At 62.3% G+C, this 115,343-nt stretch carries 104 protein-coding genes, 2 tRNA genes and 1 pseudogene (2 of these 107 cut by a window edge); 29 read left to right on the top strand and 78 right to left on the bottom strand.

Annotation, left to right across the window (positions count from 1 at the left end; all coding sequences use genetic code 11):
* Positions 1-2,236, bottom strand: partial view of a Tex family protein gene (locus QMK32_RS13780; protein ID WP_283475605.1) — the 5' portion only. It extends 80 nt beyond the left edge of the window; only the first 2,236 of its 2,316 coding nucleotides appear in the window; it begins with the start codon at positions 2,234-2,236; its stop codon lies beyond the left edge, outside the window.
* A gap of 64 nt (positions 2,237-2,300) precedes the next feature.
* On the opposite strand from QMK32_RS13780, the gene QMK32_RS13775 reads away from it, so the two are divergent.
* Positions 2,301-3,260 carry a serine hydrolase gene (locus QMK32_RS13775; protein WP_283475603.1) on the top strand — a complete coding sequence of 320 codons (960 nt, stop codon included), beginning with the start codon at positions 2,301-2,303 and terminating at the stop codon, positions 3,258-3,260.
* A gap of 22 nt (positions 3,261-3,282) precedes the next feature.
* On the opposite strand, the gene trmD is transcribed toward QMK32_RS13775, so the two are convergent.
* From trmD to QMK32_RS13650, 25 genes are all read right to left on the bottom strand, one after another.
* Positions 3,283-3,963: a tRNA (guanosine(37)-N1)-methyltransferase TrmD gene (trmD, locus tag QMK32_RS13770; protein ID WP_283475602.1), complete on the bottom strand. Its 681-nt coding sequence runs from the start codon at positions 3,961-3,963 to the stop codon at positions 3,283-3,285.
* 4 nt (positions 3,964-3,967) lie between these two features.
* Positions 3,968-4,501, bottom strand: a complete 534-nt coding sequence (rimM, locus tag QMK32_RS13765) for a ribosome maturation factor RimM (RefSeq protein WP_283475601.1) — start codon at positions 4,499-4,501, stop codon at positions 3,968-3,970.
* Between the two features lie 11 nt (positions 4,502-4,512).
* Positions 4,513-4,755, bottom strand: a complete 243-nt coding sequence (locus QMK32_RS13760; protein WP_003939023.1) for an RNA-binding protein — start codon at positions 4,753-4,755, stop codon at positions 4,513-4,515.
* Complete coding sequence (gene rpsP / locus QMK32_RS13755) at positions 4,752-5,243, bottom strand: 30S ribosomal protein S16 (RefSeq protein WP_283475588.1); 492 nt, start codon at positions 5,241-5,243, stop codon at positions 4,752-4,754. The genes QMK32_RS13760 and rpsP overlap by 4 nt, the downstream gene beginning before the upstream one ends.
* A 128-nt stretch (positions 5,244-5,371) precedes the next feature.
* The gene (locus QMK32_RS13750; protein ID WP_283475586.1) at positions 5,372-6,202 is read right to left on the bottom strand and encodes a CPBP family intramembrane glutamic endopeptidase; all 831 of its coding nucleotides are present in this window, start codon (positions 6,200-6,202) and stop codon (positions 5,372-5,374) included.
* Positions 6,199-7,281 (bottom strand): amidohydrolase family protein, encoded by a 1,083-nt coding sequence (locus tag QMK32_RS13745; RefSeq protein WP_283475585.1) that lies wholly within the window; start codon positions 7,279-7,281, stop codon positions 6,199-6,201. Before QMK32_RS13745 ends, QMK32_RS13750 begins: the two co-directional genes overlap by 4 nt.
* A gap of 6 nt (positions 7,282-7,287) precedes the next feature.
* Positions 7,288-8,844: a signal recognition particle protein gene (gene ffh / locus QMK32_RS13740; RefSeq protein WP_283475583.1), complete on the bottom strand. Its 1,557-nt coding sequence runs from the start codon at positions 8,842-8,844 to the stop codon at positions 7,288-7,290.
* A 136-nt stretch (positions 8,845-8,980) separates the two neighbouring features.
* Positions 8,981-9,796 carry a M23 family metallopeptidase gene (locus QMK32_RS13735; protein WP_283475581.1) on the bottom strand — a complete coding sequence of 272 codons (816 nt, stop codon included), beginning with the start codon at positions 9,794-9,796 and terminating at the stop codon, positions 8,981-8,983.
* 184 nt (positions 9,797-9,980) lie between these two features.
* Entirely contained in the window at positions 9,981-12,542 is a 2,562-nt protein-coding gene (locus tag QMK32_RS13730) for a [protein-PII] uridylyltransferase (RefSeq protein WP_283475580.1), read from the bottom strand.
* Positions 12,532-12,870 carry a P-II family nitrogen regulator gene (locus QMK32_RS13725; RefSeq protein WP_019664269.1) on the bottom strand — a complete coding sequence of 113 codons (339 nt, stop codon included), beginning with the start codon at positions 12,868-12,870 and terminating at the stop codon, positions 12,532-12,534. The genes QMK32_RS13730 and QMK32_RS13725 overlap by 11 nt, the downstream gene beginning before the upstream one ends.
* Positions 12,871-12,944: 74 nt before the next feature.
* Positions 12,945-14,204, bottom strand: coding sequence for an ammonium transporter (locus QMK32_RS13720; protein WP_269303753.1), 1,260 nt, complete (start codon positions 14,202-14,204; stop codon positions 12,945-12,947).
* Between the two features lie 303 nt (positions 14,205-14,507).
* On the bottom strand, positions 14,508-15,824 hold the full coding sequence (ftsY, locus tag QMK32_RS13715; protein ID WP_283475571.1) for a signal recognition particle-docking protein FtsY: 1,317 nt from the start codon (positions 15,822-15,824) through the stop codon (positions 14,508-14,510).
* 76 nt (positions 15,825-15,900) lie between these two features.
* Positions 15,901-19,629 carry a chromosome segregation protein SMC gene (gene smc / locus QMK32_RS13710; RefSeq protein WP_283475569.1) on the bottom strand — a complete coding sequence of 1,243 codons (3,729 nt, stop codon included), beginning with the start codon at positions 19,627-19,629 and terminating at the stop codon, positions 15,901-15,903.
* A gap of 76 nt (positions 19,630-19,705) precedes the next feature.
* Positions 19,706-19,981, bottom strand: coding sequence for an acylphosphatase (locus tag QMK32_RS13705; protein WP_283475567.1), 276 nt, complete (start codon positions 19,979-19,981; stop codon positions 19,706-19,708).
* Between the two features lie 67 nt (positions 19,982-20,048).
* A complete protein-coding gene (locus QMK32_RS13700; RefSeq protein WP_186626777.1) occupies positions 20,049-20,477 on the bottom strand; it encodes an OsmC family protein in 429 nt (142 codons plus the stop codon).
* A gap of 38 nt (positions 20,478-20,515) precedes the next feature.
* A complete protein-coding gene (mutM, locus tag QMK32_RS13695) occupies positions 20,516-21,382 on the bottom strand; it encodes a bifunctional DNA-formamidopyrimidine glycosylase/DNA-(apurinic or apyrimidinic site) lyase (RefSeq protein WP_283475564.1) in 867 nt (288 codons plus the stop codon).
* A 10-nt stretch (positions 21,383-21,392) separates the two neighbouring features.
* Entirely contained in the window at positions 21,393-22,220 is an 828-nt protein-coding gene (rnc, locus tag QMK32_RS13690) for a ribonuclease III (RefSeq protein WP_283475561.1), read from the bottom strand.
* Positions 22,221-22,230: 10 nt separating this feature from the next.
* Positions 22,231-22,413, bottom strand: coding sequence for a 50S ribosomal protein L32 (gene rpmF / locus QMK32_RS13685; RefSeq protein WP_283475559.1), 183 nt, complete (start codon positions 22,411-22,413; stop codon positions 22,231-22,233).
* 2 nt (positions 22,414-22,415) lie between these two features.
* Positions 22,416-23,024, bottom strand: coding sequence for a YceD family protein (locus tag QMK32_RS13680; RefSeq protein WP_502943599.1), 609 nt, complete (start codon positions 23,022-23,024; stop codon positions 22,416-22,418).
* Between the two features lie 143 nt (positions 23,025-23,167).
* On the bottom strand, positions 23,168-23,935 hold the full coding sequence (locus QMK32_RS13675) for a DivIVA domain-containing protein (protein ID WP_283475854.1): 768 nt from the start codon (positions 23,933-23,935) through the stop codon (positions 23,168-23,170).
* A gap of 109 nt (positions 23,936-24,044) precedes the next feature.
* On the bottom strand, positions 24,045-24,533 hold the full coding sequence (gene coaD / locus QMK32_RS13670) for a pantetheine-phosphate adenylyltransferase (protein WP_283475557.1): 489 nt from the start codon (positions 24,531-24,533) through the stop codon (positions 24,045-24,047).
* Positions 24,534-24,546: 13 nt separating this feature from the next.
* On the bottom strand, positions 24,547-25,104 hold the full coding sequence (gene rsmD, locus QMK32_RS13665; protein ID WP_283475555.1) for a 16S rRNA (guanine(966)-N(2))-methyltransferase RsmD: 558 nt from the start codon (positions 25,102-25,104) through the stop codon (positions 24,547-24,549).
* A 72-nt stretch (positions 25,105-25,176) separates the two neighbouring features.
* Complete coding sequence (locus tag QMK32_RS13660; RefSeq protein WP_283475553.1) at positions 25,177-28,587, bottom strand: pyruvate carboxylase; 3,411 nt, start codon at positions 28,585-28,587, stop codon at positions 25,177-25,179.
* A 90-nt stretch (positions 28,588-28,677) separates the two neighbouring features.
* Entirely contained in the window at positions 28,678-30,957 is a 2,280-nt protein-coding gene (recG, locus tag QMK32_RS13655) for an ATP-dependent DNA helicase RecG (RefSeq protein WP_283475550.1), read from the bottom strand.
* A 48-nt stretch (positions 30,958-31,005) separates the two neighbouring features.
* Positions 31,006-32,679, bottom strand: coding sequence for a DAK2 domain-containing protein (locus QMK32_RS13650; protein WP_502943622.1), 1,674 nt, complete (start codon positions 32,677-32,679; stop codon positions 31,006-31,008).
* A gap of 344 nt (positions 32,680-33,023) precedes the next feature.
* Between QMK32_RS13650 and rpmB the strand changes: the two genes are divergently transcribed.
* Both rpmB and QMK32_RS13640 read left to right on the top strand, forming a co-directional pair.
* Positions 33,024-33,215, top strand: a complete 192-nt coding sequence (rpmB, locus tag QMK32_RS13645; protein WP_084348574.1) for a 50S ribosomal protein L28 — start codon at positions 33,024-33,026, stop codon at positions 33,213-33,215.
* 177 nt (positions 33,216-33,392) lie between these two features.
* Positions 33,393-34,181 (top strand): enoyl-CoA hydratase/isomerase family protein, encoded by a 789-nt coding sequence (locus QMK32_RS13640; RefSeq protein WP_283475547.1) that lies wholly within the window; start codon positions 33,393-33,395, stop codon positions 34,179-34,181.
* Positions 34,182-34,192: 11 nt separating this feature from the next.
* Here the strand turns inward: QMK32_RS13640 and QMK32_RS13635 are convergent, their stop codons facing one another.
* From QMK32_RS13635 to QMK32_RS13625, 3 genes are all read right to left on the bottom strand, one after another.
* Positions 34,193-34,885, bottom strand: coding sequence for a uracil-DNA glycosylase (locus QMK32_RS13635; RefSeq protein ID WP_283475546.1), 693 nt, complete (start codon positions 34,883-34,885; stop codon positions 34,193-34,195).
* On the bottom strand, positions 34,882-35,406 hold the full coding sequence (locus QMK32_RS13630) for a gamma carbonic anhydrase family protein (protein ID WP_283475544.1): 525 nt from the start codon (positions 35,404-35,406) through the stop codon (positions 34,882-34,884). Before QMK32_RS13630 ends, QMK32_RS13635 begins: the two co-directional genes overlap by 4 nt.
* Before the next feature lie 76 nt (positions 35,407-35,482).
* Positions 35,483-36,496, bottom strand: coding sequence for a thiamine-phosphate kinase (locus QMK32_RS13625; protein ID WP_349307564.1), 1,014 nt, complete (start codon positions 36,494-36,496; stop codon positions 35,483-35,485).
* A gap of 175 nt (positions 36,497-36,671) precedes the next feature.
* Here QMK32_RS13625 and QMK32_RS13620 point away from each other — a divergent pair, with 175 nt between their 5' ends.
* Entirely contained in the window at positions 36,672-37,262 is a 591-nt protein-coding gene (locus tag QMK32_RS13620) for a DUF3515 domain-containing protein (protein WP_283475851.1), read from the top strand.
* A 9-nt stretch (positions 37,263-37,271) separates the two neighbouring features.
* Here the strand turns inward: QMK32_RS13620 and QMK32_RS13615 are convergent, their stop codons facing one another.
* Together QMK32_RS13615 and QMK32_RS13610 are read right to left on the bottom strand one after the other, a co-directional pair.
* On the bottom strand, positions 37,272-38,378 hold the full coding sequence (locus tag QMK32_RS13615; RefSeq protein ID WP_283475542.1) for a D-alanine--D-alanine ligase family protein: 1,107 nt from the start codon (positions 38,376-38,378) through the stop codon (positions 37,272-37,274).
* A 52-nt stretch (positions 38,379-38,430) separates the two neighbouring features.
* On the bottom strand, positions 38,431-39,429 hold the full coding sequence (locus QMK32_RS13610) for an NAD(P)H-dependent glycerol-3-phosphate dehydrogenase (protein WP_269303456.1): 999 nt from the start codon (positions 39,427-39,429) through the stop codon (positions 38,431-38,433).
* 122 nt (positions 39,430-39,551) lie between these two features.
* Between QMK32_RS13610 and cofC the strand changes: the two genes are divergently transcribed.
* Genes cofC through QMK32_RS13595 form a run of 3 tightly spaced genes read left to right on the top strand, consistent with a single transcriptional unit; the run spans position 39,552 to position 43,435 of the window.
* A complete protein-coding gene (cofC, locus tag QMK32_RS13605) occupies positions 39,552-40,202 on the top strand; it encodes a 2-phospho-L-lactate guanylyltransferase (protein WP_283475539.1) in 651 nt (216 codons plus the stop codon).
* A 60-nt stretch (positions 40,203-40,262) separates the two neighbouring features.
* A complete protein-coding gene (locus QMK32_RS13600) occupies positions 40,263-42,500 on the top strand; it encodes an RNA degradosome polyphosphate kinase (protein WP_502943598.1) in 2,238 nt (745 codons plus the stop codon).
* Positions 42,500-43,435 (top strand): bifunctional NUDIX hydrolase/histidine phosphatase family protein, encoded by a 936-nt coding sequence (locus tag QMK32_RS13595; protein WP_283475537.1) that lies wholly within the window; start codon positions 42,500-42,502, stop codon positions 43,433-43,435. Before QMK32_RS13600 ends, QMK32_RS13595 begins: the two co-directional genes overlap by 1 nt.
* Before the next feature lie 91 nt (positions 43,436-43,526).
* Here QMK32_RS13595 and QMK32_RS13590 read toward each other — a convergent pair whose 3' ends face one another.
* The 3 genes from QMK32_RS13590 to leuC form a co-directional block, all read right to left on the bottom strand.
* Entirely contained in the window at positions 43,527-44,246 is a 720-nt protein-coding gene (locus tag QMK32_RS13590) for an HU family DNA-binding protein (RefSeq protein ID WP_283475534.1), read from the bottom strand.
* 148 nt (positions 44,247-44,394) lie between these two features.
* Positions 44,395-45,012 (bottom strand): 3-isopropylmalate dehydratase small subunit, encoded by a 618-nt coding sequence (leuD, locus tag QMK32_RS13585; protein ID WP_283475532.1) that lies wholly within the window; start codon positions 45,010-45,012, stop codon positions 44,395-44,397.
* A 51-nt stretch (positions 45,013-45,063) separates the two neighbouring features.
* Positions 45,064-46,488 carry a 3-isopropylmalate dehydratase large subunit gene (gene leuC / locus QMK32_RS13580; RefSeq protein ID WP_283475849.1) on the bottom strand — a complete coding sequence of 475 codons (1,425 nt, stop codon included), beginning with the start codon at positions 46,486-46,488 and terminating at the stop codon, positions 45,064-45,066.
* A 151-nt stretch (positions 46,489-46,639) separates the two neighbouring features.
* On the opposite strand from leuC, the gene QMK32_RS13575 reads away from it, so the two are divergent.
* The 3 genes from QMK32_RS13575 (at position 46,640) to QMK32_RS13565 (ending at position 48,139) form a co-directional block, all read left to right on the top strand.
* Positions 46,640-47,341, top strand: coding sequence for an IclR family transcriptional regulator (locus tag QMK32_RS13575; protein ID WP_283475530.1), 702 nt, complete (start codon positions 46,640-46,642; stop codon positions 47,339-47,341).
* Positions 47,342-47,399: 58 nt separating this feature from the next.
* Positions 47,400-47,897 carry a pyridoxamine 5'-phosphate oxidase family protein gene (locus QMK32_RS13570; RefSeq protein ID WP_283475847.1) on the top strand — a complete coding sequence of 166 codons (498 nt, stop codon included), beginning with the start codon at positions 47,400-47,402 and terminating at the stop codon, positions 47,895-47,897.
* A 74-nt stretch (positions 47,898-47,971) separates the two neighbouring features.
* Positions 47,972-48,139 carry a DUF5302 domain-containing protein gene (locus tag QMK32_RS13565; protein WP_283475528.1) on the top strand — a complete coding sequence of 56 codons (168 nt, stop codon included), beginning with the start codon at positions 47,972-47,974 and terminating at the stop codon, positions 48,137-48,139.
* 78 nt (positions 48,140-48,217) lie between these two features.
* On the opposite strand, the gene QMK32_RS13560 is transcribed toward QMK32_RS13565, so the two are convergent.
* Both QMK32_RS13560 and QMK32_RS13555 read right to left on the bottom strand, forming a co-directional pair.
* A tRNA-Glu gene (locus tag QMK32_RS13560) sits at positions 48,218-48,290 on the bottom strand.
* Between the two features lie 122 nt (positions 48,291-48,412).
* Positions 48,413-48,484: transfer RNA gene (locus tag QMK32_RS13555), tRNA-Gln, on the bottom strand.
* A 195-nt stretch (positions 48,485-48,679) separates the two neighbouring features.
* Between QMK32_RS13555 and QMK32_RS13550 the strand changes: the two genes are divergently transcribed.
* Complete coding sequence (locus tag QMK32_RS13550; protein ID WP_283475526.1) at positions 48,680-50,221, top strand: bifunctional 3'-5' exonuclease/DNA polymerase; 1,542 nt, start codon at positions 48,680-48,682, stop codon at positions 50,219-50,221.
* Here QMK32_RS13550 and QMK32_RS13545 read toward each other — a convergent pair.
* The 3 genes from QMK32_RS13545 to QMK32_RS13535 are packed head-to-tail and all read right to left on the bottom strand — an operon-like array spanning position 50,200 to position 53,491.
* Positions 50,200-51,192 (bottom strand): YihY/virulence factor BrkB family protein, encoded by a 993-nt coding sequence (locus QMK32_RS13545; RefSeq protein ID WP_283475524.1) that lies wholly within the window; start codon positions 51,190-51,192, stop codon positions 50,200-50,202. The two genes, QMK32_RS13550 and QMK32_RS13545, sit on opposite strands and share 22 nt — an antisense overlap.
* 16 nt (positions 51,193-51,208) lie before the next feature.
* Positions 51,209-52,681 (bottom strand): glutamate--tRNA ligase, encoded by a 1,473-nt coding sequence (gltX, locus tag QMK32_RS13540; protein WP_283475523.1) that lies wholly within the window; start codon positions 52,679-52,681, stop codon positions 51,209-51,211.
* 36 nt (positions 52,682-52,717) lie between these two features.
* Positions 52,718-53,491, bottom strand: coding sequence for a fumarylacetoacetate hydrolase family protein (locus QMK32_RS13535; RefSeq protein WP_283475521.1), 774 nt, complete (start codon positions 53,489-53,491; stop codon positions 52,718-52,720).
* 134 nt (positions 53,492-53,625) lie between these two features.
* On the opposite strand from QMK32_RS13535, the gene QMK32_RS13530 reads away from it, so the two are divergent.
* Positions 53,626-54,822 carry an MFS transporter gene (locus QMK32_RS13530; protein ID WP_283475519.1) on the top strand — a complete coding sequence of 399 codons (1,197 nt, stop codon included), beginning with the start codon at positions 53,626-53,628 and terminating at the stop codon, positions 54,820-54,822.
* Positions 54,823-54,900: 78 nt separating this feature from the next.
* Here QMK32_RS13530 and QMK32_RS13525 read toward each other — a convergent pair whose 3' ends face one another.
* From QMK32_RS13525 to QMK32_RS13505, 5 genes are all read right to left on the bottom strand, one after another.
* Entirely contained in the window at positions 54,901-55,911 is a 1,011-nt protein-coding gene (locus QMK32_RS13525; RefSeq protein WP_283475517.1) for a 3-isopropylmalate dehydrogenase, read from the bottom strand.
* A 43-nt stretch (positions 55,912-55,954) separates the two neighbouring features.
* On the bottom strand, positions 55,955-57,550 hold the full coding sequence (gene serA, locus QMK32_RS13520; RefSeq protein ID WP_283475515.1) for a phosphoglycerate dehydrogenase: 1,596 nt from the start codon (positions 57,548-57,550) through the stop codon (positions 55,955-55,957).
* Positions 57,551-57,749: 199 nt separating this feature from the next.
* Complete coding sequence (gene ilvC / locus QMK32_RS13515) at positions 57,750-58,751, bottom strand: ketol-acid reductoisomerase (protein WP_283475845.1); 1,002 nt, start codon at positions 58,749-58,751, stop codon at positions 57,750-57,752.
* 62 nt (positions 58,752-58,813) lie between these two features.
* Positions 58,814-59,317 carry an acetolactate synthase small subunit gene (gene ilvN, locus QMK32_RS13510; RefSeq protein WP_084348552.1) on the bottom strand — a complete coding sequence of 168 codons (504 nt, stop codon included), beginning with the start codon at positions 59,315-59,317 and terminating at the stop codon, positions 58,814-58,816.
* Positions 59,314-61,263 carry an acetolactate synthase large subunit gene (locus QMK32_RS13505; protein WP_283475513.1) on the bottom strand — a complete coding sequence of 650 codons (1,950 nt, stop codon included), beginning with the start codon at positions 61,261-61,263 and terminating at the stop codon, positions 59,314-59,316. Before QMK32_RS13505 ends, ilvN begins: the two co-directional genes overlap by 4 nt.
* Before the next feature lie 255 nt (positions 61,264-61,518).
* Here QMK32_RS13505 and QMK32_RS13500 point away from each other — a divergent pair, with 255 nt between their 5' ends.
* The gene (locus QMK32_RS13500) at positions 61,519-62,022 is read left to right on the top strand and encodes a PH domain-containing protein (protein WP_283475511.1); all 504 of its coding nucleotides are present in this window, start codon (positions 61,519-61,521) and stop codon (positions 62,020-62,022) included.
* A 167-nt stretch (positions 62,023-62,189) separates the two neighbouring features.
* Here QMK32_RS13500 and QMK32_RS13495 read toward each other — a convergent pair whose 3' ends face one another.
* Positions 62,190-63,128 (bottom strand): DoxX family protein, encoded by a 939-nt coding sequence (locus QMK32_RS13495; RefSeq protein WP_283475508.1) that lies wholly within the window; start codon positions 63,126-63,128, stop codon positions 62,190-62,192.
* Between the two features lie 113 nt (positions 63,129-63,241).
* Between QMK32_RS13495 and QMK32_RS13490 the strand changes: the two genes are divergently transcribed.
* Together QMK32_RS13490 and QMK32_RS13485 are read left to right on the top strand one after the other, a co-directional pair.
* On the top strand, positions 63,242-64,366 hold the full coding sequence (locus QMK32_RS13490) for a PQQ-dependent sugar dehydrogenase (RefSeq protein ID WP_283475505.1): 1,125 nt from the start codon (positions 63,242-63,244) through the stop codon (positions 64,364-64,366).
* 70 nt (positions 64,367-64,436) lie between these two features.
* Positions 64,437-64,688 carry a PLD nuclease N-terminal domain-containing protein gene (locus QMK32_RS13485; protein ID WP_283475503.1) on the top strand — a complete coding sequence of 84 codons (252 nt, stop codon included), beginning with the start codon at positions 64,437-64,439 and terminating at the stop codon, positions 64,686-64,688.
* Between the two features lie 477 nt (positions 64,689-65,165).
* Here QMK32_RS13485 and QMK32_RS13480 read toward each other — a convergent pair whose 3' ends face one another.
* The 5 genes from QMK32_RS13480 to QMK32_RS13460 form a co-directional block, all read right to left on the bottom strand.
* Positions 65,166-66,380, bottom strand: a complete 1,215-nt coding sequence (locus QMK32_RS13480; RefSeq protein ID WP_283475501.1) for a cation:proton antiporter — start codon at positions 66,378-66,380, stop codon at positions 65,166-65,168.
* A 14-nt stretch (positions 66,381-66,394) separates the two neighbouring features.
* On the bottom strand, positions 66,395-67,900 hold the full coding sequence (gene gatB / locus QMK32_RS13475) for an Asp-tRNA(Asn)/Glu-tRNA(Gln) amidotransferase subunit GatB (protein WP_136169339.1): 1,506 nt from the start codon (positions 67,898-67,900) through the stop codon (positions 66,395-66,397).
* Between the two features lie 93 nt (positions 67,901-67,993).
* Entirely contained in the window at positions 67,994-69,025 is a 1,032-nt protein-coding gene (locus QMK32_RS13470) for an ATP-dependent 6-phosphofructokinase (protein WP_136172389.1), read from the bottom strand.
* Between the two features lie 83 nt (positions 69,026-69,108).
* A complete protein-coding gene (locus QMK32_RS13465) occupies positions 69,109-69,771 on the bottom strand; it encodes a response regulator (protein ID WP_283475497.1) in 663 nt (220 codons plus the stop codon).
* 10 nt (positions 69,772-69,781) lie between these two features.
* Positions 69,782-70,942, bottom strand: coding sequence for a sensor histidine kinase (locus QMK32_RS13460; RefSeq protein ID WP_283475842.1), 1,161 nt, complete (start codon positions 70,940-70,942; stop codon positions 69,782-69,784).
* A 245-nt stretch (positions 70,943-71,187) separates the two neighbouring features.
* Here QMK32_RS13460 and QMK32_RS13455 point away from each other — a divergent pair, with 245 nt between their 5' ends.
* Positions 71,188-71,868 carry a phospholipase A2 gene (locus tag QMK32_RS13455; protein ID WP_283475494.1) on the top strand — a complete coding sequence of 227 codons (681 nt, stop codon included), beginning with the start codon at positions 71,188-71,190 and terminating at the stop codon, positions 71,866-71,868.
* On the top strand, positions 71,865-73,262 hold the full coding sequence (locus QMK32_RS13450) for an alpha/beta-hydrolase family protein (protein ID WP_283475493.1): 1,398 nt from the start codon (positions 71,865-71,867) through the stop codon (positions 73,260-73,262). Before QMK32_RS13455 ends, QMK32_RS13450 begins: the two co-directional genes overlap by 4 nt.
* Positions 73,263-73,317: 55 nt before the next feature.
* Here the strand turns inward: QMK32_RS13450 and gatA are convergent, their stop codons facing one another.
* Complete coding sequence (gene gatA / locus QMK32_RS13445; RefSeq protein ID WP_283475491.1) at positions 73,318-74,790, bottom strand: Asp-tRNA(Asn)/Glu-tRNA(Gln) amidotransferase subunit GatA; 1,473 nt, start codon at positions 74,788-74,790, stop codon at positions 73,318-73,320.
* Positions 74,787-75,086, bottom strand: a complete 300-nt coding sequence (gene gatC, locus QMK32_RS13440) for an Asp-tRNA(Asn)/Glu-tRNA(Gln) amidotransferase subunit GatC (RefSeq protein ID WP_283475489.1) — start codon at positions 75,084-75,086, stop codon at positions 74,787-74,789. Before gatC ends, gatA begins: the two co-directional genes overlap by 4 nt.
* A gap of 269 nt (positions 75,087-75,355) precedes the next feature.
* Between gatC and QMK32_RS13435 the strand changes: the two genes are divergently transcribed.
* The gene (locus QMK32_RS13435; RefSeq protein WP_283475487.1) at positions 75,356-76,006 is read left to right on the top strand and encodes an ACT domain-containing protein; all 651 of its coding nucleotides are present in this window, start codon (positions 75,356-75,358) and stop codon (positions 76,004-76,006) included.
* Between the two features lie 11 nt (positions 76,007-76,017).
* On the opposite strand, the gene ligA is transcribed toward QMK32_RS13435, so the two are convergent.
* The 8 genes from ligA to QMK32_RS13395 form a co-directional block, all read right to left on the bottom strand.
* Positions 76,018-78,117 (bottom strand): NAD-dependent DNA ligase LigA, encoded by a 2,100-nt coding sequence (ligA, locus tag QMK32_RS13430; protein ID WP_283475840.1) that lies wholly within the window; start codon positions 78,115-78,117, stop codon positions 76,018-76,020.
* A 102-nt stretch (positions 78,118-78,219) separates the two neighbouring features.
* Positions 78,220-79,239, bottom strand: coding sequence for a methionine synthase (locus QMK32_RS13425; RefSeq protein ID WP_283475486.1), 1,020 nt, complete (start codon positions 79,237-79,239; stop codon positions 78,220-78,222).
* Complete coding sequence (mnmA, locus tag QMK32_RS13420; protein ID WP_283475484.1) at positions 79,236-80,327, bottom strand: tRNA 2-thiouridine(34) synthase MnmA; 1,092 nt, start codon at positions 80,325-80,327, stop codon at positions 79,236-79,238. The genes QMK32_RS13425 and mnmA overlap by 4 nt, the downstream gene beginning before the upstream one ends.
* Positions 80,327-81,565: a cysteine desulfurase family protein gene (locus tag QMK32_RS13415; protein WP_283475482.1), complete on the bottom strand. Its 1,239-nt coding sequence runs from the start codon at positions 81,563-81,565 to the stop codon at positions 80,327-80,329. The genes mnmA and QMK32_RS13415 overlap by 1 nt, the downstream gene beginning before the upstream one ends.
* A 65-nt stretch (positions 81,566-81,630) precedes the next feature.
* Entirely contained in the window at positions 81,631-82,512 is an 882-nt protein-coding gene (locus QMK32_RS13410; RefSeq protein WP_283475479.1) for a lysophospholipid acyltransferase family protein, read from the bottom strand.
* Positions 82,509-83,330, bottom strand: a complete 822-nt coding sequence (locus QMK32_RS13405) for a GNAT family N-acetyltransferase (RefSeq protein ID WP_283475477.1) — start codon at positions 83,328-83,330, stop codon at positions 82,509-82,511. Before QMK32_RS13405 ends, QMK32_RS13410 begins: the two co-directional genes overlap by 4 nt.
* A gap of 160 nt (positions 83,331-83,490) precedes the next feature.
* Positions 83,491-84,447, bottom strand: a complete 957-nt coding sequence (locus QMK32_RS13400) for an electron transfer flavoprotein subunit alpha/FixB family protein (RefSeq protein WP_283475475.1) — start codon at positions 84,445-84,447, stop codon at positions 83,491-83,493.
* Positions 84,448-84,490: 43 nt separating this feature from the next.
* Positions 84,491-85,291, bottom strand: coding sequence for an electron transfer flavoprotein subunit beta/FixA family protein (locus QMK32_RS13395; RefSeq protein ID WP_084348522.1), 801 nt, complete (start codon positions 85,289-85,291; stop codon positions 84,491-84,493).
* Between the two features lie 282 nt (positions 85,292-85,573).
* Between QMK32_RS13395 and QMK32_RS13390 the strand changes: the two genes are divergently transcribed.
* The 3 genes from QMK32_RS13390 to QMK32_RS13380 are packed head-to-tail and all read left to right on the top strand — an operon-like array spanning position 85,574 to position 89,218.
* Positions 85,574-86,413 carry a class I SAM-dependent methyltransferase gene (locus tag QMK32_RS13390; protein WP_502943620.1) on the top strand — a complete coding sequence of 280 codons (840 nt, stop codon included), beginning with the start codon at positions 85,574-85,576 and terminating at the stop codon, positions 86,411-86,413.
* A gap of 11 nt (positions 86,414-86,424) precedes the next feature.
* Entirely contained in the window at positions 86,425-87,924 is a 1,500-nt protein-coding gene (locus QMK32_RS13385) for a 1,4-alpha-glucan branching protein domain-containing protein (protein WP_283475469.1), read from the top strand.
* Positions 87,925-87,970: 46 nt separating this feature from the next.
* Entirely contained in the window at positions 87,971-89,218 is a 1,248-nt protein-coding gene (locus QMK32_RS13380) for a glycosyltransferase family 4 protein (protein ID WP_283475467.1), read from the top strand.
* On the opposite strand, the gene QMK32_RS13375 is transcribed toward QMK32_RS13380, so the two are convergent.
* A complete protein-coding gene (locus QMK32_RS13375; RefSeq protein WP_084348519.1) occupies positions 89,201-89,977 on the bottom strand; it encodes an acyltransferase in 777 nt (258 codons plus the stop codon). The genes QMK32_RS13380 and QMK32_RS13375 overlap by 18 nt on opposite strands.
* Positions 89,978-90,196: 219 nt before the next feature.
* Here QMK32_RS13375 and QMK32_RS13370 point away from each other — a divergent pair, with 219 nt between their 5' ends.
* Positions 90,197-91,507 (top strand): outer membrane protein assembly factor BamB family protein, encoded by a 1,311-nt coding sequence (locus QMK32_RS13370; RefSeq protein WP_283475465.1) that lies wholly within the window; start codon positions 90,197-90,199, stop codon positions 91,505-91,507.
* On the opposite strand, the gene QMK32_RS13365 is transcribed toward QMK32_RS13370, so the two are convergent.
* The 5 genes from QMK32_RS13365 to QMK32_RS13345 are packed head-to-tail and all read right to left on the bottom strand — an operon-like array spanning position 91,491 to position 96,324.
* A complete protein-coding gene (locus tag QMK32_RS13365) occupies positions 91,491-92,678 on the bottom strand; it encodes a THUMP-like domain-containing protein (RefSeq protein ID WP_283475462.1) in 1,188 nt (395 codons plus the stop codon). The two genes, QMK32_RS13370 and QMK32_RS13365, sit on opposite strands and share 17 nt — an antisense overlap.
* A gap of 25 nt (positions 92,679-92,703) precedes the next feature.
* A complete protein-coding gene (locus QMK32_RS13360; RefSeq protein WP_283475460.1) occupies positions 92,704-93,750 on the bottom strand; it encodes a class I SAM-dependent methyltransferase in 1,047 nt (348 codons plus the stop codon).
* 55 nt (positions 93,751-93,805) lie between these two features.
* On the bottom strand, positions 93,806-94,585 hold the full coding sequence (locus QMK32_RS13355; protein WP_283475458.1) for an enoyl-CoA hydratase/isomerase family protein: 780 nt from the start codon (positions 94,583-94,585) through the stop codon (positions 93,806-93,808).
* A 60-nt stretch (positions 94,586-94,645) separates the two neighbouring features.
* Positions 94,646-95,467: an NUDIX hydrolase gene (locus tag QMK32_RS13350; protein ID WP_283475456.1), complete on the bottom strand. Its 822-nt coding sequence runs from the start codon at positions 95,465-95,467 to the stop codon at positions 94,646-94,648.
* A 35-nt stretch (positions 95,468-95,502) separates the two neighbouring features.
* Complete coding sequence (locus QMK32_RS13345) at positions 95,503-96,324, bottom strand: ABC transporter ATP-binding protein (protein WP_283475454.1); 822 nt, start codon at positions 96,322-96,324, stop codon at positions 95,503-95,505.
* A gap of 51 nt (positions 96,325-96,375) precedes the next feature.
* Between QMK32_RS13345 and glgX the strand changes: the two genes are divergently transcribed.
* Positions 96,376-98,514, top strand: a complete 2,139-nt coding sequence (glgX, locus tag QMK32_RS13340) for a glycogen debranching protein GlgX (RefSeq protein WP_283475452.1) — start codon at positions 96,376-96,378, stop codon at positions 98,512-98,514.
* Positions 98,515-98,573: 59 nt separating this feature from the next.
* Here the strand turns inward: glgX and yczE are convergent.
* The 4 genes and pseudogenes from yczE to ctaD all read right to left on the bottom strand — a co-directional run.
* A pseudogene (gene yczE, locus QMK32_RS13335) lies at positions 98,574-99,005 on the bottom strand (membrane protein YczE); the annotation flags it as partial.
* A 178-nt stretch (positions 99,006-99,183) separates the two neighbouring features.
* Positions 99,184-99,966, bottom strand: coding sequence for a peptidyl-tRNA hydrolase (locus tag QMK32_RS13330; protein WP_283475450.1), 783 nt, complete (start codon positions 99,964-99,966; stop codon positions 99,184-99,186).
* Positions 99,963-101,189, bottom strand: a complete 1,227-nt coding sequence (gene serB / locus QMK32_RS13325) for a phosphoserine phosphatase SerB (protein WP_283475448.1) — start codon at positions 101,187-101,189, stop codon at positions 99,963-99,965. Before serB ends, QMK32_RS13330 begins: the two co-directional genes overlap by 4 nt.
* 124 nt (positions 101,190-101,313) lie before the next feature.
* Positions 101,314-103,104: an aa3-type cytochrome oxidase subunit I gene (gene ctaD / locus QMK32_RS13320; protein ID WP_269303369.1), complete on the bottom strand. Its 1,791-nt coding sequence runs from the start codon at positions 103,102-103,104 to the stop codon at positions 101,314-101,316.
* Between the two features lie 241 nt (positions 103,105-103,345).
* Between ctaD and QMK32_RS13315 the strand changes: the two genes are divergently transcribed.
* Together QMK32_RS13315 and QMK32_RS13310 are read left to right on the top strand one after the other, a co-directional pair.
* On the top strand, positions 103,346-104,428 hold the full coding sequence (locus tag QMK32_RS13315) for an ABC transporter substrate-binding protein (protein WP_283475446.1): 1,083 nt from the start codon (positions 103,346-103,348) through the stop codon (positions 104,426-104,428).
* 1 nt (position 104,429) lies between these two features.
* Positions 104,430-104,903, top strand: coding sequence for an NUDIX hydrolase (locus QMK32_RS13310; RefSeq protein WP_283475444.1), 474 nt, complete (start codon positions 104,430-104,432; stop codon positions 104,901-104,903).
* Between the two features lie 66 nt (positions 104,904-104,969).
* Here the strand turns inward: QMK32_RS13310 and nrdF are convergent, their stop codons facing one another.
* From nrdF to QMK32_RS13285, 5 genes are all read right to left on the bottom strand, one after another.
* Positions 104,970-105,932, bottom strand: coding sequence for a class 1b ribonucleoside-diphosphate reductase subunit beta (nrdF, locus tag QMK32_RS13305; protein ID WP_088944464.1), 963 nt, complete (start codon positions 105,930-105,932; stop codon positions 104,970-104,972).
* A 151-nt stretch (positions 105,933-106,083) separates the two neighbouring features.
* Positions 106,084-108,249, bottom strand: a complete 2,166-nt coding sequence (gene nrdE / locus QMK32_RS13300; protein ID WP_283475442.1) for a class 1b ribonucleoside-diphosphate reductase subunit alpha — start codon at positions 108,247-108,249, stop codon at positions 106,084-106,086.
* Positions 108,250-108,302: 53 nt separating this feature from the next.
* Entirely contained in the window at positions 108,303-108,731 is a 429-nt protein-coding gene (nrdI, locus tag QMK32_RS13295) for a class Ib ribonucleoside-diphosphate reductase assembly flavoprotein NrdI (RefSeq protein WP_269303736.1), read from the bottom strand.
* Positions 108,732-108,805: 74 nt separating this feature from the next.
* Positions 108,806-109,039 carry a glutaredoxin-like protein NrdH gene (gene nrdH / locus QMK32_RS13290; protein WP_269303362.1) on the bottom strand — a complete coding sequence of 78 codons (234 nt, stop codon included), beginning with the start codon at positions 109,037-109,039 and terminating at the stop codon, positions 108,806-108,808.
* Between the two features lie 515 nt (positions 109,040-109,554).
* Entirely contained in the window at positions 109,555-110,121 is a 567-nt protein-coding gene (locus QMK32_RS13285) for an NAD(P)H-dependent oxidoreductase (RefSeq protein WP_283475437.1), read from the bottom strand.
* Positions 110,122-110,228: 107 nt separating this feature from the next.
* On the opposite strand from QMK32_RS13285, the gene QMK32_RS13280 reads away from it, so the two are divergent.
* Positions 110,229-110,855 carry a TetR/AcrR family transcriptional regulator gene (locus tag QMK32_RS13280; protein WP_283475434.1) on the top strand — a complete coding sequence of 209 codons (627 nt, stop codon included), beginning with the start codon at positions 110,229-110,231 and terminating at the stop codon, positions 110,853-110,855.
* Here QMK32_RS13280 and QMK32_RS13275 read toward each other — a convergent pair.
* Positions 110,819-111,583, bottom strand: coding sequence for a fructosamine kinase family protein (locus tag QMK32_RS13275; RefSeq protein ID WP_283475432.1), 765 nt, complete (start codon positions 111,581-111,583; stop codon positions 110,819-110,821). The two genes, QMK32_RS13280 and QMK32_RS13275, sit on opposite strands and share 37 nt — an antisense overlap.
* A 36-nt stretch (positions 111,584-111,619) precedes the next feature.
* Here QMK32_RS13275 and nadE point away from each other — a divergent pair, with 36 nt between their 5' ends.
* Positions 111,620-112,465, top strand: coding sequence for an NAD(+) synthase (gene nadE / locus QMK32_RS13270; RefSeq protein WP_283475430.1), 846 nt, complete (start codon positions 111,620-111,622; stop codon positions 112,463-112,465).
* A gap of 9 nt (positions 112,466-112,474) precedes the next feature.
* Here the strand turns inward: nadE and QMK32_RS13265 are convergent, their stop codons facing one another.
* A complete protein-coding gene (locus QMK32_RS13265) occupies positions 112,475-112,717 on the bottom strand; it encodes a MoaD/ThiS family protein (protein ID WP_269303353.1) in 243 nt (80 codons plus the stop codon).
* Complete coding sequence (gene moaA / locus QMK32_RS13260; RefSeq protein WP_269303351.1) at positions 112,710-113,816, bottom strand: GTP 3',8-cyclase MoaA; 1,107 nt, start codon at positions 113,814-113,816, stop codon at positions 112,710-112,712. Before moaA ends, QMK32_RS13265 begins: the two co-directional genes overlap by 8 nt.
* 174 nt (positions 113,817-113,990) lie before the next feature.
* Here moaA and QMK32_RS13255 point away from each other — a divergent pair, with 174 nt between their 5' ends.
* Both QMK32_RS13255 and moaCB read left to right on the top strand, forming a co-directional pair.
* Complete coding sequence (locus QMK32_RS13255) at positions 113,991-115,178, top strand: molybdopterin molybdotransferase MoeA (protein WP_283475427.1); 1,188 nt, start codon at positions 113,991-113,993, stop codon at positions 115,176-115,178.
* Positions 115,175-115,343, top strand: partial view of a bifunctional molybdenum cofactor biosynthesis protein MoaC/MoaB gene (gene moaCB / locus QMK32_RS13250; RefSeq protein ID WP_283475425.1) — the 5' portion only. 830 nt of this gene lie beyond the right edge of the window; only the first 169 of its 999 coding nucleotides appear in the window; the start codon lies at positions 115,175-115,177; its stop codon lies off the right edge, out of view. The genes QMK32_RS13255 and moaCB overlap by 4 nt, the downstream gene beginning before the upstream one ends.

Below are 115,343 nucleotides of genomic sequence, written 5' to 3'. Positions count from 1 at the left end.
CACGATTGTCGTTGCCTCGGCCTTCCTTGCGTGGCGTTTGGCGCCGATCCGGCTGACCGCCGCGAGACTTGTCCTTCGATCCGGCACCGGGCTCGTCGTCGAGACGCAAGCTCAGGCCGATGCGCTGACGGGCGATGTCGACCTCCATGACCTTGACCTTGACCACCTGTCCCGACTTGACGACCTCACGGGGATCCTTGACAAAGTTGTGCGACAACGCCGAAACGTGCACCAATCCGTCTTGATGGACGCCGACATCGACGAAGGCGCCGAATGCCGCAACGTTCGTCACGACGCCTTCGAGCGTCATCCCCGGCTTCAGATCTGCGATCTTCTCGATACCTGCCGCGAAGGTAGCGGTCTTGAACTCCGGACGCGGGTCCCTACCCGGTTTTTCGAGTTCGGCGATGATGTCCGTGACGGTGGGGAGGCCGAATCGATCGTCGGCGAACTTTCGTGGATCGAGCGTGCGCAGCAATGTGCTGTTGCCGATCACCTCGCGTACCCCCACACCGGCCGTGTCGACGATGCGCCGAACTACCGGGTATGCCTCAGGGTGGACGCTCGATCGATCGAGCGGATCATCCCCGTCGACGATGCGCAGGAATCCTGCACACTGCTCGAAAGCCTTCGGACCGAGCCGTGCGACATCTTTGAGCTTGGAGCGACTGGCGAAAGGACCGTGTTGATCACGATGCGCAACAATGCTTTCGGCGAGCGAGCCAGCAATTCCCGACACTCTGGACAACAGCGGAACGGAGGCTGTATTGACGTCGACCCCGACGGCGTTCACGGCATCCTCCACGACGGCACCGAGGGACCTGGCCAACAACGCCTCGGAAATGTCGTGCTGGTACTGGCCGACCCCGATGGATTTCGGATCGATCTTCACCAGCTCCGCCAACGGATCTTGGAGCCGTCGTGCAATGGAGACCGCGCCGCGAATCGTCACGTCCAGCTCGGGCAACTCGCTCGAGGCGTACGCCGATGCGGAGTACACCGACGCGCCCGCTTCGGAAACAACGATCTTGGTCAACCCCGCCGCGGGGTATTTGGCGATGAGCTCCGCCGCGAGCGCGTCGGTTTCGCGTGAGGCCGTGCCATTTCCGATTGCGATCAATTGAACCGAGTGCTTCGAGGCCAATGCCGCCAGCGTCGCGAGCGCCTGGTCCCATTTTCCTTGCGGCTTGTGCGGATAGATCGTGTCGTAGTCGACGACCTTGCCCGTCGAATCCACCACTGCAACTTTGGTGCCTGTCCGGAATCCCGGATCGAGACCCATCGTCGAACGGTTGCCTGCAGGAGCTGCAAGCAACAAGTCCTTCAGGTTGGACGCGAACACATCCACTGCGTCCTTTTCGGCGGACTGTCGAAGGCGCATCCTAACGTCGATTGCCATGGTTACCAGGAGCTTGGTCCGCCATGCCCAACGCACGGTGTCGAGGAGCCAGCGGTCACCGGCGCGGCCACGATCGGCGATGTCGAACTTCTTCGCGATGCGTCCTTCGTAGACCGTGGGAACTCCAGGCTGCGCTTCCTCCTGCTCCGGCTCGAGGCCCAGGGAGAGAATCTCCTCTTTCTCCCCGCGCAGTGCCGCGAGAATCCGGTGTGAAGGCAAACTGGTGAAGGGTTCGGAGAATTCGAAGTAGTCCGCAAATTTGGAGCCTTCGTCCTCCTTGCCCTTACGGACGGACGCCGTCAACTTGCCGCGGGTCCACATGAGCTCACGAAGTTCGCCCACCAGGTCCGGATCCTCCGCGAAACGTTCGACGAGGATTGCGCGTGCACCGTCGAGTTGTTCGGTGTCGTACTGCGCCGGGTCGGTATTCGGATCGGAGATGAGTGCGTCGGCGACAGGCTCGTGCCCGGCCTCCCGCGCGATCTGAGCCTTCGTTCTGCGCTTCGGCTTGAACGGCAGGTAGATGTCCTCGACTCTGGCTTTCGTCTCGGCCGACATCAGGGACTGCTCTAGTGCCTCATCGAGCTTGCCTTGGGATCGAATCGATTCGATGACCGCATCACGTCGCTCGTCGAGTTCGCGAAGGTACCGCAGCCGCTCGTCCAGCTGGCGGAGCTGGGCGTCGTCGAGGCTGCCGGTGACCTCCTTCCGATACCGAGCGATGAACGGAACGGTCGAACCGCTGTCCAACAGATCCACGGCCGCGCGGACCTGCTCCTCGCGGACGTCGAGTTCTTCGGCTATACGCTTGTTCACAGATTTCAGAGCAGTCGTCACGGCGTTGGACCCTACCGCTACTCTAAGACGAGAACATCAGTGACCATCGTGGGGGATTGCAGACATGTCCAGGCCGATGCAAGTCCTGGCGGTATCGTTCACGGCCCTCATCACTGCGGTATCGATTCTTTCCACTGGGTGCAGTGCCCCCGACGACACCCCGGCCGCGCTCGCGATCGATGCTTCCGAATCACCTTTTCCCGACACGGCCACCGTCGAAGACATGTCTATCGAGTCGCGCATACCCGAAGCAGTGGCGTCGGCCATCGGGCGTGGCGCGGAGGTCGATTTCGCTTTCCTCGATCGCGAGACCGGTGCGTACTTTGCCAGCGGAGATGCCGAATCGATCGAAACGGCGTCGGTATCCAAGCTGTTCATCGCCGACGACGTACTGCATGGGGCGGATGTGAGCCAGGTCCCGGTTGCCGAAGAAGACATGGAGTCGTTGACGACGATGCTGGAATCTTCGGACGACTTTGCCGCAAATTACTTGTGGGACAAGTATGGCGGGTCCGAGATCATCACGCGCGTGACCGAGCGCTACGGATTGACGGCGACCACACCTCCGTGGGATGACCTGTGGTGGAACACCATGTCGACCGCTGCCGACCTCGTCGCCTACTACACACGACTGCTGGATTGCGTCGGCGGACTCTCACCCGCGTCGACAGCAACGATGATCGGGCTACTTCGACAATCGGCTCCGGTGGCCACCGATGGGTATCGCCAGCATTTCGGCGTCGTCGACGGCCTACCGGCCGAGCCGGTGTTCGCGGTCAAACAGGGGTGGATGTGCTGCATCGCGGACCGATGGATTCATCTGTCGACGGGCACAGTAGGCATCGACAATCGCTACGTGTTGGCATTCGTTTCTCGCGAGGAGATTCATTACGAGGACGATATGGAGCACTATCCGGACACCGCGGTTGTCGACGTCACCGACGACAGTAGCGCTCAGCACGCTCGCGACACGCTCACCGGCGTCGTGACGATGCTGTTTCCGGACGGCACGATCGGCAGCTAGCCTCTCCCCTCGCTCGAACCGTTCAGTCCGACAAGAGATCCGGTCGACGCTCGGTAGTACGTCGGAGGGACTGTTCCGCGCGCCATGCGGCGACCCGCGCATGGTCGCCGGAGAGGAGTACGTCGGGAACCTCGAGTCCACGCCAACTCACCGGCCTGGTGTAGCTGGGGCCCTCGAGCAACCCATCGGAGAACGAATCTTGTTGGTGCGATTGCTGATTGCCGAGCACACCCGGCAGGAGCCGTACAACGGCCTCGCTCATCACCAAGACTGCAGCCTCGCCGCCGATGAGGACGTAATCACCGATACTCACTTCTTCGACGCGAACTCTTCGAGCTGCGTCGTCGAAGACTCGCTGATCGATGCCTTCGTACCGGCCACACGCGAACACCAGATGACGTTCATCCGCCCACCGCTCGGCGGTTCGCTGTGTGAAGGGCACACCAGCAGGCGTCGGAACTACCAATAGTGAATCTTCTGCAAGCACGTCATCGAGTGCATCACCCCAGACAGTGGGTTTCATAACCATTCCTGGTCCACCACCGTAGGGCGAATCGTCGACGGCTTTGTGCACGTCGTGGGTCCACGACCTCAGATCGTGAACCTCCACCGAGACAAGTCCCTTGTCGATTGCCTTGCCCAGCAAGGCAGTTCGAAGGGGCGTCAGGTACTCGGGAAATATCGTGACGATATCGAGTTGCACCGCGCTACTCCGGGTCCAGCAGACCCTCGGGCGGATCGATCACGACGACGCCGTCGGCAAGCGACACCGACGTCACGATCGCGGCAACGAACGGCACGAGTAACTCTGCGCGGCTGCCGTCGGCGGGGCGGATGGACAACAACTCCCCCGCCGCCGAATGCAGTACCTCTCGGATCGAACCGATGACAGTTCCGTCGGACAGACGGACCGACAGGCCCTCGAGCTCATGGTCGTAAAATTCGTCGTCATCGTCCGACGAAGCCGGCAGATCTTTGGAATCGATCACGAACAGTGTGCCGCGAAGGGCGTCGGACACGCTGCGGTCGTCGACGCCTTTCAAGCGCAGCAAAAGCCGCCCGGAGTGGTCCCGGGCGGCTTCCACTGTGTATTCGGTTGTATCGGTCGATACTCGCGGCTTGCGCCCGTGCAGCACAGTTCCTACAGCAAAGCGTTCGTCCGGTTCGTCTGTGCGAACATCGACTACCACTTCACCTTTGACGCCGTGCGACTTGGCGATACGACCGATTACGAGCTCCATTGCGAGATTACCTACTGATCGGTATCGACGACGTCGACGCGAATGCCGCGACCGCCGATTCCGGAGACCAAGGTACGCAACGCAGTTGCCGTCCGACCGCCGCGTCCGATGACCTTACCCAGATCGTCTGGATGCACGTGAACCTCCACGGTGCGCCCACGACGTCCGGTGATCAGTTCGACGCGTACGTCGTCAGGATTGGCGACGATGCCACGAACAAGATGTTCGACGGCGTCGGCGACAACGGCACTCACTTCTCAGCAGCCTCGGCGGCCGGAGCTTCTGCGGTCTCGGCTGCAGCCGAATCGTCGGCCTTGGCCGTCTCATCGGACTTTGTAGCCTCGTCGGCCTTCGGAGCCTTCTTCTTCTTGGCGGTCGTAGCTTCGCCGAGCGGCTCGGCGTCGGCCTGAGCCAGTGCAGCGTTGAAGAGGTCCAGCTTGGAGGGCTTTGCCTCAGCGAAGCGGAGCGTGCCCTCGGTGCCTGGAAGGCCCTTGAACTTCTGCCAATCACCGGTGATCTTCAGCAGGGCTTCGACGGGCTCGGTGGGGATAGCGCCGACGCCGAGCCAGTACTGCGCGCGCTCGGAATCGATGTCGATGATGCTGGGGTCCTGCTTGGGCTCGTACTTGCCGATGGTCTCGACAGCGCGGCCGTTGCGGCGAGTGCGAGAGTCAGCGATGACAACGCGGTAGTGCGGGGTGCGGATCTTGCCGATACGCATGAGCTTGATCTTGACAGCCATGAAAAATAGAGCCTTTCGAGTTGGTCACGCCGCAATTCTGCGGTGCGTATGGGATGCGCACCCGGTTTTGCGATGGAGGTGTTGTGACCGCCGTGCGGTACGTAACCGGTGGACGGGCGAACAGCTGCCTATTCTGCCAGAGAGAGAATCGCCAGCGCCGGCAGGGTGTTGTTCACCGAGTGAGCGGTAGTGGATGCCACTACCGACCCGGTTCGCATCCGGGCGATGCCGATAGCGAATCCGCCCCACACCAACACTAGAAAACGCCATCCTTCGCGATGCCACAGCGCGAACACGACTGCCGTGACCACCAGAACGACCCATCTGTTTCCCAACCAGGACATCCTCATCGGCGCTGTACGCCGTTCGAGCGCACCCCACAGCATCCCCCGGAACATCACTTCCTCGCAGAACGGGGCGCCGATCCAGATCCACGCCACCAACGCGACTTTCCAGGGCATCGGTATGCCGATCAGGTTGCCGAGCGGTGATCGATCCTCGAGGTCGGTACGAGCCAGGACAAGCACCGCGAGTAACAGGCCACCTGCCAAGGCAGCGGCACCCCAGGCAATTCCGGATCGAAGCTGAGCTCCCCATTCGGAAAGCGTGGCCGGCAGACCGAAGTCGACGACGGGGCCGTTCCCTCGGCGCGCAGTGATCACGAATGCAAGGCTCGCAGCCAGGACACTGGGAATCATGATCGCCAGAACGTAGGCAGGAGAGGAGTCGGTGTCGATCAACCACGGCAAAGCCAGGAAGCCTGCAAGGTTGAGGGCGAGCACGGCGGCCGCTGATGGAATTCCCCATCTCTGACCGCCTCGGCGTTTCGCAGCCAGCGACTCGGCTCGCCAGTAGCGATCCGAGTACCCGGTGCTCTGATGATGAACAGCGTTCATCGAGGCCATGCCGGCCCAACTTGGCGGAAGATCCTCGGGGTCACTCGGACCCGGCCGGGTCATCTTCGTTCGATCGGCACACCACGAAGCACTACGACGTCGGGCACCGACAGCACCTCCGGCCCCCTGCGTGGATCCGTCGTGTAGATCAGCAGGTCGGCGGATGCGCCGTGCTCGAGTCCGGGACGCCCGAGCCAGGATCTAGCGTCCCAGCACGCAGCTCCCAGGGCTTCGGTAGCGGTCATTCCCACGCGTTCGAGTGCGTGCACCTCGTCGGCAATCCGTCCATGCCGAATGGATCCGCCTGCATCGGTCCCCGCAAAGATCGGTATACCGGCATCGTGTGCTCGTCCGACGGTCGACGCCACTCGACCGTGAAGTTCCCGCATGTGTCGCGCGTAGACCGGATACTTGCCGGCCGAAGCCGCTATATCGGGAAAAGTCTCGATGTTGATCAGCGTCGGAACAAGGGCAGTTCCGTGCTCGACCATTTGCTCGATCGTCGCGTCCGTCAGCCCGGTGCCGTGCTCGATGCAGTCGATCCCGGCCCCGATCAAACCTGGTAACGCGTCCTCGCCGAACACGTGCGCGGTGACTCGCGCACCTTCGGCGTGCGCTGCATCGATTGCCTTCTCGAGGATCGCCTCGTCCCACAGTGGGCTGAGATCCCCGACGCTTCTGTCGATCCAGTCACCGACCAGCTTGACCCAGCCGTCACCCGATCGCGCCTGCTGCGCAACAGCTTCCGGCAGTTGTGATTCGTCCTCGATATCGACGGCCAAACCCGGGATGTACCGCTTGGGCATGGCGATGTGCCGTCCAGCGCGAATTATCCGCGGCAGATCTTCGTACTCGTCGAGTTCTCTGGTGTCGATGGGCGATCCAGCATCACGCAGCAACAATGCACCGACATCACGCTCGGTCTTCGCCTGCTCGACTGCGCCGGGAAGGTCCTCGTGTCCGCCGCCGTACTTGATACCGACGTGACAGTGCGCGTCGACGAGTCCGGGGAGAATCCAGCCGTCCTCGCACAGTGTCTGCGCACCCACTACCGGTTCGACCGAGACGAGACCATCGACGATCCACAGTTCGACGAGTTCCTCGGACGGCAGCACCCGACCACGAACTCTGAATCCGACCATATCGGTCTACTTCTTGGGCAGCTTCAGCTGGGACAGGTCGATGCCTTCGAGACCCGGCGGAATTTGATCGAGGCCCTGCGGCATTCCGGACAGATCGGGCATGCCGGCGGGCATGCCACCCGGCATACCCGGGAAGCCGCCACGGATCTTCGGCTGGGTTGGGCCACGAGCGCCCTTCTTGCCTTTTTTACCCTTCTTACTGCGGACCTGCTTGCGTGCGCCCGGCATCCCCATGCGACCTGCCATGGCCGACATCATCTTCCGCGCTTCGAAGAAGCGATCGACGAGTTGGTTGACGTCGGAAACCTTGACACCGGATCCGTTGGCGATACGCAGTCTGCGGGAGGCATTGATGATCTTGGGGTCGGTGCGCTCGAGTGGCGTCATGCCCCGAATGATGGCCTGCACGCGGTCGAGTTGCTTCTCATCCACATTGGCCAGTTCCTTCATCTGGCCGGCGCCGGGAAGCATGCCGAGCAAATTGCCGATCGGGCCCATTTTGCGAACGGCCATCATCTGCTCGAGGAAGTCGTCCAGCGTCAGCTGACCCGACCCGATCTTGTTCGCGGTCGCTTCGGCCTGTTCCGCGTCGAAATGCTGCTCCGCCTGCTCGATGAGGCTGAGGACGTCACCCATTCCGAGAATCCGACTGGCCATCCGGTCGGGGTGGAACACGTCGAAGTCTTCGAGCTTCTCACCCGTGGATGCGAACATGATCGGGGCACCGGTTACCTCGCGCACACTCAGTGCAGCGCCGCCACGCGCATCTCCGTCGAGCTTGGTCAGGACGACACCGGTGAAACCGACACCGTCGCGGAAAGCTTGCGCCGTGCTCACGGCGTCCTGGCCGACCATCGCATCGAGAACGAACAGAGTTTCGTCCGGTTGGACCGCATCTCGGATACCCGCGGCCTGATTCATCAGTTCGGTATCGATGCCGAGCCGGCCGGCCGTATCGACGATGACGATGTCGTACTGCTTGTTCCGGGCCTCGGCAACACCGGCGCGAGAAACCTCGACAGGATCGGCGGCAGAGACTCCCAGCGCGTTCTCCCCGCCTCCGATGGACGTGCCCGGGTGCGGGGCGAATACAGTCGCGCCCGCGCGTTCTCCGACGATCTGAAGCTGACTGACCGCGCCCGGCCGCTGCAGATCGCAGGCGACTAGAAGAGGCGTGTGCCCCTGATCCTTCAACCACTTGGCGAGCTTGCCTGCAAGCGTGGTCTTACCGGAGCCCTGCAGGCCTGCCAGCATGACGACGGTCGGAGGTGTCTTCGCGAAGGTCAGTCGACGGGTCTCACCGCCGAGAATTCCGACAAGTTCTTCGTTGACGATCTTGACGACCTGCTGGGCAGGATTGAGCGCACCCGAAACCTCCGCACCCTTGGCTCGCGTCTTGATTCGCGTGATGAACTCGCGCACCACAGGAAGCGCCACGTCGGCTTCGAGCAGGGCAAGTCGAATTTCGCGGGCGGTGGCATCGATATCGGCAGGCGACAGACGCCCCTTGCCACGGAGGTCTTTGAGCGTCCCGGTCAACCTGTCGGAAAGGGATTCGAACACCGATTGCACTCCTGAGCCGATTGCGAATGGGGCGTGAACGTCGTGTAGAGCAGGCTCCACACTAACGCCCGGTACTACTCCAGGTCGTCGGCGAGGGTTCTACAGCGCTGTGCACGCCGGAAAACGACCTTCGAGATCAGGCGTTGAGTGCCGGGTCGGTCCATGTGACCGCGACTCCACGCATGGAGAGCCACTCGGCGGGATCGACCTTCAAACCACTCGGATCGTGGACCTCGAAATGCAGGTGCGGGCCGCTGGATTCGCCGCGGTTACCTACCGTGGCGATCTGCTGACCTGCCGTCACATGCTGTCCGGGGGTCACCGAATAATCGTTGATGTGCCCGTAGACGGTCTCGGTGCCGTCCTCGTGCAGCACCTTTACCCACAGACCGAATCCGGAGGCCGGTCCCGCAGCTGTCACCTGGCCGTCGGTCGCGGCCAAAATCGGTGTTCCGATTGGAGCAGCGATGTCGAGACCACCGTGGTGCGCACCCCAACGCGACCCGAATTTCGATGTGAGAACCCCGGATACAGGCTGGACAGCCCGCTCTTTAATGGGCTGGAGACCCCTGATCAAATCTTGGGCTGCGGCTCCGACGTCAGGAATTCCGAAGCCCTGCAGGTTCGACGTGTCCGGAAGCTGAAGTCCTTGCGGGAGCGCGATGTTCTCCGGGATCTCGATACCCGGCGGCAACTCGAAGCCTCCAGGGAGGAGGTTCTGCGGAATTTCGAACGGCATTCCCGCCGTCGGAGCTTGCGGCGCAGGGGCAGCGGCGGCGGTACCCGCCCCCAACTGTGCAGCTCCCGCCACGATCGCGCCGGTAGCCAGAACGATCGTCGCGGCACGCAGTCCGGCGTCGTTCTTCTCTACGTGTGCCCTGTGACGCCCGCGCGGTGTATCGATATCCATCTCGATCGGAACGTATATGTTCGACCGCCGGTGGGATCCCACAGTTAATACCTCATCAGTCGTCGGCGTGCATGAATCTCGAGCGTCGTGAAACGACCGGAAGTCGTACTTTCATTCGATAGCGTGAAACATAACAAATTGATCTCGCCCGCACAGACCGTAACCCAATCTTTATGAAATATCACCACTCTCTGGAGTATTCGTCTCTGACCACCCGAGCCAGCATTCAGGTCCCCTCCGGTTTCACCGTCGGTTTCGGTGGTTCGGGGGCCAGAACTACCGCGAGCACGGCACGCTCGATCTCTTCCCGAGTATCACGGCTGTCCGATCCGGCCAGATCGATGCAGAACGCATCGATGACCGCCGTGCCCAATGTCGTCACTCTCGCCCACCGGACGTGTGCTCCGCAGCGTTCGAGCGCACTGGCCAAGCGACAAAGCAAGCCCAGTCGATCCTCGGCTCGCAATTCGAGCACTACCTGGCCAGGCTCGGTCCCGTCGAACCACAGGACTCTCGGGGGTGCCTGCGCATACAGAACTGGTACCGCCGCATCGACTTCGCCGTCCAGGTTCACTGGCCGAGCATCACGTTCCTTCGCGTCGAGCATGCCGAGTAAGTCGAGTTCCCCGGACTGCGCTCGAATGATTTCTTGACGCAACAGACCGGCCTGAGGCGGCGCGCCGAACAGCGGTGCGACCGCAAAAGAATTCACCGCGGTCCCCTCATGACTCCCGAGCGACGCCGACAGCACTCGCAGCGATTGCAGTGCCAAGACGCCGGCTGCGTCGGACAGCAAGCCAGGATGGTCCGGAGCGATCACGGTTACCACGAACGTGTGCGAGCCCTCGGTCGGCTGCAGATCGACGTGAACTCCGCCCTTCTCCGCCAGAGCGATGTGGGCGGGATCGAGCGGGTCAGCGGTCGGCAAGCTCTCCCCCGCCATGACCAAGCGACATCGTCGAACCAGTTCGCGGATGAGCGAGGCCTTCCAATCACCCCACACGCCAGGTCCGGTCGCCAACGAGTCGGCTTCGGCGAGAGCGTGCAGCAGCTCCAGAAGGACAGTGTCCGATCCAAGCGTCTGCACGACCTTCTCCACAGTGGCCGGGTCGTCGAGGTCGCGTCGAGTCGCGGTGTCCGGAAGCAGCAGGTGATGAAGCACCATTTTTCTCAGCAGCGTGACGTCGGAAGGCCACAGCCCCAACCGGTTCCCGATCTGTGCCGCGAGCTCAGCGCCGACCACGCTGTGGTCTCCGCCCCTTCCCTTCCCGATGTCGTGGATCAAAGCTCCGAGGACGAGCAGGTCCGGTCGGGCCACACGTGTCGTCAAAGCACTTGCGTACGCAGCGGTTTCCACAAGATGTCGGTCGACCGTCCACGTGTGCACCGCATCGCGCGGCGGCAGATCACGAACGGCTCCCCATTCCGGAATCAACCGACCCCACAGGCCGGTCCGGTCGAGCGCCTCGATCGCGGCGATCGATCGGCGTCCTGACCCGAGCAGCACCAACAGGTCGTTGAGCGCTTCCTTCGGCCACGGTTCGCGTAGCTCGGGTGCGCTTTCGGACAAGCGATTCAACGTCGAGGCCGACATCGGCATAGCCGTCTGCGCGGAGGCAGCGGCCACCCGCATTATCAGCCCGGGATCCTTGTTCGGACGAGCGTCACGCGCGAGTACTACTTCACCGGCATGTTCGACGACACCCTCGTCGAGCGGGCGCCGAACCGGAACACGCCGGAGGCGGGACAACCCGCGACGAGGAAGGGAATTGCCGGCGGTACGGAGGCCGACATCCACCGAATAGCTGATGGTGCGAGCCGAATCGCTAAGTACCCTAGCGAGATCGAATCTGTCGCCGATGCGCAATGCCGCACCGATCTCGTCGGCGTCCTGCGCCCGAAGCTGATCGCGTGCTCGGCCTGCAACTCGGTGCAATTCGGTCCGGACATCGAGCAAACGGCCATGCGCGAAGGCAAGTCCGCCACCCGGTGACTCCGGCCCGAGCCCCGGCATACCGTCGGTGAGTTGTGCAATGGACAGCGCATCGAGTAGTTGAACGTCGCGCAATCCTCCGCGGCCACTCTTGAGTTCGGGCTCGGCACGATGGGCGATCTCTCCACTGCGGGCCCAACGAGACCGGGTTTGAGTGATCAGCTCTTCGAAGCGAGAACGGATATTCGTCCGCCATTCTCGCCGAACACCACCGATCAGCAAATTGCTCAATTCGACATCGCCTGCGATGTGCCGCGCTTCGAGCATTCCGAGAGCAGCAGTCAGATCCGACGCTGCAACCTGCAGTGCCTGCGGAACGGTACGGACGCTGTGATCGAGCTTGATGTGGGCGTCCCACAACGGATACCAGAGCTTGTCCGCCACATCGGCGACGAGCTCGGCCGGCATGTCGTCATGAAGAAGAATCAAATCGAGATCGGAATAGGGCAACATTTCGCGACGCGCCAATCCGCCCACCGCAACGATTGCGAATCCGGAATCCGGTTTGATACCGAGCTCGGCGCCCTTGGTGGTCAGCCAGAACTCGTGCAGATCGACCAAAGCTTGTCGAAGCGAAGGCGCGTCGAGACGACGGTTCCGGCTTCCGTCGTCGAGCAGCTGTTTTCTGGCTCGCACCAGATCTGCGGCTGCATCGCTGGTGCTCGTCGACACGTTGCTCTTCGAGACCATGCCCTTCGAGACGGTCGGGCCCTTCGAGACCGAAGGCCCCGACCCTGTCGCTTTCGCTCCAGAATCGGGGCCCCCTGCCCGCGACCCGTTGGGGTCAGAGTGCATCGGCGCCACGTTCACCGGTACGTACTCGGATGACCGAGTCGACCGGCGAAACCCATACTTTGCCGTCACCGATCTTGCCGGTACGAGCAGCTTCGACGATTACTTCCACGACCTTCTCCACTGCGGCGTCGTCGACGACGACCTCCACGCGCACCTTCGGAACGAAGTCGACGGAATATTCGGCACCACGGTAGACCTCGGTGTGGCCCTTCTGACGTCCATAGCCCTGCACTTCACTGACCGTCATGCCTAGCACGCCGGCTTGTTCGAGGCCTGTCTTGACGTCCTCCAAGGTGAACGGTTTGACGATTGCCGTGATCAGCTTCATTTGTGCTTCCCTTCACAAGCTCACGAATGCTCGGTTGTATTCGGAGCGACTTCTCGCCCCCTATCTTTACCCTGTCAAGCGAAGTCGTACGCAGTCTCAGCGTGCTCAGCTTCGTCGATGCCCTTGGCTTCGCCTTCATCCGACACACGCCAGCCGAGTGGCTTGAGCGCAAACGCGATGATCGCAGTGACGACACCGGTGAAGATCACAGCAGACAGAGCGATGACCGTCTGGACGACCAACTGCTTGTAGTCGCCACCGTAGAACAGCCCGGTCTCGGACGCGAAGAAACCGATTCCGATGGTGCCCCACAGACCCGACACGAGGTGGACACCGACGACGTCCAGCGAGTCGTCGTAGCCGAACTTGAATTTGAGGCCGACGGCCAGAGCGGAGAGCGCTCCGGCGACGACGCCGAGGAAGATCGATCCGATCGGGGTCAGGGCGCCTGCAGCGGGTGTGATGGCGACCAAACCTGCGACGATGCCCGAAGCAGCACCGAGGCTGGTGGCATGGCCGTCGCGGATACGTTCCACGACGAGCCAGCCTGCGATCGCAGCTGCCGCAGCAGTAGTCGTGTTGACCCAGGCCAGACCCGCGAACCCGTCAGCAGCGAAGGCGGAGCCCGCATTGAAACCGAACCAACCGAACCACAGCAGAGCCGCACCGAGCATGACGAACGGGAGGTTGTGCGGTCGGAACGCAACTCGACCGAATCCTGCGCGCTTGCCGATGATGAGCGCCAGAATCAGACCGGCAATTCCTGCGTTGATGTGGACCACGGTGCCACCAGCGAAGTCGATCGGCGGGACAGCCGCAACGAGCCCACCGTCGCCGTCGTCGGTCGTACCGAAGATCTTCGCTGCGAAGCCGTCCTCCGAACCGGAGAGCAATCCGCCGCCCCACACCATGTGTGCGAGGGGGAAGTAAGCCAGGGTGACCCAGACGCCCGCGAACACCAGCCAGGTGCCGTACTTGACGCGTCCAGCGAGCGAGCCGCTGATGAGTGCGACCGTGATGATCGCGAATGTCACCTGGAAGGCAATGTCGACGACGTTCGGGTAGCCCCAGGCGCCGGCAAGGAAGTTTCCGTCCGCATCGGTGATCGAATCCTTCAAACCGAAGAACTCGAAGGGGTTCGCGAACACCCCGCCGATGTTCTCGGTTCCATACGACATCGACCATCCCCACAGGACGTAGACGAGCGCGACGACGAACATTGCCCCGAACGACATCATCATCATGTTGAGTACGGATTTCTGCTGCGACATACCACCATAAAAAAACGCCAGACCTGGCGTCATCAGCAGCACCAACGATGCTGCTGTCAGCATCCAGGCAGCATTGCCGGAGTTGGCCAACAATTCCTCGGGACTCACGTACACCCTCCTTCTCGTGCGCACCGGATGATGCGCCGTCTGAGAGAAAGAGTGGTTTCACGAAGTTTCATCCATGACACTCTGGTGTTTCGCTCGTGTGAACGGATGGACCAAAACTGTTGCAATAACATTTCGTGCAGGCGTTTGTGGTTTTCATCGAATTCCGAAGAACCACTGAATTTTCAGAAGAACCACCGATTTCGGCCGACTACTTACCGCCCGACGTACTCCGGGCAGACATCGACCGAGCCGATCCGGTCAGCCGAGCAACGCGTCGACGAAGGCCTCGGGCTCGAAAGGAGCCAAATCGTCGGCGCCTTCCCCGAGTCCGACGAGCTTGACCGGCACTCCGAGTTCACGCTGCACCTGGAAGACGATGCCACCCTTGGCAGTGCCGTCGAGCTTGGTCAAGACCACCCCGGTGATGTTCACTACCTCGGCGAATACGCGTGCCTGCATCAGACCGTTCTGCCCCACGGTCGCATCCAGGACAAGCAACACGTCGTCGACGTGCGCTCGCTTCTCGATTACCCGCTTGACCTTGCCGAGTTCGTCCATCAATCCGGACTTCGTATGGAGACGTCCGGCGGTGTCGACAAGAACGACATCTACTCCCAGCTCGATACCTCGCGTCACTGCGTCGAAGGCAACGGCAGCCGGATCGGCGCCGTCCTTGCCGCGAACGACGTCGGCACCCACACGCTCGGCCCACGTCTGCAATTGATCCGCCGCAGCGGCACGGAACGTATCCGCGGCACCCAACAGGACACGACGCCCGTCCGCAACGAGCACGCGCGCCAACTTGCCGGTCGTGGTCGTCTTGCCCGTCCCGTTCACACCGACGACAAGTAGCACAGCAGGTGTGCCCTCATGCGGCAGCGCTCTGATCGACCGATCGAACTCCGGATGCAACTGCTTGACGAGAATCTCTCGCAGCAACGCTCGGGCGTCGGCCTCGGTGCGGATGCTCCGCGACGCCATCTGCTCGCGCAGCGAGGTCATGATCTCGTTGGTCGTGGACGAACCGAGGTCTGCGATCAGCAGTGTGTCCTCGACTTCTTCCCACGAATCCTCATCGAGGTCGCCGCCGCCGAGGATTCCCAACAAGCTCTTACCGATTGCGGACTGCGAGCGAGAGAGTCGACCGCGTAGGCGATCCAACCGCCCATCGGTAGGAGCAATCTCGTCGAGAACCTGCGCGGCGGATACCTGATCGGAATCGAGAGCAAGCGCCGGCTCGGGTTCCGGGGATGGCTCAGGTTCCGGAGACGGCTGAGGCTCCAGAGAAGGCTCAGGTTCCAGAGAAGGCTCAGGTTCCAGAGAAGGCTCGGGTAGCGGCTCGGGCTGCGGTTTCGGCGCGAGATCCGGCTCGGCAACCGAGCTTCCCTGGCTGAACGAGAATCCCCCACCGGCCTTGTATCCGCCCGACTTGTCTTTCTCGCCCTCCTCGATCTTCGGCGTCTCCGGAGAGATGAGCGATATTCGCCGACGACGCGACACCACGAGTCCGACTACGAGCCCCACGGCCAGGATGGCCAGAACGGCCGCGACGATGATCCATGCTTCGCTACTCACGCGTCCATCCTGTCAGGAACGTCTTCGCCACCCAACCGGCACCCTGGCAGGCAAGTGCACAGCGCATCACGAGAACTCAGTTCGGTGACGCAGAGCCTTCCGGCACAGAAACGTCGTCCGCCGGCGCAGAATCTTCGCGGACACGGTCATCTGGGACTGGTGCTTCCAGGAGATCCGCCTCGCTTACATCGGAGGCCGTTACGCTACCGATCGTCTCGACGCGGTTGCGGTTGAGGCGTTGCGAAATCACCGTCGTGATGCCGTCGCCGCGCATCGATACTCCGTACAATGCGTCGGCAACCTCCATCGTCGGCTTCTGGTGGGTGATGACGATCAGCTGCGATTTCTCGCGAAGTTGCTCGAACAACCCGATCAGACGTCGGAGGTTCGTATCGTCCAGTGCCGCTTCGACCTCGTCCATCACGTAGAACGGAGATGGTCGCGCTCGGAAAATAGCAACAAGCATCGCTACGGCCGTCAAGGACTTCTCGCCGCCGGACAGCAGGGACAGTCGCTTGACCTTCTTTCCTGGTGGACGGGCTTCGACCTCGATACCTGTGGTGAGCATGTTCCCGGGTTCGGTGAGGATCAGTTTCCCCTCTCCACCTGGGAACAACTTGGCGAACACCTGGGTGAACTCGCGTTCGACGTCGAACCAGGCTTCGGTGAAGACCTGCAGGATTCTCTCGTCGACATCGGCGACCACCTCGAGCAGGTCCTTGCGGGCGGACTTGACGTCCTCCAGTTGTGTGGAGAGGAAATTGTATCGCTCTTCGAGCGCAGCGAATTCTTCGAGCGCGAGGGGGTTCACCTTTCCGAGGGTCGCCAAGTCCCGTTCGGCTCGCTTCGCCCGTTTTTCCTGAGACACCCGGTCGAACGGCATCGGGGCGGGTGCCACCACCTGCTCTCCGCGTTCCTTGGCGGCCTCGTATTCACTCATCTCGAGTTCCGTCGGTGGCAGGCTCACCTCCGGTCCATATTCGGCGATCAGATCATCGAGCCCGATTCCGTGCTGTTCGAGGATCGTCGCCTCGAGCTGCTCGATTCTGAGCGCTGCCTGCGCGCGAGCAATTTCATCGCGGTGAACCGCGTCGGTGATCGACGCGAGCTGGGCTTGGAGAGCTCGTACCTGTTCCTTGACCCGGTCCAATTCGGTTGTAGCAGTGGCACGCTGGGCAGCAAGCTCGTCGCGACGAGTGGAAGCGGCAGCGACGACGCCGGCGAGCCGTTCGGCTACGCGATCGCCGGCGGACGCGACCGCCTGCGCGACCGCTGCAGCGTGCCGACGCCCGATCAACTCCCGTTCGGCCCGTGCTCGAGCCTCACGTTCCACGCGCGCAGCTCGACGCATCGAGTCCGCGCGACCTCGAACGGACTGCGCCCGCTCCTCGGCTGTGCGGACATTCAGACGTGCGTCGACCTCGACGGATCGAACCTCGGACAATGCGGCGGCAGCCATTTCACGCGCCATGATCGATTCACCCGAATCGGATCCACTGTCGGTCCCGGCCTGCTCGTCCTCGGCCAGCCTGAGCCGCTCCTCGAGCTCAGCCAACGCAGCCAGAGCCTCCTCACGACCGGTTTCGGCTCGGTTTCGTTGCTCGGTCAAGCGCGAGGATTCTGCGTGTGCCGATCGCGCCAGCTGCCCGAGGCGACCGAGCTGCTCGTAGACCGCGGCAATCGCCGCATCGGACTCGTTGAGCGCGGCCAGCGCTTGTTCGGCGGATTCACGGCGATCGGATTGCTCGGCGAGCGCTCCGGACAATGCAGCCTCGAGTTCGGCCGAATGTCGTTCTGCGGCCTCGAGTTCGACTGTCGAGGTATCGATCGCCGACTGCACCTCGATGGTGCTCGGCCGCCTGTCCGAGCCGCCCGTCACCCATCCTGTGTCGAGAAGATCCCCGGCCTTCGTCACTGCCCTGACTCCAGGTGACGACTGCACCAATGACGCGGCGTCATCGAGAGATTCGACGACTACGATGCCGCTGAGCAACGCAGTCATCGAACCGGAAAGCGCATCGGGGAACTGGATCACATCGAGCGCCCACCTGGCGCCATGTGGCAACTGGACGGTGCGCCGATTCACGAAAGGCGTGACATCGCCGAAGACGACGGCGGCACGCCCACCGTCCGCATCACGCAGTGCCAGAACTGCATCGAGTGCACTCCTGAACGATTCGGCGTGAGCGGCGTCGGCTACGGGGCCCAATGCCACCGCCACCGCCACCTCGAAGCCCGTTTCCACGCTGATGCGGTCCGCAAGTACACCGGACAGGCCAGGCTGAGAGTTCTCGATGAGCCAACCGGCTCCGTCCTTGCGTTCGAGTCCCATCTTCAGGGCTTCGATTCGAGCCTGATACGAGGCGACCTTCTTCCCTGCAACACGGTCCTCGTTCTGCAATTCGGTCACGCGCGCGTCCGCGCTTCGGAGCGCCATCACGGCTCGCTCGTATTGCGTGTCGAGACTCAATTCGCTGGCATCGAGCCCGCTTATCTGGTCTTGAACGCTCTCGAATTCTATTTGCGCGATGTCTCCGCGCTCACGAGCCTCGTCGATAGCCACCGACAGCCGAGCAACCTCTGCATCGGTGGAATCAGCCTTGGTTCGGTAGGTGTCGACCTGTCCGGAAAGCCGGGCGAATCCTTCTCGGCGATCGGCGACCGCACGCACCGCAGCCATATGAGCGCGTTCCGCCTCGAAAGCCGAAGCCTCACGTTCGGCCAACTGTTCTCGTGCAGCCTCGAGAGACTCGCGTGCGATCTCGACGGCCTCGACGAGTTCCAATTCCTCTTCGGCGACACGATCGGCCTGAGCTTCCAGTTCGTCCGGGTCTTGACCACGCCCCGTCGACGACGCCGAATCGAGATGACGTGCACGCTCTTTCGCGATTCTGATGGTGGCGTTGACTCGTTCGGCGAGTGCGGACAACTGAAACCAGGTTTGCCCGGCGGCCTCCGCGCTCGGAGTCAACCGTGCAACCGACTGTTCGAGCTCTCCGAGTGCGACATTGCCTGCCTCGAGCGTGTCCTGGACAGTCGCGTAATGCTCGCGGGCCGCAGCTTCGTCTTGAGTCTGGTTGGCAAACTCTGCGCGTCGGCCGACCAAGTCGTCGGCCGCGATACGCAGCCGGGCGTCGCGCAGATCCGCTTGGACCGTCTGCGCGCGACGAGCGACCTCGGCTTGACGACCGAGTGGCTTGAGTTGACGTCGGAGCTCGGTGGTCAGGTCGGTCAATCGGGCCAGGTTCGCCTGCATGGCGTCGAGCTTGCGGACAGCCTTCTCTCGGCGCTTACGGTGTTTGAGAACGCCAGCAGCCTCTTCGATGAAGGCTCGTCGATCTTCCGGTCTGGACTCGAGGATCGCAGCGAGCCGCCCCTGCCCGACGATGACGTGCATTTCGCGGCCGATGCCGGAATCGCTCAGCAATTCCTGGACGTCCATCAACCGACACGAGGCTCCGTTGATCTCGTATTCGCCTGCGCCATCACGAAACATTCGCCTGGTGATCGACACCTCGGAGTAGTCGATGGGCAACGCACCGTCGGAGTTGTCGATCGTGAGCGTCACTTCCGCACGCCCGAGCGGGGCACGTCCCGAGGTGCCCGCAAAAATGACATCTTCCATCTTGCCGCCACGTAGAGCCTTCGCTCCCTGCTCCCCCATGACCCAGGTGAGAGCATCCACGACGTTGGACTTCCCCGACCCGTTGGGCCCGACGACGCAGGTAATACCTGGCTCGAAACGAAGAGTCGTCGACGAAGCAAAGGACTTGAAGCCCTTGAGCGTCAGACTCTTGAGATGCATGGCGTTTCAGAGTACCGGGTGTACCCCACCTGCGCGTACGCGATCTGGAGCGCCACGGTCCGATGACGTCTCTTCATCACCGCTCGACGAAACCGCTGAGCCCACCACGCGGCCTGTCCCAGCTCTCCACGACGAGGGTTACCACGCCCGGTGTATCTCCCCCGCGAAGCAGTTCGAGGAGGCGCCCGACGCTTTCTCGTGCTCCCTCGGCGATGACGAGCACTCGACCGTCCGCGCTGTTCGTCGCATGGCCGACCAGTCCGAGTTCGAGGGCTCGGGAACGGGTCCACCACCGGAACCCGACGCCTTGCACCGAACCGTGCACCCAGGCGGTCAACCGGATCTCACTCACGAGGAGGTCGACTTTGGGACCGTTCTGTGGAGCGAGCCGATCGCCATCGACGTAGGGATCCCCATCATCAACCGTCCACGTCTATTTCGAGTGATACTTCAGCGCCTGCTTTCAATGTGCGTCCGACGGTGCACACCTTGTCGATCGCGCGCTCGACGACGATCAGCAATCGCTGCTGCGCGTCGGGGTCGAGCTCGCTGAGATCGACCGCGAGTACCTCACGCAACTCCGGGTAGCGCTCGTTCTCGCGATCGGCAGAGCCCGACACCGTCACCTTCGAGTCGTAATTGTCACCGAGGCGGCGCGACAACGGGAGATCCGAACTCATCCCGGTGCATGCCGCGAGCGCGATCTTGAGCAACTCGCCAGGGGTGAAGACCCCGTCGACCGATTCTGAACCGATCAACACCTCGGCTCCTCGCGAGCTCATTCCGGTGTATCGACGCGTCCCCGTCCGTTCGACCCACAGTGCCGTCGGTGTGCTCTCATCAGCCATGAGAGTCGATTCTAGAGTGACTGGCAGTCAGGGCAGCGTCAGGTCCGCGTATTTCGAGGTCGCGGCTGGCAGGTAGGACAGCTGTACGACGATCTGTTCATGAACTTCTCACGCCGGATCGGGGTACCACAACGCGAACATGGCAGCCCCTCTTGGCCGTACGCATCCAACGACCGATCGAAGTATCCCGACTCGCCGTTGACATTGACATACAGCGCGTCGAAGGATGTGCCGCCTTGCGCGAGAGCCTCACCCATCACTGCGTGAACCGAGGTCAACAGTCTGCGTAGAACTGGCCTGGACAAGGTCTCTGCAATTCGGTTGCCGTGAATCTTGGCACGCCACAGTGCCTCGTCGGCGTAGATGTTGCCCACGCCCGACAGCACCGTTTGGTCCAGTATGGCGCGCTTGATCTCGGTGTGCTTGCCCCGCAACACGTTCACGACGGATTCCGCATCGAATAATGGATCCACCGGGTCTCGTGCGATGTGCGCCACGGACTCCGGAACAACAGACCCGTCGACAGATTCGAGGTGCGCGATAGCCCAACCACCGAAAGTTCGTTGATCGACGAATCGAAGTTCGGCTCCGTTGTCGAGCCCTACACGTATGCGGAGGTGCTTTTCTGGCGGCACCGACGGTGGCTGCACCAGCATCTGGCCGCTCATTCCCAAGTGCACGACTATCGCATCGTCATGCGCATCTAGCGGCAGCCACAGATACTTGCCGCGACGCTCTGCCGACACGATACGGCGGCCTCGTAGCTGAGCTTCCAGGTCTCGTGCACCAGCAAAGTGACGCCGGACCGCGCGAGGGTGCAGGACCTCCACCGATTCGATGGTTGTGTTGACGACGTGCGATTCGAGGCCGAGGCGCACTACTTCGACCTCGGGTAACTCGGGCATCGGGTGTCCGCTACTCCACGTGCGGAGCGGTAGCGATGTCGGTGGCAGACGGTTCGACTGCGCCGGCGGGGGGCTCGACGTCGACAGAGCTCTCGTTTCCGTCGGAGATGTCGTTCCAGGCGGTACTCGCAGCCTTCTGCTCGGCTTCTTTCTTGGACCGGCCGACCCCTACACCGAGTGGCCTTCCGCCGATGACGACGGTGGCGGTGAATTCTTTGTCATGGTCTGGTCCGGTGGAGGAGATTTCGTATACGGGCACGCCGAGCGATTTCACAGCCGTCAGTTCTTGAAGACTGGTCTTCCAGTCCAGGCCGGCGCCCAAGCGCGGCGCTCGGTCGAGTAGGCGTGCGAACAGAGTCAGGACGACACGACGTGCGACCTCTATCCCATGCTGGAGGTGAATCGCGCCCAAGAGGGACTCCATGCCATCGGCCAGAATGCTGGGCTTGTCACGACCACCGGTCTGTTCTTCACCCTTGCCGAGCAACAGATGACGGCCGAGACCGCCTTCGCCGAGTTCGCGTGCTACCTCGGCCAAAGCATGCATGTTCACGACGCTGGCCCGAATCTTTGCCAGCTCGCCTTCGGATTTCTCCGGATGTGCGGTGTAGAGCTCTTCGGTCACGGTCAAACCGAGAACCGAATCACCCAGGAATTCCAACCGCTCGTTGGTCGGCAGACCACCACGCTCGTACGCGTACGACCGATGGGTCAATGCCAGAGTCAACAGCGGTTCAGCAAGTACGACGCCAAGAGCGGCGAGGAGCGACTCTCGGTCGTCCCCGCCGCTGTCGGCTGTCGAGCGGTTCAGGTGAGTAGAACTGCTCTTCGATGTCATGTGCTGAAGATCAGACAGCTGCTGCTACCTGTCGGCCCTTGTAGGTGCCACACGAGGGGCACACAATGTGGGGCAGAGTCTTCTCGCCGCATCCACGGTTGGGGCACGTGACAAGCGTAGGCACTGTGGCCTTCCACTGTGCACGACGCGACCTCGTGTTGGAACGCGACATTTTACGCTTCGGGACAGCCACTTCTACTTCTCCTCGGCTTCGTTGTTCACAAGTTCGGTGCTTGAAACTGGATCCACGCCAAATTTGGCTGCAAGTCCAGCCCAGCGAGGATCAACTATCTCATGATTATGTCCAGATTCCGCAATCGCCAGGTTGATGCCACATTCCGAGCACAATCCCGGACAGTTTTCACGGCAGAGTGGATGCAATGGAAGCTCCAATCCGACCGCATCCACGACGACTGGCTGTAGGTCTATCTGATCATCGACAACGCGATGAATCTCTTCCTCGTCCGTCGTGTCCTCAGTGACGCTGGACGGGTACGCGAACAGATCGGTGAGGTAGACATCCACAGCACCGGAAACGGGCTCCAGGCACCGCGAGCACTCACCTGCAGTGTCTGCCCGGACAGTGCCGGTGACAAGGACACCTTCCGATACTGCTTCGAGGCGAAGATCGAGATCGACCGAAGACCCTTTTTCGATGGCGATCGCATCGAGACCGATTCGCGAAGGCGCGACAATCGTCCGCTGGATCTCCGTCATGGACCCGGGCCGACGGCTCAGGTTGTCGATATCCAGCACGAATCCCGTGCCCGCTTCGGCACGAGGGGTATTACGACGGGTAGACACAGTAATCTTCCTGCTCAGACGATTGATTCGATCACCTTGGAGCTGTTCGACCAACGTCACCGAGATGGCGCGCCGGACGAGAACAACCTTTGGGCAACCACACAACGGTACGCACAGACTCGGACATGAGCAAATCTGACGATTTACCTGCGCGAACGACGCCCATCTCCGGACGGATCCGGGCCGTAGTCCGGGACACCCGATCCAGTCCGCAACTGCTGGCGACCTCGCCCCACAGAGCGGATAGTGCCACTGAGGAACTCCTCGAACTCCGCCAGCTTGGTATCGACATAGACGTCGCATTCACTACGCATTCGGTCTGATTCGGCATGCGAAGCGTCGATGACACGCGCCGATTCTGTGCGTGCGGCCTGCACGACCTCGGTTTGATCGACCAACCGCGCCTGCTCCTCGGCTCCGTCTGCGACCGAACGATCGTACGAGGCCTGACCCGACTCGATGAGACGCTCCGACTCCGACCGCGCCCGCGTCGTCAGCGTCTCGTACTCACGCCTTCCTGCTTCGACCGAACGCTCCGCGGTGTCGTTCGCATCGTCGACGAGTTGCTCGGCGTGAGCCTTCGCCTCGGCAACCATGCGATCGGCCTGCGATTTAGCATCGGCCAAGATTCGGTCTGCGGAATCGCGCGCATTCTCGACGGTGTCCTGGGCTTCGTCGTTGGCCGAGGTGACAGTTTTCTCTGCCGTCGCTCGAGCGTCCGTGACCAGTTTGTCCTTGTGATCGAGGACGTCCTGCGCGTCGTCGAGTTCACCAGGAATCGAGTCGCGCACATCGTCGAGAAGTTCAAGGACATCGCCGCGAGGAACAACGCAGCCGGCCGTCATAGGGACACCGCGCGCCTCCTCGACAATGGCGACGAGTTCGTCGAGTGCCTCGAATACGCGATACACCGGTAACCCCAATCGATAGAAACTACGAAGAAACGTGCGGAAAGTGCACTTCCAGTTTGCCTGGTGATTGCTGCCTGCGCGTCGCACTCGCCTCGGTGTGTCGCCCGAGCTATTCGGCGGCGCGCTCGGCGATGCGGCTCAGAAGCCTGGAGTGAACATTCTCGGGAACCATGCCTGCGACATCTCCACCGAACGTAGCAACCTCTTTGACCAGCGAACTGGACAGGAAGCTGAACGACGGATTCGAGGGGATGAAAAGGGTGTCCACACCTGTCAACCGCTGGTTCATCTGGGCCATCTGAAGTTCGTAGTCGAAATCGTTTGCCCCACGCAGACCCTTCACAATCGCAGTGAAGCCCTCCTGCTTTGCATAGTCGACGAGCAGGCCGTGCCACGAGGAGATCCGGACGTTCTTCAGATGAGCCGTAGCTTCGCCGAGAAGCTCGATGCGCTCGTCGACAGAGAACAGGCCACGCTTGCTCTTGTTGATCATGACGGTGACGATGATCTCGTCGAACTGCGCCGCAGCCCTGGTGATCACATCGATATGGCCATTGGTCACCGGGTCGAAGGATCCAGGACACACTGCTCCAGTCATGGAGCTCACGCTATCACCGTGCCAGTACGGCGATTTCGATTCGCGTCTCGCCGTACTTCTTGACCTTCCCCGCCACCAGGCCTTCCGGCCAGGTGGTCACTGCCGATCGGGACGAGCGTTCCAACACCACAAGACTTTGCGGTGCCAACCAACCGTTCGTCAGAAGTTCGACGAGCATCTGCGCCACCGCGGAATCGGCGACGGCATAGGGAGGGTCGGCCAACACGAGGTCGTAAGGGCGGTCGGGCTGGCTCGCCAACACCGCGGAGACCGGCGCACATCGAACGGACGCACCGGGCAGCCCGATGCCGGCGGCGTTACCCCGAATCACCTCTGCCGCTCGCGGATCGGACTCCACCATCACGACAGTCGACGCACCGCGTGAAAGTGCTTCCAATCCCAGGGCGCCCGACCCTGCATACAGATCGAGTACGTTGGCGCCGTCGAGATCCAGACGCGAGTCCAACGAGCTGAACAACGCCTCGCGGACACGGTCCGATGTCGGACGCGTGCCGCGAGGCGGGACTTTCAGGGTTCGGCCTCCTGCGATGCCTGCCACGATCCGGGTCATCTACAGGAGGTTACTCAGTTACAGAAGGTCACTCAGTGTCGAGTTCCCCTTTGCCGCCGTGTTCACACCCCGTCAGTCGTTCACCGAAGCTCCCTCACCGCTGCCTATCACGACGAGCAGATCCCCTCCCTCGACTTGCTGGACACCGCCGATGGCCAGGCGGCCGACCTTTCCGCCCTTCGGTGCCGTGATCGCGGCCTCCATCTTCATCGCTTCGATTGTGGCAACCGTCTCTCCCACCGAGATCTCGTCTCCCACGGCCACTGCCAACGTCACCACACCCGCAAACGGTGCCGGAACGTGACCGGAATTGGACCGATCTGCTTTCTCGATCGTCGGTGCCTCACTGGAAATCGAACGATCCCGCACCGACACCGGGCGCAACTGACCGTTCAGGATGCACATCACCGTGCGCATCCCCCGCTCATCAGCATCGGAAATGGCTTCCAACCCGATCAGCAACTCCACGCCCTTCTCGAGCTGAACACGATGCTCGTCTCCCTGACGCAGACCGTAGAAGAACTGATTCGCCGACAACCGCGACGTGTCGCCGAATTTTTCCCGATGTTCCGCCAACTCTGCGCTGGGGCCAGGAAAGAGCAACCGATTCAACATCTCCCGACGCGTCGCCGACGTTCCATCGAGACTCCGTTCCTCCTCGACCGTCAGCTCGGTCTCGGGTTTGGCCTCACTTCGACCCTCCAACGCCCTGGTGCGCAAAGGTTCCGGCCATCCGCCCGCAGGAGTTCCGAGATCGCCACGCAGAAAACCGATCACCGAATCGGGGATGTCGAACTTTCCGGGGTTCTCCGCGAACTCCTCTGCCGACGCTTCGGCGCCGACCAAGGCGAGCGCAAGATCGCCGACCACCTTCGAACTCGGCGTCACCTTGACCAGACGCCCCAACATCCGGTCTGCGGCAGCGTAATTCGCTTCCACGGTTTCGAACTTGTCGCCCAGACCCAGCGCGATCGCCTGCTGACGGAGATTCGAGAGCTGCCCACCCGGAATCTCGTGGGTGTACACGCGTCCGGTCGGAGCCATCAGACCCGATTCGAAGGGCGCATACACCTTCCGTAACGCCTCCCAGTACGGCTCCAAATCACATACTGCGGCCAGATCCAGGCCCGTATCTCGCTCGGTGTGCGCAGCAGCAGCCACGATCGCTGACAACGCGGGCTGCGAAGTTGCACCTGCCATCGATGCACTCGCTCCGTCGACGGCATCAGCGCCTGCTTCCCAGGCCGCCAGGTACGTCGCCAACTGACCACCGGGAGTGTCGTGGGTGTGCACATGCACCGGCAGATCGAAATTGCTCCGCAACGCCGTTACCAACGTCCGTGCGGCGGGCGCACGCAACAGCCCGGCCATGTCCTTGATCGCCAGCACATGGGCACCCGCATCGACTATCTGCTCCGCCAGCTTCAGGTAGTAGTCCAGCGTGTACAGCGTCTCGTTCGGATTCGACAAGTCACCGGTGTAGCTCAAGGCAACCTCGGCCAACGCGGTGCCCGTCTCACGAACCGCATCGATCGCCGGACGCATCTGATCGACGTTGTTGAGCGCATCGAAGATGCGGAAGATGTCGATACCCGTGTCGGTCGCCTCCGCTACGAAGCTGCGCGTCACTTTCTCCGGATACGGGGTGTAGCCCACCGTATTACGGCCGCGCAGCAACATCTGCAACGCAACGTTGGGGACCGCCTCACGCAATGCGGCCAGACGCTCCCACGGATCCTCGTGCAGGAAACGCAGTGCCACATCGTATGTCGCGCCACCCCAACATTCGATCGAGAGCAACTCCGGCGTCGTGCGTGCCACGTAGGGTGCGACCATCAACAACCCGGACGTGCGAACCCGGGTTGCGAGCAACGACTGATGTGCATCCCGAAATGTCGTGTCGGTGACTGCGAGGGCTTTCTGATTACGCAGATCCCGAGCGAAACCCTCCGGGCCCAACGCCAACAAGCGCTGCCTACTGCCGTTGGGAATCGGCGCCGAGAAATCGATGTGGGGAAGTTTGTCGTGCGGGTACACCGGCGACGGCCGCTCCCCGTGCGGCTTGTTGACCGTCACATCCGCCAGGTACGTCAGAATCTTCGTACCGCGGTCACCGGAGGTACGCGAGGTCAGCAGTTGCGGACGCTCCTCGATGAACGACGTCGTCACCCTCCCCGCAGTGAAGTCCGGATCGACCAGAACTGCCTGCAGAAACGGGATGTTGGTTGCTACGCCACGAATACGGAACTCCGCCACCGCGCGACGCGCACGCGCAATTGCGGTATCGAAATCTCTGCCTCTACACGTCAACTTCACCAGCATGGAATCGAAGTAGGCGCCCACTTCGGCGCCGAGTGTCGTGCCACCATCCAATCGCACACCTGCACCGCCCGGGGTGCGGTACGCGGTGATGCGCCCGGTATCGGGACGAAAACCATTCGACGGATCCTCGGTGGTGATTCGGCATTGCAATGCCGCCCCACGCAACACGATGTTCTCCTGAGCCAACCCCAGATCGGCGAGGGACTCCCCCGAGGCAATACGCAACTGTGCCTGCACCAAATCGACATCAGTGACCTCTTCGGTCACCGTATGCTCCACCTGGATACGCGGATTCATCTCGATGAACACATGGTTGCCACTAGTGTCGAGAAGGAACTCCACCGTGCCCGCGCACGAGTAACCGATTTCCTTCGCAAAAGCAACCGCGTCGGCGCACATCCGATCACGAAGCTCCCCAGGGAGATTCGGCGCAGGGGCCATCTCGATGACCTTCTGATGACGCCGCTGCAGAGAGCAATCCCGCTCGAACAGGTGCACCACGTTGCCCTGCCCATCCGCCAGAATCTGCACCTCGATGTGCCGTGGATCGATGACCGCCTGCTCCAGAAACACAGTCGCGTCACCGAACGCCGACTCCGCCTCACGCGCTGCCGCTTCGATCGATTCGCGCAACTGCGCCGGCTCGGCCACCCGGCGCATGCCCCTGCCGCCGCCGCCGGCCACTGCCTTCACGAACAAGGGGAAGGTCATCGTTTCCGAAGCCGCGACCAATTCCTCGACGTCCGCAGACGGCTCGGAGGAGGCTAGAACCGGCAGACCGGCACGCTTGGCCGCGGCAATTGCGCGGGCCTTGTTGCCCGTCAATTCGAGCACCTCGGCCGAAGGCCCGACGAACGTGATGCCCGCCTCCGCGCACGCAGCAGCGAGATCCGGATTCTCCGACAGGAATCCGTAACCCGGGTAGACCGCGTCGGCACCGCTCCGCTGTGCTGCAGCGACGATTTCCTTCACCGACAGATAGGCGCGGACGGGATGGCCCTTCTCCCCGATCTCGTAGGCCTCGTCCGCCTTGGTTCGGTGAAGCGAATTGCGGTCCTCGAACGGGAAGACAGCCACGGTAGCGGCACCCAACTCGTACGACGCGCGAAATGCACGGATGGCAATTTCGCCACGATTGGCAACCAGCACTTTGGAGAACATGCGCTAAACCTACCGCCGACAAGTCCACAAATTGTGTCCGCCATCTCGAGATATGAGATGGTTCGGGGTCTTTAACGGTGCAGAGACCCGTCAGGACTTCTCCAGATAGTCGATCCTGTCCGATCGCCATGCGGATTTCATCATCGACGCGACGCCAGGATGATCGGCCATCGTCGGATCCGACTCGAAGAGCGACCTTGCGCACGCATGGGCGTCGGCGATCACGTCTTCGTCGTCGATGAGCGAGAGCAGGCGAAGGCTGGTCACGGTCCCCGATTGTGCTGCGCCGAGCACATCGCCCTCGCGACGCGTAGTCAGATCGAGTTTGGCCAACTCGAATCCATCATTGGTCGCGGCTACTGCCGTCAATCGCGAGAACGAAGCACCCATCGGACTGAGTTGGCTGATCATGATGCACAGACCCTGGTGACCGCCACGGCCGATGCGACCCCGTAGTTGATGTAGCTGGCTGATTCCGAACCGATCGGCGTCGACGATCACCATGACCGTGGCATTCGGCACGTCGACGCCGACCTCGACCACGGTCGTGCACACCAGTACATCGATCTCGCCTGCCGTGAAGTCCTGCATCGAGGCGTCCTTCTCCTCCGCGGGCATCCGGCCGTGCAGCATCCCGACGCGGAGATCGGCGAACGGACCACCGGTGAGCAAGTCGTACATCTCGAGCGCAGATTTTGTCTCGGGCAGTGCTCGATCGTCGTCGTGGCCGGCTGCGCGTGTTCGTGGCCGCTTCCCGGTGCCCTCGGCGTCGTCGTCACCGATCCGAGAACAGACGACGTACGCCTGTCTGCCCGCGCGAACTTCCTCACGAATGCGTTCCCACGCACGATCGACCCAACTCGGCTTCTGCGATGCTGGAACCACACTGGTCTTGATCGGTGCGCGTCCGCGCGGGAGCTCGGCCAGAATGGACGTCTCGAGATCACCCAGTGAGGCCATGGCAATGGTCCGCGGAATAGGTGTTGCCGTCATCACGAGCAGGTGCGGGCTTGTGTTGTTACGCGCCTTGGATCTGAGCGCATCCCGCTGTTCTACGCCGAACCTGTGCTGTTCGTCGATGACAACCATGCCGAGGTCCATGAACTCGACCCGATCTTGGATGAGCGCGTGCGTCCCGATCACGATTCCGGCGTCTCCGGTGATTGCATCCAGCAGCGCTGTTCGCTTGGCCGCCGTCGACATGGAACCGGTCAGCAGGGAGACCTTGGTGGCGAGCTCGTGGGATCCGAGTTCGCCGGCGGCCGCCAACGAGCCGAGCATCGCCGAGATCGATCGCGCGTGCTGCGACGCCAGGACCTCGGTAGGGGCCAACAGCGCACATTGATGTCCCGAATCGATCACCTGCAGCATCGCCCGTAGGGCAACCACTGTCTTACCCGATCCCACTTCACCTTGTAGCAATCGCGACATCGGATGTCCCCGCGACAAGTCCGCCGAGATTTCCGCGGCCACCGTCAACTGCCCTGCTGTCAGTGTGAACGGAAGTCGACGCTCGAACTCCGCCGCAATCCCGTCCACACGCGGCGAACATTCGGGAGCCACCCTGCTCGACGCGTCCTGTCTGCGCGCTGCCAGGACGAGTTGCACTGCAAGCGCTTCATCGAACTTCAGACGCGCTCTGGCCTGGTCCTTTTCTTCCACGGAGTCCGGAAAGTGTATCCAACGCAGTGCGGTGTCGAGGTCCACCAGTTCCCGCTCCGAACGCACCTCCGACGGAAGTGGGTCCTCGACGGTGTCCAATTGGTCGAGAACCTGACGGACGCAGCGCATGAAAGTCCAACTCTCCACGTCCTTCGCCGCGGGATAGATCGGAACGAATGCGCGCTCGAATACCGACATGTCGACACTGCCGGACGAATCGAGCGAGCCACGCGCCAAACCGGCCAACGATCCGCCACCCACGACCCGACCTTTGGTGAGCACCGCCCCGTCGTCCTCGTCCCCACCGAGCATCACGTAACTCGGGTGCGTCAAATTCCATCGCCGACCGAAATACTTGACCTTGCCCGAGAACATTCCACGCTTACCGGGGGTGAGGACATGCTTGAGCTTGTGGGGGCTGAAGAATGTCGCATCGATCTGCTGATCTTCCGCCGCAAGAGAGACTGCAAGAAACTGCCCTTTGCGCACCTTCATCGTTCGCAACGTTGCCGACGCGATCGTCGCGACGATGGTGATGTGCTCGCCCTCCGGCGGTTCCTTCTCGCTCAGTTCGGCGCCCTGCGTCATGTAGCGGTGTGGGTAGTACCGCAAAAGATCCTCGACGGTCTCGAGCGCGAACAATTCGGCCAAGGGCCCAGCAACCTTGTCGCCGAGGACCCCGTCGAGCCGATCCGAGAGTGCCACCATCTTCCCTTGTCGTCCTTACCTTCTCGATCTCGGTTATCGTGCGCAGTTTCATTCCACGCCGAGTTGAGCCATGTCTCCTGGCTGCCCTCCGCGATAGGTGACGAATTCCACGACGGGATGGTGCTCGGCGACGTACTCGGCCAACCGCTGACCGAATTCGGCATCTGCGGACTCCCCCAGCAGTACGGTCACCATCTCACCACCCGCCGACAGCAATTGATCGAGCAGGTTACATCCGGCCGTGATCGCGTCGGACCCGATTACCACCACTTCCCGCCCGACAAGACCGAGGCCGTCACCGGGTTCACACGTCCCCACCCACGTCAGGGCCCGTACCTCGGCAATACGGACCGAAGCCCACCGAGTTCCGGCTGCCGCTTCGGACATCGTGAATGCGTCGTCCACTCCTTCTTTGGTCGGGTCGTGGACAGCAAGAGCCGCCAGGCCTTGAACCATCGACGACGACGGGAGCATCAATACGTCTTTACCTGCGTTGCGTGAAGCGACGCTGACGGCCACCAACTCCTGCGCAGACAATGCCCCGTTCGGCAGGACGAGGACCTCCGTGTGCCAAGATCCGACTATCGCCGCACATAACTGCGCGGGCCCTATATCTGTTGTGTCGCAACGAAGTACATGTGCACCCTCGGCAAGGTACAGCTGCTCGGCACCGTCCCCTGCCACCACCGCCAATATCTCTCGACCGAAAACTTCCCCACTGTCGCCCGGAGCCGACGTCGCCGTGTCACAGTTCTCCCCCGCGCCGAAGGCGGCGATGCGCACACCATGTATCCGCCCGGCACATATACCGATATCGACGGCCAGACCAGCATTTGCCGTGTGCACATGGGCGGACCACGAACCGTTGCCGTCACCGGCGACGACCACCGAATCACCGATCTCTGTCAGCGCTCGCCGCAACTCGATCGCAGCGGCCTCGTCGATGCCGGAAAGCTGGTAGAGAACCTCGTATCCGACAATCGCCTCTCCTACCTGCACCGAATCGACCCGATTTTTCGATCCAGGCGTCACGGCGCGACTGGTCTCGGTCGTCACCTGCCTGTGGTAGCGCTGTCTCGGCGGCGGCTCGACTCCGGTGACGACACCACAGAGCGCGTCGAGCATCACCAGAAGTCCGAGCGCGCCTGCATCGACCACTCCCGCTGCTCGGAGAGCCGGCAGCTGGTGACGTGTGCGGTCGAGTGCCACAGCTGCCGATTCGGCTGCGCAACGCGCCACCGCTGCGATATCGCACGGCTGACCGAGGTCCGCGACCGCACGTGCCGAACTGCCCAGCACGCTGACAATCGTCCCGTCCACTGGAACGCTCACGACGTCGACGACGAGATCGGCCGCCCGAACCAGTGCACGGGTGAGCGCGGCTCCATCGAACTCACCGTCGGCCGAGACCTCGGCGAGGGCGCGCAACAATTGCGAGACGATCACCCCGGAATTGCCCCGCGCACCAGCTATGGCGCCCTGTGCAAGCGCCGCCGCGACGGCAGCGATATCGGCATCCGCTCCTGCCGTGCGCATCGACTCCACCGCCGCACGAATGGTGAACACGAGATTGGTACCGGTATCGGAGTCCGCGATCGGGAAGACGTTCAGTTCGTTGATCTCGTCGCATCGCGCTGTGAGGCCGTCGACACATTTATAGGCCCACAGCCGCATCTCCTCGACACCCATCGAGGACTTAGGCGAGGGCGAGGGCGAGGACATGGGCATGTCGACGGCCATGGACTTCTCGCCGTGCTCGACCACGTCCACCACCTGTTCGCCCCAGTTCTCGCTGAAGAACCGGCATTGATTTCGCTACGCCACCGACGTTCCATGACCCAGCTTCTGTAGACGAGTCAGCCTAGACTCGAGCTCCTACAGGCACAGTTCGGCACTACGCCGAGCGTCTCTCATGGCGTGGAGTCTGGACGCGGTTTGGTTAATTCCCGCTACGCCCGCTATTCTTGCAGGGTTGCCCGGTGTGGTTCGGCGTACTGTCTGCTGAAGTTATTCGGAGCAACCGCCCGCACGTTAATGATCAATCATCTATCAAGGAGTTCGCGACTATGGCTGCCGTCTGCGACGTATGCGCCAAAGGGCCCGGCTTCGGTAAGTCGGTCTCGCACTCGCACCGACGGACCAACCGTCGTTGGAACCCGAACATCCAGACCGTTCATGCACAGGTTGCCCCCGGCAACAACAAGCGCATGAACGTCTGCACGTCCTGCCTCAAGGCAGGCAAGGTGGTTCGGGGCTGACTTTCGCCCACGAGACTCGACTATGGCCTCACTGCTCTCGGAGCAGTGAGGCCATAGTTGTCTTGTGGGCCAGAGTTGTCTTGTGGGCCAGAGTGGTTCGGCAAGAATTCCTCGCGATCGCCTAACGTCGTCAGGGCACCGTCGATGCCGACCGATGCGGCCCGATACAGTGCGATTGTGACGAACTTCGAAAGCACGAATCATGTCGAACTGGTTGACGGCGTCCTGAAGATCATCGTGTCTACCGATGCCGCGGGCACCTCGCTCAGCGGCGATGCCATGACCGAAGGGGCCGCGGCACTTCGGTCGGTCAACGCAGGTGATCTCCGCGTCGGATGCGTTCTTCTCGTCGGTACCGGCCCCAATTTCTGCGCGGGCGGCAACGTGCGAGCCTTTGCCTCAGCGGACGATCGCGGAAGTTACGTTCGCGCCGTGGCCGACAACTTCCATGCCTTCGTTCTGGAACTGGCGACCACCACCGTTCCCGTCGTCGCCGGTGTGCATGGATGGGCAGCAGGTGCAGGGATGAGTTTGGTATGTCACGCCGATGTCGCCATCGGCGGGCGGGCAACCAAGATGCGTCCGGCTTACCCAGGAATCGGCTTCACCCCCGATGGCGGGATGACCTGGACTTTGCCGCGCATCGTGGGCTCGGTCAGAGCGCGTGACATTCTCCTGAACGACTCGATCCTCAACGGCGAGGAAGCGGTGCGACTCGGATTACTGAGCCGGCTCGTCGGCGAAGACATCATCGTGAGCGAGGCCGAGCGGTTGGCTCGAGCGTTCGCCGCCGGGCCGACATCGGCTTACCGCGGCGCGAAGGAATTGCTGGCGCACTCGGAGCACCGGACTCTGGCGGAGCAATTGGAGGCGGAGGCCGTGTCGATCTCCGCGGCGGCGGTAGGACCGACAGGCCGCGAGGGTGTCGATGCTTTTGTCGAGAAGCGTCGACCCGATTTTTCCTGACTCGCACACAGTCAGGGAAGCCGCCAGTCGATGGGCTCGTATCCGCCGGCGATCAGTAGCTCATTGGTGCGACTGAAGGGTGTGGTGCCGAAAAATCCCCGCGATGCCGACAACGGTGACGGATGCACGGACTCGATGATGGGAGTCCGTCCCAGCATGGGTTTGAGTGTTGCCGCGTCGCGACCCCACAAGATGGCGACGAGTCCCGACGGCTTGTCTGCTTCCTCGCGCGCTACGAGAGCTCGAATCGCCTGCTCGGTCACCGCTTCCCACCCCTTCTTGCGGTGCGACGCGGCGACCCCTGGTTCGACGGTGAGAACTCTGTTGAGGAGGAGAACCCCTTGGTCTGACCATGGGGTCAGATCTCCGTTCGATGGCGTCGGAAATCCGAGATCGTTCGAATACTCCTTGAAGATGTTGGCCAGGCTCCGCGGGACCGGGCGAACGTCGGGAGCAACCGAAAAGCTCAGTCCGACAGCGTGGCCGGGTGTCGGATAAGGATCCTGGCCGACGACGAGTACACGAACATGCGCGAAAGGCCGTGTGAAAGCGCGCAGCACGTTCTCACCTGATGGTAAATAGGTGCGGCCTTCGGCAATTTCGCCTCGAAGGAAGTCACCCATCGCCGCGATCCGGTCCTCCACCGGTGCAAGTGCTGTGGCCCAGCCACTTTCGACGATTTCGGCGAGTGGCCTACCGTTCATACGTCCAACCGCCGAAGCGAGTCACGGTAGTAGGTGGCATTCGCCGCATACATTTTCACGTTGATGTCGAGGTGACCGAGCGGAACCTCGTATCCCTCGCGAACTTTCGCGGGTACCCCCAGAGCCATACGTCGCTCTGGAACTACGAATCCGAACGGAACCACCGCGCCGGCGCCGACGATCGAACCGGCACCGATCGTCGAGCCGTTGAGGACCACCGAACCGGAAGCGATCAGGCAATCGTCACCGATGATTGCGCCCTCCACGTGAGCGTTGTGTCCGAGGACGCAATTCGATCCGATGACGGTCGGGTGGATCGGTGTGCAGTGCACGACCGTTCCGTCTTGCACATTGGTATTTTCGCCGACCGAAATCGTTCCGTAGTCACCACGAAGGACTGCTCCCGGCCAGACAGACGAGCCTGCGGCCAGTGTCACAGCTCCGATGACCACGGCGTCCGGATGTACGTAAGCGTCGGGATGTAACTGCGGTTCACGGTCGCCGAGCGCGTAGATTGCCATGTCCTGCAACTTACATGTCCAAAAACTCGGCCGACCCGGGTGAAGCCGCCGACGGTGGTGGAGTCGACCTCGACTGTCAGGTCGAGAAACTCGACCACCCGTTCCCGCCCGAGAACTTCCGACCGTCGACAGTGACCCCGGCGCCCTCGCGAACCCAGCCGATCCGAATCCACCCGTCGGGGAGCGACGCATCTGCCGCGAAGGTGCCTACGAACGAGTGATCCTCTCCACCGTTGAGAGCCCAGTCGAGCGCGGACGACCCGAGATCGTGTGCGGCGTCGACGATCTCCTCGTCCAGTCTGATCGATTCGCTGTGGAGATCGATAGCGACCGAAGATGCCTGCGCGATATGCCCGAGATCGGCAATCAACCCGTCGGACACATCCGTCAAAGATGTCGCACCATTTACCGCGGCGGAGATCCCCTGAAGGTAGTCCGGTTGCGGAGCGCGATGGAATTCCACGAGGCTGCGATGATGTGCCGATCCCGCGAGAAGCACAGCGAGACCGCCTGCCGACCACCCTAACCGTCCAGCAACGGCAACAACGTTCCCGGGTTTCGCCCCTGACCGCAGGATCGGAGATCGTCCACCGAGGTCACCGAGCGCCGTGATGGAAATCACCAAACTGTCGCTCTGCACGAGATCTCCACCGACGATTCCGGCGCCTGCTCGGGTCGCCTCCCGCCACAGCCCTTCGGTCACGCCATCCGTGACGGAAAGGGACGTGTCGGCCGGACACCCCAGCGCAACGAGAAATCCGGTGCATCGCGCACCCATTGCAGCGATGTCCGCACCGTTCTGTGCGATTGCCTTCCGGCCGATATCGACCGGGCTGGACCAGTCCAGACGAAAGTGCCTGCCCTGCACCAACATATCCGTGGTCACGACGACCCTGCCGTCCGGTGCGGCGACGACGGCAGCGTCGTCACCCGGACCCAGGATCGAGTCGGCGGTCTGCACGCGCCCGCGAGTGGCGCGGTCGATAACCGCGAATTCGCCCATCTCCGCAACGGTTCGCTGCCGGACTTCGCCACGATCTTCGTCGTCGATGATCTTCCTCCTACGAATCTGGTGCGGCGGGCTTGCCACCGACCTCTGTGGTGCCTTTCAGCTGCGGCCGAGCAGAGGCCTGATAACTTTCGACGCGCACGAGAAACCACCGCGACACTACCTCGGTGTCACGGTCGAGGATTTCGGACGGGCCGATCACCAGTAGGCTGGGCTGTCGAAAGACCGATAACGACTCCTGATGACACCGAGGACGATGAATACCGACGATCGCGCGCCCGAACCCGCACCCGAGCCCGAGCCCGAGCCCAACAAGCGCCATCCCGCCGTGATCGCGACCGCGATCGCACTTCCCGTTGCCCTAATGGTCGGGTTCATCGTGGCTGCCGTATCGATATCCGGAACCTCGACGCGGGCACCCGAGGCCCTTGGTCCGGTCGAAGCTCCTGCTGCAGACAGTGCCGACTGCAGCGCACTCGTCGATGCCTTACCAACATCACTCGGCGACTACGCGAGCGTCGATCTCGCCGATCCGGCACCGCTCGCAACCCGAGCGTGGGCGCTCGACGACGACACATCCGAGCCCGTGGTCTTGAGGTGCGGCCTGAACCGTCCCGACGGATTCGATGTCGCAGCCCCTTTGCAGGTGATCAACGGTGTTCAGTGGTTCGAAGTCTCCGGCGCCGACTCGGGCATCGAGGCGAGCACGTGGTTCGCCGTAGATCGCCCGGTGTACGTGGCGCTGACCGTACCGAACGGGTCCGGACCCACGCCGCTGCAAGATGCCTCGACTGCTATTTCGAACTCACTCGCGCAGTCGCCTCTCGATCCGGCCCCACTCCGGTAGGTAATCGACTTATCTCAACCCGGTGCCGCGCGCGAGTGCGGTCTGGATGAGGGTGTCGATCAGCGTTCCATAATCGACGCCGGTCGCATTCCACATCTTCGGGAACATCGAAATCGAGGTGAATCCCGGCATCGTGTTGATCTCGTTGATCACCGGTCCTTCGTCTGTGACGAAGAAGTCGACGCGGGCCAGACCTTGGCAGTCCAAGGCACGGAATGCGTCGACTGCTGCAGAGCGGATGGATGCGCTGATGTCCTCGGTCAGAAGTGCCGGAACGTCGAATTCACACACGTTGTCGAGGTACTTGCTGTCGAAGTCGTAGAACGTGTGATCGTCGGCTGCCGCGTCGGGCATTCTGATCTCGGCCACGACGCTCGCTCGGATGGATCCATCCGGAAACTCGAGGACTCCGCACTCGACTTCACGTCCGTGAATTGCGGCCTCCACGATCACCTTCGGATCATGTCGGCGAGCCTCTGCCACCGCAGCCGGAAGCTGGTCCCATCCGACGATTCTCGTGATACCGATCGACGATCCCCCACGCGCCGGTTTGACGAACGCAGGCAGGCCCAGCGATTCCTGTTGGTCGGTCGTCAGTGCGTCGGTGCCTCGCCTGAGCACGATCTGCTTGCCGACCGGCAGCCCCTCCGATGCCAGTAGCTTCTTGGTGAACTCTTTGTCCATGCCTGCGGCACTGGCGAACACTCCAGGCCCGACGTAGGGAATGGTGGCGAGCTCGAGGAGTCCCTGTAGCGTGCCGTCCTCGCCGTACGGGCCGTGCAGAATGGGAAACACGACATCCACCGACGCCAAAATCTTTCCCGCGTCCTCCTCACCGAGACCGATGATGGCACCGCGCCGGGTGGGGTCTGCTGTCAACGCCAGAGCCGTACCGTTCTTGTCCACCGACGGCAGGGACCGTCCGTGAATGGCAAGTTCGTCGACGTCGGTGGCACCGAGAACCCATGCACCATCGGTGGTGATACCGATGGGAATCACGTCGTATCGTTCACGGTCGATGTTGTCGAGCACACTGCCTGCGGATACGCAGGAAACGGCGTGCTCGTTGCTCCGACCACCGAAGATCAGGGCGACTCTGGTACGAGGATTGCTCACGGCGAAACCGTACCGTCACCCCGAAGAGGGGCCTCGACGTGGCCCGCCGACGCTACTCGGGCTTGATCCGACGGCCGAGCAGATGATCCACTGCATCAGGGACCGACAGTCCGCTGTGGCACACGCGGTGCACCGCGTCGGTCAACGGCATCTCGACGTCGTAACTCTCCGCCAGAGCCCGCACCGAAGTGCAGGACTTGACGCCTTCGGCGACCTGACCGTGCGCTGCCGCCTGGGCACTCTCCATCGACCCACCGACACCCAACCGTTCTCCAAAGGATCGATTTCGTGACAGCGACGACGAACAGGTCGCCACCAGATCACCGACGCCTGCCAAGCCTGCAAGGGTTGCAGGTTTCGCCCCGAGCGCCGAGCCGAGCCTGATGATCTCGGCGAGACCGCGAGTCATGATCGAGGCGAGCGTGTTTTCGCCGTACCCGACTCCGCTGGCCATGCCGCACGCCAACGCGATCACATTTTTGCACGCTCCACCGATTTCGACCCCGATGACGTCCGAATTCGTGTATGGCCTGAAATACCCAGTTGCACAGGACTTTTGAACCTCCAGGGCACGCCTGGAGTCCGAGCATGCAATAACGGTGGCAGCCGGTTGCCCCTCGGCGATCGGTCGAGCGAGATTCGGGCCGGACAACGCTGCGATTCGACTCGGATCGGCTCCGGTCACCTGACTGATGACCTGACTCATACGTAGCAGTGTCCCGGTCTCGATCCCCTTGGCGAGGCTGAGCAGAGTTGCGTCGGCTGGAATCGAGTCGGCCCACACGGCGAGGTTGTCCCGAAGCGACTGTGACGGTACGGCGAGAACGACGATGTCCGCACCGTCCAGTGCTCGGCCTGGATCACTCGTCGCCGAGATGGAGGATGGCAGTGTGATTCCCGCCAGATAGTCCGTGTTCTCGTGACTATCGTTGATCGACTCGGCCAATTCCGGACGTCTGGCCCACATCGTGACGTCGGTGCCTGCGTCCGCGAGCACCTTCGCGAATGCGGTTCCCCACGATCCAGAACCGAGTACCGCTGCTTTGGTCATCGAACGCCACCTTCTTTGATCGCCAAGAAATCATGTGGACCACGCCGGACCACAGTATCTGTCCGAGGCGTTGCCGAGGCCGAACTCCACTGATACTCGAGTCGCTGACAGAATGGACCGTCATGGGAAGAGCGCACGTGGTGATTGCCGTCAGGGACCTGGTTACCGCCAAGTCTCGGTTGGCCGACTCGTTCACCGCTGCCGATCGTGCACGGCTCGTCGTGGCGATGCTTCGCGATACGGTCGTGGCCGCTCGGGCCGTAGACTCGGTTGTCGGGATCACGGTGGTGACTCCCGATCCTGCGGTCGCAGAGATTGCCGAAAGCATGGATGCGCGCGTTGCGCGGGAGCCGTCGAGCATTCCGTCCGAGGACTCCTCCACACGGCTCAACTCTGCGTTCTCCACTGCTGCGTCGGCAATCCGAGCGCAGGATGGACTCGACATCGTCGCACTCCAAGCCGATTTACCCGCCCTGCGCAGCGAGGAATTGGCGCAGGCGTATGCACGTGCTCGACCGAATGGCCGCTCCATAGTCAGCGACCATCATGGGACCGGTACAGCGGCGTTGATCCTGAAGGGCACTACGGGTCGTTTCGACCCACTGTTCGGCCCGGCATCGGCACAACGTCATCAAGATTCCGGCGCACTCGACCTCGACGGCCACTGGCCAGGACTGCGTCTGGACGTCGATACGATCACCGACGTTCGGCTCGCTTTCGAACTCGGTGTGGGTCGCGCAACGATGGAAGTGCTGCACTCGCTCGGCTGGTGACCTATCGCCGACGAAGTAGACCCGGACAATTCACCGATCCGAGTTTCACAGTCCACCCGAATGGGGGATGATCGGACGGTGAGCAACAGTGAAGGACCAGCCGCCTCCGCCGGATCGTCAGAGTCCGACGGCAGCACCGACACAGTGCAGTCGAGTGCACCGCCTACGAACCCGAAGCCAGGAAATCCCACATCGCTTCCCGCGACTACTGCGCTCGATTCGCTGAACGCCGCGGATGCACTGCCCGAGAACCGGTACCTGAACCGGGAATTGAGCTGGCTCGACTTCAACTCTCGAGTTCTGGCGCTCGCGGAGGATTCATCGCTCCCACTTCTGGAGCGGGCGAAGTTCCTCGCCATCTTCGCGTCCAATTTGGACGAGTTCTACATGGTGCGTGTGGCAGGCCTGAAGCGGCGCGACGAGACAGGGTTGTCGGTTCGCTCTGCGGACGGTCTCACACCGCGCGAGCAGTTGGCTCTGATCGGTGAGCGCACTCAACAACTCGCACACCGCCATGCTCGCGTCCTCCTCGACGCCATCCTCCCGGAACTGACTTCCGAGGGCATTGCGATCATCCGCTGGTCGGATCTCGATGCGGACGAGAGGCAGCGACTGTCCGGATATTTCCACGAACAAGTGTTTCCGGTCCTCACACCGCTCGCCGTCGACCCGGCCCACCCGTTCCCCTACATCAGCGGATTGAGCCTCAATCTTGCTGTAACAGTGAAGGATTACGCCACCGCGGGTGAGCACTTCGCACGCGTCAAGGTGCCGGACAATGTCGATCGTTTCGTCCGAGTCCGACGCGGCGACGGCAGCCATCGCATCGATGCGTTTCTGTCGATGGAGGAAGTAATCTCCGCACATCTCGATGTGCTGTTCCCTGGCATGGACGTGGTGGAAAGCCACGCCTTCCGCATCACTCGCAACGCCGACTTCGAGGTAGAGGAAGATCGCGACGAGGATCTCCTCCAAGCACTGGAGCGCGAACTCGCGCGTCGCAGATTCGGCTCTCCGGTTCGACTCGAGATCGCAGACGACATGACCGAGCACATGCTCGAATTGCTGCTGCGCGAGTTGGACGTCGACCCTGGTGACGTGATCCAGGTTCCAGGCTTGTTGGACCTCTCGTGCCTGTGGCAGGTGTACGGCGTGGACCGGCCGAACCTCAAGGACGCTCCGTTCGTCCCTGCAACGCATCCGGCGTTCGGGGAACGTGAAACACCCAAGAGCGTCTTCTCCACCCTTCGCGACGGGGATGTACTGGTACATCACCCATACGATTCTTTCTCCACCAGCGTCCAGCGCTTCATCGAGCAAGCTGCGGCCGACCCTCAGGTTCTCGCCATCAAGCAAACTTTGTATCGAACATCCGGTGACTCCCCCATCGTCAACGCTCTCGTCGATGCCGCAGGTGCGGGCAAGCAGGTGGTGGCACTCGTGGAGATCAAGGCGCGATTCGACGAGCAAGCCAACATCGAATGGGCGCGCAAGCTCGAAAAGGCAGGGGTCCATGTCGTATACGGACTCGTAGGACTGAAAACGCACTGCAAGACGTGCTTGGTGGTTCGCCGCGAAGGCTCTGTGATCCGACGGTACTGCCACATCGGAACCGGCAATTACAACCCGAAGACCGCTCGAATCTACGAGGACGTGGGCTTGCTGACCTCCTCGCCCGAGATCGGCGCCGATCTCACGGATCTGTTCAACTCTTTGACCGGGTACTCGCGAAAGACCAGTTATCGCAACCTCCTCGTAGCTCCATACGGAGTGCGCAGGGGCATCGTGGAACGTATCGAAGGCGAGATCGAACGCAAGCTGGCAGGCGGTGAGGCCGGAATTCGGCTCAAGGCCAACGCCCTCGTCGACGAGCAAGTCATCGATGCCCTCTACCGCGCATCAGCGGCGGGTGTCTCGGTTCAGGTCGTCGTACGCGGAATCTGCGCACTGAAGCCGGGCGTACCCGGTCTGAGTGAGAACATCGAAGTACGTTCCATTCTCGGTCGATTCCTCGAGCATTCTCGCGTACTCAATTTTCGGGGTGCCGATGAGTTCTGGATCGGAAGCGCAGACATGATGCACCGAAATCTCGACCGTCGCGTCGAAGTCATGGCGCAGGTGAAGGATCCACGTCTCACTCATCAGCTGGACGAAATTTTCGCGTCTGCCCTCGATCCGACGACTCGTTGCTGGGAACTGCGCGCGGACGGTGGCTGGGCAGCGTCCCCCGCCCATGGCGAGAAGGTCCGTGAACACCAACAGGAATTGATGCGTAGTCGTCGAAGCCAGGCTTCGTAATGGCAAGCCGCAGCACACCACTGCCTGCCAACATTTTTGCCGCCGGGGCGGTTCTGTGGCAGAAACCTCAGGGCGTGAACGGGGAGATCAGCGTCGCACTGGTTCACCGGCCGAAGTACGACGACTGGTCTTTTCCGAAAGGAAAGATCGATCCTGGAGAGACTGCGGTAGTGGCGGCCGTCCGAGAAGTCGAGGAGGAGACCGGGTTCGCCGCACGCTTCGGTCGATACCTGTCCAAGGTCACGTATCCCGTTCCCGGGCATAGACGGATAAAGAAAGTCGACTACTGGGCGGCAGAAGCGTACGACGGCAAGTTCGAACCGAACGACGAAGTCGACGAGCTCCGCTGGGTCTCACCGATCGAGGCATCGGAGGAGTTGTCGTACCCGATGGATCGGAAGATTCTCCGTAGATTTCTCGAGAAGCCGCCCGATACCGACACCGTCCTTCTCGTCAGACATGGGCGTGCCGGGCGACGTTCGCGATACAAGGGCGACGACACGTTGCGGCCGCTGGACAAGGTCGGACAATCGCAGGCCGACGCGCTGGTGGCTCAGCTCCTGGCATTCGGAGCTGACGGCGTCCACTCCGCCGACAGGCGCCGTTGTGTTCAAACAGTGCAACCTTTGGCCGATCGGCTCGGTGAAGAGATCATGTTGGAGCCGCTGCTATCCGAGGAGGGCTACTGGGCGAATCCCGCTGGTGCGCGCGCCCGTGCACGGGCGATCGCTTCGGCGGGTGGTGTCCGAGCGGTGTGCAGCCAGGGGAAAGTCATCCCGGATCTGTTGCAGTCGTGGGCCGATGAGGACGGCGTGAAACTCCCGCCGAACCGGAACCGCAAGGGCAGCGTCTGGGTACTCTCACTCCACGATGGTCGGTTGATTGCCGCAGACCACCTTGCCAGCCCATTGCCGGTGATTCCGGCCGAGGACTGAACCTGTCGGTCTTCACACACGAAAACAGGGCCCCGGCAGACGCTGCCTGGGGCCCTGTTTTCTGTCCGTTCGTCGACTACTGAATCGAGAACTACTTACGAGCTGCGCGCTTTGCCGGGGCCTTCTTTGCCGCCGTCTTCTTCGCTGCAGTCTTGGCCGGGGCCTTCTTCGCTGCAGCAGTGGGCGTAGCCTTCTTCACTGCAGTCTTGGCCGGGGCCTTCTTCGCAGCAACAGTGGTCGTGGCCTTCTTGGCCGGCGCCTTTGCAGGAGCCTTCTTCGCCACTGTCTTACGTGCCGCCGTCTTGGCGGGAGCTGCCTTCTTTGCGACGGTCTTGGCGGGAGCTGCCTTCTTCGCGACGGTCTTGACCGGTGCAGCCTTCTTGGCCGCGGCTGTGGTCTTGCGTGCCGTGGTCTTGACTGCCGTGGTCTTGACTGCGGCCTTCTTGGCGGCCGTCTTCTTCGCTGCGGCAGTCTTCTTGGCCGGCGCCGAAGCGGATCCACGCTTTACTGCGGGCCCGGTTGCGGGGAGCTTCTGTCCGCCGGCGATCACTGCCTTGAACTGAGCGCCCGGACGGAATGCGGGGACATTGGTCGGCTTGACGCGAACCGTCTCGCCGGTGCGCGGGTTGCGGGCGACACGCGCCGCACGACGACGCTGCTCGAAGACGCCGAAACCAGTGATGGTTACGCTCTCGCCGCGATGGACCGCACGCACGATGGTGTCGACGATGTTCTCGACAGCCTCTGTGGCGCTCCGCCTATCCGACCCCAACTTCTCGGTCAGGGCGTCAATCAGCTCTGCCTTGTTCATGGAATTCCTCCGCAATATTGTGGTCCATCGTCGGACCGACTACTACAACGGTAAACCCCAAGTCGTCAAGAGTCTATGCGCCACGCCATTTCTCATCAGGTGTCGCGCAATGTGGCAGGGCCGCAAAGCGTGTCGGAGCCTTCCCTCGTCACCCGTCGAAAGGTTCCTCGATACGTGCTGGAAGCGTCGCAGGTTTCCATGAAGGCCTTGACTTTTCGTACTCGGAGATAGCCTCGACCTGGCGTAATGTCAGTCCGATGTCGTCCAGACCTTCCAGCAGGCGCCATCTCGTGTAGTCGTCAATGGCAAAGCGCACCACCAGTGTTCCGGCCGTTATGGTCTTCGATTCGAGATCGACAAGAATTTCCAGACCGGGCTGTTCCTCGAGGACTTTCCAGATCAATTCGACGTCGCTCTGCTCGACTTCTGCCGCGAGAAGCCCCGCCTTTCCAGCGTTCCCACGAAAGATGTCGGCGAAGCGAGATGCGATCACGACCCGAAATCCGAAGTCCGATAGCGCCCACACTGCATGCTCGCGGGAAGATCCGGTTCCGAAGTCGGGGCCGGCAACCAGGACCGAGCCTCGGTCGTAGGGACTCACATTGAGAATGAATTCCGGGTCGTTTCGCCATGCGGCGAAGAGTCCGTCCTCGAAACCGGTGCGCGTCACCCGCTTCAGGTACTCCGCAGGAATGATTTGGTCGGTGTCGACATTCGAACGGCGCAGTGGCACGCCGATTCCTTGGTGGCGGATAAAGGCTTCCATCGAAAAAATCTCCTACGTTTGACGAACGATCAGGCGGCTTGGGTAAAGGAACTAATCAAGATCGGCCGGGGACGACAGCGTTCCCCTGACTGCGGTGGCAGCCGCGACCAATGGCGAGACAAGGTGCGTACGGCTGCCTTTGCCCTGCCGACCCTCGAAATTTCGATTGGATGTCGACGCCGATCGCTCCCCTACGGCCAATCGATCGGGGTTCATTCCCAGGCACATCGAGCATCCGGCTTGGCGCCACTCGGCTCCTGCGGCAGTGAAGATGTCGCCGAGACCTTCTTTTTCGGCTTGGGCGCGAACCCGCATCGATCCGGGTACCACGAGCATGCGCACTCCCTTTGCCACCGTCCGTCCTTCCAGGACTCCCGCGACGGCACGCAGATCTTCGATGCGTCCGTTCGTGCATGAACCGACGAACACTGTGTCGATCGACACCTCTCGAAGTGGCGTCCCCGCTTCGAGACCCATGTACGCCAACGCCTTCTCGGCCGAGAACTTCTCTCCCTCGTCGGTCATGTCGGCCGGGTTAGGCACCCGATCCGCCAGTGGCGCACCCTGACCGGGGTTCGTGCCCCACGTGACGAACGGAGTGAGACTGGAAGCATCGATGTGGACTTCGTTGTCGAAGACGGCGTCCGCGTCCGTAGCGAGTTCCTTCCACGCCGACACAGCGGCGTCCCAGTCGCTTCCCTGCGGGGCATGGGGCCGGCCCTTGATGTACTCGTAGGTGATCTCGTCGGGTGCGATCATCCCGGCACGCGCACCTGCCTCGATCGACATGTTGCAGATGGTCATTCGAGCTTCCATCGAAAGCTTGCGAATGGCTTCGCCACGGTATTCGAGTATGTATCCCTGCCCGCCACCCGTTCCGATCTTGGCGATGACGGCCAGAATCAAATCCTTGCTCGTCACCCCGGGCGCCAATTCTCCGTCCACGGTTATGGCCATCGTCTTGAACGGCCGCAGCGACAGAGTCTGCGTCGCCATCACATGCTCGACCTCGCTGGTTCCGATTCCCATCGCGATCGCCCCGAATGCACCGTGGGTGGAGGTGTGACTGTCTCCGCAGACAACTGTCATACCCGGCTGCGTCAGACCGAGTTGAGGTCCGATGATGTGCACGATTCCTTGATCGAGATCGCCCATGGGGTACAGGCGAACTCCGAATTCTTCGCAATTCCTCCGAAGAGTGTCGACCTGGGTACGCGAGACGAGATCCGCGATCGGCGCAAAGATATCGGCCGTCGGGACGTTGTGGTCCTCGGTTGCGATGGTGAGATCCGGCCGACGCAGCGGGCGGTCGGCCAGTCGGAGACCGTCGAACGCTTGCGGACTCGTCACTTCGTGAACGAGGTGGAGATCGATGAAGATGAGATCGGGCTCCCGCGAGCCCCCTTCACCGCCGCCTCGAACGACGACGTGCTGTTCCCATACCTTCTCTGCCAGAGTGCGTGCTGTGCCGGCCATCATTGCCACCAACCTTTTCCTGATGTGTGTCGCGCCGGTGGACTACGGGCTGGCCCACGTCGCGCTATCCCACGACATTACGTATCTCCCGCCGTGGGCGAGCACATTCCGAAATGTGCATTCCCACGATGCGAGACGCTAGTATCGGTCTATGAGACAGCATAGCGGCATCGGTGTTCTGGACAAAGCGATGGGGGTTCTCCATGCGGTTGCCGCGGAACCGTGCACGCTGAGTGATCTCTGCATAAAAACCGGGCTCCCCCGCGCCACCGCACATCGCCTGGCCGTCGGCCTCGAAGTCCACAGGCTCGTTGCGCGCGACGCGCACGGGCTCTTCCGGCCCGGGCCGGGCCTGGCCGAACTCGCGGCCAGTGCCACCGACACCTTGCTCGACGCAGCAGCATCCGTCCTGCCGCGCCTGCGCGAAATCACCGGCGAAAGCGTGCAGATCTACCGGCGCGACGGCACCGTACGGGTCTGCGTCGCCTCGATGGAGCCGCCGACGGGTCTGCGCGACACAGTTCTCGTCGGCGCCCGCCTTCCCATGTCAGCAGGCTCGGGGGCCAAAGTTCTGCTCGCTTGGGCCGATCCGCAGACACAACGCATCGTTCTGCCGGATGCAGAATTCGGGGAGCGTGTGCTGATCGAAGTCCGCAGGCGGGGTTGGGCCCAGAGCGCCGGGGAACGGGAGCCAGGAGTCGCCAGCGTCGCAGCCCCGGTTCGGGATTCGGCAGGAAATGTCATCGCCGCTGTATCGGTCTCAGGACCCATCGACCGAATCGGCCGTAGACCCGGTGCGCGTTGGGCCGCAGATCTGCTCGCTGCCGCCGAGGCGATACACAAACGGCTCTGACACGAACAGATTCGGAATCTACGATCCTCGATGCCCCGTTCTCTGATAAGCAATGAGCGTGGGAACTAATCAGCGCGCGCAGATAACAATGACCGACGTCGACATCGCGACCTTCATCGAGAGAAGCCGAGTTGCAACTCTCGCAACTATCGGAGCCGATGGACAGCCTCACCTCGTAGCAATGTGGTACGGCGTCATCGACGGCGAGGTGTGGTTCGAGACCAAGGCGAAGTCTCAGAAGGCCGTCAACATTCGTCGTGACTCACGGATCACGGTGCTCGTCGAGGACGGCAACACCTATGACACTCTCCGCGGCATCGCCATCGAGGGGAGAGCGGAGATACTCGACGACCCCGAGTCGATCTCTGCAGTCGGCATAAGTGTGTGGGAACGGTACACCGGGCCGTATTCGGAACAAGTGGCTCCGATGGTGCAGCAGATGATGAAGAAGCGCATTGCAGTCAAGGTCGTCGTCGACCGCACACGCTCCTGGGATCACCGCAAGCTCGGCCTGCCCGCCATTCCACTGGGCGGATCCACAGCCCAATACCTGTAGCAGGGGCAAAGGGGTCAATCTCCGCTCTCATTCTGCGGTACCTTTTTCTCGTCACCGACGTGCGAGGAGCGATCATGACAGAACCCAGCAAAGAAGATACGAAGAAGAAGTTTCGCGAAGCCCTGGAAAAGAAGAATCACAAGTCGGCTACCACGGTCGAGCACAAGGATGGTGGGCCGAAGGTGAACAACGCCCACGGGCCCGCAGATCATCAGCGGATGTTCCGACGCAAGAGCATCTAGATTCGTAGACGCGGACCCGCTTGCACAGAACGAAAACACCCTCTCACCGAACCGATGAGAGGGTGTTTTTCTTCGTTGTAGCCCCGACGGGATTCGAACCCGCGCTACCGCCTTGAGAGGGCGGCGTCCTAGGCCGCTAGACGACGGGGCCAGGAACTTCTTCAAACGCAACCAAACTTCGGTCACAATCACACTCAACTGTGTACAACCAGATGAAAGCTTAGCCAGCTTAACCGGCTGACGTTCGGCAACAAAATCACCGCCGAACGCTTGCTGGGGTACCAGGACTCGAACCTAGAATGGCGGTACCAGAAACCGCTGTGTTGCCAATTACACCATACCCCAATGACCTTCGACGACGTCCACACAACCAACATGTGCACTGCGTTCTGGGCCGGGATAGAGACTATCAAAGGACACCCGGGTTTCTCCAAATCGGCTGGTCAGAGTCCCGAACTACGCACTACAGCGACCTTTGGACCCGCGAAGACGACCTCGAAGGTCCTAGCGGACACTCGATCTTGTGATCAGCGCCGGTGGATGCGAGTGAAAGTTGTCGTAGTGCCGACGGGCACCGTTCATCACCTCTTCCCCACCGACGACGACGGACGCCTGTCCGGGCAGCGAGAAGAGTGCACCAATCTTGCTGAGGCCGTGTACCGAATCGAGTCCGCTGATCGCCCCAGGTGGATTTGGGAGTCCACTGCGCGCACCTATGGCCCGTTGCTGGAGGCAGGGATACGCGTCGACCGCTGTCACGATCTTTCCCTCGTGGAAGGAATCCTCGCCGTCCGCCGCGGTGAGGTCGCCCCACTCACGACCACACCAGCAGACGACAGACCGGGGTTGTTCGACGCATACGCTTATCCGAGCTCCGAATCGATCCTCGAATTGCATCGTCGACACTTAGCCGAGAGCGCGGCATCGTCCGGCCTCCGCCTTCTGTTCGCTGCAGAATCCGCCGGAGCACTCGCCGCTGCGGAGATGAGCCACGCCGGATTGCCATTTTCTGCCGACGCGCACCACCGGTACCTCGAGGAGATGCTCGGTCGGCGCCCTCGCGACGGAGACTTGCCGCCCTCGATCATCGAGCTCGAATCCGAGATCAGCGCGGTGTTCGGCCGCAGAGTCAATCCGAGTTCACACCTGGACGTCATCGCCGCTTTTGCCCGGGAAGACATCGAACTGACCTCGACGCGTGCCCACGTTCTCAGCGCCGTCGATCATCCGGCAGTTCCGCTGTTGCTCCGTCACCGGGATCTGTCGAAGTTGTTCAGTACCAACGGATGGGCATGGTCGCAGGCATGGGTTCGGCAGGACCGATTTCGCCCCGTCTATGTGCCCGGTGCGGTGGTGTCCGGTCGCTGGGCCAGTCGCGGCGGTGGCGGACTTCAAATCCCGAAGCCCCTGCGTAGCAGCGTAATAGCGGAGCCCGGCCACGCTTTCGTCATCGCTGACGCCGGGCAGCTCGAGCCACGAATATTGGCTGCGATGTCGGCCGACCCCGCCATGACCGAGGCTGCCGGTACCGAAGATCTGTATGCCCCCGTCGCACAGGCGGCCTTCGGCGGCGACCGAAACAAAGCGAAAGTTGCCATCCTCGGGGTCTTGTACGGCGCCACCTCCGGTGAGTCTCGGTCGCTTCTGACCTTGCTACGCCGCAGGTTCCCCGAAGCCGTCGAGTACGTCGAGCGTGCCGCTCGGAGCGGTGAACGCGGGGAGGTCGTCCATTCATGGCTCGGGCGCGCGTGTCCGCAGCCCTCAGCCGAGTGGTGGGCGCACGGTGACGCACATGCGCGTGGACGTTTCACCCGAAACTTTCTCGTGCAAGCAACCGCATCGGAATGGGCAGTATGCCTGTTGGCCGAGTTGCGAAAGAGGCTGGCCGCCGAACCGGGGTCCGGCGAACTCGTCTTCTTTCAACACGACGAGGTAGTCGTTCACAGTCGCAATTGTGTGAGCGCTCGCCGGCACATCGAAGACGCCGCGCTCAGTGCCACACGGCTTCTCTTCGGCGACACGGCAGTTCGATTTCCGATGGACGTCGCGGTCAGAGCTTGCTACGCCGATCCGGAGGGCTGAGATTCTTCCTCGGATCCATGCCCGTCGAAAGTTACCTCGATCTCCTCGAACCCCTTGCTGCGTTGTGCTTCGGCTTGCCCGGTATAAGTGAGACGGTCACCCTCGGTGAGGATCACATCGTCGGTGAACGGCGTCAGCAGTGAACGGGGGTAGAGCTTTTCCACCCGAACCACATCGATCTCGACGGCGAAGACGATGAGGACCGAAGCGATGTACATGAACGCCAGAAGTCCGATCACTACCGCGAATACCCCGTTGGTGATCGACGCTCGGCCGACGACATATTTGATGTACACACCGCCGAACGTCTGCAGAATCTGCCAGAGGACCCCGGCAACGATCGCCCCCGGAAGTACGTTGGAGATCGACAAGTCGCGGGCCGTCGCCAGCCGGAAAGCGACGGTGAAGACGATGGTGTTGAGAAGAATGGACGCAACCAGCACCACACTGCCGTTGACGCTGCCGAAGACACCCGCAGAACTGGCAACGTTGACGGCAGTGATAGCCAAGACGGCGACCCCGACCGTGCTGAGCAGCGCAAGCCCGCGTACTCGTGAACGAATCGGGTTCGGGGGAAGGTTCTTCGGTACTGCCCACGCAACATTCATCGCATTCTGAACGGCTACGGCAACCCCGAGCCCGCCGTAGAGCGAACCCAGGACACCGATGATCAAACCGAGATTTCCGCCGCCGATCTTGTCCGGTTCACCGACCTCGTCACCGATGATGGGAATCTGACTCAGTGCCGAATCCAGGATCTGTTGCTGCAAGCGCGGATCACCGGCCAACACGATTCCCAGGATCGTCGATCCGAGCAACAGCAACGGAAAGAGCGAGAGAAACGCGTAGTAGGCGATCAGAGCAGCAAGATAGCCGCCCTGATCGTCCACGAACTTGTAGATCACCGCCAGCGGAAAGCCGAGGACCGGGTGGCGACGCTGGACTCGGTCCACCCGTGCGGCGATAGACACCCGGTTACCGCGCCGATCAGCCGATGGAGGCGAGGGCAGCGCCGAGCCGCGCGAGCGTCTTCTCGCGCCCGAGGAGTTCCATCGACTCGTACAGTGGCGGAGAGATGTGTGATCCGGTCACCGCGACGCGGACCGGCGCAAAGGCCTTGCGCGGCTTGAGTTCCAAGCCGTCGATCAGTGCCGCCTTGAGCGTCTCTTCCAGATCTGCTGTGCGCCAGGAAGACAACTCGGTCAATGCCGTGATGGTCGCGTCGAGAACGGGTCCGGCATCGGACGTCAGGTTCTTCGCCGCCGCCGCTGGGTCTATGCCGAAGTCGCTGTCGGCGACGTACAGGAACTTCAGTAGTCCCCAGGCGTCCGACAACACCACGATGCGTGTCTGCACGAGATCGGCGGCCACGGCAAACTGCTCCTCGTCGACCTGCTCGGGCAAATGCCCCTGCTCAGTCAGGAACGTGCGCAGGCGCGACGCGAAATCCGCGGGCTCGAGCAGCCGAATGTGCTCGGCGTTGATGGCATCGGCCTTCTTCTGGTCGAATCGAGCCGGGTTCGAGTTCACCGTGGAGATGTCGAACGCCGCCACCATCTCGTCGAGCGAAAAGACGTCATGGTCGTCGGAAATGCCCCAGCCGAGAAGCGCCAGATAGTTCAGCAGACCCTCGGGCACGAATCCGCGATCTCGGTGGATGAAGAGATTCGATTCGGGATCGCGCTTGGACAGCTTCTTGTTTCCCGCGCCCATCACGAACGGCAGGTGGCCGAATTCTGGTGTGCTGTCCGCGACGCCGATCCGGATGAGCGCCTCGTACAACGCCAACTGTCGCGGGGTCGAGGACAGCAAGTCCTCTCCGCGAAGCACGTGCGTGATCTTCATCAACGCGTCGTCCACTGGATTCACCAACGTGTACAACGGAATCCCGTTACCTCTGGTGAGTGCGAAGTCCGGCACCGTGCCGGCTTTGAAAGTCGTTTCCCCACGAACGAGGTCCGTCCACGACAGATCGTGATCGGGCATACGCAACCGAACGACGGGGCTGCGGCCCTCGTCGAGGAATTTCTGACGCTGCTCGTCGGTCAGATCCCGATCGAAGTTGTCATAACCCAACTTGGGGTCCCGCCCGGCCGCCTTGTGTCGGGTCTCGACCTCCTCAGGGGTCGAGAAAGAGTGGTACGCCTCCCCCGCCTCGAGCAGCTGTCGGACTACGTCGAGATGCTGATCACGCCGGAGCGACTGTCGATACGGTTCGTACGGCCCACCGACCTCCGGGCCCTCGTCCCAGGTGAGCCCGAGCCATCGCAGTGCGTCGAGGATCGCCGCATACGAGTCTTCGGAATCACGCGCTGCATCGGTGTCCTCGATGCGGAAGACGAAAGCACCACCGTGATGGCGCGCGAACGCCCAGTTGAACAGCGCCGTGCGGATCAAGCCCACGTGCGGGGTTCCGGTCGGTGACGGACAGAATCGGACTCGTACTTCGTTGGAGGTCATAGCTCGCTCGCGTTCGAGGGGAAGGTGAAAGGTACGTCAGTTCTTGGCGGCGACGGGGTTGGTCAGCGTGCCGATGCCCTCGACCGTGACCGACACGGACTGTCCTGCCGTGATCGGACCGACGCCCTCGGGGGTACCGGTGAGAATAACGTCACCGGGCAGCAGGGTCATGACGGCCGAGACCCACTCGATGATCTCAGGGATGTCGTGCAGCAGCAACGACGTCCTACTGCGTTGTTTCACCTCGCCGTCGACCTCGGTCGAGATTTCGAGGTCGGAGGCGTCGAGCGAGGTCTCGATCCAAGGCCCGAGCGGGCAGAACGTGTCGTGCCCCTTGGCCCTGGTCCATTGACCGTCGTGCCGTTGATGGTCGCGAGCAGATACGTCGTTCGCGACGGTATAACCCAGGACCACATCGAGAGCTTTGGCTGCAGGCACGTCCTTGCACGGACGCCCGATCACGATAGCCAGTTCGCCTTCGTAGTGAACCTCGTTCGAGGTCGCCGGCAACATGATGGGCGCTCCCGGCCCGACGATCGAGGTGTTCGGTTTGATGAAGATTACGGGATCCTTGGGAGCCTCCCCGCCCATCTCGGCTACATGTGCAGCGTAGTTCTTTCCGATCGCTATGACTTTGCTGGCGAGGATCGGCGCGAGCAGACGAACGTCGGCCAATGGCCACGACCTACCCGTGAAAGTCGGCGTGCCGAAGGGATGTTCGGCAATCTCCTTGGCGGTGCGTTCATCACCCTCTCCCTCGATACTCACGAATGCCACACCATCAGGACTTGCAATTCGACCCAGACGCATGTCGAAAGTCTATCGACCTTCCATTTCGCGGCGTCCATGCCGTCCGATGCAGCGCGCGCTACGGGTGTAACGTCGCTTCTGAATTTCAGATGCCAAGATCTGAAGTCCATATAGTGGGAATCAGGAATGAGGCCATGACTGCAACAGATCGCGCGCTCGACACCGACAGCGCCCGAAAGTGGTTCATGCTCGCGCTCGGAATGCTCGCGCAGACTTCAGGAGCGGTGTTCATCAACGGAGCTGCTTTTCTCATTCCGGCTCTGCACGAGGACCGCGGGTTGAGCCTGCCCAGTGCTGGACTGCTCGTCGCGATGCCGACGGTGGGGATCATGCTCACGCTGATCGCGTGGGGCATGCTCGTCGACCGCATCGGTGAACGCCTCGTACTCGCTCTCGGGCTAGGCCTCACTGCGGCTGCCAGCTTCGCAGCGTTTTTCACCACCTCGTTCGCAATGCTCGGCTTGTGCCTGCTGATCGGCGGAATGGCGGCAGCCAGCGCAAACAGCGCGTCTGGACGCGTCGTCGTGGGATGGTTCCCGCCCCAGCGACGCGGCCTCGCCATGGGTATCCGCCAGATGTCGGTACCACTGGGCGTCGCCATCGCCGCACTGTCGATACCACCCATCGCGCGAGACCACGGGGTCTCGGCTGCCCTGTTGGTCCCTGCAGTCATCTGCACACTGGGAGCCGTGCTGTGCCTGGCCGTCGTCGATCCCCCACGCCCGACACGAGCCGATGCCGCCGAACAGGGACTACTTGCCAACCCGTACAGGGCCAGTTCTCAACTCTGGCGGATTCATTCGACCTCGATCCTGCTCGTGGTGCCTCAGTACGTCGTGTGGACCTATGCGCTCGTCTGGCTCATGACCGATCGCGAATGGTCGGCAGCCTCGGCAGGCATCTTGGTGACCGTTACCCAAATCCTCGGGGCGTTCGGTCGAATGGGAGTCGGCGCACTATCAGACCGTGTCGGAAGCAGAATGCGTCCGTTACGATGGGTCGCACTCTCGACGACCGTGAGCATGCTCGCGCTCGCGGTCACCGACTGGCTGGACTCCCCGATCTCCATCGCACTGTTGGTCGTGGCCTCGATCGTCACCGTTGCACCCAACGGGTTGGCATTCACTGCTGTTGCCGAGTTCTCGGGATCCTACTGGAGCGGGCGTGCCCTCGGCGTCCAGAACACCGGGCAGTACATCGCGGCGTCGCTCGTACCGCCGGCCTTCGGCGCCCTCGCCGCAGTGAGCTTTCCGCTGGCATTCCTGGTGTCAGCCGTCTTCCCTGCCCTGTCCGTCCCCGTAATCCCCGAAGATCACGAGAGCAACGAGTAAAGACCGAAAACGAACGAATGCCTCTCACCGCACTCAGAAGGTGCACGTGAGAGGCATTCGATGCACTCAGCGAGAGATTTACAGCTTGGCAGCGATCCGGTCGCCGATTTCTGCGGTGGTCGCAATTGCGGATCCCCGGGAAGCGAGGTCCGCAGCAACTGCAGCTTCGACTCGTGCTGCGTTGACGGAGTCGCCAAGATGCGACAAAAGTAGCGACACCGACAGAATTGCTGCCGTCGGATCCGCTTTGCCTTGCCCTGCGATATCCGGGGCACTGCCGTGGACCGGCTCGAACATCGACGGGTTGGTCCCCGTCGCATCGATGTTTCCGCTGGCTGCGAGGCCGATACCACCGCTGACGGCGGCGGAGAGGTCGGTGACGATGTCACCGAAAAGATTGTCGGTGACGATGACGTCGAACCGGCCCGGGTCGGTGACGAGGTGAATCATCGCGGCATCGATGTGCTGGTATGCGACCTCGACGTCAGCGAATTCCTTCGAGACTTCTTCCACCGTTCGCGCCCAGAGACTGCCGGCGAACGCGAGCACGTTGGTCTTGTGCAGCAGCGTGAGGTGCTTGCGCCGTCCGAGCGCGCGAGCGAACGCATCGCGAACGACACGCTCGACACCGAAGCGAGTATTGACGCTGACCTCGGTCGCAACCTCGTGCGGGGTGTTCACCCGCAGTGCTCCACCGTTGCCGGTGTACGGCCCTTCGGTTCCCTCACGTACGACGAGCACGTCGATTTCCTTGTTACCTGCGAGCGGACCGGTCACCCCGGGGTACAACTTCGCCGGACGAATATTTACGTGATGATCGAGCGCGAAGCGTGCATTGAGCAACAGGCCGCGTTCGAGAATGCCGCTGGGTACCGATGGGTCGCCGATTGCACCCAAGAGAATCGCATCATGTCCGCGAATCTCTTCGAGGACCGAACCGGGAAGAAGCTCACCGGTCGCGTTGTAGCGGCGGGCACCGAGGTCGTATTCGGTCTTCTCGACACCGGGCACGACGATGTCCAGCACCTTCAATGCCTGTTCGACGACCTCAGGGCCGATTCCATCTCCAGCGATGACGGCGAGCTTCATTGAACTCCTCGTTCTGTGTAATGCAATGGGAATGAGACGGTGCTCAGGACAGGTCGACGAGTTCGATGGTCGATGCGCCAACTGCAGTGGCAATGCTTGCACTCAGCTCCGACGGCACGTCCTTGTCGACGCGAAGCAGGATCGTGGCGCCTTCACCCTCGGTGTCCTGGCTGAGAGCTGCTGCCTGGATGTCGATTCCGGCGTCGCCGAGCAGTGTGCCGATGCGGCCGAGGCTGCCGGGCTGATCTGCGTAGTTGACGATCAGGTTCTTGCCCTCGGCCCGAAGGTCGAAATTGCGGCCGTTGATATTGACGATCTTCTCGACCTGCTTGGTGCCGGTGAGTGTGCCTGCGACGTTGAGGACGGTTCCATCGCCGTATACGGCGCGAATGTCGACGACGCTGCGATGGTTCTCACTCTCGGGTGCCTTGGTGACCTCGGCGGTGACCCCGCGCTCCTCGGCGAGTGACGGAGCGTTGACGAATGTGACCGAGTCCTCGATGACAGCAGAGAACAGGCCGCGCAGTGCCGACAATTTGAGGATCTCGACATCTTCGGCAGCGAGCTCGCCGCGTACATCCACCGACAACGAGGAGGGAAGTTCTTCGGAGAGTGCGCCGAGAAGCACGCCCTGCTTGCGGACGATCTCGAGCCATGGCGATACCTCTTCGCCGACTGCGCCACCCTTGACGTTGACTGCGTCGGGAACGAATTCGCCCGCGAGAGCGAGCAATACAGACTTCGCGACGTCGGTACCTGCACGGTCCTGAGCTTCGGTCGTCGACGCTCCGAGGTGGGGGGTGACGACGGCCTGCGGCAGCTCGAACAGCGGGCTGTCGGTGCACGGCTCGGAGGCATAAACGTCGATTCCGGCAGCGAATACATGGCCGCTGGCAATGGCGTCGGCGAGCGCCTGCTCGTCGACGAGACCGCCGCGGGCGGCGTTGACGACGATGACACCCGGCTTGGTCTTCGCGAGGGCTTCCTTGCCGATGATCCCCTTGGTCTCGGGTGTCTTCGGAAGGTGCACGGAGAACATGTCGGCTCGTGTCAGCAATTCGTCGAGGCTGACGAGTTCGATTCCGAGCTGGGCAGCGCGAGCAGCGGAGACGTAGGGGTCGTACGCGATGACATGTGTCTCGAAGGCAGCCATACGCTGAGCGAACAGCTGGCCGATACGGCCGAGTCCGACGACTCCGACTGTCTTGCCGAAGATTTCGACACCATTGAACTTGCTGCGCTTCCACTCGTGCTGACGCAGGGTGGCGTCGGCAGCGGGGATCTGGCGAGCAGCGGACAGCAACAGCGTCACAGCGTGCTCGGCAGCAGTGTGGATATTCGACGTCGGGGCATTGACCACGAGGACACCACGCTCGGTGGCGGCAGGCACGTCGACGTTGTCGAGGCCGACGCCCGCGCGAGCGACGATCTTGAGTTTCGTGCCGGCGGCTAGTACCTCGGCGTCGACCGTGGTGGCGGACCGGACGAGGATGGCGTCGGCTTCGGGGACTGCCGCGAGAAGTGCGGGGCGATCCGGGCCGTCGACCCAACGGACCTCTACGCCGTCGCCGAGTGCCTCGACTGTGGACTGCGCAAGTTTATCGGCGATCAGAACGACAGGACGGCCTGGCTGACTCACGTGAAGAACTCCTATGTCATCGGAAATGATGCTGTCGATCGGAATGAAGAATGGCGTGGTGCGGCACAAGTTTAGATGCCGAGGTGGGGCGCATCGGTGTCGCCCTCACGACCCGGGCAGAAGGGCGCCCTCACGCACTGGTCAGTGCGTGGGGCGCCCCTCTCGTCAAGCAGGTACTACCGAACGAATTCGGCTGCGATCAGGCTGTTTCCGTGATCGGACGATCGACCCAGCTCATCAGACCGCGCAGCTTCTTGCCGGTGACCTCGATGGGGTGCTCGGCGTTGGCCTTACGCAGGCCTTCGAGCTCGGTGTTGCCGTTCTCGACGTTGGCGACGAGACGACGGGTGAACTCACCGGACTGGATGTCGGCCAGAATTGCCTTCATGCGCTCCTTGGTGCCGGCGTCGATGACGCGCGGTCCGGACAGGTAGCCACCGAACTCAGCGGTGTCGGACACCGAGTAGTTCATCCGCGCGATGCCGCCTTCGTACATGAGGTCGACGATGAGCTTGAGCTCGTGCAGCACCTCGAAGTACGCCATCTCCGGCGCGTAACCGGCTTCGACCATGACCTCGAAACCGATCTTGACCAGTTCCTCGGTGCCACCGCACAGTACGGCCTGCTCGCCGAAGAGGTCCGTCTCGGTCTCTTCTTTGAACGTGGTCTTGATGACTCCGGCGCGCGTGCCGCCGATTCCCTTGGCCCAGGACAGTGCGAGCGCCTGGCCCTCACCCTTGGGATCCTGATCGATGGCGATGAGCGCCGGGACACCCTTGCCATCGACGAACTGACGGCGCACGAGGTGGCCGGGGCCCTTCGGGGCGACCATGCCGACGGTGACGAAGTCGGGAGCTTCGATCAGATCGAAGTGGATGTTGAGCCCGTGTCCGAAGAACAGCGCGTCGCCGTCCTTCAGGTTCGGCTCGATCTCTTCCTTGTAGATCGATGCCTGAGCCGTGTCCGGTGCGAGCACCATGATCACATCGGCCCATGCGGAGACCTCGGCGGGAGTACCGACCTCGAGGCCCTGCTCCTCGGCCTTGGCGCGAGACTTCGAGCCTTCCTTGAGGCCGATGCGCACATCGACTCCGGAATCGCGCAGGCTCAGCGAGTGCGCATGGCCCTGGCTTCCGTAGCCGATAACAGCGACCTTGCGGCCCTGAATGATCGACAGGTCAGCATCGTCGTCGTAGAACATCTCGACTGCCACTGGTTACTACCTTTCCTCTTGGGTTTTACGCTTGTTCGTCACTGCGGTCGCTAGCGCGACGCGGTGATCGATTTCGGTCCACGTCCGACGGCAACGACTCCCGACTGGACTATTTCCCGAATTCCATAGGGGTCCAACATCTTGAGCAACGCATCGAGTTTCGACCTCGTCCCCGTTGCTTCGACCGTGACCGCCTCGGGCGACACGTCGATAACCTTGGCGCGGAACAGGTTCACGGTCTCGATGACTTCGCTACGCACGCTCGAATCGGCTCGCACCTTGATCAGGACCAGTTCGCGGGCCACTGAAGAATCGTCGTCCTGCTCGACGATCTTGATGACGTTGATGAGCTTGTTCAGCTGCTTGGTCACCTGTTCCAGCGGGAACTCGTCGACAGTGACCACGATCGTCATCCGCGAGATCTCGGGGATCTCCGTCCCACCCACGGCGAGCGAGGAGATGTTGAACCCGCGTCGCGAGAACAATGCCGCAACTCGGGCGAGGACGCCTGGCTTGTCCTCGACGAGAACGCTGAGGGTATGGCTCGTGCTCACTTGTCGGTGCCTTTCGCTTCGCCGTGCGCCTGTTCGCGTGCCATAGCTTCTTCGATCACGGCAGGCTCGGCGCCCGCAGCCTCGTCGTCGTCGAACAGTGGACGGATGCCGCGGGCAGCCATGATCTCGTCGTTTCCGGTGCCTGCTGCGACCATCGGCCACACCTGAGCGTCGGCACCGACGATGAAGTCGATGACCACCGGGCGGTCGTTGATCGCACGGGCCTGTGCGATCACATCCTCGACATCCTCTTCCCGCTCGCAACGCAGTCCGACACACCCGAGCGCTTCGGCGAGCATGACGAAATCCGGAATGCGCTTGGCGCCGTGCGTACCCAGATTAGTGTTGGAGTAACGCTCTTCGTAAAAGAGGGTCTGCCACTGGCGCACCATGCCCAGGTTGCCGTTGTTGATCACAGCGACCTTGATGGGGATGCCTTCGACTGCGCATGTGGCAAGCTCCTGATTGGTCATCTGGAAGCAGCCGTCGCCGTCGATCGCCCACACCTCCGCGTCGGGCAATCCCATCTTTGCGCCCATCGCTGCGGGCACCGCGTAACCCATGGTTCCGAGTCCACCCGAGTTAAGCCACGTGCGCGGCTTCTCGTACTTGATGAACTGGGCGGCCCACATCTGATGCTGGCCCACTCCTGCGCAGTAGATCGCATCCGGTCCGGCGATTTTACCGACCGAGGAGATGACGAACTCCGGCGACATCGCGCCGTCGCTCGGACGGTCGTAGCTCAACGGGTACGTCTTGCGGATGTCGTCGAGATAGACCCACCAGTCGGCGAGATCGAGTGTCGTTCCGGTCGCCCGGTCCGCGCGGATGGCCTCGATGAGTTCGGTGATGACCTCTTTGCAGTCGCCCACGATCGGGACGTCCGCGTAGCGGTTCTTACCGATCTCGGCCGGATCGATGTCGGCGTGGATGACCTTGGCATTGGTGGCGAACGTGGACAACTGCCCGGTGACGCGGTCGTCGAAGCGCGCGCCGAGTGTAATGAGCAGATCACTGCGCTGCAGCGCAGCAACGGCAGCAACTGTCCCATGCATTCCGGGCATGCCGAGATTGAGCTGATGACTGTCCGGGAACGCTCCCCTGGCCATGAGCGTCGTGACGACGGGGATCCCGGTCAGCTCGGCAAGTTCGAGCAGTTCGGCGGAGCTGTTGGACTTGATGACGCCGCCGCCGACGTAGAGGACCGGTTGCTTGGCATCGGCGATGAAGCGTGCCGCCTCGCGAACCTGCTTCCCGTGCGGCTTGGTGACCGGCCGGTAGCCGGGCAGACGCATCTCCGGCGGCCACGAGAAGGTGGTCGGCGCCTGGAGCACGTCTTTCGGGATATCGACGAGCACAGCACCGGGTCGCCCCGAGGCAGCAAGGTAGAACGCCTCGGCCATGATGCGCGGGATGTCGGCTCCGTCGGTGATCAGGAAGTTGTGCTTGGTCACCGGCATCGTGATGCCCGAGATGTCAGCTTCCTGGAATCCATCGGTACCGATGAGACTCCGGGCGACCTGACCGGTGATCGCGACGATCGGAACCGAGTCCATCTGAGCGTCGGCGAGCGGAGTGACAAGGTTGGTCGCTCCGGGACCGGACGTCGCCATGCATACGCCGACACGGCCGGTGGCTTGCGCGTATCCGGTCGCGGCATGTCCGGCGCCTTGCTCATGGCGAACCAGAACGTGTCGAACCTTCTTCGAATCGAAGAGTGGGTCGTAGACGGGAAGTACTGCTCCTCCCGGAATGCCGAACACGGTGTCGACATCGAGTTCTTCGAGCGCTCGGACGACGGACTGTGCGCCGCTCACTTTCTCGGGCGCTACATGACGACGTGATCCGTCATTGGAGCCGGCCGTCGGCGTTTCGGACGTCGACGAGCTGTTGACTGTGCCCGACTTACGAGTCGTGGGCCCTGGGCGTGCGGTTGGTGCGCTCACTGCTGCTTCCTCAGGATTTTCGAGTTCTGGGCGATCTCTGGGCAAGAAAAAACCCCCGTCAGCAGTAGCTGTACGAGGGTGGCGCGTCGATGCGAGTTTGAACAACCGGCTCAGGCGTTGACGCGCCGGCCGATTACGAGTATCCAATTCCGCTTCACGTGCTCGACGGTAGGCGCGCGCATAGGGAAGAGTCAAACTCGTCACGACGCAATCCCATTATGTGAGATCGCGCAGTTGCAATGCGAGGATGAAGGGGTGTCATCCTCGCAGCAGTCCGAACCACCGGACTCATCATCCCACACCCCTGATCCGTCTCCGCAGGTCATCCGACTTCCCAAGCTTGCATTGGTGGGCGTTGTCCTTCTTCTGTTCGGCGTGTCGTTCCCGGCAGCGAGTTGGCCTGCCGCGTTCGGCTGGCTGTTCCTCGTTCCCGTGGCGGTCGCCATCTGGGTCCTCCGAGTCCGCACGACCGTCAGCGAGCAGGGCCTCGCGGTGCGTCGAATCGTGGGATCGGAGTTCATCGAATGGGACCGAGTTCGAGGAATTCACTTCCCCGACCGTCGCTGGGCTCGCGTGGTCCTGACCGACAAGACCGAGAAGTCGCTACCCCTCGTCCGGTTCGATCGACTGCCCCAGTTGGCGGCCGCGAGCGGTGGTCGAATCACCGACCCCTATGCCTCGGCCCGAGCCGAAGCCGCGAGGGATGCCGAGGATCCCGACCAAGCCCCGGACATCGCTCCAGAGACGGATCCTTCCTAGCGCGGGAGTATCTCGACGGCGCGATAATCCGCTCCGAGATCGAGGAATCGAAGACATGCCCCACTTCCGCAGACAAGGGAGCTGTTCAATACGTCCCCTGAGCGCTGAAAAACAGTGAAGGGCCCGGTTGCGCATAGAGCGCACCCGGGCCCTTCACTGTTGGAAATCTACTGGACGAGAGGGTTGGCACCGTTCAGGAAAATCCACAAGCACACGCCGCCTGCGATGCCGAGTACGAGCGCGACGAACGAGCCGAAGCGCGGACGCGTTGCCCAGCCTCGACGACCGTCGAAGGCGATTTTGCCCGGGCCGGTCAAAATGATCGCCGCCGCTGCAACACCGAGCAAGGTTTCGTATTCCACGCCGTCCGGCGCGAAGAATGCGAGGCCAGGCTCTGCTGCCTGCTTGAAGCACCACGCGTTGATGGCGACAGCGAGTACCGCGGCCCCGGCGAACGGCGTGGCCAAGCCGAGGATCAGTAGCGCACCACCCGCCGTCTCACCGACTGCGCCGGCGATGGCCAACAGATTGGCCTGCTCGTAGCCGGAGTCCTCGAGAAGAGTGCGGAATCCGTCGAGACCCGGACCGTTCCACAGGCCGATGAGCTTCTGCAGCCCGTGGACCAGAAAAATTCCGCCCACAGCCAGTCTGAGTAGGAGTAAACCGAGATCCGTCGTTCCTCTGCGCGCAGGGATCTCGACGGTTTCGGTCCGGGTGATCGGCTCGGGAACGGGCGCGGCCACCTCGGCGGCTCCACTCCCACGAGTGTTGGCCGCTGGTGTTTCGATGAACTCTGTCGGCTGCTCCGAGTAGGCACCGGCGCCGTACCGTGAATCCGGGGCGATCGGTTCGTCGTACTTGGACGGCCGAAACGACGGTATCTGCTCGGTCGGATACGACCCGGAGCTGCGCTCGCCGAAGTCCAGTTCGTCATCGGTACGCGGCATCCGATCCGATCCACTGCTAGCGGGGCCAGTGGATGTCGCAGGCGGGGTCGGAGTCGACCGAGTCGTCGGCGTCAGCTGTTCGGTCGGTTGGTCGTACGGGCTCGACGCCGGTTCGTAGCCGGTGTCGGATGCGTCGGAGTCACGAGGCTTGTCGGTCACGCACTCAACACTAGATCGCCGCGTCGCCGATCCAGGCTCATTCGACTCCGCGCGGCGGCACAAAATGCGGCCGCCTCACGATGGCCCCCTCGCTTTTGAGTACCCTTCAGATGATGAAGCCGACCCGAACTGCAGCAGCCATCCTCGCGGTGACGGCAGTGATCGCGACCGGATGCGCGCGTTTCGACGAGTCGGCGTCGACACCCTTCAGCCCGGAACCGTCGTTCGGTGCAGCGGAGATAAATCCGGTGGATCCCGATGCACCCCCGACGTCGACGCAACCCGGCGGGCAGGTGCCGCCTGCCGGGCCCTGCGTGGACCCAGACCCCAACGTCATCGCCACCTGCTTGGACTCGACGGGGGGTCTCGTGGTGTTGCCGGGTGGGATGTCCGCCTTGGTGGCCGAGCGTCGCACAGGACGAATCATGCAGGTGACTGCGGGGCAGTCTCCGATCCAGATCGCACAGATCGACGTCGACGCCCAAGGCGACGGCGGACTTCTAGACCTCGCCCTGTCCCCCACCTACGCCGAGGACGGGCTGATCTACGCCTACATCACTACCGGTTCGGACAACCGCGTCGTACGGATCGCAGTCGGCGACACCCCCAAGGCTGTGCTCACCGGCATTCCCAAGGGGAGCCAAGGCAATCGCGGCGCCCTCGACTTCTACAGCCCGAACCAACTGCTCGTTCTGACTGGGGATGCGGGAAATCCTTCTGCGGCAATGAATCCCGCGTCGTTGTCCGGGAAGCTTCTACGTGTCGAGTCCCTCACACCGTCGGCGAGGCAGCCCCCTCCTCAGGTCGCGCTCAGCGGCATCGGAACAGCAGGCGATGTGTGCCTGGATCCGATGGGCAGCATCTGGGTCACCGATCGCACAGCAGTCGAGGATCGACTGCAGCGCATCGATCCCCTCGGTACGGTGATCTCGCCGGTCTGGACGTGGCCCGACCGCCCCGGCGTCGCGGGATGCGCGGCTGGACCCGGAACCGTAGCGGTGTCACTGACCACCGCCCGCGCGATGGCAGTACTCGCCACCGATCAGGACACCGGCTCGGTCACCGCGGCTCCGACACTGCTCGTTCAGGATCGATACGGCCAACTCAACGGCGCGGCACTGGCTCCGGACGGTCAGATCTGGGCCGGCACCGTCAACAAGAACGGCGACGCCCCCGGCCCCAACGACGATCGAGTAGTCAAGATTCCCATTCCGGCAGGTGGCGGCGGGTTCGACTAGCCCTCTCCTGTGCGCGCTGTTCAATGCGGCAGTCCACATCGACCTACTCGTTGGAAGGAGTACGTCAGCGATGAATGACCACATCAATCCCACATTGCCGCTGGCGTTCGATTTGGCCTGGACTGCAACGGTATTGGTTTGGTTTCTGCTTGCAGGAGTTGCGTGCGTATCGATACTTCGCACCGAGCATCCGCGCCCTGGCGGCAAGGTGTGGTGGTGCATTTTCGTACTCGCACTTCCCTTGTTCGGTGCGCTCCTGTGGTTCTGGGCCCGACCTCGGCATGACGGTGAACAAGACCCACTCAGCGACAGCGGAAACTGAAGGCTGCTGCGGATCTCGTCGACGCAGCTCTCGATGAACGAAGCGAATGAACAGAGCAGTACTCGGTCGCTGCCCGAAAAGCGGATCCGTCCCAGATTCGTCCGGTTCTGAGGCAGTGCTTCGGTGAGACACCGAAAGAAGATCCTTTGCTGGACGGTGTCGACCACGACCGGGTAATCTCGAGGGCAAGGTAATCCCGTGCCCGACGGCTTCGTCCGTCGGCTCCTCCGAGTGCACGGGACACAATCGATGCATCGCTTCACCGACCCAACACCGGTCGAATCAATGGTCGATGTCTTGACCGTTGACATCGACAACCTGGACATCGAAGACGGAGCGGCCCCAAATCAGCACCCTGGTTCTGACCGGAGCAATCAGTGTCTACCAGCTCGGTAACAACGGCACGGCTGCCAAGCACCTCAAAACCTGGACCTCATGATCGCCGACGCCCGGCCGAGGACGCCGTCGAGCCTGCCTTCAGGAGGGTTCTCGAGGGTGTACCTCATGGGGTGACTCTTCGAGCTTCGGAGGATCCGAGGCGAGGAGGGTCGCGATCAGTGGGAGTACCAACACTGTAATCGCGCCTGCAGCAACGAGTATCGAGGCGCTGGCCGTGGACATCTCCCCCGCGTCGACAGCTACACCGGTGACCGCGACGATGAGTGGCAGGCCGGTCGTCGCGTAGAGCGCAACGCGGAACTGCTCACGGGTGGTGAAATTCTCCTGTCGATCCAACCTGGTTGCGATGAAAACCGGAACACCCCGAATCAGGACGAGAAGAGCCAGAAACGCAAGGAGAATGCCAGGTTCCGCGAGCACCGCACCGATGTCGATCGACATTCCTGAGGTCACGAAAAAGACCGGGATCAGGAACCCGAATGCCAGGCCCTCGAGTTTGGTTTCGAGCTGCTCGTCGCCGCTCGGTACGACCCGGCGCAGAATGAACCCGGCGGCGAAGGCACCGAGGATGATGTCGAGCCCGAAGATCGTCGCGATGGCGGTCAACGTGATGAGCAGCAGCATCGTAAGGCGGACCGTCGTCTGTGCGGTGGTGCCGGCGCCTCGACGAATCACCGCCAGTAGATCGGAACCTTCACGGAGCAATCGCGCAGGAATGAAGCCGACAGCAACGGCCGCAGCGACGAACAGCGCGAGAATCAGGATCGACTTCAGGTCACCGCGTGAACCGAGCAGAACGGCCATCGCGATCACCGGACCGAGCTCGCCGATCGCTCCGTGATTGATCACGGTGCGTCCAAGCGGTGTGTTCTGTAGACCACCGTCCTTGAGGATCGGCAGTAATGTCCCGAGAGCCGTCGAGGTCAAGGCGATCGCCACCGCTATTTCCGCGGTGGCCATACCCGTTTGTCCAAGCAGAAATACCGCCCCGAATGCTGCGGCGAGGCTCACCAGCCACGTAGTCAGCGCCCGACGGCCCCCTCGCCCGGTAATTTCCGAGACGTCTATCTCGAAACCTGCGAGAAGAAACAACATGCCGAGGCCGAGCTCGCGAAGCAAGTCCACTTCGGCGCCATCGACGGCGAGGCCGAGAACGTTCGGACCCACCAGCATTCCGAACACCAACAGAAGAACGACTTCCGGCAGTAATCGCCGCGGCACGAACCCTGCGGCGAGCGGCGCGAGCACCGCAATCAGTGAGATCCAGAAGAGCGATGCACCCGCCGACGGCATGGGCCGACTCTAACTCAGCTGCAGGCTTGAAGTACCAGTTCCTTCACCCGAGCCGCATCGGCCTGGCCCCGAGTCGCTTTCATCACAGCGCCCACGATCGCACCAGCAGCCTGCACCTTGCCGCTGCGAATTTTGTCAGCGACACCGGGATTCGCTGCCAGAGCCTCGTCCACCGCTGCCTGAAGCTTCCCCTCGTCCTTCTCCATGACGAGGCCGCGGGCAGCCATGACTTCCGCAGGCTCACCTTCACCGGCCAGAACACCGTCGACGATCTGACGAGCACCGTTGTTGTTGACCTTGCCGTCTTCGACCAGCGCGGCAACCTCGGCGACCTGAACGGGTGTGATCGCGAGTGCGCCCAATTCGATGCCGGCGATGTTGGCCTGTTGACTCAAGTAAGAGACCCACCACGAACGCGCGGCCTGCGGCGGTGCACCGGCGTCGACGGTCGCAGCCACGAGTTCGAGTGCGTCGGAATTGACGAGGTCCCGCATCTCTTCGTCGGAGACGCCCCAGTCGGCCTGGATCCTCGCACGGCGCAACCACGGCAACTCCGGAAGCGTGCCGCGCAGTTCCTCGACCCACGCAGCATCCGGCGCGACGGGCGCCAAGTCCGGCTCGGGGAAGTACCGGTAGTCCTCGGCGGTCTCCTTCTTGCGCCCCTTGGTCGTTGTTCCGTCCACTTCCTGGAAGTGACGTGTTTCCTGGGTGATCTCGCCACCAGCTACCAGCACGGCGGCTTGACGCCGCATCTCGTAACGGACGGCGACCTCGACGCTCTTGAGGGAGTTGACGTTCTTGGTCTCGGTGCGGGTGCCGAACTCGGTTGCCGTCTTCTCCATGAGCGATACGTTTGCGTCGCACCGGAGCGAGCCCTGATCCATCCGGACGTCGGACACCTCGAGCGACTTCAGCAGATCGCGCAGCGCGGTCACGTACGCGCGAGCGACCTCTGGCGCGCGGGCACCGGTGCCGGTGATGGTCTTGGTGACGATTTCGACCAGCGGAACTCCGGCGCGGTTGTAGTCGAGCAGCGAGTGACTCGCCCCTTCGATCCGGCCGGTGGCGCCGCCGACGTGAGTAGACTTTCCGGTGTCCTCTTCCATATGGGCACGCTCGATCTCGACGCGGAAGGTACTGCCGTCGTCGAGCAACACGTCGAGATAGCCCTCGGTCGCAATCGGCTCGTCGTACTGGGAGATCTGGTAGTTCTTGGGCTGATCCGGGTAAAAGTAGTTCTTACGCGCGAATCTTCCCCACGGCGTGATCGAGCAGTTCAAGGCCAGCCCGATGCGAATCGCTGATTCCACGGCCGCCTCGTTCACGACGGGCAACGCCCCTGGAAGACTCAGGCACACAGGACACACCTGAGTGTTCGGCTCGGCGCCGAACGCCGTCGGGCATCCGCAGAACATCTTGGTGGCTGTGCCCAACTCGACGTGGACCTCCATACCCAGTACCGGGTCGAAACGGGTCAGCACGTCGTCGTAATCGATCAGATCGACCATGGCAGCAGTCATGGACAGGAGTTTATGCGCTCGGAACATCGCGCGAGCAACCACGGGTGCCCGTCGCGCTTGGAAGGTGAGGTATGAACACGAACAAACGGTGCTCTATCCGAAGAACGCCGCTGCATCGATGTACCGACTCTCGGGCACTCGTTTGAGTTGCTTGACCGCCTCGGCAAGCGATACGAGACCGATTTCGGTGCCTCTCGCGGATACCATCTGGCCGAAATCACCTGCATGAGCAGCGTCTACCGCATTGACCCCGAATCTTGTCGCCAGCACCCGGTCGTATGGAGTGGGGGTGCCGCCGCGTTGCACGTGACCCAGAACAGTAGTACGCACTTCCTTGTTGATCCGACGCTCGATCTCCTGGCCCAGTTGGTGGGCAACTCCGGTGAACCTGACGTGTCCGAACTCGTCGATGCCGCCGTCGAGCAACGACATCGATCCTTCTTTCGGCTTGGCGCCCTCGGCGACGACGCAGATGAAATGCGAATCACCGCGCTGAAAGCGTTTACGAACCAAATCGCAGACCTCGTCGACATCGAACGGATGCTCGGGTATGAGCGTCATGTGCGCGCCCGAGGCCATCCCCGAGTGCAGGGCGATCCACCCAGCGTGACGGCCCATCACTTCCACGAGCATGACCCGCTGATGCGACTCCGCGGTGCTGTGCAGGCGGTCGATGGCGTCGGTGGCGATCGTCAGAGCGGTGTCGAACCCGAATGTGACATCGGTGCAGTCGATGTCGTTGTCGATGGTCTTCGGCACCCCGACGACGGGTACGCCTTCCTCCGACAACCAGTGCGCGGCAGTCAAAGTGCCCTCACCGCCGATCGGGATGAGGACATCGATTCCGTTGTCCTCGAGCGTTTCCTTGATTCTGTCGAGCCCGGCCCGAAGCACATCGGGATTGGTACGCGCTGTTCCGAGCATCGTGCCGCCCTTGGTCAGCAGCCGATCGTTCCGGTCGTCGTTGCGAAGTTGGACGCGTCGATTCTCGAGCAGGCCACGCCATCCGTCCTGAAATCCCACGACAGTCGACCCGTATCGCGCATCTGCAGTGCGCACCACTGCTCTGATCACCGCATTGAGACCTGGGCAATCACCACCGCCGGTCAGAACTCCGATGCGCATAGCATTCTCGCCTCTCCTCGAATCCATACCGTCCACCGTAATCTTGCCGGTTCGTCTCCGCTTCGGCAGCACGATGGGCAACATCAGCCGGGTGTGACGACTCCAGTTTCGTAGGCGAGCACGACTGCTTGGGCTCGATCGCGCAAGTGAAGTTTGCCGAGAACTTTGCCGACGTGCGTCTTTACGGTCTGTTCCGCTACGAAGAGGGCTTCGGCGATTTCGACGTTCGACAGGCCCTGTGCGATCAGTTCGAGGACCTCGCGTTCGCGGGGTGTGAGGACGGCCAACTTCGCCGGCTGCGACCGCAGCGAACCACGTCTCTTGGTCACGTCTGCGATGAGCCGCCTCGTCACCGACGGCGCCAACAGAGCCTGACCGGCCGCGACGACGCGAACGCCGCGAATCAATTCCTCGGCAGGCGCATCCTTGAGCATGAATCCGCTCGCACCGATAGCCAGTGCCTCGTACACGTAATCGTCGATATCGAACGTCGTCAACATCAGGACACGCACCGGTGGGTCGTGCGAGCCGCGCAGGATCGCCCGGGCGGCCTCCAGTCCGTTCATCTGCGGCATCCGCACATCCATCAATACGACGTCGGGTCTCAGACGTTCGACTTCGGTCACCGCGGTAGCGCCGTTGTCTGCGTCGCCAACGACGCTGATGTCGGACTGCGCGGCTAGAAGTGCGCCGAACCCTTGCCTAACCATGGCCTGATCGTCGGCGATGAAAACGGTGATGGCCACAGGCGACACCCTATGCCGACCTGTCTGACGCTGGGGCGGTGACGCGTGGCGGCAACCGCGCGACTACTTCGAATCCGCCGTCGGGGAGAATCCTTGCATCCAACCACCCCGATGCGGCCATCGCGCGATCGCGCATACCGCGCACACCATGTCCGCCGGTGCCCGATTCGATCACCGCAGGTCTTATGCCAGGTGCAGGTCCGTTGACGACCTCCATCGATACCGGGTCCTGGTCGTAGGCAAGCCGCACTCGAACTTCCGCCCCAGGGGCATGCCTGGCCACATTGGCCAGCGATTCCTGCACGATGCGGTATAGCGCAAGACCTGCTGCATCCGACATGACCGCCGGGTCTCCGGTCGATGTCCAGCTCAATCGGACCCCTGCGCGGAGGCTGCCTTCCAGCAGTGATTCGACGTCGACTGCCCCGGGTTGCGGCGCATCCGCCGCTTGTTCTCCATCGCTTCGAAGTACCCCGAGCATTCCGCGTATTTCGTTGAGCGCCTCGCGTGCGGTGGCGCCGATCGCATCGAATTCCACTGCGGCCGAAGGTGATACATCGTCGAGACGAAAGGGTGCGGTCTGGGCTTGAACAACGACCAGTGACATGTGGTGGGCAACCACGTCGTGTAGGTCGCGTGCAATCTTGGCTTTCTCTTCCAGCACTGTCCGCCGTGTTCGCTCGAGATCATTTACTTCCTCTTGCTTCGCCAGTTGTCGACGCGAGAGGATCAGCCAGCGGATCAGCAGGCCGAAGATGGTGATCGCCGTCAGGCCCACCGCCCAGCCGATCCCGTCGGATCCGGGCATGTCGGCAACGAACAGCAATACGGTCGACACCCAGGCGACCGCCACGATCGGCACTGCACATCGCAAGCTCACCGCGAACAGGAGAGTCAGCAAAACGATGATGTGCACGACCTGCCAGGGGTAGTCCCATCCCGGCTGCAGCGAAAACGCAACCGGGATAATCAATCCGGAGCCTGCCGAAACAGCCCATCCCAGTGCTGGATTCGTGCGGACCGCGACAAACGGAAACGCAGCGAGCGCCGCGACGATCGGCATGATCGGGGCTGGAACCAGATGGGTGAGAGCGAGCGTCGGCCACGCCACCGCATAGAGAACGGCAGTGATCACCACGATCGCGGTATCCACCAGCCGAATCGGACCGATATAGGAAACGACGCGCGCAACGGCGCCCGTTCGTGCGCCGTTCGTCCGGCGCGTTCTGGAGAGTATTTTTCTGCCCACAGGTGTGAACACTAGGAACCCTGACCCGAAAAGTCATCGTACTGAGGAGTGAGAAAGCACCAACCCCTAGGTATCAGCGCAACGTCGACGTTCAGGTGTCGGTGTCGGGCAGAACCAGCACCGCAGGGCGACGACGCCTGGCACAACCCGTTCATAGCGTCCTCACCATGAAGCAAACGGCCGGGACGCCCAGCGAAACAAGAAGAACGAACCACCTGGTGACGGTGGCGGCGGTGTGCGCAGCACTGGCTGCGAGCGTGGCGTTCTCGGTCCCGACGGCGAGTGCCGACGCTCCATCCGGATCGACGGTTGGCACCGAAACCACGATTGCCATCGAGGCACTGACCATGCACGACGCGGCCGACGCGGCATCGAAAGTGCCGCCCGACTTCGTCGGCGACTTCGGCTACTCCCCTACCATCGAACATGACTTGCTGGTGAATCCCGCGGGTAGTTGCTCGTCGCCGGTACCGCTGCCCGATGAGTTCGAATCTGCCTGTGCAGCGCATGATCTCGGCTACGATCTGCTACGCCACGGCGCGATTCACGGCAACAGGCTTCCCGCCTCTGCCCGACGAAGCCTCGATTCGATGCTCGCAGCAGATATGCACGCCGCGTGTGCGCAGCGGACGGAAGTTCTTTCTCGTGCAGTGTGCGACGGCATGGCCGAGGTTGCCGCATCCTCGGTTCGTTTGAACTCATGGCGTCAGCACGACGGGACACCCATTCCGGAACCTGCACTTCCGTTCCTGCTTGCCGGCGCTGTCGTTACCGCACTGTCGGCCGCGGCGCTGGGTGCCTTGTCGCTCTATCCTTCTCGTCGCGCCCGCCAGGCAGTGTCATCATGACCACGTCCGTCCGCCTGCGCCTCACTGCTGCACTTCGGTCTGCTCCCGAGCCCCGACTCGCTGTTCCTCGCGTCGCGACGTCGCTGATCGTCGGAGGCATGGTTGCTGCATCGCTTGCCCCGGGACTTCTGCCCAGGTCGTCGCTGGCACAAGCCCTGGTCACTGGAGTCCTGGCGGCCCTCGGCCTCGGACTGTCGGCTGGACTCCACCGATTTCTCCGCCGACTCGTGCCGATCGCCCCGCAGTACGGAGCCCGACGTGTGTCGGCTGCGGCAAGTGTTGTCTGGGTAGCTGTTGCAGGAGCTGCCGACGCGAGGTGGCAGAGCTCCCTGCGCTCGTCCATGGGCATGCCTGCAGCAAACCGGTTGCATTGGATCGAAGTACTGTGCGGTTCGGTCTCCGTCTCGGCGATTCTGATCGTGCTCTTTCTCGCGACCACTCGCGGATACCTACGCCTGGGAAGAGTGAAAGCGATTATCGTGCTGACAGTCCTTCTGCTCTGCTCCTACCTCATCACGGTACCGATGGCCTTCTCCAGCCTTGCCGAACGGTCCGCTGTAGCGAATTCGCTCGTCGACACTTCCCTGCCGATTCCGCGGTCGCCTACTCGGTCCGGCAGTGCCGCATCGCTGATCACCTGGAACGATCTAGGCCGTGAAGGCCGCATTTTCGCCGCGGGCGGTACCGATCTTTCGACCGTACGCGCCTACATCGGAGTCCAAGCGTCGACCGAAGTCGAAGCACGCGCCGAGTTGGCAGTACGCGAACTCGACCGCGCAGGTGGATTCGACCGCTCGCACATCGTCGTCGCTGTACCGACCGGTTCCGGGTGGATCGACGAGAATGCCGTCACCGGACTAGAAACACGGTTCGACGGTGATGTCGCCACAGTCGTGGCTCAGTATTCACATGAACCCAGTTGGGCCACTTTCCTTTTCGCACAACCGCTGGCCAAGGTGTCAGCGACGGCATTGCTCGAGGCGATATCGCGCCGCGTGAGCGAGGTACCGCTCGAGTCGCGGCCGAAACTCTATCTCTACGGCCAAAGCCTCGGGGCCATCGGAGGCAGTTCGGCCGCAGCCGTACTCCGGGAAACTACTGTGCCGACGAGACTGTGTGGAGCGCTCTGGGCAGGCCCACCTGCGCACGAGGTTGCCCCCGGAAACGCGGTGATGATGGCGAACGCATCGGACCCGGTCGTCTGGTGGTCCACCGAACTCGTCGGATCGAAACCCGATCTGAGCTTCGCCCGTCGCGACGCGCCGATACCCCAGTGGATACCGGTCGTCAGCTTCGTCCAGACGACAGTGGACCTGTTCTCCGCACTCGGCTTCCCTGCTGGACACGGCCACCGATACGGTACCGACCAAGGAACCTCGATGCCCGCATGCTGACCGATCGGTCTCGACTGATCAGGAAGCGAACCGCGACACCGAGGATCCCCGTGCGCTACTTCAGCGGGCCGCGAGCAACCTCGTATGCCGCACCGATCCGGTAGAGGCGATCATCGGCGAATGCCGGTGCCATGATCTGCAAGCCGACAGGCAACCCGTCTTCGGCCGCCAGACCCGAAGGCACGGACATTGCACAGTGGCCGGCAAGGTTGGTCGGCAACGTGCACAGGTCGTTGAGGTACATCGCGATCGGATCGTTCACCTTGTCCCCCAACGGGAACGCTGTCGTCGGCGTCGTCGGCGACAGCAGGACGTCCACCTTCTCGTAGGCGGCGTCGAAGTCGCGGGCAATGAGCGTGCGGACCTTGAGTGCCTGGCCGTAGTACTCGTCGTAGTAGCCGGCGGACAACGCGTAGGTACCGATCATGATGCGGCGCTTGACTTCTGCGCCGAATCCCTCGGCGCGCGTGATGGCCATGACCTGATCGGCACTGTTACTTCCGTCGTCACCTGCGCGAGCGCCGTAACGCATACCGTCGAAACGGGCAAGGTTCGAAGACACCTCGGAAGGCAGAATCAGGTAATACGCGGCGAGTGCATGCACGAAATTGGGGCACGACACCTCGACCACCTCGGCACCGAGACCGGTCAAAGTTGCCACGGCGGCATCGAACGAGGAGATGACACCGGATTGATAACTGTCGGAGTGCAATTCCTTCACGACGCCGACGCGAACACCTGAAAGGTCCCCTCGGGCACCTTCGCGTGCTGCCGCGACGACCGAAGGCACAACGGTGTCGACCGAGGTCGAATCGCGTGGATCGTGCCCGGCGATGACCTCGTGCAGCAATGCCGTGTCCAGAACTGTGCGCCCGCAGGGGCCGCCCTGATCGAGGGAGGACGCGCAGGCGATGAGCCCATAGCGAGACACCGTGCCGTACGTCGGCTTGGTGCCGACGGTGCCGGTAAGAGCAGCGGGCTGACGAATCGAACCGCCGGTGTCCGTGCCGATGGCAAGCGGGGCTTGGTACGAGGCCAGTGCCGCCGCGCTTCCGCCTCCGGAGCCACCTGGGATGCGTGTGATGTCCCACGGGTTCTTGGTCGGTCCATACGCCGAGTTCTCGGTGGACGAGCCCATCGCGAATTCGTCCATGTTGGTCTTGCCCAGCAATGGGATACCCGCGGACCGAAGCTTGGAGGTGACCGTCGAATCGTAGGGAGAGATCCATCCCTCGAGGATTTTCGACGCAGCCGTCGTCGGCATGTCTGTCGTGGTGAAGACGTCCTTGAGTGCAAGCGGCACCCCGGCGAGCGCGGATGCCGGCGCATCCCCGGCCGCGAGCGAAGCATCGACCTCCTTGGCAGACACCAATGCACCGGCTCCGGCGACATGAAGGAATGCGTGGAACTCGCCGTCGACCTTGTCGATACGATCCAGGTGCGCCTGCGTCACCTCCACTGCCGAGACCTCACGAGAATGAATACGCGACGCCAACTCGGAGGCGTCGAGGGCGGTCAGATCGGTCATTCGTTCTCTCCCAGAATCTGCGGGACGGCGAACCGATTCCCCTCTGCGTTGGGCGCACTCGACAACGCTTGCTCGGGGGTAAGGCCCGGCACGATCACATCCGGTCGCTTCACGTTGGTGATAGCACTGGGATTGGCCGTCGGTGGGACGTCGTCCGCTGCAACCTCCGCGACCGTCTTCACGTAGTGAAGAATCGAATCCAGCTGGCCGGCGAACTCGTCCAGTTCGGCTTCGCTGAGAGCCAGCCGGGACAGCCGGGCGAGGTGAACCACCTCGTCGCGGGAGATATCAGGCACCGCGTAGACCCCTTTCACACATGTCGAGAGCAAGCCGCACAGGTACGCGACCGTGTGCAAGCGTAGTAGCTGGCCATCCAGTCGCCGCATCCAGCGTTCACTCTCCCCGGTCGACACCGCGGTATATGTCGCCCCGGTTACGCGCGGGGCTGCAGTTCGACCTCATATCCGCGACAATGCAAGGATTGCGCGGCGCTGTGCAGATGCGGCGCATCGGGATCATGAGGGCTCCGAACTCTTCCCGCCACACGCCACCGAAAGGCTGCGACATGTCATACCTGCTCCGAGTCCAACTGCCCGATCGACCAGGCAGTCTCGGTGCACTCGCAGTCGCGTTGGGTTCCGTGGGCGCGGACATCCTCTCTCTCGACGTGATCGAACGGGGCGACGGCTACGCGGTGGACGACCTCGTAGTGGAAGTCGCGCCCGGCTCCCTGCCGGACACGTTGATCACTGCCTCGGAGAATGTGACCGATGTCCGAGTGGACTCCATCAGGCCGTACACCGGAGTGCTGGACACCCACCGCGAATTGGAACTCATCGACCGCGTCGCAGCAGCGTCCGACGATCGACTTCAGGTACTGGTCGACGGCGCACCACGGGTATTGCGCGTCGGGTGGAGCGTCGTGGTAGCCACGAAAAAGCACGGATCGTTTCGAGTCGTCGGCAGTTCGGGCGCACCCGAAACCCACGCCACCGAGATGCCCTGGATGCCGCTCACGCGTCCAGCAAGCCTCGACGGCGATGCCGATTGGGTCCCGAAGGTATGGCGAGATATGGACACGACACTGGCTGCTGCGCCGCTGGGCTCGACCGGAACAGTATTGATGCTGGGACGCCCCGGCGGACCCGAGTTCAGGCCGTCGGAAGTAGCCCGCCTCGGATACCTGGCCGGCATCGTCGCCACTGTTCTGAACTAGATCGGTCCTTCCTACTCTGGTTCGGCCGGCCGGACAGCGTCGGGCCCCTCGGTGAGCAGCGTCGTGAACCCCGCTTCGTCCAACACCGGCACTCCCAATTCGACGGCTTTGTCGTGCTTGGTTCCCGGCGACTCTCCGACGACGACGAATGCAGTCTTCTTCGACACCGAACCGGCTGCCTTGCCACCGCGAACGAGGATCGCTTCCTTTGCCTCGTCGCGCGAGTACTTCTCGAGCGATCCGGTCACGACGATCGAGAGTCCTTCGAGGTTGCGCACTATCGAAGAATCTCGTTCGTCCTCCATCCGCACACCTGCCGCACGCCATTTGTCGACGATCTCGCGATGCCAGGGCACCGAGAACCACTCCGACACCGCCGTGGCGATCGTGTTGCCGACGCCGTCGACAGCGGCCAATTCGTCTTGGGAGGCGGCCTCGATTCGGTCGAGGCTGCCGAACTCACCTGCGAGCGCTCGAGCGGCCGACGGGCCTACGTGTCGGATCGACAGGCTGACCAGTACCCGCCACAGCGGACGATCTTTCGCGGAATCGAGATTGTCCAACAGCCGGCGCCCATTGGCGGACAACAGACCCGCCTTGGTTCGGAAGATCGAGGTCTTCAGCAGGTCCTCTTCCGTCAACGAGAAGATGTCTCCCTCGTCGAGAACCACCTCCGCCGCGAGCAAATCTGTCGCGGCCTCGTATCCCAGACCTTCGATGTCGAAACGGCCACGCTCGGCGACGAAGAACAACCGTTCGCGTCGTTGGCCGGGGCAGAACTGCGAGTTGGGACACCGCAGATCGGCATCACCCTCCTTGGCGGGTGCCAGAAGCGTGCCGCACTCGGGGCAGTGGGTCGGCATGACGAACTCGGTTTCGTCACCGGTGCGGGCATCCACCACGGGGCCGAGCACCTCGGGAATGACCTCGCCCGCCTTACGGATCACGACGGTATCCCCGATCAGAATGCCTTTGCGCTTGACCTCGGAACCGTTGTGCAAGGTCGCCAAGGACACGGTCGATCCAGCGACCAGCACCGGTTTCATGTAGGCGAACGGAGTGACCCGGCCGGTTCGACCGACGCTCACCCTGATGTCGAGGAGCGTCGTGGTGACCTCCTCGGGCGGATACTTGAACGCAATCGCCCATCTCGGCGCACGTGACGTTGTACCGAGTCGGCGGTGCAGACCCATATCGTCGATCTTGACGACGAGCCCGTCGACCTCATGTTCGACGTCGTGCCGGTGCTCGTCCCAGTAGGCCACTCTCTCCACGACAGCTTCGATTCCCTGAACGCGTGTCGTATGAACGGAGACGGGCAAACCCCAGGCTTTCAAAGCCTCGTACGCGTGCAATTGCGAATCGGGTGAGAAGCCCTCCATTCGTCCGAGGCCGTGGCAGATCATCCCCAGCCGACGTTTGGAAGTGATAGCCGGATTCTTCTGCCGCAATGAGCCTGCAGCGGAATTCCGAGGATTGGCGAAGGGCGGCTTACCTTCTTCGACCAGTGATGCGTTGAGCGCCCGGAAATCCTCGAGACGAAAAAAGACTTCGCCACGGACCTCGAGGAACGTCGGGACCGGGTGGTCCGCACTTGCCGTGAGGGTCTCGGGTATGTCCTCGATCGTTCGAGCATTGAGGGTGACGTCCTCACCGGTACGACCATCACCTCGAGTAGCGCCGCGAACCAATTTTCCGTTTTCGTAGACCAGATCGAGTGCAACACCGTCGATCTTCACCTCGGTCAGGTAGTGCAGATCGACGCCGGCTTCGGCCTCGACTCGTTTTGCCCAGGTACGAAGCTCGTCGTAATCGAATACGTTGTCCAGACTCAACATTCGCTCGGGATGATCGACTGCCGTGAAGTCGGTGGCGAATCCTCCGCCGACCAGTTGCGTCGGCGAATCGGGGGTCCGAAGATCTGGATGCGCTTGTTCGAGTTCGGTCAGTTCTCGCAGCAGAACATCGAACTCACCGTCGGAGATGATCGGTGAATCGCGGACGTAGTACCGAAACTGGTGGCCGCGAACTTCCTCGGCCAGGCTCTGCCACCGTTCACGATCGGCGCCCGAGGCAGGCGTACCCGCCGACTCCCCTGATGGATTGTCGATCGAACGCTCGGCAGCAGAACGCGGTACAGCAGTCGTTTCGTCCACCCTGGAAGATTAACGGAACCAACCGACACCGTTGACGAGGTTGGCGCACCGAAAGCACTACAGGGAGTCGGGCGCATCCTGAAAGGCGTCTGCGACGTCCTTCGCCAGAGCCAGTGCCGTGCGAGCCCAGTCGGGCGTCGCCTCCGCCAGACCGCACGCAGGCACCACGGACACCTGCGTCGCGAGCACGGACCGCGGAAAACCGAGCCGGTCGACGAGCGTCGCCGCAGGTGTCGCCACCTCACGCCACTTCGGTGTCCGATCCGGGGCGACACTGGGTACCAATCCCAGCATCAGCGTCTTTCCCGCCTGCAGAAACTCACCCACAGAATCGAGATCACGTGATCGCAGCATGGAGACGTCGATTGCCGCAGCCGGCGCAGTACTCCGACGAATCAACTCGAGCGGAGCGGCAGGGGCGCAACAGTGGACGGCAACCGGGAGGCCGATACCCGCGATGACGGTGTCGAGCAGATCCAGCGCGTCGGGCTCCGGCATGGCGCGCACCGAATCCAGCATCGTCACCCCGCTCAGTGAACCTTCCAGCACCGCAGGCAGACTCGGTTCGTCGAGCTGGACGACTACCTCGACGCCGAGGCGCGAGGATATCTCCGCACAGTGTTGCCGGACGCCCTCTGCCAGCGATCCGGCGAAGTCGCGCACCGCGCCACGGTCGGTCAGCACGCGATGGGCCGACCGAAGCTCTACCTGCGCTGCCATGGTGAACGGTCCGGCGACCTGAATTTTCAACCGGCGGTCCGAGGATGCGAACCCACCCGTCTCCCACAGCTCTTCGAGAACATCGAGATCCTCGCGCAGTAGGTCCGCAGCACGCCGTCCGGTGAGCGACTTACGCTGAGCCACACGATAACCCGAAGTTCGAACATCCAGTTCGACGTCCGCCATGATGGCACCCGTACGACCGATCATGTCGGCTCCGATACCGCGGGCGGGAAGTTCTACGAGATGAGGCAGAACCGGCAGCTCCCCGAGGGCGATGGCACAGGCCTCACGAACGTCGACGCCGGGCCACGATCCGATACCGGTCGAGAGGGAGCTGAAAACGCCCGCGGTCACACGTTCTCGGAACGAGTACCGGAGATCGTGGAGCTCCCGATCACGATGTCTCCCTCCACATCCCGGCGATACAGAACGGCAGCCTGTCCCCGGGCAACACCAGTGAGCGGTGCGCGAAGTGTGATGTCCATGCCTCCGTCGGCGCTTGCCTCGGCTACGGCGTCGGTCAGCCCGCCGTGCGCACGAACCTGCACGACGCACTCGATCGGCCCGATCGGCGCGGTCCCCTGCGTCCACACTGCGCGCTCACCGGTAATAGCCCACACATCCAGACGCGTTGCCGAGCCTACGATCACGTTGCCACTCTCGGCTTCGATCGCCGTCACATAGCGCGGCTTCCCGTCCGCCGCAGGCCCCTCGACACCCAGGCCTTTGCGCTGCCCGATGGTGAATCCATGTATGCCGTCGTGGTCGGCCAGCTCGGCGCCGGTGTCGGCGTCGACGACCTTGCCCGGCCGGATTCCGATCGTGGCACCGAGGAATGCTCGTGTGTCACCCGACGGAATGAAGCAGATGTCGTGGCTGTCCGGCTTGTCGGCGACAGCGAGTCCCCGCTCGGATGCCTCGGCGCGGATCTCCGATTTCGGTGTGTCGCCGATCGGGAACATCGCGCGAGATAGCTGGCTCTCAGTGAGAACGGCAAGTACGTACGACTGATCCTTGTCGGCATCGACCGCTCGACGCAGGACACCATCGTGCAATTGCGCATAGTGACCCGTTGCGACGGCGTCGAAGCCGAGTGCCAGTGCACGGTCGGCCAGCGCGGAGAACTTGATCTTCTCGTTGCAGCGCAAGCAAGGGTTGGGAGTCTCGCCTGCAGCATAGGATTCGATGAAATCGTCGATGACGTCTTCTTTGAATCGGTCGGCGAAGTCCCAGACGTAGAACGGGATACCGAGGACGTCTGCAGCGCGGCGTGCGTCACCGGCGTCCTCCTTCGAGCAGCACCCACGTGAGCCGGTGCGAAGCGTCCCGGGCTCGCTGGACAACGCCAGATGTACACCGACGACATCGTGTCCTTCGTCGACGGCCCGTGCCGCCGCCACCGCCGAATCGACTCCGCCACTCATTGCTGCCAAAACACGCATCAGCGATGTCCTCCCCGAGCTCCTACGCTCGCAAGTCCCGCAGCGCGGGCACGTTCGATTACTTGAGGCAGCGCCGCCAGGAGGGCGTCGATGTCACTGTCGGAAGAACCGGCTCCCAACGAGAACCGCAACGACCCCCGCGCAGTCGACGGGTCCGCTCCCATCGCTGTCAACACATGACTGGCGCTTGCAACGCCTGCCGTGCACGCAGATCCCGTCGAGCATTCGATCCCGGCGGCATCGAGCAACATCAACAGCGAATCGCCCTCGCAACCGGGGAAAGTGAAATGTGCGATGCCTGCCAGGCCACCTTCGCCTGCGGCGCCGTTGACGATCACATCGGGATCGATCGCGCGGACTCCGGCGATCATGCGATCGCGCAGCCGGGACAGTTCCCCGTGCCGCTGCTCACGATTGTCGACGGCATCCCTCAGCGCTGCAGCCATGGCAACGATAGAGGCTGTGTCGTGGGTGCCCGATCGAACGTCACGTTCGTGGCCGCCACCGTGCAGCAGCGGAACGCAAGGAACGGTCCGGCCTAGAAGCAAAGCTCCGGCGCCCTGCGGGCCACCGAATTTGTGAGCCGCGATACTGAGCGCGGCCAGCCCGCTGGCAGCGAAATCGACCTGCAGATGTGGAACTGCCTGAATGGCGTCACTGTGCATCGGCACATCGAATTCGCGAGCAACACTCGCAAGAGCTCGGATCGGCATGATGGTGCCGACTTCGTTGTTCGCCCACATGACGGTTACCAGCGCGGTCTCGCTCGCGGTTACGTCGAGTTCGGCGCGTAATACGTCGGGATGCACGCATCCGGACGCGTCGACCGGCAGCCACGTGACCTGGGCACCCTCGTGCGCGACGAGCCATTCCACCGCGTCGAGCACGGCGTGGTGCTCCACGGATGCGGCGATGATCCTGGTCCGACGGGAGTCTTCGTCACGTCGGGCGGTGAAGATTCCCTTCACCGCGAGGTTGTCGCTTTCGGTGCCACCTGAGGTGAAGATCACTTCCGAAGGCCGCGCACCGAGGTCTACAGCGATCGATTCGCGTGACTCTTCGACACGGCGTCTGGCCGCACGGCCCGAACCGTGCAAGGACGACGCGTTGCCGACGGTCGAGAAAGCAGCAGTCATCGCCTCGATCGCGGCGGCGGACATCGGTGTCGTCGCTGCGTGATCGAGGTAGACGGGGGGACTCGTCGAGTTGATAGCAGCCGAACTGCGGGCAGATGGCATAACGATTACCAGGATAGCGGGTCGTCGCGGTTGCCCTTCGCACGCGATACCGGGAGCGGAGTGCATCAACTGTGCACGGGCGTGGCCTTCGGATCGATGCCCGCGCGCTCGATTATCGGATGCAAATGCCGGTCGTGCACGTCATCGGCCCTGACCGAGTCCTCACATCGACGCGCGAGATCGCGTCGATCGTGTCCTGGGGCTTGCGGGGCTACCAATGCGACCTCCGCAACTATGCCCTTCAACCGAAAAATACGCCCAATCGATTTACCGATGGTCTCGTCCCCGACGAAGCACGTCGATGTCGTCGTCCGGTCACCAACAGTGTCGACATATCGCAGACGAACTGGCTGCACCCAGGTCTCGGTATCGATCGCGGCCTGGAACATGGCGGGTCGGAACGATCCGTAGGCAAGTCCACACCAGGTAGTTCCCTCGGGAAACACGATGACCGTGCCACCTTCGCGCAGCGTGGCCGATACCTGATCGACTGCCCCGGGAAGTGCGCGAAGCTTGCCTCGATCAATGGGAATCACCTTCATCGACCGCGCCAAGAGTCCGAGGACGGGCCAGTCGACCAGATCTGCCCGAGCGACGAATCTGGCGGGGCGAATCGCGGTCAACACCAAAATGTCGGTCCAGGAGATGTGGCCGGCGACCATCAGCGAACCGTTCCGAGTGCGCGAGGCCTCACGGTCGGATCGAAGATCCTCCACCCGGAGACCGATGCCGACCGCCGCCAACAACAATCTCGCGCCGATTGTCGCCGCGCCTCTTCGGACACGCGGCCAGAACAATCCGATCAGGATCAGCAGCGGCAGCAATCCGATAGCGAACAACGCCGATACGGCGCGCACCACCACTCCGAATCGCCGGATGGACTCCGGGCTGCGCGGAATGCATCGGCCTCCGCACGGACTCGACGGCATCCACGAGTGCTCGCTCACGCGCTCGACTTCCTCTCGAACGTTCCCGCAGCACTACGAAGCCTGTCCAGGTAGCGCGTATTCGCTTGCTGCAGACCGAGGAGCGCAACGAAATCGGCAACTGCGAACGCCGGATCATGTGCGGGTTCCCCGCACACCGTGGCACCGAGCCTCAGATAACCCTTCAGCAGCGGCGGAATCGCCGTCCGGGCAGGGCTGGCTATGTCGTCGAGAGATACTCCGTCGACGACCACGGGGTTGTGTGGCACGGCCCGCTGATCGAGGGGGGATCCATGCCGATCGAGGAGGAAATCACGCACCCCCCGAACGTTCGCACCGGGAAGTTCCGCATCCCCGCACTGCATGGGTACCGACACACAACCCATCACCCACTGCAGCCCGGTGACTTCGAGATAATGCAGTATTCCGGCCCACATCAAACCCAGAACGGATCCCGATCTGTGGTCGGGATGTACGACGGCTCGGCCCATTTCGACGACCCGGGCGCCCATCGGATCCAGCGCAGTGATGTCGAACTCCGTCGCGGTGTAATACCCACCAGCCCGGATAGCGGCGTCGGGAGGGAGCATTCGATAGCACCCGACGAAGGAGTCGCTCCGATTGTCGCGGACGAGTATGTGGTCGCAGTATTCATCGAATCTGTCGAAGTCGCGTCCATCGGAATCACTGGGCATTCGAAAGCCCGGTTCGGCTGCGAACACGTCGTAGCGAAGGCGCTGCGCTGCTTCGCGGTGGTTTTTGTCGGTTTCCATCACCACCGTGTATCGGTCGGTGAAGGGAGCGGTCGAGATGTGCGAAGTCATGACTGAGGTGGCCATGATGCTGTGTCTAACGACTCGGTGCGGCGTCAGCGCATCCAGCGGGTAACGCGTCCGAAGCCGTTGTATGAACTCGTTCTACTGCGAACTGATGTTCACAGAAGAATGTCCCCGCAGTCGCGAGGACGGCGGGGACATTCTTAGATGGCTACAGAGCCTGTCAGCCCTTGTGCTTCTTCACTGCATCCTTGAGTTGCGGTGCAACGTTGAAGAGGTCGCCCACGATGCCGTAGTCGGCAATCTCGAAGATCGGTGCCTCTTCGTCCTTGTTGATCGCGACGATCGTCTTCGAAGTCTGCATGCCGGCGCGGTGCTGGATGGCACCGGAAATCCCGAGAGCAATGTAGAGCTGCGGTGAGACGGTCTTGCCCGTCTGGCCGACCTGGAACTGGCCCGGGTAGTAGCCGGAGTCGACCGCTGCGCGTGATGCGCCGACGGCGGCACCGAGCGAATCGGCCAGTTCTTCGATGACGCTGAACTTGTCTGCACTACCGACGCCACGGCCACCGGAGACAACAACCTTCGCCTCGGTGAGTTCCGGACGGTCGCCACCGACGATTGGGTCGCGCGAGGTGACCTTGGTCACGCCCTCTTCCTGGGCTGGAACCTCGACGGTCTCGCGTGTTCCGGCACCGGCCTTCGGCTCGGCTTCGATTGCACCGGGGCGAACCGAGATGACGGGAACGTCACCGTTGGCCTTGGCCTCGACGGTGAACGCGCCACCGAAGATGGAGTACACGGCGCTGCCGTCACCGTTCACGGCGACGACGTCGGAGTGCAGCCCAGATCCCAGGCGCGCAGCCAGACGGCCTGCAACCTCTTTGCCCTCGGCGCTTGCTGCAGTGATGACTGCTGCCGGGCTCACGGACTCCGCGAGGCTCGACAGGACATCGATCTTGGGTGTGAGAAGGAAGCCGTCGATGTCATCGGACTCGGCGGCGTAGATCTTCTCGGCACCGGCCTCTGCCAATGCGTCGGCCAGCTTGTCGGTAGTGCCGGCCGGACCGGTCACGACTGCCGACGGCTCACCCAGTGCGCGTGCAGCGGTGATGAGCTCGAGACTGACCTTCTTGAGCGTTCCCTCTGCGTGCTCGACGAGCACAAGTACTTCTGCCATTTCTTGCTCTCCTCTTGTGGTCTGCGTTGCTTCGGGTGTGTGCTCAGATAATTTTCTGGCCCACGAGGTACGCCGCGATCTTGTCGCCACCGTCGCCCTCGTCGGTGACCCGCTCGCCCGCAGTCTTGGGAGGCTTCGGAGTGGACGAAGTCACAGTGGTACCGGCGTTCTCGACGCCGACAGTCTCGGGATCGACACCGATCTCGGCCAGCGTGAGCGTCTGCACAGTCTTCTTCTTCGCTGCCATGATTCCCTTGAAGGACGGGAATCGCGGCTCGTTGATCTTCTCGGTGACGCTGACGATCGCAGGCAAGGTGGCTTCGAGGCCGAAGATGCCCTCGTCGGTCTCGCGCTCACCGGAGACCGTGTCACCGTCGATCGTCAACTTGCGAAGCTGAGTCAGCTGGGGAATACCGAGGTATTCGGCGATGATCGCCGGTACTGCGCCGGTACGACCATCGGTGGCCTCGTTGCCCGCGATGATGAGCTCTGTCGGCTCACCGTTTTCGAACTCGATCTGACCGAGCGCAGCCGCGAGGGCCCAGCCCGTCTGGATCGCGTCCGAGCCGTGAAGGGCCGGGTCGTTGAGGTGGACAGCGCTATCGACACCCATGGAGAGTGCTTTGCGGATTGCGTCGGTCGCGCGGTCGGGGCCTGCGGACAGGACCTTCACCTCGCCACCCTTGGACTCCTTGATGAGCAAAGCTTCCTCGACTGCGCGCTCGTTGATCTCGTCGAGCACTGCGTCGGCTGCTTCACGATCCAGAGTGAAGTCGCCGTCCGTCAGCTTGCGCTCGGACCACGTGTCGGGAACCTGCTTGATCAAAACAACGATGTTCGTCATGGCTCTGCGTCGACCTCCTGGTCATGTTCCGCTGTATCGAATATTCGTTCGGTGTTAATGCAATGCCGCTTCGGTGCAGCACCGCAGTGCAGTTCTTACGACTCTGCCGAAGATTACCCCATACAAAGTTACTGGCGGGTAACTTACGACGTTTCCCGATTGACCATACATCCGACCGCACCGAACCAAGTGACCACTCTCCGCCGAACCGATCCCGTAGGCACTAACCTCTCGTCGGTGAGCGATTCTTCGAACGCAGCCTCGGCAGCGACACCCACGGTGATGAACCCTGTCCCAGATGCGGCTCAGCCGCTGCCAACAGATGCGGCTCAGCCGCTGCCAACAGATGCGGCTCGGCCGCTGCCTCTCACCGGGGAACGGACGGTCCCCGGCATAGCAGAGGAGAACTACTGGTTCCGTAGACACGAAATTGTGTACGAGCGCCTGGCGAGCCACTGCGCCGACCGCACGGTCCTGGAAGCTGGATCGGGAGAAGGCTACGGCGCCAACATGATTGCCGCGCTCGCGAAGACCGTCATCGGGCTGGACTACGACGCGTCCGCCGCAGCGCATGTGGCTTCTCGTTATCCCCGAATCGCGATGCTGCGCGGCAACCTCGCGCAGTTGCCCATCGAAGATTCCTCCGTCGATGTCGTCGTCAACTTTCAGGTCATCGAACATCTTTGGGACCAAGCGCAATTTCTCGACGAGTGCTTTCGCGTGCTGACTCCCGGCGGCCTGCTGCTGATCTCCACGCCCAACCGCATCACGTTCTCCCCCGGCCGCGACACCCCACTCAATCCGTTTCATACCCGCGAACTGAACGCGACCGAACTCACCGAACTCCTCGAATATGCTCGTTTCAGCGTCGAGGAGCTGACCGGGGTCCACCATGGCGGCGCCCTGCGCGCACTGGACGCCAAACACGGCGGTTCGTTCATCGACGCGCAGATCGAACGCGCACTCGCAGGCCAGCCATGGCCTTCGGAACTGACTGCTGACGTCGCTGCGGTGACGACCGCGGATTTCGATCTCATTCCGGACGATATCGACGCCAGCCTCGACCTCGTTGCGATTGCGGTGAAACCTGACTCGGCACACGTGGGTTCGGTAAGCGGGTGAAAGAACCCGGGATGTTCTCCCTGGTACTTCATTCCCATCTCCCCTGGCTCGCCAACCACGGCCGGTGGCCCGTAGGTGAGGAATGGCTGTATCAGTCATGGGCTGCGTCGTATCTGCCGTTGACCGAGATGCTGACCCGACTGGCAAGTGAGGGACGTCACAACCTGCTGTCATTGGGCATCACACCGGTGCTCGCAGCGCAACTCGACGACCCTCACAGCCTCGCCGGCATGCACCACTGGCTCGGCAATTGGCAACTGCGCGCCCACGAGTCGACAGATCGGGCGCTCGCAATCCGCGAGCATCGAGCTGCCGCGTCGGCGTTGGACACTTTCGAGACACAGTGGCGTCACGGCGGTTCTGCAGTCATTCGTCGACTTGTCGATGCGGGCACCATCGAACTTCTCGGTGGCCCACTCGCCCATCCCTTCACTCCGCTGCTGGATCCACGACTGCGCCAGTTCTCACTGGCGGAGGGGCTCTCGGATGCGCAGACACGCTGGGGCACGAGGCCGAACGGCCTCTGGGCACCGGAGTGCGCATACACACCGGGCATGGAGGTCGAATACGACGCTGCAGGGGTCACCCACTTCATGGTCGACGGGCCGGCGTTGCGCGGCGACACGACCGTGGGACGGCCCGTCCGAGACTCCGATGTCGTCGCGTTCGGGCGGGATCTTCAGGTGAGCTATCGGGTGTGGTCGCCCAAATCCGGATACCCGGGGCACAGCGCCTATCGCGATTTCCATACCTACGACCACGCGACCGGACTCAAATCTTCACGGGTGACGGGTCGAAACGTGGACTCGGCGGACAAGGCGCCGTACGACCCGGAGCTCGCATCTGCGGCCATCGATCGCAACGTGGTGGATTTCGTCGACGCGATACGAAAGCGCTTACGCGCCGAATCCGCCCGTGCCGGAAGACCGGCCCTCGTGGTGGCCGCGTTCGACACCGAACTGTTCGGCCATTGGTGGTTCGAGGGTCCGGTCTGGCTCGAACGGGTCCTGCGAGCACTACCCGAAGCCGGAATCGACGTCGGCACCCTCGACGATGCGCGATCGAGGGGTTACGTCGGGTCCCCGGTCGAACTGGCGGACTCTTCATGGGGCTCGGGCAAGGACTGGCGGGTCTGGGCAGGAGATGCCGTCGAAGACTTGGTCACGCTCAACGCCGAAGTCGTGGCGGCCGCGCTCGATACCGTCGACAGCTCTCGCGACAACGTATCGATTCCAGGACAGCCCGAATTGCGTAACCGGATCAACGACCAGATGCTGCGTGAGACACTGATGGCGGTAGCCAGCGACTGGGCCTTCATGGTCAGCAAGGACACCGCCGCTGGCTATGCCCGCGAACGAGCGCACGTACACGCGCACGCTCTCCGGGAAATCGCCGACGCGGTGAACCAGGGGCATGACGCGGCAGCGAAGCGGCTCGCGGCGCAGTGGAACCGAGCGGACGGACTGTTTCCTGCGCTCGATGCCCGGCGCCTACCAGGTGGTCGTCGGTAGGCCACATGCACACTGAACACGGGGCTGTACGGAGGGGAACGTCGAAGTGAAGATTTTGATGGTGTCGTGGGAGTACCCACCGGTCGTCGTCGGTGGGCTCGGTCGACACGTCCATCATCTCGCCACCGAACTCGTGCGCGCGGGTCACGAGGTCGTCGTTCTCTCGCGCCGTCCCACCGGTACCGACGCATCCACACATCCGACCTCGCACCATATCGAGGACGGCGTTCTCGTGGTCGCGGTGGCCGAGGATCCGGCCCATTTCGTCTTCGGTGAAGACATGCTGGCATGGACGCTGGCGATGGGTCACGCCATGGTTCGGGCAGGGATCGCGTTAGGCAAACCCGGGCTCGGTGAAGGCTGGCAACCCGACGTCGTCCACGCACACGACTGGCTCGTCGCTCACCCCTCCATCGCCCTCGCCGAGCACTACGACGTCCCGCTGGTGTCCACCATCCATGCCACCGAGGCCGGAAGGCACAGCGGCTGGATCTCGGGTCAGGTCAATCGGCAGGTGCACTCGATCGAATGGTGGCTCGCCAACGACTCCGACGCCGTCATCGCGTGCTCTGCGTCCATGAAGGACGAGGTGACCCGACTTTTCGACATTCCAGACGCCGCAGTCACCGTCATCAGGAATGGGATCGACATTCGTGCGTGGAACTTTCGGCTACGGGAGCCGCGGACGACACCGGCGACACTGCTCTACGTCGGGCGACTCGAGTACGAGAAGGGCATTCAGGATGCCATCGCCGCACTCCCCCGCATTCGACGCTCTCACCCCGGCACCACGTTGCACATTGCCGGGGAGGGAACACAATTCACTTGGCTCGCGCAGCTGGCAAGGACCCACCGCGTCGCCCGTGCGGTCTCTTTCCTCGGCACCCTCGGTCACGCCGATCTACTCGGCGCCCTCCACAGTGCCGACGCCATCGTGCTCCCGAGCCGATACGAACCTTTCGGGATAATCGCGCTCGAGGCTGCGGCAGCAGGCACACCGCTGGTTGCATCGACCGCGGGTGGGTTGGGCGAGGCGATCGTGGACGGGCAGACCGGGTTGTCGTTCGAACCGGCGGACGTCGCCGGGCTCACGGCCGCCGTCCGGAACGTGCTCGACAACGTCGATGCGGCCCAGGCGCGTGCTTCGGCGGCGCGAGAACGCCTCACCGTCGATTTCGACTGGAAACACGTAGCCGAATCGACAGCGCAGGTCTATCTTTCGGCAAAGCGCAAGGTTCGGTTCCCGCTTGCGCGGCCGAACATCGTCGAGCGTGCGCTACCCGAACGTGGTTGAGTCGTCCCGAGCCGCCTCGGCCGCAGTGAGCGCCTTCTTGCGGGCGATGTCCTCGAGAGCGGCGATGTACTCGGCGCGCTTGGCCGCGCCCGCTTCCCAGTCCACTTTCCGATTTCGCACGACCTTGACGGGCGCGCCCACAGCAATGCTGTAGTCGGGAATATCGCCCTTGACGACGGCGTGTGCACCGAGGACGCACCCTCGACCGACGCGCGTCTCCCGCAGCACTGTCACCTTGGCCGCGATCCAGGTGTCCGGTCCGATCCGCACCGGCCCCTTGACGATTCCCTGATCCTTGATGGGCATCGTGACGTCGTCCATCCGATGGTCGAAGTCGCAGATATAGCACCAGTCCGCGACCAGTGTCGACGCACCGATCTCGATGTCGAGATAGGCGTTGACGACGTTGTCCTTGCCGAAGACGACTTTGTCACCGATCCGCAGCGATCCCTCGTGGCTCCTAATGGCGTTGCCGTCGCCGATGTGAACCCAGCGACCGATCTCGAGCCGTGACAACTCTGGAGTCGAGTGGATTTCCACGTTCTTACCGAGGAAAACCATGCCGCGCAGGATCACGTGCGGGTTCGCCATCTTGAACCGGGCCAGACGGTAGTACCGGACGAGGTACCACGGCGTGTACGCCTTGTTTCGGCGGATCCATCGCAGTGAGTCGAGCGTGAGGAACTGTGCCTGGTCGGGGTCGCGTCGTCTCGAACCACGCCACCGCGTACGCAGCGGTGCGTTCCACATGCTCGTCATAACGCTTCACCCTAGTTTCGGTGCTCTCGCAATCCAACTTGGCCGCCTGAGCCTTCCGACGGCCGTTGATACGTGGGACACCACGGGATCGCCAGAGAGGCCGCGACGCGAGATCGACACCTCGGCCGCGATAGTCTCTGTCCCGACGAGTGCGGCGCCTCCCCCCGGCCCCTCCCTCGAAGATCATGAGCAGAGACCGGACACGAAGGAGATCACAAGGTGCTTGGCGGCAGAGCGGACCGCGTGCGAATCGCGACCCTTGCGATTGTCGGCATCTTGACCGTCGGCGCTTGCTCGAGCGGTGCCGGGACCATCGACGCGTTCGCGCCAGGGGGTTGGCCCGTCGCACACGGCGACGCACGAAACAGCAACACCACCGAACACACCGACTTGTCCGCGGTCTCATTCGCGTGGTCGCGTCCGCTCGGTGGCGCCGTGGTGTCGCCGGTATCCATTGCCGCGAGCGGACAGATGTTCGTCTCGACCTACACCGACGCCGGGTGCAACCTCTTCTCGTTCGATATCGATTCCGGTCGCAAGCGCTGGTGTAACCGACTCGCGCCATCCGTCGCCGTGTCCACCCCGCTCGTGGACTCGGTAGCGAACGTGTACGTCGGCGAGGACGGTGCGTTTTCCTCCTTCAACGATCACGGTCAGTTGCGCTGGCGCACACCGGTCTATGGCGTCCCGCGCACCGCCCAGTTCCTCGGTGACGGAAGCGTGCTCGCGGTGACGCAACTGGGTCAGGTCAACGTTCTGAACACGCAGACGGGACAGTTGACCGTCCCTATCCACGACTTGATCGATACCCCCGACTTCCTCGAATCCCCCGACACGAACTTCCTCGCACCCGACTCCGGACTTGCCGACTGCGCAACCGGATCGGCGTCATGCCCCGTCGGTGCCGCCCCTGCGGTAGACCTCGAATCGTCCTCGATCTATCTCGTCCTGTGGCGGCCCGGTGCGATTGCGCCACAGCTGGCCTCACTCCATTACGACGCCCGTGCCACCCCGGCTCTGACCGAGCGGTGGTCTTCGGAGTTACTCCCGGCAGGGGTGACCTCGAGTCCGGTCCTGTCACAGGACGGCTCCACCGTGTACATCGCCGACGTCGACGGCCGAGTCGGCGCCTACAACGCCTCGGACGGCACCGTGAAGTGGACGCAGGGCGCAGCCTTCGGCGCTTCGGGATCGCCGTCGGTGTCCTCCAGCGGCTTGATAGTTCCAACGGGCGGGGACAGCGGCATGCAAGCCTTACAGGACGAAGGAGATCACGCCACGCTCGTGTGGTCGCGAAATGACCTGCAGCAAGCCGGGGTTCCAGTTCAGAGCGCGGACGGTACCGTGCAGACGGTGGTCCGCCGCGGCGAAGAATTGGCACTCACCAGCATCGATGCCCAATCCGGGAATACCAATTCCGAGCAGATAATCCCGGACGCAACGGGTTTCACCGTAGGCACCTCCATCGGACCGGACGGTCAGGTCGTCACCTCGACCTACCTGGGCGAGATTTTCACCTACGCGTCCTGACCGTCGCGCCCGGTCTGCGTGCCTCGCAGATGAACGCGACCCCCGCCCGCTCGACTCGGGTGATGATCACCGACAAGGCGGTCTCCCCTCGCAGCTTGAGTTTGGGTCGCAATAGGGCCGGGTCGACGTCCACGCCGCGCACGAGAATCTCAACAGCTCCACATCCGTGAGCAGTCAGAGCTTGGCGCAACGTCTTCTCCGAGTACTTGATTCGCTCGAGAATTCGAAATCCGTTGACACCGTCCGGCACCGAATCTCCGGTGAGGTACGCAATTCGGGGATCGAGTTGCCACAGTCCGTGTCTGGCCGCATAGTGTCGAACCAAACCTGCGCGGACGACCGCCCCGTCAGGGTCGACGATCCACGCCCCTGGAGCTTCGACCTCGATGTCATCGGGCTCTGCGTCGGTGATCTCGTAGGACGATCCCGTCGAGGAGAGAACCGACGCGCGTCTACGTACGTCGGGCCGCGTGAGACCGGGCGACCACAGACATGCCTCTCGGACCCCGGAATCCAGTGATGTCACCTCGATCTCGCCGGCGAAGTCCAGTCGGTCGAAATCCAAACCGGGTGCACATTTGACGACCAGATCGCGCCCGGCATACGCGTCGAGAAGCGCCGGGAGCGGAGGTTCGAGTGCCGCGGGATCAAGTGTTCGCCTCCCACCGCTGCGGCGTCCTGGATCGGCAAGGATCACCGTCCCCCTCGTGGTCGGGGTCAAGGCGTTCGCGCGCAGCAGGGCCGCGTCAGGCACGTTGTGCGCGGCCATCCGCAACCGCGTCGGATCCAGATCGCTGCCGATCACCGTGTCGTTGCCGGCACCGGTCAAGGAGGCCAATTCGGTGCCGATGGAACACGTCACATCGTGCACTGCTCTACCTGCCAAACGGTCGGCCCTACGATCGGCGACAAGTGACGGTGTCGCCTGTTGAACGGCATCGTCGGTCAACAACCACCGGTCGGCATCGGTCAACTTCACGCGAGCACGACGACGAAGCGTGACCGTTTCCACGAGAGCTGCGACATGATCGGCGTGCGCCGACCTGATCGCCCCGATGTCGGCCAACATCGACGCGGATGTCAACGCATAACGGTCGACATCCGCCAGCGCAGCAACGCCGACATCGCTGAGGAGATAGTCGATGTCGGCGTCGCCGAAAAGATAAGCCATGTGCAGTACCGGGGTGAACGCTGGATCAGTCCGACTTCACTCCGGTAATCATCACGTTGTAGAAGTATCCACGCGGAACGACGTGCGTGAGCACCTTCTCATCGAGCCAGCTCAGTGTCTTCCAGCTACCGAACGCGAACTTGGCCCAATTCCAGCCGAGCTTGTCTGCAGGCACGGCGGCCTCGAAAGTGCGGACCGGCCAGCCGAGCAGAGCAGCTGCAAATTCTTCGGTCCGAGCCTGGACGTCGACGGCGCCTGCCGACACCGCAATGTTCTCGAGATCCGTGGGATCGAATGTATGCAGATCGACAATTGCCTCGAGCGCCGCTGCGCGGGACGACTCGTCGAGCTCCTCCTGCGGCTTGCGCCAACTGCTCAGGAACGGCAGCTTGGTTGTGCGAGTGGTCGCCTCCCACGTCAGCCGACCGAGCCAGCGGGCGTAGAAGTTGCCTACGGTTGTGGGTTCACCGGCGAACACGAAACGTCCACCCGGTTTGAGCACTCGCAATACCTCACGAAGCGACTGTTCGACGTCGGGGATGTGGTGCAGAACCGCGTGGCCTACGACCAGATCGAACGTGTTGTCTTCGTACGGAATCGTCTCGGCATCGGCGACCCGACCATCGACGTCGAGATTCAGATGGCCTGCGTTGCGCAACGCAACCTTGACCATCCCGGGAGACAGGTCCGTCACCGAGCCCTTCTCGGCGACACCGGCCTGCATCAGGTTGAGCAGGAAGAAGCCGGTGCCACAGCCGAGTTCGAGTGCTCGTCCGTACGGCAGTGCCTCCTGCGCGCCGGCTTGCCCATTGACAGCCTGATCGAATCGGCCGCGCGCGTAGTCGATGCAACGCTCGTCGTACGAGATCGACCATTTGTCGTCGTACGTTTCGGCTTCCCAGTCGTGGTAGAGCACCTGGGCGAGCTTGGTATCGGACCGTGCCGCCTCCACCTGCTCGGCGGTGGCGTGTGGGTTGGGCGTCGGGTCGCTCGAAGCGTCGGGGACGGCTCGCAGGCTGGTGTCAGCGCTGCCGGTCGACGAATCTTTGCCGTCGTGGGGGCTTGCAGTCATGAGGGCAGCCTACTATCCGGTAGGAAATGAACAAGTTCTAGTTTCTTGTATCTTTTCACTCCCCGGTGAACGCGGCTTTGCCAGGTCCGTTCGCTATGAAGGATTCCATCCCGATCGTGCGATCGGCCGTGGCGAAGAGGGATGCGAACTGGCCGGCCTCGATCTTCAAGCCAGTGCTCAAGTCGGCGTCGAGCCCCTGGTCGATCGACGCTTTGGCTGCTGCCAACGCCCTGGACGCGCCTCCGACGAATTGGGAAGCCCACTTTCGCGCCGCGTTGTACACCTCGTCCGGGGCCACGACCTCGTCGACGAGACCGATCCGCAGTGCTTCCTCCGCACCGACGAAACGGCCTGTGAACACGAGATCCTTGGCCTTACTCGGCCCGATCAGGCGGGCGAGACGCTGTGTGCCACCGCCGCCGGGGATAACGCCGAGAAGCACTTCCGGCACACCCAGTTTGACGTTGTCTCCGATGACTCGGCGGTCCGCGCTCAGCGCTACCTCCAGTCCCCCACCGAGTGCGTAACCGGTGACCGCGGCGACGACCGGTTTGGGGATGTCGGCCAAGGACCCGATTGCCGACTGCAGATCACCGGCGATGTCGCTCATCTGACCGAAGGTGAGCGTTGCCATCTCTTTGATGTCTGCACCGGCCGCGAAGACCTTCTCGCCGCCGTACACAATTACCGCCTTGACCGAAGAATCGACGGTCGCCGCGCGGGCCGCTGCCCGCAGTTCCTCCTGGACCTGCCGATTCAACGCATTCATGGGTGGACGAGCCAACCGAATGGTTCCGATACCGTCTTCGACCTCTAAAGTTACGAACTCAGCCATGGGAACACACGCTACCTGTGCGATCGGTCTGCGAACTCAGGGGTAGGCGACGCGACCGACCTAGGGTTTTCTACCCGACCATGGATGCGCGCTGTCCGCGTAGTACCCGTCCTGGCCTGGGAAATCCACCCGAATCTTTCCGTCGACACGATATAAATCGGGTTGGATCGGCGCAATATCGGGCGACGCGTCGAGAATATCGGCGATCGAGTCGAAGCCTTCGAGTCCTGACAGCTGGCTCCACGTCGGGGGCAACAAGATCGTCTCTCCGCGTCGCCAGTCCGCCAACGCTGCCGTCGACGAACGCCATCCAACCGATGCCGCTTCACTGGTCGCTCCGTCTGCCTCCTGGCCGTCCGGAAGCACTGCCACGAAGAATCTCGTGTCGTAACGACGTTTCTCTCCGATCGGAGTGATCCAGTTCGACCACGGCCGCAGCAGATCGGCTCGCAGAACGAGCCCGTTGCGGGTGAGAAACTGGCCGAACGTCTGCTCCCGCCGCTCCAACTTGCCACGATCTTCTGCGAAACAACTGGTATCGGCAACGGTCGAGTCCGGCGTAGGGCCTGCGAGAAGAACTCCGCATTCCTCGAAAGTTTCGCGAGCTGCAGCGCACACGAGCGCTGTCGCTTTGCGCTCGTCGACACCGAACCTTTCCCCCCACCACGCCGGCCCGGGGCCGGACCACGCCACGTCGGCGTCCGCGTCGGACAAGTCGACGCCACCACCCGGAAAGACGGTCATGCCGCCGGCGAACGCCATTCCACCGACGCGTTCGAGCAGAAACACCTCGATACCGAGGGCACCATCTCGAACCAAGATGACGGTCGACGCGTCGCGGACGGGGACTTGCTCGGGCACCGACACACCAGTTGATGTCATGTTCGAGAACCTACCCGGCACCGAACCTGCCGCCTTCAGCGGCGATGCTGACCGGGCGTACGGGCTCGACGGGCGAAGAATCGACCGTCGACTCGATCGAGCGCAATCGACTGGCTGAACGCCTCGGTCAGATTCTCCGCGGTGATGACGTCCTCGAGAAGCCCCTGAGCAACGACCCCACCTTCTTTGAGCAGCAGTGCGTGACTGAAGCCAGGTGGTATTTCCTCGACGTGGTGGGTGATGAGGACGGTTGCCGGTGCGTCCGGATCTGCAGCCAGGTCAGCCAACCGCGCGACGAGTTCCTCGCGGCCGCCCAGATCGAGCCCTGCCGCCGGCTCGTCGAGTAGCAGCAGCTCCGGATCGGTCATCAGTGCTCGTGCGATGAGCACCCGCTTGCGTTCGCCCTCGGACAGCGTTCCGTAGGTGCGATCAGCCAGATGCTCGGCGCCGAGGCTTTCCAACATTTCCACTGCCCGCTCGGTATCCATCTCGTCGTAACGCTCACGCCAGCGGCCGAGCACGCTGTACCCGGCCGAGACCACGAGGTCGATCACCGTTTCGTCTGCCGGAATCCGATGTGCCAACGCGGACGACGAAAGGCCGATTCGAGTTTTCAGTTCGGCGACATCGACCTTCCCCATCACTTCACCGAGAACGTGAGCCGTTCCCGAGGTCGGGTGCACCTCCGCGGCCGCAATGCGCAGGAGCGAGGTCTTGCCGGCCCCGTTGGGCCCGAGTACGACCCATCGTTCGTCGAGTTCTACCTGCCAGGTGACGGGACCGACGAGTGTTACCCCGCCCCGCCTGATGAGAACGTTGTTGAAATCGATGAGCAAATCGGGATCCGGTTCAGACACGTGTCTATCTTGTCCCACATTCGTCGGGCTTTCACGGCAGGATCTGCAGGCGTGTCGTCCAACCTTCATCTCGCCTGGCGCGAAGAGACCCCGCCGCCAGGATCGCCGCTACCCCTCGGGGCAACTGCCTACGCGGGTGGTACGCAATTTGCAGTCCACTCCCCCGACTCGGACGGCATCGAGGTATGTCTGATCGATCCGGATGGAGCCGAGCGAAGGGTCGAACTACGCAGCCGCACCTTCGGGATCTGGCATGGCATCGTTCCGGACGTCGGACCGGGACAGAGGTATGGGTACCGGGTACACGGCCGCTGGGATCCCGCCGCCGGACGCCGCTTCAATGCGCACAAGATTCTGATCGATCCCGCCGCCCGTCGGATCACCGGAAGCCTCGGATCGGCTCAGGCCCTACTGCCTTACGACGAGGATCCGTTCGGACACCCCAGCACCATCGATTCACTGGGGTCGATCCCACTTTCCGTCGTCACCGGCCGATCCGCTGTCGACACCGGTTCTGCTCCGGACGTCCCCTGGGATCGCACGGTGATCTACGAGATGCACGTCGGTTCCTACACAGCAAGAAACCCGGCCGTTCCCGCGGCACACCGCGGGACGTATCTCGGACTCACCGCACCCGCAGTGCTCGAACATCTGACCCGCCTCGGTGTGACCACCATCGAATTGCTCCCGGTTCAAGCGATGCTCACCGAACCAGGTGTGCGCGCCCGCGGCAAGCGCAATCATTGGGGCTACTCGACCGGCGCCTACTTCGCACCCGACCCCCGTTTCGCAGCGGTACCGGGAGCCGAGATCGACGAGTTCAGGGCAATGGTGCGAGCACTTCATTCTGTCGGAATCGAGGTCGTCCTCGACATCGTCTACAACCACACCTGCGAATCCGGGGTCGACGGCCCCTCGATCAGCTGGCGTGGGCTCGATGCCCCCGGCTACTACTTGTTGGACGGACGTGGCTACGACGTCGACCTCACCGGGTGCGGCAACACGCTCGACTCGGCGTCACCTGCCGTGGTTCGGATGGTGTGCGACAGCCTTCGATATTGGGTCACCGAGATGGGTGTCGACGGGTTCAGGTTCGACCTCGCCAGCACCCTCGGCCGGCCAGGAGGCTGGCGATTCGATCCACGTGCTCCGCTACTGACTGCGATCACGACCGATCCGGTTCTGTCGCGGACGAAGCTGATCGCCGAGCCATGGGACGCGACCGGTGCGGGGTACCAAGTCGGCAGTTTCGGAAGTCTGTGGTCAGAATGGAACGATCGATACCGCGACACCGTGCGCCGATTCTGGGCTGGACACACTGGTGTTCGCGAACTCGCCTCCCGCATGGCAGGTTCGGAAGACATTTACGGCGGGGGTTCACGCAAGCCTTGGGCATCGATCAACTTCGTGACGGCACACGACGGCTTCACCATCGCCGATCTCGTCTCTTTCGCAACCAAACACAACGAGGCGAACGGTGAAGACAATCGCGACGGGACCGACAACAACTACTCCGTCGATCACGGAACGGAGGGTCCAACCACCGACCCCGCCATCCTGGCCGAACGCGGTCGTCATGTCCGCGCACTCCTTGCCACGCTGACGCTCTCGACCGGCACTCCGATGCTCCTCGCAGGTGACGAGCTCGGCCACACCCAGTTCGGCAACAACAACGCCTACTGCGTTCCCACCGATGCACCCGCTGCCCAATCGTGGGCGCTCGACTGGTCCAACGTCGACGACGACCTGATCGCCTTCGTCGCCAGACTCCTCCGAATCCGTCGCAGCGCTCCATCACTGCGTCAACAGGAATTCTTCACAGGCCGTGACACTCCGTCGGGCCGGCCGGATCTGGTCTGGTTCGGTGCCGATGGCGCAGAGTTGACCCCGTACTCGTGGAACGACGACTCGGTACGCACGTTGCAAGCGTGGGTGGACGGCGCAGACGTTCGGTCCTACGATCCCGACGGGCAGCCCGTCCGTGATGCAAGTTCGCTGTTGATCGTGCATTCGGGTGGACCGACCGACATCGAGCTGGCCTGTCCTTCCTGGGCCGCAAGCAGATTCGTTCCGGTGTTCGACTCGTCCACTGCCACCGGGGTTCCCGCAGATACGACGTCGTTGCCCGCCGGATCGGCCATCTCCCTTACGGGTTCAACGGTCCTCGTACTGCGCAGCGACGGCAGGTAGCGCATGAACAGTTGAACGAGTGGCCCGATCCCCAAGGCGTACAGCACGGTTCCGAGACCTACGGTTCCTCCGAGCATCCAGCCGGTTGCGACGACGGTCAGCTCTATACACGTACGGACGAGGCGAACCGAGAGCCCCGTTCGTGCGACCAGTCCGGTCATCAGGCCGTCCCGTGGACCGGGACCCATTCCCGCACCGATGTACAGGGCCGTCGCGAACGCGTTGACGACGATGCCGGTCGCCATCATGACCGCTCGGACGGCGATCGGGTCGAAGGTCGGGAGCCATCGAATCGACAGGTCGACTGCTATCGCAATCACCACCACATTGCTGATGGTCCCCAGTCCTGGCTTCTGTCGCAATGGAATCCAGGCGAGCAACACAGCGACTCCGGTCGCTGCGGTGATCGCTCCGAAACTCAGTGGCACGTGCAGGCTCAGGCCCTGATGCAGTACATCCCACGGATCGAGTCCGAGACCGGCGGTGATCATCAGCGCCATCGAGAACCCGTACAGACACAGACCCACGTAGAGCGCTACGAGTCGTCGCCCGAGGTGGATCAGGCGAGCACGGGCGAGCATAGAGACGATCCAAGACATCCATCGAGTGTCCGCCAGACTGGTAGCGGCACAAACATCCAGTGGCGAGCCGGTGGACCCTCTACCGATGTCAGGGTGATGCGAGTGCGATGACGGTCATCGAACCGGGGGCTACTTCGGTGAAGCCGGCATCGCGGACGGCCACCGCGCCTTCACCATCTCCATTGCCGTCGACGAGCGCGCGAGCGCTCGCCCATTGCTCTGGATCAGCGTCGCGGACCGAACACTCGAAACCCTGCTCTGCCCACGCCCGAGCTTGCTCGACACTCATCGCGGCCGCCAACAACATCGACGCATGCGCTACCTGGGCAGCAGCCTTGCCTACTGTCATGTCCAACGACCGGTCGATCCACAACACCGGCACAGCGGGTCGAGGCGGTCCCGGATCGTCGTGCTCGAGATCGGTTCCGACGATCTGCAACTTCTTGATTCGCGAGTCGAGATCGCCGACGCGTCCGGGAACAAACGCGCGGGCCTGGGCTGCGCCGACTTCGGCGGTGACACCGTCGACTGCGAGAGCCGCTTCCCATTGGGCGCCGCGGGCGCGGCGAGCAACCTTTCGGATGCGTGCCGAAGTCCACGCCCGGAACTGCTCGTCCCACTCGCCGCCGGGTCCTGCGCGTTCATCGAGGCAGATCCGCACCGTTGCGATCGCCGCCGCTGCCAATAGCTCGCTGCGCATCGGCGGGTCCGCTTTGGAAATATGAAGCACGAGTGGCATCGCGAGAACATCCGCCGGGTCGGGCGGGTCTTCCCTGCCCCCATATTTGAGGGCCAGGACGGCGTGACGCTCGGCGAAGGTACTTGGCGGAGGAACTGGCTCGTCCGCCGGTTCCGTCACGGGTTCGGTCATGGGATCGGGACGCGTCGGACGCCACCGTCGATGGCGTCCGCAGCCTCGATTTCTCCACGCGTCACACCGAGCATGAAGAGCACCGCATCGAGATACGGATGCGAAATCGCGGTGTCGGCAATCTCGCGCAGCGCAGGCTTGGCATTGAACGCCACGCCCAACCCAGCTGCTGTGAGCATGTCGATGTCGTTCGCACCGTCACCGACAGCAACCGTTTGCTCCATCGGAACCCCGCACTGCGCTGCAAAATCCCGCAACGCTGTCGCCTTAGCTGCCCGGTCGATGACCTCGCCGACCACCCGACCGGTTAACTTGCCGTCGATAATCTCGAGTGTGTTGGCTTTGACGAAATCGAGCTCGAGTTCATGTGCGAGACCGTCGATGACCTGACGGAATCCGCCGGAGACGACGCCACAGTGATATCCGAGTCGGCGCAGGGTGCGGATGGTGGTACGAGCACCCGGCGTCAACTCGAGCGCGTCACCTACCTCCTCGATGACCGAAGCATCCAGGCCTGCCAAGGCCTCCACCCGCTGGGTGAGGGACTCCGCGAAGTCGATCTCACCACGCATTGCAGCCTCGGTGACGGCGCGGACCTCTTCTTCGCGGCCGGCCTTCGCTGCCAGCATTTCGATGACCTCACCCTGCACGAGAGTGGAGTCGACGTCGAATACGATGAGACGTTTGGACCGCCGAGAAATTCCGCTGCGCTCCACCGCGACATCGCATCCAACTCCGGCAGCGATCTCGGACAGACCGGTCCGAAGTCGGCGGTCTGCGTCGGGAGTCGTGTCGGTCGCCGTCACCTGAAGTTCCAGTCCCGTGACCGGGTAGTCGGCGATGCCACGAATCGAGTCGATGTTAGCGCCCTGGCGTGCCAGTTCACGCGAGATGGTGCTGAATGCGCGTGCTGTGACAGGGCGGCCCAGAACGACCACCACGTGGGTAGCCAGCGAGCGCTTGCCGACAGGGTCCGCATCGATCTCGACGTCGACGTGCACACCCACCGTCGACATGGCTTCTTCGAGTTCTTCCTGCAGGTCCTCGGGATCGTTCGGACAGGTCAGCAACACGCCCAGCGTGAGCCGTCCACGGATGACTACCTGCTCGACGTCGAGCAGACTGACCTCGTGCCGTGAGAGCGCAGCGAATAGAACCGAGGTGACACCCGGCTTGTCCGGACCCGTCACCGTCACGAGTACAGCGGTGTCCGATGACGCCACCGATTCTCCCTTCACACGACCCGCTCTGCAGAGGAGTCGAAAGTTGATTGGCCTGCCAGGTGATTGTTGCAAGCGAAGAGCCCCACCCGGATACCGGGAGGGGCTCTTCAGGTCGATCGGGTACTTACTTGGGATCCGTATCGCCCGAGTGCTCGTGATCGCTGGTGGCGAGAGGAGCTCGACGCGCCTGCTCGAGAACCTCGGTGGTATGCCCACCGTGACTGCCCGGACCCACATGAGCCTCGGCACGCAAGCGATCCACCATGTGCGGGTAGTGAAGTTCGAATGCCGGACGCTCGGAACGGATTCGCGGCAGTTCCGTGAAGTTGTGCCGCGGCGGTGGGCACGATGTGGCCCACTCCAGCGAGTTGCCGTAACCCCACGGGTCGTCCACAGTGACCACCTCGCCGTAACGATAGGACTTGAAGACGTTCCACACGAACGGCAATGTCGAAGCGCCGAGTACAAACGCACCGATGGTCGAGATGATGTTGAGCGTGGTGAATCCATCGGAGGCCAGGTAGTCGGCGTAGCGACGCGGCATGCCCTCGTTACCGAGCCAGTGCTGGACCAGGAAGGTGCCGTGGAAGCCGAGGAATGTCAGCCAGAAGTGCCACTTGCCCAGCGTCTCGTCCATCATTCGGCCGGTCATCTTCGGGAACCAGAAGTAGATACCCGAGAACGTTGCGAACACCACCGTGCCGAAGACCACGTAGTGGAAGTGCGCCACTACGAAGTAGGTGTCGGTGACGTGGAAGTCGATCGGCGGGCTGGCGAGCAGGACACCAGAGAGGCCGCCGAAGAGGAAGGTGATCAAGAAGCCGATAGCGAAGAGCATCGGGGTTTCCAGTGTCACCTGACCTCGCCACATCGTGCCGACCCAGTTGAAGATTTTTACACCGGTAGGCACCGCGATCAAGAACGTCATGAACGAGAAGAACGGCAACAGCACCGCGCCCGTGGCGTACATGTGGTGAGCCCACACCGCGATCGAGAGAGCAGCGATGGCAATCGTTGCGTAGATCAAAGTGGTGTATCCGAACATCGGCTTACGCGAGAAGACCGGGAACACCTCGGACACGATCCCGAAGAACGGCAACGCGATGATGTACACCTCGGGGTGGCCGAAGAACCAGAACAAGTGCTGCCACAACAACACTCCCCCGGTCGCCGGGTCGAACAGATGCGCACCGAGATGTCGATCTGCTGCCAATCCCAACAGTGCCGCCGTCAACAGCGGGAAAGCAAGAAGAATCAGAATGCTGGTGACCAGGATGTTCCACGTGAAAATGGGCATCCGGAACATCGTCATACCCGGTGCACGCAAGCAGATGACCGTCGTGATCATGTTCACCGCACCGAGAATGGTGCCGAGACCTGCGATCGCGAGACCCATGATCCACAGATCTGCACCGACACCCGGCGAGTGCAATGCACTCGAAAGCGGGGTGTACGCGGTCCAACCGAAGTCAGCAGCACCACCGGGGGTGATGAATCCTGCCGAGGCGACCAACGCACCGAACAGGTAGAGCCAATACGAGAAAGCGTTCAACCGCGGGAACGCCACGTCCGGCGCACCGATCTGCAGCGGCAGGATGTAGTTGGCGAAGCCGAACACGATCGGCGTCGCATACAGCAACAGCATGATCGTGCCGTGCATGGTGAACAGCTGGTTGTACTGCTCGTTCGACAGGAACTGCATCCCCGGTACCGCCAGCTCGGCGCGCATGAGCAACGCCATCAAGCCACCGACAAGGAAAAACGCAATCGATGTCACGATGTACATGATCCCCAACACCTTGGGATCTGTCGTCGTCACCGCCTTGTGAACGAATGAACCCTTGGGTCCCATCCGCGGCGGAAAAGGCCTCACCGCTTCCACAGCGGGAGTGGGCCTAGGCGCTAGGGCAGTCACTGATCCTCCTGAATGCGCGTCGTACCTCGAACCACGAGGCGACGTCCTGGTGTCTTGCGCTCCACGAATCGTAGACCGTCCCACAGAGCAGCGCCGAACCGGTCCTACCGTGTGTCGTATTCGATTGTACGAACCCTCCGGACAACGAAACCAACCCACCCTCACACCACCATGTGAAGGGATCGACGGCAGTGGACCGATATGGTGTGAGCGCATCCCACTCCCGTTAGGAACGCACGAGTTGTCCACTACCTCAGGCCTGTCGACCGTGACCTCGACTTCGCGCGCCGGGCTGATTCTCGCCATCGGCGTCGCCCTGTTCACGGCCGGGTGCTCCACTCCCCCCTCGTCCTCGGACGACCCGTCGACCATCGTCCGGAGCACGACCAACATTGCCGGAGCGGGTGTCGTCGGCAACGACCGCAAGACTGCCGGTCTGTGCCCTGAGGCTGCTCCGCTCGATCCCACCGGTATAGAAGGATCGGTGCGACCGGTCGGTCACACCGAAGGAATCAGCGAGGTTCCGGCCGATCCCATGCGGATCGTGGTGCTCGATGCAGCTTCGCTCGATGCCAGCTGCGCGGTGGGAGTCTGGGAACGAGTCGTCGGTGCGGCGACGCTCGACCCCGACTTCCGTGGGGACGGTGACCAAGAGCTGTATCTGGGACCGGGCATAGCGAGAGTTCCGAGCGTCGGAACTGTCGGCGCGCCGGACATCGAGGCGGTCGCCACTCTCGCCCCCGACCTCATCATCGGGTCCGATTCACTGGGCCCGGATACTTACGCGGCCCTCAGCGGTATCGCACCCACCGTCTTCACGAGCTCCGATGATGGCTGGAAGGGGACCTTCCTGCAGTCGGCTGCTGCCCTCGGACGTGGCCGGACCGGATTCGACGAACTCGCTCGATTCAGTGCCGACGCTCAGCAGGCCGGCCGCGACGTCGACGCCGTCCAGACCCAAGCCTCCCTCGTGCGTTTCCTTCCTGATTCGATCGTCACCGATTCCACGACGTCGTTCGCCGGGCAGGTACTCGCCGAGATCGGCGTTCAGCGCCCACCTGCGCAACGCGATGGTGAAGTCGACATCGCCCCCGACGATCTGCTCGCGGCCGAAGGCGACATCGTCTACGTGCGCTTCGACGGTGACGAGGGCGAATCGTTCGGAACCGAGGTCTTGCGCAGTGATCCGTGGCTGGAGCTCGGATCGGTGAAGGACGGCCGAGTGTTCGCCGTAGACGACACTGTGTGGTCCGGGAGCGGTATCGTCGCCGCGCGGGCGATTCTTTCGGACGTGAAGAACTCCCTCAACGCATACGCTTCTTGAGGTGCCGGTACCCGAGTTCGTCCTCTCGCTCCGACGACGAGTGGGTACAGCACCACTCTGGCTCTCCGGTGTCAGCGCAGTTGTCCTGGACGACGACGACCGGATACTCCTCACGAGGCGACGCGACAACGGTCTCTGGGCAGTGGTGTCGGGCATTCTCGAACCCGGCGAGGAACCCGGACCCGCGGCGCTACGTGAGATCAGCGAGGAGACCGGGATCGATGCGGAGCTGATTCGGTTGACGAGCGTCGATGTCACCGGGCCGATCACCTATCCGAACGGCGACCAAGCGCAGTACCTGGATCTCACATTTCTCGCCCGGCGCACTGGAGGCGAAGCGCACGTCGCCGATGACGAAAACTTGGCAGTGGAATGGTTCGAGTCCGACGCGCTACCGGAAACCCTCTCGGAGACCTCACGTTTGCGGATCGACAAAGCACTCGACGACTCGGTCGAGGCCTGGTTTCGTACTTGATCCACCCGGCTATCGGGTGTGTTCGGCTACCGGCCGGTTGCCGAACACACCACACCGTCCCCGGGGTCAGAAGTCCCAGTCGTCGTCTTCGGTGTTGACGGCCTTACCGATGACATACGACGAGCCCGAGCCCGAGAAGAAGTCGTGATTCTCATCGGCGTTGGGTGAAAGCGCCGACAAGATGGCTGGGTTGACGTCGGTTTCGTCTTTCGGGAACAGCCCTTCGTATCCCAGGTTGTTCAGTGCCTTGTTCGCGTTGTATCGCAGGAACTTCTTGACGTCCTCGGTGAGCCCGATCTCGTCGTAGAGATCCTGGGTGTACTCGACCTCGTTGTCGTACAGTTCGAACAGCAACTCGAACGTGTAGTTCTTGAGTTCTTCGCGCTCGGCTTCGGTGACCTTCTCCAGACCCCGCTGATACTTGTATCCGATGTAGTAGCCGTGCACAGCCTCGTCACGGATGATCAACCGGATCAGGTCGGCGGTGTTGGTGAGCTTGGCTCGTGAGGACCAGTACATCGGCAGGTAGAAGCCCGAGTAGAACAGGAAAGACTCGAGCAGGGTCGACGCGACCTTCCGCTTGAGTGGATCGTCACCGTGATAGAACTTCAGGACGATCTCGGCTTTACGCTGCAGGTTGACGTTCTCCTCGGACCACCGGAACGCGTCGTCGATGTCTCGCGTGGAGCTCAGTGTGGAGAAGATCGAGCTGTAGCTCTTCGCATGTACCGACTCCATGAACGCGATGTTCGTGTAGACAGCCTCTTCGTGCGGGGTGATCGCGTCGGGAATGAGGCTGACTGCTCCGACTGTTCCCTGGATCGTGTCCAGCAGGGTCAGTCCGGTGAACACCCGCATCGTCAACTGCTTCTCGACTGCATTCAACGTCTCCCACGAAGGGATGTCGTTCGACACCGGCACCTTCTCCGGCAGCCAGAAATTGCTGGTCAGGCGCTCCCACACCTCCGAGTCCTTGTCATCCTGGACGCGATTCCAGTTGATGGCCGAGACACGATCGATGAGCTTCACGATGCTTCCTTTACTACCGGTGTAACACTGCCGAATGTTGGCTTATCTGAACACTACCCGTTGTGGTGGGAGGTAATCCTCGACACAAGATGTGTGTCGTAGTTCCTGTGCGTACTCGCAGCCACGCACAGGAACTACGACGACGAAAGCTCTACAGCATGCAGGAAACGCAACCATCCACCTCGGTGCCTTCCAACGCCAACTGACGCAGACGGATGTAGTACAGCGTCTTGATCCCCTTACGCCATGCGTAAATCTGCGCCTTGTTGATGTCGCGGGTCGAGGCGGTGTCCTTGAAGAACAGCGTCAACGACAGACCCTGATCGACGTGTTGCGTTGCCGCAGCGTAGGTGTCGATGATCTTCTCGTACCCGATCTCGTACGCGTCCTGGTAGAACTCCAGGTTGTCGTTGTTCAGGTACGGCGCTGGGTAGTAGACCCGCCCGATCTTGCCTTCCTTGCGGATCTCGATCTTCGCCGCAACCGGGTGGATCGAGGAGGTCGAGTTGTTGATGTAGGAAATCGACCCCGTCGGCGGCACTGCCTGCAGGTTCTGGTTGTAGATGCCGTGTTCTTGCACCGATGCCTTCAGTGCGGACCAGTCGGCCTGCGTCGGAATGTGCACACCAGCGTCGGCGAACAGCGCCGCGACGCGGGACGTGGCAGGCTCCCAAACCTTGTCGGTGTACTTGTCGAAGAATTCACCCGATGCGTATTTGGAGTCCGGGAAACCCTTGAAGTATTCCCCGCGCGCGATCGAGAGCTGGTTCGACGCCTGGATGGCATGGAATACGACGGTGTAGAAGTAGATATTCGTGAAGTCGATGCCCTCGGTGGATCCATAATGAATCCGCTCGCGCGCCAGATATCCATGCAGGTTCATCTGGCCGAGGCCGATAGCGTGAGAGTCGTTGTTCCCCTGCTCGATCGACGGAACCGAGAAGATGTGGGTCTGATCGGACACGGCCGTCAGGCCGCGGATCGCCACTGCGATAGTTTTGCCGAAATCGGGCGAATCCATTGTCTTGGCGATGTTCAGCGAGCCGAGATTGCAGGAAATATCCTTGCCGACATGGCTGTACGACAGATCGTCGTTGAACGTCGACGGGGTCGAGACCTGCAAAATTTCCGAGCACAGGTTCGAGTGAGTGATTTTGCCCTTCACCGGATTGGCCCGATTCACGGTGTCCTCGAACATGATGTACGGGTATCCGGATTCGAACTGCAGCTCGGCGAGTGTCTGGAAGAACTCGCGTGCCTTGATCTTCGTCTTGCGGATCCTCTTGTCGTCGACCATCTCGTAATACGTCTCGCTGACGTTGATGTCCGCGAACGGTACCCCGTAGATCCGCTCGACGTCGTACGGCGAGAAGAGATACATGTCTTCGTTCTTCTTCGCCAACTCGAACGTGATGTCCGGGATGACGATTCCGAGTGAGAGCGTCTTGATACGAATTTTCTCGTCCGCGTTCTCACGCTTGGTATCGAGGAACCTGTAGACATCGGGATGGTGCGCATGCAAGTACACAGCACCTGCACCCTGACGCGCACCGAGCTGGTTCGCGTACGAGAAGGAGTCCTCGAGTAGCTTCATGATCGGAATGACGCCCGAGGACTGGTTTTCGATTCGTTTGATCGGCGCGCCGGCTTCGCGAATATTACTGAGCAGCAACGCAACTCCACCGCCGCGCTTGGACAGCTGCAGCGCGGAGTTGATCGATCGGCCGATCGATTCCATGTTGTCTTCGATGCGCAGCAGGAAGCACGAAACCGGCTCACCACGCTGCTTCTTACCGGAGTTGAGGAAGGTGGGCGTAGCGGGTTGGAAACGGCCGGCGATGATCTCGTCGACCAGATCGGTGGCAAGAGCTTCGTCACCCGCACCGAGAGTCAGGGCAACCATGCAGACGCGATCTTCGAACCGCTCGAGGTAGCGCTTGCCGTCGAATGTCTTCAACGTGTACGAGGTGTAGTACTTGAATGCACCCAGGAACGTCGGGAAGCGGAACTTCTTCGAGTAGGCGTGGTTTATGAGGAACTTGACGAACTCGCGGGAGTACTGATCGAGAACCTCTGCCTCGTAATAGTTTTCCTCGACCAGGTAGTCCAGCTTCTCATCCAGATCGTGAAAGAACACGGTGTTCTGGTTGACGTGCTGCAGGAAGTATTGGTTGGCCGCTTCGCGGTCCTTCTCGAACTGAATCTCCCCATTGGGGCCATACAAATTCAGCATCGCGTTCAGCGCGTGATAGTCGAGATCACCATCCGCGCGGACGGTTGTCTGGGCGGGTGCTGTATCGGTGATTGTCGGTGCCACGGCGGGTGCTCCACTTTCTTCGTGCGTCTTGTACTGCTGAACTCGTACTGATGTCAGTAGGTGTGCGCCGCTCGTCGCGACTCCCGCTCCCAGAAATCGCCGAGCCCGTCCCGAACGCGATCTACGTCTTCGGGGGTCCCCATCAATTCGAAGCGATAAAGGTAAGGAACAGCGCACTTCTGTGAAATGACATCGCCCGCAAAACAGAACGAGTCACCGAAGTTGGTGTTACCAGCTGCGATGACTGCCCTGATCAAGGACCGGTTGTGCTTGTCGTTGAGAAACTTGATCACTTGCTTGGGAACGTAATTGGTGTCACGGCCGGAAAATGTGGTGCCACCGCCGTAGGTCGGGACGATCAGAACGTACGGCTGGTCTACCCGAAATTCTTCCGGCCGGTGAATCGGTATCCGACTCGACGGAAGATCCAACTTGGTGACGAATCTATGTGTGTTCTGCGACGCACTCGAGAAATACACCAGTGGGTGCGTCGAGCCAGGAAGCCGAGCCGAATCGAGACCGGTGAACGTCACACCTGCTCATCTCCGTCTTCTGTTCAAGCAACGCTTGCGGTGAGCGACTTGATGCGATCGGGGCGAAACCCCGACCAATGAGTGTCGCCGGCAACGACGACCGGCGCCTGCAGGTAGCCGAGCGCCATGATGTAGTCGCGGGCCTCGGTGTCCTGCGAAATATCGATGACCGAGTATTCGATGCCCTCTTTGTCGAGGGCACGGTAGGTGGCATTGCACTGAACGCAAGCGGGCTTTGTGTAGACGGTGATGCTCATGTGGTTCCCTTCTCACTGTCCAGCATCGCGGAGTTCACCGAGATGCTCGTAATGCACTGCGGAATAGCTTTTCGAACTTCTTTTTCGTCTGTGTGCCGATTCCGGATGCGAACCCGGATTCGAGCAGTTCCGAGCGGGATTTCACGGGCTTCGTACCGGTTTTCTCGGCGGGGAGCGTTGCGGCCTCTCGGTTGTTCAGACACTACACCTAGTGTCCGACATATAGCTAGAACACGAGATGTTGCGAACAACATCCATGACATTCGCTGGTCACGCTCTCGAGATGGGCCAAAAAAACAACGTCGGCTCGGCGTGTCGTGCATCACATGTTTCCCTGGTGCGCATACGCCCTGAAACCGAGAACAAGCCCCACACGTAACCGCAAGCCGGCGCGCGGCACCCGGAGGGTGAATTCTGCAACCCGTGGACAGCGGAGAGCCCCCGAACACACAATTCGGGGGCTACTCCGCGATGCCTCGACAGAGCAGTTCGCTCCAGGATCGAGGCGCTTCGAATCAGGCGTCGACGAGCTCGTGCGAAGCCTTGACCAACTCGGCCACCACAGCGGAAATCTGCGCCGACACCTCCGCGTTTTCACGGGGATGTGAGGAACCGAACTTGTCCATGGTGCCGCCGATGGTGAGCACGACGTCCTCGAGAACCTTTCCGCCCGCAATGCCGACCGACTTACGTGTGTCGTCATGAGCCCACTTGGCCCCGTTACCGCTCGGCGAGGCGGAGATGACAGCAACCGGCTTTCCTTGTACGGCACCCACCCCATACGGACGAGACAGCCAATCGATGGCGTTCTTCAAGACCGCAGGAATGGTGCCGTTGTACTCAGGGGTGACGAGGAGAAACGCGGTGGCCCCCTCGGCTGCTGCACGCAGACCCAGGGCAGCGGCAGGTACCTTGCCCTCTACGTCGAGGTCCTCGTTGTAGAACGGCACATCCGCAAGTCCTTCGTACACGACCGCTTCGGCACCCTCTGGTACGAGCGCAGCGGCGGTGTGGGCAATCTGCTTGTTCACGGAGTCGATGCGAAGACTGCCGACGAGAACGAGTACGTGCGCTTGCGACATGGAAGAAGTTCCTTCGAAAGTTGGAGTTACGGCCGGTGTAAGTGCATTCCTATCACCCAAACGGACCGTAGTCCATTTGCCTCCCCGGAGCAGGTATGGTTGCGCTTGTGACCGACTTCTTGCTCCCCATTGCAGGCGAGGAAACCGAACGCTGCGATGCAGCACGTAACCGCCGCCTCCTACTGGATGCAGCCACCGAACTGGTCGCCACAGTCGGGGCGGACGCAGTCACGATGGACGCACTGGCCGCCCGAGCCGGTGTGGGCAAGGGCACAGTATTCCGCCGATTCGGAAGCCGAACCGGGCTCATGCAAGCGTTGGTGGACCATACCGAGAAGGAGTTGCAGCACGGCTTCCTGTTCGGTCCCCCACCGCTGGGCCCCGGGGCGGATCCGATCGACCGATTGGTCGCGTTCGGGCGCGCCCGGTTGAACCTCGTCGAGGTCCAAGGAGAGGTCATGCGCGCAGCGGAAAACTCACCGGAACTGCGATATTCGGCTCCTGCGCACAGGGTCAACTACACGCACGTTCTGAACCTCCTCCGAACTGCCCGCGTGGAGGGCGACCTCGAACTCCTCGCTTACGGACTCCTGACGCCGCTCGAAGCAACACTCGTCCTGCACCAATTCCGTGACCTCGGCATGTCGATGCAGCGGCTCGCCGACGGGTGGGAAGACCTGGTCCGCCGAGCAACCCGTCAGGAGAGCCCCTCCACCGCAACCGCAGCGCGGTGAAGTGCCGCACCGTACGACGGACCGTGTCCGGCTGCGTGCACAGCCAAAGGATGCAACTGGTGCAACGGAATACGCCTCTCCCAGCCCTCGCGCAGTCGAAACACCGACTGATAACCGTCGACGATATCGGTCAGAAGTGGACAACCGAACAGTTCCAGCATTGCCAGATCGGTTTCACGGTGACCGCCGTGCGCTGCCGGATCGATCATCACCGCGGCGGAATCGGTCCAGATGACATTTCCGGTCCAAAGGTCTCCGTGAATGCGGCTCGGCGACTCTCCATCTTCGGCACAGCCCGCACGAACTCGCTCACACGCACGCTCGATATCAGCCGCCTGACTCGGCGTCACGTTTCCCACCTCGAGCGCTACCCGCAGGAACGGAAGAACCCTTTCCTCGACGTAGAACGAGCCCCACGATGGGTGTACGACGCTCGACATCGGCCTTGCACCGATGAAAAGCTGACCGTCGAAACCATCTGGAGGACAACCGAACCCAGGAGCTCCACTGCCGTGAACGGTGGCGAGGCCGGCCCCGAACGCGCGGGCCGCGGCCTGCGTCGGCGAGCCTGGATCAAGTCGGGCCAGATCGATATGTGTCGGTCCGACGTCCAGCACATCGACTGTCGCGCCGCCGCCCGCTCGTAACCATGCAAGCCCGGCTGCCTCGGCTGCAAAGAAGTCGGGGTGGGCACTGCGATCGGACTTCGAAAAGGTCTTCGCTGTCATCACGTGCAGTGTACGGAGCACACCTAAGATGGCGTGATGGCTCTCATCCGTTCGGAATTGCGCACTCGAATTCAACGTGAACTCGCGGTCCAGGCGACCATCGACCCCGCCTCCGAGATCACCCGACGCGTCGACTTTCTCAAGAACTACCTCCGTTCGACACCTGCCACGGGGTTCGTGCTCGGCGTCAGTGGCGGTCAGGACAGCACCTTGACCGGAAAGCTGGCTCAACGCGCGGTCACCGAACTTTGCAGCGAAGGCGCCGAAGCAGGATTTCTTGCTGTGCGTCTCCCCTACGGCGTGCAGGCCGACGAAGACGATGCATCCATCGCACTGTCGTTCATCGATCCCGACCGGACCGTGACGGTCAATATCAAAGCATCGGCCGACGCAGCGGCCGCCTCGGTGGCGGACGCCCTGGGCAACGAGGCGGTTCGCGACTTCGTGCGCGGCAACATCAAGGCTCGTGAGCGCATGGTGGCGCAGTACGCGCTCGCCGGCGAACTCGGTTACGTCGTGGTCGGCACTGACCATGCAGCCGAGGCGATCACCGGATTCTTCACCAAATTCGGCGACGGCGGGGTGGACATCACACCTCTTACCGGACTGACGAAGCGTCAGGGCGCCGAGCTGCTGCGAGAACTCGGTGCACCGGAGAGCACGTGGAAGAAGGTGCCCACGGCGGACTTGGAGGACGATCGTCCAGCGCTTCCCGACGAGGAGGCCCTGGGTGTGACGTACGCGCAGATCGACGACTACCTCGAAGGCAAGGACGTAACCGAAGAGGTCGCAGCGAAACTGGAGAGGATGTTCTTGAACTCCAGGCACAAGCGCACGGTTCCCGTCACACCGTTCGACGATTGGTGGACTACCGAGAACTGAGCCCTCGGGCTAGCCGCCCGCGAACGGTGGCAGGATGTCGACTCGCTCACCGAACGTCGCTGTGGGATCACGCGTGAGATCGTCACCGATCAAAAACGCAGACACGCGCAGAACATCGGCCACCTTTCCGCCGTGTCTGTGAGCTACCGCAGCTTTCAACGCCGCGATATCACTGCCCATGGGCAGGTCGAATGTTTCGGCGGCACATCCCGACGCGTCCGCCGCACCGGCGAAGTAACGAACCTCAACCACCTATTGCTCCCATACTTCTCGTCGGTGGGACGAAACCTTCGGCATCGATTCCGTGTCCTGCCCACTTGTTCCACATTGCGCCACGCCACAGTGCGGCGAGTTCGTCGTCGGTTGCTCCCCCGCGCATGGCCGCCCGCAGGTCGGTTTCCTCATCGCTGAACAGACACGACCGCACTGTTCCTTCGGCAGTGAGCCGAGTTCGGTCGCAGTCGGAACAGAAGGACCTGGTGACGGACGCGATGATGCCCACGGTGGCGTCGGTTCCGTCGACTGCCCACTCCTCGGCCGGCGCAGACGGATCCTCGCGACCGATTTCGGTGAGGTCGAAACGGGTAGCGAGCACATCGAGCAGTTGCTGCGCGTCGAGCATGTTGGAACGCGCCCATTCGTGATCGGCGTCGAGCGGCATCTGCTCGATGAATCGAAGGGCCACGCCTTCGTTCAGGCACCACTCGAGCAGGTCACCTGCACCGTGCAGCGTCTCCGGCATCAGTACGGCGTTCACTTTGACAGGGTTCAATCCGGCTCGCTTCGCTGCCCGGATTCCTGCCATGACGGACGGCAGACGATCGCGTCGGGTGAGTTCGGCGAAATGCGCTCGGTCGATCGAGTCGAGTGAGACGTTAACACGGCTCAGTCCTGCTTCGACGAGGCTCTCCGCCCGATGCTCCAAACCGATGGCGTTGGTGGTCATCGCAAGAGGAATGCCGGGCACTCGCTGTGCGCATCGAGCGAGAATGTCGGTCAGATCGGCCCGCATGAGCGGTTCACCACCGGTGAAGCGCACTTCTTCGACGCCAAGCCGATGTACCGCGAGGGACACCACTCGCGCGATTTCCTCGGCAGTGAGCAGGTTCTCGGCTGGAATTACCGGCAGACCTTCTTCAGGCATGCAATAAGTACAACGGAGCGAACACTTTTCGGTGATAGACACCCGCAGATCGCGCGCCACCCGGCCGAACCGGTCCATCAGAACCGGTACATCGGGCCGGTCGTCAACCGTGAACACCCCAGGACTCTTCGAAGATCCGGTGTTATTCGAAGAGTCAGGGCCCTTTACCGAGGGGATACCGAGTCCGACGACACTGCTGACGGTCATGTGCACCCTCCTTGTGAAACAAGAGCGAATCCTCGCTCCGACAACGCTACGTGGTCCAGTATGCCGTTCCTCACAGAACGCGGGGCCTCGGCCGCCCCCAATTTCGAAAACACGCACGCCTAGGATCGAATATATGAAGATCCGCGCCAAGTCGGCCCCGAAGGCGAGCGGAGCATGAGCGCGGCCTCGGTCGAAGACCATGCCGCTCACGTCCGACGCCTACTCGATCCCTTGAAGACACGTACCGCAGAGTCGGTCCCGCTGAGCGATGCACTGGGCCGTGTCGCCTACGCGGACGTCGCTTCGCCGGTCGATCTTCCACTGTTCAGGAATTCGCAGATGGATGGATACGCAGTCCACTCGTCTGCGATCACCACGGTTCCGGTGACCATGGCAGTGGCGGGCACAGTGGCCGCGGGTGCGACGGGGCCTGGCGCACTGCAACCCGGGACCAGCGTCAAGATCATGACCGGCGCCCCGGTGCCGGAAGGCGCGGACACCATCGTGCCCGTCGAGCACACGACTGCAGGTGACGAGCATTCGGTAACGATCGAGGTCTCCCGGCAACCCGGCGACTACGTTCGCGAGCAGGGAAGCGATGTCATCGCTGGTACCACGCTGATCCACGCAGGCCAGCTTCTCGAACCCCGTCACATCGCAGTCCTTGCCGCAGTCGGCTTGTCGCACACGCAGGTTCGCAGTCGTCCACGGGTTGCCGTGATCACCACCGGAGCCGAACTCGTCGAGGCAGGCTCGTCGCTTCGGCTCGGCCAGATTTTCGATTCCAACGGCATCGCACTGGCATCTCATCTTCGTAGCAACGGCGCCGAGGTCACGGGCATACACCGCAGCTCGGACCAGCCTGCGGACTTCCGTCGAATCGTCACCGCTGCTGCCGCCGAATCAGAGCTCATCGTCACCTCCGGCGGGGTGTCCATGGGCGATTTCGAGGTCGTGAAGGATGTGTTGCTCCCACTGGGCGGACAGTTCGGGCCGGTTCGGATGCAGCCAGGCGGACCTCAAGGGACAGCCGTCGTCGATGGCATTCCCGTATTGAACTTTCCGGGCAATCCAGTGAGCACCGTCGTCTCGTTCCTGGTGTTCGCACGTGATGTGCTGCGTGACGCAGCAGGCTTGCCGCCGGTGCCGACCCGGGTGGCGAAGTTGGCGACAGACGTCACCTCGGTCGCAGGCAAACGGCAGTTTCTGAGAGGAAAGGTCGAGGGAGAAACCGTGACATTGATTGCCGGAGCAGGTTCGCACCTCGTTGCCGCGATGGCATGGGCAGATGTGTTGGTGGACGTGCCCGTCGAAGTGACCGAGATGACCGCGGGGTCCGAAGTGACAGTGGTGCCGCTATGACCCGTTTTTCTCATGTAGATTCCGAAGGCCGCGCCCGCATGGTCGACGTATCGCACAAGTCCGACACCACCCGATTAGCTGTCGCTGCAGGTGAACTGGCGACCACTGCCGAAGTTGTGTCCCTCGTCCGCGCCGATGGAATGCCGAAGGCAGATGTGTTGGCCA

Origin of the sequence: Rhodococcus sp. H29-C3 (genome assembly GCF_030063405.1) — a bacterium.
In the GTDB taxonomy this organism is placed as follows: Bacteria; Actinomycetota; Actinomycetes; order Mycobacteriales; family Mycobacteriaceae; genus Rhodococcoides.
This window is presented reverse-complemented; position numbering and strand designations above follow the sequence as displayed.

Excerpts from the sequence above, each read along its gene's own strand:
- QMK32_RS13775 (WP_283475603.1), top strand. The coding sequence starts at position 2,301 with ATGTCCAGGCCGATGCAAGTCCTGGCGGTATCGTTCACGGCCCTCATC.
- rimM (WP_283475601.1), bottom strand. The coding sequence starts at position 4,501 with ATGGAGCTCGTAATCGGTCGTATCGCCAAGTCGCACGGCGTCAAAGGT.
- rpsP (WP_283475588.1), bottom strand. The coding sequence starts at position 5,243 with ATGGCTGTCAAGATCAAGCTCATGCGTATCGGCAAGATCCGCACCCCG.
- QMK32_RS13750 (WP_283475586.1), bottom strand. The coding sequence starts at position 6,202 with ATGACCCGGCCGGGTCCGAGTGACCCCGAGGATCTTCCGCCAAGTTGG.
- QMK32_RS13745 (WP_283475585.1), bottom strand. The coding sequence starts at position 7,281 with ATGGTCGGATTCAGAGTTCGTGGTCGGGTGCTGCCGTCCGAGGAACTC.
- QMK32_RS13730 (WP_283475580.1), bottom strand. The coding sequence starts at position 12,542 with ATGCACTCTGACCCCAACGGGTCGCGGGCAGGGGGCCCCGATTCTGGA.
- QMK32_RS13725 (WP_019664269.1), bottom strand. The coding sequence starts at position 12,870 with ATGAAGCTGATCACGGCAATCGTCAAACCGTTCACCTTGGAGGACGTC.
- QMK32_RS13720 (WP_269303753.1), bottom strand. The coding sequence starts at position 14,204 with ATGCTGACAGCAGCATCGTTGGTGCTGCTGATGACGCCAGGTCTGGCG.
- smc (WP_283475569.1), bottom strand. The coding sequence starts at position 19,629 with ATGCATCTCAAGAGTCTGACGCTCAAGGGCTTCAAGTCCTTTGCTTCG.
- QMK32_RS13700 (WP_186626777.1), bottom strand. The coding sequence starts at position 20,477 with ATGGCTGATGAGAGCACACCGACGGCACTGTGGGTCGAACGGACGGGG.
- mutM (WP_283475564.1), bottom strand. The coding sequence starts at position 21,382 with ATGCCCGAGTTACCCGAGGTCGAAGTAGTGCGCCTCGGCCTCGAATCG.
- rnc (WP_283475561.1), bottom strand. The coding sequence starts at position 22,220 with ATGACATCGAAGAGCAGTTCTACTCACCTGAACCGCTCGACAGCCGAC.
- coaD (WP_283475557.1), bottom strand. The coding sequence starts at position 24,533 with ATGACTGGAGCAGTGTGTCCTGGATCCTTCGACCCGGTGACCAATGGC.
- rsmD (WP_283475555.1), bottom strand. The coding sequence starts at position 25,104 with ATGACCCGGATCGTGGCAGGCATCGCAGGAGGCCGAACCCTGAAAGTC.
- QMK32_RS13660 (WP_283475553.1), bottom strand. The coding sequence starts at position 28,587 with ATGTTCTCCAAAGTGCTGGTTGCCAATCGTGGCGAAATTGCCATCCGT.
- recG (WP_283475550.1), bottom strand. The coding sequence starts at position 30,957 with ATGGTGGCACTCTCGGATCGGCTCGACGGGGTCCTCGGCGACAAGGTT.
- QMK32_RS13650 (WP_502943622.1), bottom strand. The coding sequence starts at position 32,679 with ATGTCCTCGCCCTCGCCCTCGCCTAAGTCCTCGATGGGTGTCGAGGAG.
- rpmB (WP_084348574.1), top strand. The coding sequence starts at position 33,024 with ATGGCTGCCGTCTGCGACGTATGCGCCAAAGGGCCCGGCTTCGGTAAG.
- QMK32_RS13635 (WP_283475546.1), bottom strand. The coding sequence starts at position 34,885 with ATGAACGGTAGGCCACTCGCCGAAATCGTCGAAAGTGGCTGGGCCACA.
- QMK32_RS13630 (WP_283475544.1), bottom strand. The coding sequence starts at position 35,406 with ATGGCAATCTACGCGCTCGGCGACCGTGAACCGCAGTTACATCCCGAC.
- QMK32_RS13620 (WP_283475851.1), top strand. The coding sequence starts at position 36,672 with ATGAATACCGACGATCGCGCGCCCGAACCCGCACCCGAGCCCGAGCCC.
- QMK32_RS13610 (WP_269303456.1), bottom strand. The coding sequence starts at position 39,429 with ATGACCAAAGCAGCGGTACTCGGTTCTGGATCGTGGGGAACCGCATTC.
- cofC (WP_283475539.1), top strand. The coding sequence starts at position 39,552 with ATGGGAAGAGCGCACGTGGTGATTGCCGTCAGGGACCTGGTTACCGCC.
- QMK32_RS13600 (WP_502943598.1), top strand. The coding sequence starts at position 40,263 with ATGGGGGATGATCGGACGGTGAGCAACAGTGAAGGACCAGCCGCCTCC.
- QMK32_RS13595 (WP_283475537.1), top strand. The coding sequence starts at position 42,500 with ATGGCAAGCCGCAGCACACCACTGCCTGCCAACATTTTTGCCGCCGGG.
- QMK32_RS13590 (WP_283475534.1), bottom strand. The coding sequence starts at position 44,246 with ATGAACAAGGCAGAGCTGATTGACGCCCTGACCGAGAAGTTGGGGTCG.
- leuD (WP_283475532.1), bottom strand. The coding sequence starts at position 45,012 with ATGGAAGCCTTTATCCGCCACCAAGGAATCGGCGTGCCACTGCGCCGT.
- leuC (WP_283475849.1), bottom strand. The coding sequence starts at position 46,488 with ATGGCCGGCACAGCACGCACTCTGGCAGAGAAGGTATGGGAACAGCAC.
- QMK32_RS13575 (WP_283475530.1), top strand. The coding sequence starts at position 46,640 with ATGAGACAGCATAGCGGCATCGGTGTTCTGGACAAAGCGATGGGGGTT.
- QMK32_RS13565 (WP_283475528.1), top strand. The coding sequence starts at position 47,972 with ATGACAGAACCCAGCAAAGAAGATACGAAGAAGAAGTTTCGCGAAGCC.
- QMK32_RS13550 (WP_283475526.1), top strand. The coding sequence starts at position 48,680 with ATGCGAGTGAAAGTTGTCGTAGTGCCGACGGGCACCGTTCATCACCTC.
- gltX (WP_283475523.1), bottom strand. The coding sequence starts at position 52,681 with ATGACCTCCAACGAAGTACGAGTCCGATTCTGTCCGTCACCGACCGGA.
- QMK32_RS13535 (WP_283475521.1), bottom strand. The coding sequence starts at position 53,491 with ATGCGTCTGGGTCGAATTGCAAGTCCTGATGGTGTGGCATTCGTGAGT.
- QMK32_RS13530 (WP_283475519.1), top strand. The coding sequence starts at position 53,626 with ATGACTGCAACAGATCGCGCGCTCGACACCGACAGCGCCCGAAAGTGG.
- QMK32_RS13525 (WP_283475517.1), bottom strand. The coding sequence starts at position 55,911 with ATGAAGCTCGCCGTCATCGCTGGAGATGGAATCGGCCCTGAGGTCGTC.
- ilvC (WP_283475845.1), bottom strand. The coding sequence starts at position 58,751 with ATGTTCTACGACGACGATGCTGACCTGTCGATCATTCAGGGCCGCAAG.
- QMK32_RS13490 (WP_283475505.1), top strand. The coding sequence starts at position 63,242 with ATGAAGCCGACCCGAACTGCAGCAGCCATCCTCGCGGTGACGGCAGTG.
- QMK32_RS13485 (WP_283475503.1), top strand. The coding sequence starts at position 64,437 with ATGAATGACCACATCAATCCCACATTGCCGCTGGCGTTCGATTTGGCC.
- QMK32_RS13480 (WP_283475501.1), bottom strand. The coding sequence starts at position 66,380 with ATGCCGTCGGCGGGTGCATCGCTCTTCTGGATCTCACTGATTGCGGTG.
- gatB (WP_136169339.1), bottom strand. The coding sequence starts at position 67,900 with ATGACTGCTGCCATGGTCGATCTGATCGATTACGACGACGTGCTGACC.
- QMK32_RS13470 (WP_136172389.1), bottom strand. The coding sequence starts at position 69,025 with ATGCGCATCGGAGTTCTGACCGGCGGTGGTGATTGCCCAGGTCTCAAT.
- QMK32_RS13455 (WP_283475494.1), top strand. The coding sequence starts at position 71,188 with ATGAAGCAAACGGCCGGGACGCCCAGCGAAACAAGAAGAACGAACCAC.
- QMK32_RS13450 (WP_283475493.1), top strand. The coding sequence starts at position 71,865 with ATGACCACGTCCGTCCGCCTGCGCCTCACTGCTGCACTTCGGTCTGCT.
- gatA (WP_283475491.1), bottom strand. The coding sequence starts at position 74,790 with ATGACCGATCTGACCGCCCTCGACGCCTCCGAGTTGGCGTCGCGTATT.
- QMK32_RS13435 (WP_283475487.1), top strand. The coding sequence starts at position 75,356 with ATGTCATACCTGCTCCGAGTCCAACTGCCCGATCGACCAGGCAGTCTC.
- mnmA (WP_283475484.1), bottom strand. The coding sequence starts at position 80,327 with ATGCGTGTTTTGGCAGCAATGAGTGGCGGAGTCGATTCGGCGGTGGCG.
- QMK32_RS13415 (WP_283475482.1), bottom strand. The coding sequence starts at position 81,565 with ATGCCATCTGCCCGCAGTTCGGCTGCTATCAACTCGACGAGTCCCCCC.
- QMK32_RS13405 (WP_283475477.1), bottom strand. The coding sequence starts at position 83,330 with ATGGCCACCTCAGTCATGACTTCGCACATCTCGACCGCTCCCTTCACC.
- QMK32_RS13400 (WP_283475475.1), bottom strand. The coding sequence starts at position 84,447 with ATGGCAGAAGTACTTGTGCTCGTCGAGCACGCAGAGGGAACGCTCAAG.
- QMK32_RS13395 (WP_084348522.1), bottom strand. The coding sequence starts at position 85,291 with ATGACGAACATCGTTGTTTTGATCAAGCAGGTTCCCGACACGTGGTCC.
- QMK32_RS13390 (WP_502943620.1), top strand. The coding sequence starts at position 85,574 with ATGAACCCTGTCCCAGATGCGGCTCAGCCGCTGCCAACAGATGCGGCT.
- QMK32_RS13385 (WP_283475469.1), top strand. The coding sequence starts at position 86,425 with ATGTTCTCCCTGGTACTTCATTCCCATCTCCCCTGGCTCGCCAACCAC.
- QMK32_RS13375 (WP_084348519.1), bottom strand. The coding sequence starts at position 89,977 with ATGACGAGCATGTGGAACGCACCGCTGCGTACGCGGTGGCGTGGTTCG.
- QMK32_RS13365 (WP_283475462.1), bottom strand. The coding sequence starts at position 92,678 with ATGGCTTATCTTTTCGGCGACGCCGACATCGACTATCTCCTCAGCGAT.
- QMK32_RS13360 (WP_283475460.1), bottom strand. The coding sequence starts at position 93,750 with ATGACTGCAAGCCCCCACGACGGCAAAGATTCGTCGACCGGCAGCGCT.
- QMK32_RS13355 (WP_283475458.1), bottom strand. The coding sequence starts at position 94,585 with ATGGCTGAGTTCGTAACTTTAGAGGTCGAAGACGGTATCGGAACCATT.
- QMK32_RS13350 (WP_283475456.1), bottom strand. The coding sequence starts at position 95,467 with ATGACATCAACTGGTGTGTCGGTGCCCGAGCAAGTCCCCGTCCGCGAC.
- QMK32_RS13330 (WP_283475450.1), bottom strand. The coding sequence starts at position 99,966 with ATGACCGAACCCGTGACGGAACCGGCGGACGAGCCAGTTCCTCCGCCA.
- nrdH (WP_269303362.1), bottom strand. The coding sequence starts at position 109,039 with ATGAGCATCACCGTCTACACAAAGCCCGCTTGCGTTCAGTGCAATGCC.
- QMK32_RS13285 (WP_283475437.1), bottom strand. The coding sequence starts at position 110,121 with ATGTCGCAAGCGCACGTACTCGTTCTCGTCGGCAGTCTTCGCATCGAC.
- QMK32_RS13275 (WP_283475432.1), bottom strand. The coding sequence starts at position 111,583 with ATGACAGCGAAGACCTTTTCGAAGTCCGATCGCAGTGCCCACCCCGAC.
- nadE (WP_283475430.1), top strand. The coding sequence starts at position 111,620 with ATGGCTCTCATCCGTTCGGAATTGCGCACTCGAATTCAACGTGAACTC.
- moaA (WP_269303351.1), bottom strand. The coding sequence starts at position 113,816 with ATGACCGTCAGCAGTGTCGTCGGACTCGGTATCCCCTCGGTAAAGGGC.
- QMK32_RS13255 (WP_283475427.1), top strand. The coding sequence starts at position 113,991 with ATGAGCGCGGCCTCGGTCGAAGACCATGCCGCTCACGTCCGACGCCTA.